This window comes from Nocardia sputi, from assembly GCF_023501985.1.
The window spans coordinates 399,600-514,332 of record NZ_JAMFLC010000001.1; the positions used below are offsets into that span (position 1 = coordinate 399,600).

Genomic DNA, 114,733 nt, shown 5'->3' on the forward strand with positions numbered 1-114,733 from the left:
CGGGAATCGGCCTGAGCCCCGACGGCGGCATGTCCTGGACGCTGCCGCGCATCGTCGGTCGGGCGCGGGCCCGCGAGATCCTGCTCACCGATGCCGTCCTCGACGCCGACGAGGCGGTGCGCCTCGGCGTACTGGGCAGGCTGGTCGCCGACGACGAGATCGCCGAGGAGGCGCAGCGACTGGCGCGCACCCTCGCCGCGGGACCGCGGTCCACCCACGCGAGCATCAAATCGCTGCTGCGGCAGTCCGAGAGCGCGACGCTGAGCGATCAGCTCGACAGCGAGCGCGACGGCATCGCTGCGGCCGCCGGCTCCGCCACCGGACGCGAGGGCGTGGACGCGTTCGTGGCGAAGCGTGAGCCCGACTACGCCGGACTCGCCTGATCCGGCTTCATTCCCAGGTGGCGAGTACGAATTTCGCCACCGCGTCGGTGAACGAGTCGTTGTCGTCGCCTGCGGCGGTGTGCGCGGCGCCGCCGATCTCCACGAGCTGGGCGTGCGGCACCAGCCGCTGGAACGCCTCGGCTCCCTCGGCGCTCACCACATCCGAACGCATGCCGCGGACCAGCAGCACCGGAATGCGCAGCGCCCGCGCCGCGTCCTCCATCGGCTCGGTCATCGCCGACGGGTCCTCGACCCGGTCGCCGAGCATGTCCGGGTCCCAGTGCCAGTACCAGCGGCCGTCGCGCTCGCGCAGATTGCGGAGCAGGCCGTCGGTACTCTTCGGGCGCGGACGGTGCGGCAGGTACTCGGCGACCGCGTCGGCCGCCTGCTCGATGGTGTCGAAGCCGTCGCGATGCTTGCCGAGGAAGTCGATTACCCGGGCGATTCCCTCCGGCTCGGGCCTGGTCACGATGTCGACGAGGACGAGAGCGCTGATCGCCTCCCCGCCGGGCCGTGCGGTGGCGAGCAGTCCGGTGATCCCGCCCATGCTGGCCCCGACGACCACCGCGGGCGCGCCCAGCTGTTCCAGCACCCGCAGCAGGTCCTCGGCCATGGTCTGCCGTCGGTAGTCGCGATCCGGCGCCCACTGGCTGTCGCCGTGACCGCGGGCGTCGACGGTGACGACCCGCATTCCCGACGCGCCGAGCCGCGCGCCGGTCTGCTTCCACGAGTGCCGGGTCTGCCCGCCACCATGCAGGAAGACGACGAGCGGGCCGTCGACCGGGCCGAACTGATCGGCGGCCAGCTCGATTCCGCCCGAACCGCGCAGCCGGAGCCGGGACGGTTCGAGAAGATTGTTCGCATTACTCACGATCTGTAGGATCGCACAACGCCCGTCCGCACCGGCGTGAACCCGGCGAATCGAGGGTTCAGCAGCCGAGATTGCCCACGAAGAACAGGCACGCGATCTTGGCATTCACCGACGCGGAGATGGTGGAGGAGCCGCTGGAGGTGTACTCCTCGGCGACCGGAGCCGTCGTGGTCTCCGCGGCGGGCTCGAGCCGCAGGGGGGCCGCACCTGCGACAGCGGCGCCGCTGGTGAGCGCGGCGCAGAAGGCCAGGGTCGCGGTAGCGCCGCGGAGGGTGGTGTTGTGCATGGAAGAGCTCCTCACTCGTTTTCTCTCGGTCGATCACACACAGACGCCCGATTCAGGGCAGGCGCCAGTCAACCGGTTCGGCCCCCAGTTCGTCGAGTAGTTCGTTCACTCGCGAGAAGGGGCGGGAACCGAAGAACCCGCGCGACGCCGACAGCGGCGACGGATGCGCGGACTCGATATAGGGAATCTCGGATTCTGCCAGCAACGGCTTGAGCGTCGCCGCGTCCCTGCCCCACAGGATCGCCACCAACGGCTCGTCCCTGGCGACCAAGGCGCGGATCGCCTGTTCGGTGACCGCCTCCCAGCCCTTGCCCCGGTGCGAGGCGGGCTTGCCGGGAGAAACGGTGAGCACTCGGTTGAGCATCAGCACACCCTGGTCCGACCACGGGCTCAGATCGCCGCAGGAGGGCGTGGGGTGGCCGAGATCCTTGCTGTATTCGGCGAAGATGTTGGCCAGGCTGCGCGGGATCGGCGAAACGTCCGGCGCGACGGAGAAACTCAGCCCCATGGGATGGCCGGGCGTCGGATAGGGGTCCTGGCCGACGACGAGCACGCGCACCGCGTCGAACGGACGCTGGAAGGCGCGCAGGACGTTCTCACCGGACGGCAGGTAGCCGCGGCCCGCGGCGTTCTCGGCACGAAGGAATTCGCCCATGGCGGCGATCCGGTCCGCCACCGGCTCGAGTGCCTTCGCCCAGCCCGGATCCATGATTTCCGTCAATGGTTTCGTGCCCATGACCGCACAACTTAGCGTGGGTCGCCGTCGAGGGCCGAGTCCGCCCCACGGAAGGATTCCCACCCGCCGTCGCCGGTCTGGGTCACGCCGTCGACGGTAAGCCCGCGACCGGCCACAACCTGCCCGATCGCGACCCATCCGGACGGCAGCGCGCGGTCCGGCGCCCATGTTCCCGCGAAGGCGTGGTCCTCGCCGCCGGTCAGGATCCATTGCGCCGCATCGGCTTCCAGCCGAGCGGCGACGTGCTCCAACGCCGGGTCGCGCAGCGCCGCCGAATCCAGATCGATGGCGACACCTGATGCCGATGCGATGTGCCCCAGATCCGCTAGCAACCCGTCGGACACGTCGGTCAACGCGCGCAACCCCACGTCGGTCGAGCCGGTCCGGGCCCGCGACCTTCCCACTCGCGCTTCGTGGTCGCCGTTCGGCGGCTGCCGCCGCGAAAGCTCCTCGCCTGTCGTGGTACCGGGCATGTCCGCCGCCGGGTCGATCGATCCGGGACACGACCGCGCGGAAGACTTCTGCGCCACAGTCGAATTCGACCCGTCGAGCGTTCCGCGGCCCAGCGCGTCCAGGACGGCGGCGTACGGCGGCTGCGGGACACGATGAGCGGCGAGCGCTTCCGCGACCTCGGGTCCGGTCACCCCAGCGGTGAAGGCGGCGAGTCCCGCGGCCGACCAGCCTAGACGGCCGGCCACCGCGACGACGTCCCCCGCGCGCGCACCCGCTCGGGTGATCGGCGCGCCTTCCCCTGGATCGCCGAACGCGGTGACGGAGATGATCAGCTCACGGCTGCGGACCAGGTCGCCGCCCGCGATCGAGGCGCCCGCTCTGGCCGCCTCGGCCCACATGCCGTCCGCAAGCCCGTCGACGACTTCGAGCGGAGTGTCGGCCGGGCAGCCGAGCGCGACGACGAACGCGGTCGGCGTCGCGCCCATGGCGACCACGTCGGCGGCGTTCTGCGCGATCGCCTTGCGGCCGATGTCCTCGGGGCTGGACCAGTCCAACCGGAAGTGCCGATCCTGCACGAGCATGTCGGTGGACACCACGAACCGGCCGTCGGGCGCGGCGACCATCGCCGCGTCGTCGCCAGGGCCGAGCAGCACACCCGGCGCTTGCACCCGGCCCGCGTTGATGCGGTCGATCAGCGCGAACTCCCCCAGTTCACGCACTGTCCTCGGGCCCCTACTGGCGCTGATGACCGATCCTTTCCGGCGCGCTGCTTGCTGGAATGAGCCCGACGGTACCCTTTCGGAGGCACCTCGAGTACTACCGGGCCGGTCCATCGCGCCACCATCGCGCGGCCACCGACCGGCGCCGACGCGCGAACGAGAAAGGATCGGTGAGTGTTGTATGGCGGCGGATTCGCCGGACCGCGATTCCGCGGAACGCGAGCATTCGGACGGCACGCAAGCCGGTGCGGACGCTCGGAAGCCCGCCGCACCGGGCGGTCCGGCAGGCAGCGCCGACGCCGCGGACTCGAACGCGCAGGCCGCCGCCTCCGAAGCAGCGGAGCAGACGGCGGATTCGGCCGCTGAAGCCGACGAGCCGGACAACGCGCCCGCACATCAATATTCGCCCGCGATCATCGCCACCGCCGTCGCGCTTCCCGTCGTGCTGGTCGTCGCGGTGCTCGTGGCCGCCGTGCTCGCGAGCCGCGCGCCGGTCGAGCGGGAACCACTGGTGCTCGGCCCTGTCCCTGCCCCTGCGGCGGAGGGTCCGGCCTGCGCCGCCCTGCTGCCCGCGCTGCCCGCGGACCTGGGTGAGTTCACCAAATCGACCCTGGTCGAGCCCGCTCCGCCCGCCACCCGCGCGTGGCAGCGCGCCGAAGGCGGGGACCCCATCGTCCTGCGCTGCGGTTTGGATCGACCGCTGGAATTCAACCGCGCCTCACCGTTGCAGGTCGTGAACGGCGTGCAGTGGTTCGAGGTCCGCGACCAGACCGCCGAGGTGAGCACCTGGTTCGCCGTCGACCGCGGAACCTACATCGCCCTCACCGTCCCCGACGGCTCCGGTCCGACGCCGCTGCAAGAAGTCTCCGACACGGTCACCGCCACCATCCCGGCCCAGCCGATCGATCCGGGACCGCTGCCCAACTGACGCGCGGCTCGGTGATCGGCGTTGTCGTCATCGCAGCCCGGCGGACGCCTGCCAGACAGCCGATCGCTTCACTCCGTGCCCCGGACCGGATTCGCGACGCGGTGAACCACTGCTGCACGATCTGTGCCGCAGACCGGCACGGTCGGTCACGTAGGCGATCGTCTGGTGCCGAACTATTCAGGACGCGGACGAAGGTAACCCGGTGGCCCGTGCATCAATTTCGACGTGCGATCCATCAGGGTCACCCGGCTCGGCGGCCGACGATCGGTGCGCAGCAATTATTCCGCAAACCCAAACCCGCGCCGATTGCGCGGTACCGCTCAGCGCAGGCCGGTGCCGCGGGCGAGCGCGGTTTCGATGAGTGTGGAGATCAGTGCGGCGAAGTCGACACCGGTGGCCTCCCACATGCGCGGGTACATGGAGATGGCGGTGAAGCCCGGCATCGTGTTGATCTCGTTGATCACCGGGCCCTGTTCTGTGACGAAGAAATCGACCCGCGCCAGGCCCTGGCAGTCGAGAGCTCGGAAGGCACGCACGGCCAGTTCCCGGATCTGCTCGGACACCTCGTCGTCCAGCTTGGCGGGAACGTCGAACTCGCAGACGTCGTCGAGGTACTTGGTATCGAAGTCGTAGAACGCGGGAGGTTCGGCGGTGACGCCGGTCTCCGGCATCCGGATCTCGGCGACCACGCTCGCCGCGACCCGCCCGTCCGGATGCTCGAGCACCCCGCATTCCACTTCGCGTCCGACGATGCCCGCTTCCACGATCACCTTCGGGTCGTGCGCGCGCGCCGCGGCGATGGCCGCGTCCAGCTCGTTCCAGTCGGTCACCCTGGTGATGCCGATCGATGATCCGCCGCGGGCCGGCTTGACGAACACCGGCAGGCCAAGGCGCAGCCGGTCCTCCTCGGCGACGGTCGCCGTGCCGGGCCGCAGCACCACCTGGGTGCCGATCGGCAGTCCCTCCGCCGCGAGCAGTTTCTTGGTGAATTCCTTGTCCATGCCCGCCGCGCTGGCCAGCACCCCCGGTCCGACATACGGGATCCCGGCCAGCTCCAGCATTCCTTGCAAGGTGCCGTCCTCACCGAACGGTCCGTGCAGGATCGGGAAGACCACGTCGACCGAGCCGAGAGCGGCGCTCGGATCGTCGAGCGCGATCAGCGCCCCCGAGCGGCTCGGGTCGGCGGCCAGGGTCAGCGCCGTGCCGGTGGCATCCACCGACGGCAGCGCGCGATCGTGGATGCCGAGCGCGGCGACGTCCGCACCGCCGAGCACCCAGCGGCCCTCCGCGGTGATTCCGATCGGCACGACCTCGTACTTCTCCGGATCCAGGTGGCGCAGCACACTACCGGCCGATACGCAGGACACGGCGTGCTCGTTACTGCGCCCGCCGAAGACCACAGCTACCCTGATCCGGTTCGTCATGACCCGAACCGTACCCGTTTCGACCCGCGCACCCACCGCTGACCGTCCGGGACACCGCGGTCTCCGCTCAGGGCGTGCGCAGCCGGATCACTCCGGCTTCATCCGCCGTCCGAGCAGGTTGCCGACGGCTTCGCGCACGGAAAGTCCTTCGTGGCAGACCTGGTGCACCGAGGTGGTCAGCGGCATCTCGACGCCGTGCCGCTCGGCCAGCGCGCGCACCGATGTGCAGGACTTCACACCCTCGGCGACCTGTCCATGAGTGGCCGATTGGGCGGCTTCCATGGATCCGCCCGCGCCGAGCACATGGCCGAAGGACCGGTTGCGCGACAGCGGCGAGGTGCAGGTGGCGACCAGATCCCCGACTCCCGCGAGCCCGGCCAGCGTGACCGGCTCCGCACCGAGGGCCACCCCGAGCCGGATGATCTCGGCCAGACCGCGGGTGATCAGGCTGGCGATCGAGTTGTCACCCAGGCCCATGCCCGAGGCGATGCCGCAGGCGAGCGCGATGACGTTCTTGCACGCCCCGCCGATCTCGCAGCCGACCACATCGGTATTGGTGTAGGGCCGGAAGTATCCGGTCGCGCTGGCGTGCTGCACCGCGACCGCCCGGTCGTTGTCCGAGCAGGCGATCACGGTCGCGGCGGGCTGTTCCACCGCGATCTCCCGCGCCAGGTTCGGCCCGGACAGCACCGCGACCCGGCTCTGGTCGGCCCCGGTGACCTCCTCGATGACCTGACTCATGCGCAGCAGCGTCCCGGTCTCGATCCCCTTCGCCAGGCTCAGCAGCGTGGCATCGGCCGGGATCATCCCCTTCCACTCCGCGAGGTTGGTGCGCAGCGACTGCGACGGCACCGCCAGCACGACGATGTCGGCTCCCGCCAGCGCCACCGCGGGGTCGTGGGAGGCCGCGATCGGCGGCAGCGGAATATCCGACAGGTAATCGGGATTGCGATGTTCGGAGGCCAGCGTCGCGGCGACCTCGGGCCGCCGGGCCCAGATCGTGACCTCGGTTCCCGCGTCCGCCAACACCTTCGCGAACGCGGTGCCCCACGATCCTGCGCCCAGCACTGCCGCCCTCGTCATCAGCCCAATATGCCATGGAAGGATTGCTCGCATGCGCCCGCACGCCGTGCATGCCGTGATCGCGGTCAAGAGCCTCGATCGGGCCAAGAGCCGACTGGCCGACCGGCTGCGCCCGGAGCACCGGGCGCGGCTGGTGCTGGCCATGCTCGCCGACACCGTGACCGCCACCACGGCGGTAGGCGATGTCGTATCCGTGACCGTGGTCACGCCCGACCCCGCGGTCGCCGATCTGGCTCGCACGCTCGGCGCCGACGTCCATCCGGAACCACGCGGGCCGCGCTCGGGCGGGCTGAACACCGCGCTGGCCGCCACCGCCGCCGCGTTGCGCGATGCGCACGGGCCGATCGATCTGCTCGCACTGCAGGCCGACCTGCCCGCGTTGCGGCCGGAAGAACTGTCGGACATGCTCGCCGCCGCTCCCCGAGGCCTGCGCTCGATCGTGGTCGACCACGAGGGCAGCGGCACCGCCGCGCTGGTGGTGCGCGATCCCCTCGCCGCACTCGACCCCCGCTTCGGCCCCGGGTCCGCCCGCAGCCACATCGGGGCAGGCGCGGTGGATCTCACCGGGGACTGGCCGGGACTGCGCCTGGACGTCGACACCGCCGACGATCTGGACCGCGCGGTGGCCCTGGGGGCCGGCAACGCGACTCGTGCTGTCCTGCACGACATCGGCTGGCCGGGCGGCGTTCACGAACACGTTCCACACGTGTGCTAGACGATCGCCATGGTGGCGTGAGACACAGACCGATCACGCTCACGGGATGCACATGAGCTGTCCGGTAAGGGATGATCGTTGGCGTGAGCGATACGGAAATCGTCAAGCAGCAGCCGTTGCTTCCCACGCCACCCCCGGCGGCGACACCCTTGTCCGCCGACTCGGTGGCGCCACGGTTGCCACGTGATCGCTACCTCAATCGTGAATTGAGCTGGCTGGACTTCAACGCCCGCGTACTCGCGCTCGCCGAGGACGCGTCGCTTCCGTTGCTGGAGCGGGCGAAGTTCCTGGCGATCTTCGCGTCGAATCTCGACGAGTTCTACATGGTGCGGGTCGCGGGATTGAAGCGCCGCGCCGAGACCGGTCTGCTGGTGCGCTCGGCCGACGGCCGCTCCCCCGGCGAGCAACTGGAGCTGATCGCCGCGCGCGCACAGGAGATAGCGGTGCGTCATGCCCGCGTCTTCCTCGACAGCGTGCTGCCCGCGCTGACCGCCGAGGGCATCGCGATCATCGACTGGAGCGATCTGGACGACGACGAACGCAGGCGTCTTTCCGGTTACTTCCAGGATCAGGTGTTCCCGGTCCTCACCCCGCTCGCGGTGGACCCGGCGCACCCATTCCCCTACATCAGCGGGCTGAGCCTCAACCTCGCGGTGACGGTGAAGGAACCCGCCACGGGCGGCGAGCACTTCGCCCGCGTCAAGGTGCCCGACAACGTCGACCGGTTCGTCCGCGTGCGCCGCACCGACTCCGGCTCACCCATCGCCGCTTTCCTGCCGATGGAAGCGCTCATCGCCGCGCACCTGGATCTGCTGTTCCCCGGTATGGACGTGGTCGAGCACCACTCGTTCCGGATCACCCGCAACGCGGACTTCGAGGTCGACGAAGATCGCGATGAGGATCTGCTGCAGGCGCTGGAGCGCGAGCTGGCCCGGCGCCGGTTCGGTTCGCCGGTGCGCCTGGAGGTGTCCGACGACATGACCGAGCACATGCTCGATCTGCTCCTGCGGGAGCTGGATGTCGACCCCGGCGACGTGATCCAGGTGCCCGGCCTGCTCGACCTGTCCTGCCTCTGGCAGGTATACGGCGTGGACCGGCCGAATCTGAAGGACACTCCGTACGTCCCCGCCACGCCGCCCGCGTTCGGCGAGCGCGAGACGCCACGCAACGTCTTCGCCGCCCTGCGCGAGGGCGACGTGCTCGTGCACCACCCGTACGACTCGTTCTCCACCAGCGTGCAGCGGTTCATCGAACAGGCCGCCGCCGACCCGCAGGTGCTCGCCATCAAGCAGACGCTCTACCGCACCTCCGGCGACTCCCCGATCGTCAACGCGCTCATCGACGCCGCAGAGGCGGGCAAGCAGGTGGTCGCCCTGGTCGAGATCAAGGCGCGGTTCGACGAGCAGGCCAACATCAAATGGGCCCGCGCGCTGGAACAGGCCGGTGTGCACGTGGTGTACGGCCTCATCGGACTGAAGACCCACTGCAAGACCTGCCTGGTGGTGCGGCGCGAGGGCGCGACCATCCGCCGCTACTGCCACATCGGCACCGGCAACTACAACCCGAAGACCGCACGGCTCTACGAGGACGTCGGATTGCTCACCGCCGCACCCGAAATCGGCGCCGACCTGACCGACCTGTTCAATTCGCTGACCGGTTACTCGCGGAAAGAGAACTACCGCAATCTGCTCGTTGCCCCGCACGGCGTGCGCTCCGGCATCATCGAGCGCATCCAGCGCGAGACCGAGCTCGCGGCGCAGGGGGCGGACGCCCGAATCCGGCTGAAGGCCAATGCGATCGTCGACGAGGAGATCATCGACGCGCTGTACCGGGCCTCGCAGGCGGGCGTACCGGTGCAGATCGTGGTGCGCGGCATCTGCGGGCTGCGTCCCGGTGTGCCCGAGATGAGCGAGAACATTCAAGTCCGCTCCATCCTCGGCCGGTTCCTGGAGCACTCCCGTGTCATGCACTTCCAGGCGCAGGACGAGTACTGGATCGGCAGCGCCGACATGATGCACCGCAACCTGGATCGCCGGGTGGAGGTGATGGCGCAGGTGAAGGATCCGCGATTGACCGAGCAACTCGGTGAGGTGTTCGACTCCGCGCTGTCGCCGACCACGCGCTGCTGGGTGCTGCAACCCGACGGCACCTGGCAGGCGTCACCGGGCTCCTCCGGGGACGGGGACAAGATCAGAGATCATCAGGAGTTCTTGATGCGGCTGCGCAGGCCCGAGCAGCAGTGAACGCCACAACGGGGTTCGAACAGGGGGGGAGCCCGTTCTGGGATCCCCGCGTCACCGCCAACATCCACGCGGCGGGTGCGTTGCTGTGGCGGGAGTCGGCTGCGGGTGCGATCGAGATCGCGCTCGTCCACCGCCCCAAGTACCAGGATTGGTCCCTGCCCAAGGGCAAGCTCGACCCGGGTGAGACACCGGTGCTGGCCGCGGTCCGCGAGGTCCGCGAAGAGACCGGCCTGGAGTGCAGACTGGGCCGCTATCTCGGCTACGTGACCTACCCGATTCCAGGCCATCGCAAGCTGAAGCGGGTCGACTACTGGGCCGCCGAAGTGGCGGGCGGGGAGTTCACCGCCAATTCCGAGGTGGACGTGCTCAGCTGGCACCCGCTGGACCGGGTGATGGAGCAACTGTCGTATCCGATGGACCGGCAAGTGGTGCGCGCCTTCACCCGGCTGCCCGCACGCACCGACACCCTTCTGCTGGTCCGGCATGCCCGAGCCGGCCGCAGGGACCGCTTCAACGGTCCCGACGAGCAGCGTCCGCTCGACCGCGAAGGCGAGACGCAGGCACGTGCGCTGGCGCCGAATCTCTTGGCGTTCGGCGCATCCGAGGTGTACTCGGCCCCTCCGCTGCGCTGCGTGCAGACCATGGCGCCGCTGGCGGAGAAGCTCGGCCGCGAAATCGGCATGGAGCCATTGTTTTCCGAGACCGGGTACGCCGAGCACCCGGACGAGGCCCGGGAACGTCTTCGAGCCCTGGTGTCGGACAATGCCGTTCGCGTCGTCTGCAGTCAGGGCAAGGTGATCCCGGATCTGCTGGGATGGCTGGCCGAACGCGACGGAATCGCGCTGCCGTCGGCGCGCAATCGCAAGGGCAGTGTGTGGGTACTGTCGTTCGTCGGCCAGCGCTTGGTGGCCGCCGACCATCTGGATCGAACGCTGTCAGCCTACGTGGCGCAGTCCTGATACGCGCGAAGCTCGCCCGTCACCGCGCGCGTCGGCGGTCGCCGCGCGCTCGAGGATGACCCGGGTGAGCCGCGACCGTCAGGTCTCAGTGGGTGGACAGCCGAAAACGGCCCCGGGTGTCTCCCGGGGCCGTCTCGACGTTGAGGCGAAGGGGCCCGGTCGTGGGGCCGCGCATTCAGCGCCGATCCGGCGGTGGCTCGAGATCAGCGGGCTCGACGAGCCGGGGCCTTCTTGGCCGCGGTCTTCTTCGCAGGTGCTTTCTTGGCGGCGGTGGTCTTCTTGGCCGCCGTGGCCTTGGTGGCCGCCTTCTTGGCCGGAGCCTTCTTCTCGACCGCGGTCTTCTTCGCGGGCGTCTTCTTCGCAGCGGTCTTGGTAGCGGTCGTCTTGCGCGCGGTGGTCTTGGCCGGGGCCTTGGCGGCGGCCTTGCGGGCTGTCGTCTTGGCAGGCGCCTTGGTCGGCGTCGATTTCTTGGCGGCGGTCTTCTTCGCCGCCGTCTTCTTCGCCGCCGCCTTCTTGGCGGCCACCGGCGCATTCACCCCGCGCTTGACGGCGGGCCCGGTCGCGGCCAGTTTCTGCTTGCCCGCGATCACCGCCTTGAACTGAGCGCCGGGGCGGAACGCGGGCACCGAAGTGGGCTTGACCTTCACCGTTTCGCCGGTACGCGGGTTCCTCGCGACGCGAGCCGCCCGCTTACGCTGTTCGAACACACCGAAACCGGTGATTGTGACGCTCTGACCCTTGTGCACCGCGCGCACGATGGTGTCGACCACATGCTCGACTGCCGCGGTGGCCGTGCGCCTGTCCGTACCCAACTTTTCGGTCAGAACGTCGATCAGTTCCGCCTTGTTCATTGAATCCTCCGCAGACTAATGGCCCGTCGTCGGACCGACTAGGTACCACGGTAAACCCACTTTGGGCAAGAGTCTATGTGCCACGCCAAAATTCATGTGGTTTAGCACACGTCCAGCTACCACAACTCCGGCTGTCCAGCTAACTGACGAGGGTGATTACGTCTGCGAAATATGTGCTGGAAGGGTAGTGGGTTTCCATGTTGGCCTTGCCTTTTCGAACCGGGAGATCGCGTCCTCCCGGCGCAGGGTCAGCCCGATGTCATCCAATCCCTCCAGCAGACGCCACCTGGTGTAGTCATCAATATCGAACGGCAACACGACGGTTCCGGCCGTCACCGTGCGCGCCTCGAGGTCCACAACCAATTCCAAGCCGGGCTGTTCCTCGAGCAACTTCCAGAGCATTTCGACATCGTTCTGTGACATCTGAGCGGCCACCAGCCCGCCCTTGCCCGCATTGCCGCGGAAGATGTCGGCGAACCGGGATGAGATGACCACCCGAAAGCCGTAGTCCGACAGCGCCCAAACAGCGTGTTCACGAGAGGACCCGGTACCGAAATCCGGTCCCGCCACCAGAACACTACCCCTGTTGTATGGTGACGTGTTCAGAATGAAGTCCGGATCGGCCCGCCATGCGGCGAACAACCCGTCTTCGAATCCGGTACGAGTCACCCGCTTGAGGTAGACGGCCGGGATGATCTGATCGGTATCGACATTGGAGCGGCGCAGCGGCACCCCGATGCCCTTGTGCACGGTGAAGGCTTCCATTACGAATCTCCTGGGTTTGAATGAGTGAATCGGGGGCGGTCAGTCCAGATCCGCAGGCGACGACAGTCTTCCGCGGACCGCCGTCGCGGCCGCTACGAGGGGAGAAACGAGGTGCGTACGGCCGCCTTTGCCCTGCCTGCCCTCGAAGTTACGGTTCGAGGTCGACGCGCAACGCTGGCCCGGCTCGAGCTGGTCCGGATTCATTCCCAGGCACATTGAGCAGCCCGCCTGCCGCCATTCGGCGCCCGCCGCGGTGAAAATCTCGTCCAGTCCTTCTTTTTCCGCCTGTGCGCGAACCCGCATCGACCCCGGTACAACCAACATTCGCACGCCGTCGGCGACATGACGTCCCTTCAAAATCCCGGCCACCGCACGCAAATCCTCAATGCGTCCGTTGGTGCACGAACCGACGAATACGGTGTCGATCGGTACTTGCCGAAGTGGAGTACCCGGCTCCAAGTCCATGTAACGCAGAGCTTTCTCCGCGGACTCGCGGGCCGCCTCGTCGGCGATGGCGGCGGGGTCGGGCACGGCCTCGCCCAGCGGGGCGCCCTGGCCGGGGTTGGTGCCCCAGGTGACGAACGGGGTCAGCTCGGCGGCGTCGATGTGCACCTCGGCGTCGAAAGCGGCGCCCTCGTCGGTCTTCAGGGCCTCCCAGGCGGCCACCGCGGCGTCCCAGTCGGCTCCCTGCGGCGCGTGCGGCCGTCCTTTGAGGAATTCGTAGGTCGTTTCGTCCGGCGCGATCATGCCGGCCCGTGCGCCCGCCTCGATGGACATGTTGCAGATCGTCATTCGGGCCTCCATCGACATGGCCCGGATGGCCTCCCCCCGATACTCCAGGACGTAACCCTGGCCGCCGCCGGTGCCGATCTTCGCGATGACGGCCAGGATCAGGTCCTTACTGGTCACGCTGTCGGGCAAGGCGCCGTCCACCGTGATCGCCATCGTCTTGAACGGGCGCAGCGAGAGCGTCTGGGTGGCAAGCACATGCTCGACCTCGGAGGTGCCGATGCCCATCGCCAGCGCGCCGAACGCGCCGTGGGTCGAGGTGTGGCTGTCGCCGCACACCACGGTCATGCCCGGCTGGGTCAGGCCCAGCTGCGGCCCGACCACGTGCACGATGCCCTGATCCAGGTCCCCCATCGGGTGCAGCCGCACACCGAATTCCGCGCAATTGCGCCGCAGCGTGTCGACTTGGGTGCGCGAAATCGGGTCGGCGATCGGCTTGTCGATATCGATCGTCGGGACATTGTGGTCCTCGGTCGCGATCGTGAGATCCGGCCGTCGCACCGGCCTGCCCGCGGCGCGCAGCCCGTCGAAGGCCTGCGGACTGGTCACCTCGTGGACGAGGTGCAGGTCGATATAGATCAGGTCAGGTTCGCGCGAGGCGCCCTCGCCCTCCCCGCGAGCGACCACATGCTGATCCCATACCTTCTCGGCCAGCGTGCGCGGTTTGGCCATTGTCGATCACCTTTCGGACGAAGCAGCCGTTCCGCGATCCGGACTGGCGATGCGGCGACGGTTGCACGAGTTGGGCTGGCTGTGCCTGGTCCGAACACTGACGGCGAGAATCCGCGAAGGTGGGATTCTAAGCACTCGATTCTCAGCATTCGAGACGCTAGTATCGTTCTATGAGACAGCATAGCGGCATCGGCGTCCTCGACAAAGCAGTGGCGGTCCTCTACGCCGTAGCCGAGCATCCGTCGGGTCTCAACGAGCTGTGCGCCCGCACCGGGCTGCCCCGCGCCACCGCGCACCGACTCGCCGTCGGCCTGGAAGTGCATCGCCTGCTCGCTCGCGACGGCAACGGCACGTGGCGGCCGGGTCCGGCCCTCGCCGAGCTCGCGACCAGCGCCGATGACCCGCTGCTCGAGGCCGCCTCGGCCATCCTCCCCCGGTTGCGCGAGATCACCGGCGAAAGCGTGCAGCTCTACTGCCGCGACGGGAACGCGCGCGTCTGCGTCGCGGCGCTTGAACCCCCCGTCGGGCTGCGGGACACCGTGCCGATCGGGGCGCGGCTGCCGCTCACCGCGGGCTCGGCGGCCAAAGTACTGGTGGCGTGGGCCGACCCGGAGCTGCAGCGCACCATCCTGGCCGACGCGGTGTTCGGCGAGCGCGCGCTGGCGGAGGTGCGCAAGCGTGGGTGGGCACAGAGCGCGGCCGAGCGCGCGGCGGGCGTGGCCAGCGTTTCCGCTCCGGTGCGCGACGCCGGAGGCACCGTGGTCGCGGCCGTTTCGGTGTCGGGACCGATCGACCGAATGGGCCGCAGGCCGGGCGCCCGGTGGGCGGCGGATCTGGTCGCGGCCGCCGAGGCCCTGCACAAGCGCCTGTAACGCGTTTCAATTCGGACTCTCTACAGTTGGCCCATGGGAGTCAACCAACGGGCACAGATCGTGATGTCCGACACCGAGATCACCGAGTTCTTGCAGCGCAGCCGGATCGCGACGCTGGCGACCATCGGCCCGAAGGGCACGCCGCACCTGACCGCGATGTGGTACGCGCTCATCGACGGCGAGATCTGGTTCGAGACCAAGGCCAAATCGCAGAAGGCGGTGAATCTGCGCCGCGATCCTCGGATCACCTGCATGGTGGAGGCGGGCCAGACCTACGACCAGCTCAGGGGCGTATCGATCGAGGGCCGCGGCGAGATCGTCGAGGACGCCGAGAAACTCTTCGCGGTCGGCGTGAGCGTCTGGGAGCGCTACACCGGCCCCTACAACGAGGAGGTGCGGCCGATGGTGGAGGCCATGCTGCACAAACGGGTCGCCGTCCGTGTGGTGCCCGAGCGCACGCGCAGCTGGGATCACCGCAAGCTCGGCCTGCCCGCCATGCCGCTCGGCGGCACCACCGCGCAGTCGCTGGACTGACCGGAGCGCGCTCGGCCCGCGCGACGCGCACGAAATCGAACTGACACAACCACCTCCCACGGGCTAGCGTCAGGGGGTTCGACAAGAATCGGCCGGGCATCGCAGCCCGCGCTGCGCGGCCGCGACGACGAGGAGCAGCGATGGCGGATTCGGGTAAGTCCAATGGCGCCGACGAGGTGAAGCGCAAGTTCCGGGAAGCACTGGAGCGCAAGAACCAGCAGAACGCCCGCGCGGTCGACCACCTCGACGGACGGTCCAAGGCCTCCGGTGCTCACACCGCGGTCGGCCACAAGCGGGAATTCCGGCGTAAGAGCGGCTAGTCCGCGCAGACGGCGAAGGCCCTCCGGCAAGACCGCTGGAGGGCCTTATCTTTGCGCCGGGGCGTGCGGCCCGCCGCAGGCAGTCGGGCCATTCGGCCCGGTAACTCCTTCCGGCGAGACTTACGAGCTCTGATTGTGGGTGCGGCGAGCAGGACCGAACTCGCCGGAGCTGGTCGAACAGTCGCGCAGCCGACAACACGGCTCCATGGCACCTCGGCAGGCACGATCCGGATCATCTGCTCGCACCGTACGCATGCGGCCTGCTGGATGTTCGGCGACGGGGAAGATCCGCCTACCGACTCGCCGGGTCCACGTCGCGGATTCCCTGCGATCGCCCGCGAACTCGCCGAACGAACCGATCCGACGCTGACGCCCGCACCCCCTACCGACTCGAAGCAGGCGGCGCGCCCGTCCGAAATCGTTCACTACCGCCGGCACTGCCGTGCAGTCGGTTTATGAACTTCGTCACTCGGGGCTTCTCCTCGCCAGCCCGAACCTCTTCGGCACCACGACGAGCGTCTGCTGCGAACACCCTTCGAGAACCAAGCCGCCCAAGACGACACTTCGACCGAGCGGGTCAAGACCGTCAATCCGAGTCACCAGCGACCACCCTAGTCACCAGCGACCACGCGAGTCACCAGCGACCAACCAACGACCCCCTGTGTCGCCAACGATCCCCGTGTCGCCAACGACCACCTCTGTCGCCAACGACCACCTGTAGCACCACCGACCATCTGAGCCACCAGCCACCACGCCGGACGGACACACCGACCACGGGGAGACGAAGTCCAAGTCCGCAGAACACAGCCACACCGCCACCCAGCTCGGGACGAAGCCCCAACCCGCAGCTCACAGCCACCCCGAACCACAACCCAAGCGGGGCGAAGCCTCAGTCCGCAGATCACAGGAACACCGGACCCCAACCATCCAGGCGGGGCGAAGCCCTCGCCGGGGGTCCGGGGGCGAAGCCCTCCGGGCGGGGTGTGGGGGTTGCACCCCACAAGACATAGCGGAAACGAGAAAGGCCCATGCTCCATGAGCATGGGCCTTCCACTCGTGTAGCCCCGACGGGATTCGAACCCGCGCTACCGCCTTGAGAGGGCGGCGTCCTAGGCCGCTAGACGACGGGGCCAGGACTGCTTCTCACTGTCGCGAGGAGCGCCGTGTTGATCTTTCGATCAGGAGGCTCGGCTAGCTTAACCGGCCGAGGCCCGGCGACCAAATCGCCAGGATGCTGATTGATTCCGGCCGCGAACCGAAGTCGAACAACACTCTCCGCTGGGGTACCAGGACTCGAACCTAGAATGGCTGAACCAGAATCAGCTGTGTTGCCAATTACACCATACCCCAATGACCAGGTTGTTCAGCCTCGCGTCTGGGTGACTCGAGACCGTGTTCCGGGCCGAGAAGAAGAGTACCAAACGGCTACCGGTTAACTACAAATCGCCTGGTCAAAGCCATATTTTTGCCGTCAGGACGGCGTCTGGCCCGCTACTTGCCAGGTCAGCGCCGCGCGCAGCCGCTCCATCGTGGGGCCGCGACCGAGCAGTTCCAGCGATTCGTACAGCGGCGGGCTGATATGCGACCCGGTGACCGCGACCCGCACCGGCGCGAAGGCTTTGCGCGGTTTGAGCCCGAGATCATCGATCAGCGCCTTTTTCAGCACCTCTTCGATCGACTCGGCGGTCCACCCGGACAGCGACTCCAATGCGGTAATAGCGGCTTGCAATACTTCTCCGGCGTCGGATCCCAGATTCTTTGCGCCCGCTGCGGGGTCTATCTCGAACTCCTCCGCGGGTGCGAACAAGAAACGCAGCAGTTCCCACGCATCGGCCAGCACCACGATCCTGGTCTGCACGAGTTCCGCCGCGGCGGCGAACACCTTCTCATCGATTTCCGCGCCGATACGACCGTGCTCGGTGAGATACTCCCGCAGCCGGTGGGCGAAATCACCCGGCGCCAGCAATCGGATGTGCTCGGCATTGAGCGCGTCCGCCTTCTTCTGGTCGAAACGGGCCGGATTCGAATTTACTTTCGAAATGTCGAAGGCTTCGACCATCTCCGCCATGGAGAACACGTCGCGGTCCTCGGACAGCCCCCAGCCGAGTAGCGCGAGATAATTCAGCAAACCCTCGGGAATGAAGCCGCGATCGCGATGGGCGAACAGATTCGACTCCGGATCACGCTTGGACAGCTTCTTGTTACCCTGCCCCATCACGAACGGCAGGTGACCGAACTGAGGAGTGAATTCGGCGACCCCGATCCGGCGCAGCGCCGCGTACAGCGCCAGCTGCCGGGGGGTCGAGGAGAGCACGTCCTCCCCGCGCAGCACGTGGGTGATCCGCATCAAAGCGTCGTCGACCGGATTGACCAGGGTGTACAGCGGGTTGCCGTTGCCTCGGGTGAGCGCGAAGTCCGGGACGCTGCCCGCTTTGAAGGTCGTCTCGCCGCGCACCAGGTCGTTCCAGGACAGGTCCTCGTCGGGCATCCGCAGCCGGATCACGGCGGCGCGCCCCTCGGCCCGGTACGCCTCGATCCGCTCGGGCGTCAGATCACGATCGTAGTTGTCGTAACCGAGTTTCGGATCGCGTCCCGCGGCACGATGGCGAGCTTCGACTTCCTCCGGTGTGGAGAATGACTCATAGGCTTCACCGGCCTCCAGCAAACGCCGAACCACATCCAGATGCAAATCTTTTCGCAGCGACTGGCGATATGGCTCGTAAGGCCCGCCGACCTCCGGTCCCTCGTCCCAAGTGAGGCCGAGCCAGCGCAGCGCGTCGATAATCGCCCGGTAGGACTCCTCGGAATCGCGGGCGGCATCGGTGTCTTCGATTCGAAAGACGAATGTGCCACCGTGATGGCGGGCATAGGCCCAGTTGAACAGCGCCGTCCGGATCAGGCCGACGTGCGGTGTCCCGGTCGGTGACGGGCAGAATCGGACCCGTACTTCAGTCATGGCTCTCTTTCGATCAGCGTTTGGCGGCAACGGGATTGGTGAGGGTTCCGATGCCCTCGACGGTCACCGACACCTGCTGTCCCTCCCGCATCGGGCCGACGCCCTCGGGGGTGCCGGTGAGGATGACGTCACCGGGCAGCAGCGTCATCACGGTGGTGACCCACTCGATGAGCTTCGGAATGTCGTGGAGCAGAAGCGAAGTGCGGCTGCGCTGGCGCACCTCGCCGTCGAGCTCGGTGACGATCTCCAGATCCGAGGGGTCCAAGGACGTTTCGATCCACGGCCCCAGCGGGCAGAAGGTGTCGTACCCCTTGCCCCTGGTCCATTGGCCGTCGTGGCGTTGCTGGTCGCGGGCGGTGACGTCGTTGGCCGCGGTGTAACCGAGCACCACGTCCAGCGCGCGGGCGGCGGGCACGTCCTTGCAGGGCCGGCCGATGACGATGGCCAGCTCCCCTTCGTAGTCGACCTGAGACGAACTGGGCGGCAGGATGATCGGGGCGTTCGGCCCCACGATCGCGGTGTTCGGCTTCAGGAAGATCACCGGATCCGCGGGGGCTGGACCGCCCATCTCGGCGGCATGGGCGGCGTAGTTCTTGCCGACGCAGACCACCTTGCTGGCCAGGATCGGCGCGAGCAGCCGCACGTCGGCCAGCGGCCAGCTCCGTCCGGTGAACGTCGGTGTGCCGAACGGGTGTTCGGCGATCTCCTTGGCCACGCTGTCGCTTCCGTCGCCCTCGATGCTCACGAAGGCGACCCCATCGGGACTGGCAACTCGACCTAGACGCATGCCGGGAGTCTATCGACCCGCCGCCACCTGCTCGAACGCGCCCGACCGAGTGGTCGGAACCAGCCGGGGCGGGGCCACGGCGCATGTGAGCAGTCCGACAGCCCCGGGCGTCGAATCGCATGGCCCGAGGGGTGTACGGTGAGCATCGCGGTTCACAAAGTGGGAATACCATCCCGAATAATGAGATTCTGAGGTGAGGTCGATGGCGACCGTTACGCAGATCGACGGGGTACGTCGCTGGTCGATGCTCGGGCTGGGCGTGTTCGCCCAGGCCTCCAGCGCGGTCTTCATCCACGGCGTCCCGTTTCTGCTGCCCGCGCTGACCGGCCGCGGCATGCCGCTGGCGACGGCGGGCCTGCTGGTGGCCATGCCCACCGTCGGCCTGGTGTGCACGCTGATCGCGTGGGGTTACGTGGTCGACCGGATCGGCGAGCGCAAGGTGCTGGTCGCCGGTCCGCTGCTGATGCTGGCGGCCGGGTGCGTCGCTGCGGCCACGACCGACGACATCACGCTGGGCGCGTTGCTGTTCCTCGGCGGCGTCGGGGCGGCCAGCACCAACGGCGCCAGCGGCCGGGTGATCGTCGGGTGGTTCCCGCCGCATCGGCGGGGGCTCGCGATGGGTATCCGGCAGACCGCCCAGCCCCTGGGAGTGGGCGTCGGCGCGTTGGCGATTCCGGCCGTCGCCGCCGCCTACGGTGTGCCCGCGGCCGTTCTCGTTCCCGCGCTGATGGCGGGCGTGGCGGCCCTTGCCTGCCTGGCCGGCATCGTCGACCCGCCACGTCCCGCCGCTTCGGCCACCGATCCGGCGTTGCGAGCCAACCCTTATCGCGACTCGGCCACGCTGTGGCGCATCCACCTGGTCTCGGTGCTGCTCGTCGTCCCGCAGGGCACCGTGTGGACGTTCGCGCTGCTGTGGCTGCACCGCGACATCGGCTGGTCGCTCGCCGCCGCGGGTGCGCTGGTGACGATCACCCAGATCCTCGGCGCGCTCGGCCGCATCGGCGCGGGCGCCTGGTCGGATCGCGCCGGCAGCCGGATGGGCCCCCTGCGCACGATCGCGGTCGCCGCCGTGCTCGCCATGGCCGCGCTGGCGCTGACCGCGTGGACCCAGTGGTGGTGGGCCGCCATCCCGCTGCTGATCGCCGCGTCCGTGATCAGCGTCTCCGACAACGGCTTGGCCTTCACCGCGGTCGCCGAGATCGCCGGCCCCTACTGGAGCGGCCGGGGCCTCGGCGTCCAGAACACCGGGCAGAACCTGGCCATGGCCGCCGTACCGCCCCTGTTCGGCGCTCTGATCACCGCGAGCGGCTTCCCCGCCGCCTTCCTTCTGGCCGCTGTCACGGCCGTCGCGGCAGTCCCGCTGGTCCCCCGCGACCCGGACTGAGGAGAGAATCCGGATCCGCGCAGCCGGATACGCACCGACCCGACCCTGATACAGGGCAACCGCGGCAAGCAGCACGCTCTCGCGGACGTGGATCCATGTCTCCGCATCGGATCACGGTGACGGCGTCGCACGGTCGGTGCCGCGCGGAGGCTGGTCTCCCAGGCGAGGCGATGAAGAAGTTGCCAGCGGCACGCCGTCTCACTCTCGGACACGTGGAACGGAGTGGTCGCGATCCTTTCGCCGGGGATGCGCGAAGGCCCCGTTTCCCAAGGAGGAAACGGGACCTTCGGGTGGCGGGGATCAAAGGGTGGCGGCGATCCGGTCGCCGATCTCCACGGTCGACGCGGTGCCCGAGCGGGACTCGAGGTCCTTGGCGACGGCCGACTCGATGCGCGTGGCCGCCTCGGTGTCGCCGAGGTGGTTGAGCAGGAGAGAGACCGAGAGGATCGCCGCGGTGGGGTCGGCCTTGGACTGACCGGCGATGTCGGGGGCGCTGCCGTGTACCGGCTCGAACATGCTGGGATTCGTCCCGGAGGCGTCGATGTTGCCGCTGGCGGCCAGCCCGATGCCGCCGCTGACAGCGGCGGCGAGGTCGGTGATGATGTCGCCGAAGAGGTTGTCGGTGACGATCACGTCGAACCGGCCCGGGTCGTTGACCATGTGGATGGTGGCGGCATCGATGTGCTGGTAAGCCGTTGTGACCTCGGGGAACTCGGCCGCGACCTCGTCCACGGCGCGCTGCCAGAGCGAGCCGGCGAAGGTGAGCACGTTGTTCTTGTGCACCAGCGTCAGGTGCTTGCGCCGCGCCTGCGCCTTGGCGAAGGCGTAGCGCACGACGCGCTCGATGCCGAAGCGGGTGTTGGTGCTGACCTCGGTCGCCACCTCGTGCGGGGTGTCGACGCGAATCGCGCCGCCGGTGCCGGTGTAGGGGCCCTCGGTGCCCTCACGCACAACGACGAAGTCGATGTCGGGATCGCCCGCCAGCGGGCTGGTCACGCCGGGGAACAGTCTGGACGGACGCAGGTTGACGTGGTGGTCCAGCGCGAACCGGGTGCGCAGCAACAGGCCGCGTTCGAGCACGCCGCTGGGCACCGACGGGTCGCCGATCGCGCCGAGCAGGATCGCGTCGTGCTGCTTCAACTCCGGCAGCACCGAATCCGGCAGGATCTCGCCGGTCGCGTGGTAGCGACGCGCGCCGAGGTCGTACTCGGTCTTCTCGACACCGGGCACGACCACGTCGAGCACCTTGAGCGCCTCGGCGATGACCTCGGGCCCGATCCCGTCGCCCGGGATGACAGCAAGCTTCATGACAAATGCTCCGTTCGATGTTGCCGGTAACGGCCGACACGACGTGCGGCCCGGAGATGACCGCCGGGGTGCGCACGACAGTCCGGCCGGGGTGACCGCAGCATCGTCACGGTACTCGGCGCGGCCGGAGCGCCGAGCACCGGGCGCGATGACGCGGCGGGTCCGCGCGCCGACCGAGCGACCGGCGCCGCGCACGAGTGGTTCGTGCGCGGCGCCGATTCCGCGGGTGCCGGGACGCTGCGGCCCCGTCCGGTCAGGACAGGTCGACCTGGACGACCTTGGCCGCGCCGACCGACTCGGCGATCGCGTCCTGCACGTCGGCGGGCACCTCGCGGGCCACGCGCAGCACCACGGTGGCGCCTTCCTTGTCGACGTCCTGGGTCAGCTGCGCGGCCAGGATGTCGACCTCGGCCTCGCCGAGCTTGGTGCCGATCCTGCCCAGTGCGCCCGGCCGGTCCTCGTAGTTCAGGATGGCCAGGTTGAGGCCCTCGGCGCGCATGTCGTAGTTGCGGCCGTTGATGTTGACGATCTTCTCCACCAGCTGCGGCTCGGTCAGCGTGCCCGCGACGTTCAGGGTGCTGCCGTCGCCGAACACGGCGCGCAGGTCGACCACGCTGCGGTGGCTGGGGCTCTCCGACGCCGTGGTGACCTGGGCGGTGATCCCGCGGTCCTTGGCCAGGGCGGGGGCGTTGACGAAGGTGACCTGGTCCTCGACCAGCGCGGAGAAGATGCCGCGCAGCGCGGACAGCTCCAGCACCCCGACCTCCTGCGCGGCCAGCTCGCCGCGCACCTGGATCTCGACGCTGACCGGCAGCTCGTTGGACAGCGCGCCCAGCAGCGCGCCCTGCTTGCGCACGATGTCCAGCCAGGGGGCGACCTCTTCGCCGACCGTGCCACCGGTGACGTTCACCGCGCCGGGCACGAACTCACCGGCCAGGGCCAGCAGGACCGACTTCGCGACATCGGTGCCCGCGCGGTCCTGGGCCTCGGAGGTGGAGGCGCCCAGGTGCGGGGTCACCACGACCTGCGGCAGGTCGAACAGCGGGCTGTCGGTGCACGGTTCGGTCTCGAACACGTCCAGACCGGCGGCCCGCACATGGCCGGACTTGATGGCATCGGCCAGCGCGGCCTCGTCGACCAGGCCACCGCGGGCGGCGTTGACGATGATCACGCCCGGCTTGGTCTTGGCGATGGCCTCCTTGCCGATGAGGCCCTTGGTCTCCGGGGTCTTCGGCAGGTGGATCGAGATCAGGTCGGCACGCTCGAGCAGCTCGTCGAGGCTCAGCAACTCGATGCCGAGCTGGGCGGCGCGCGCGGGCGACACGTAGGGGTCGTAGGCGACGATCTTGGTCTCGAACGCGGCCAGGCGGGCGGCGAACAGCTGGCCGATGCGGCCGAGGCCGACGACGCCGACGGTCTTGCCGAAGATCTCCACGCCGTTGAACTTGCTGCGCTGCCAGGTGTGCTCGCGCAGGGTGGCGTCGGCGGCGGGAACCTGGCGGGCGGCGGCCAGCATCAGGGTGACCGCGTGCTCGGCGGCGGTGTGGATGTTCGAGGTGGGCGCGTTGACGACCATGACGCCGCGCTCGGTGGCGGCGGGCACGTCGACGTTGTCCAGGCCGACGCCGGCGCGGGCGACGATCTTCAGGTTCTTCCCGGCTTCCAGGACCTCGGCGTCGACCGTGGTCGCCGATCGCACGAGCAGTGCGTCGGCCTCGGGCACGGCGGCCAGCAGGGCCGGGCGGTCGGGTCCGTCTACCCACCGAACCTCGACACCGTCACCGAGCGCGTCGACGGTCGACTGGGCGAGCTTGTCGGCGATCAGAACTACAGGACGGCCTGCTTGGCTCACGTGGAGTACTCCTGGGGATGGGGTCGGCATTTACCGCCGACCAGCTTAGTGCGCGCGATTTCCGCGTCGGCTACCACCTGGTAGGCGGGCGTCCTCAGTCTTTCCGGTGGAAAAAATATGAAGACCGGTCTACAGTCGGGATATGGGCGTCAAAGGCACCGAGACTCGCGGCAAACTCGTCGACGCGGCGCGCACGCTGGTGGAGCGGCACGGTTACTACGGCGCTGGGCTCAACCAGATCCTGGCGGCCAGCGGCGCGCCACGCGGTTCGCTGTACTTCCACTTCCCCGGCGGCAAGGACGAATTGGTCGCGGCGGCGATCGCCCAAGCGGGCAAGGAGATCGCGGCGCTGATCGACACGATCGAACCCGGTGACGCCGCAGCGGCCGCGAGCAGGCTGCTTCGCGTGTTCGGCGATCGGCTGGAAGCGTCCGACTGGCAACAGGGTTGCCCGGTCGCCACCGTGGCCTTGGACGTGGCGGCGGCGAACGACGCGGTCCAAGCCGAGTGCGCCGCCGCGTACGCCGCCTGGCAACAGGCGCTGCGGCTGCGGTTGCGGGCCGATGGCCGCGAGAACGCCGACGACCTGGCCGCCACGGTGCTCGCCATGGTCGAGGGGGCGCTGTTGCTGGCGCGCGCGCAACGCAGTCGCGAACCTTTGGAACGCGTCGAACGCACTCTGCACGCCCTGCTCTGAGTCGGGTTCCACCCGACCCGCTTCGTTTTTCATGGCATCAAAATATGTAGACCGGTCTAGTAAGGAGCATGTCATGTCCGACAGCATCGTGTTCGGAGCCGCTGGATTCCTCGGCCGCGCAGCGGTCGCCCGGCTTCTCGAGCAGGGGCATTCCGTCACCGCCGCCTTGCGTGCGGGCAGCGAGGAGCGGCTCACCAGTTGGCTGCGCGGACGCGGCGTCGACTCGGGCGCGCTGGAAATCGTCGCGTGTGACGTCACCGCCGAGGACCTGGGTCTGCCCGCCGGATTCGACCCGTCCGGCATCCGCGACGTGTACAACTGCGCGGCCCGCTTCGCCTTCGGACTCACGCCAGAGGACGCGTACGCGGTCAACGTCACCGGCGCGCTGCACGTCCTGGAGTGGGCCGCCGCCCTGCCCGGCCTGCGACGGCTCGTCCACATCACGGGCTACCGGATCACCGTCGAGCAGTCCGAGGAACAGTATTGGGAGAAGGGCGCTTACGGCGCGTCCAAGTTCGAATCGGATCCGCTGCTGCGACGGCGGGCCGCCGAGCTGGGCGTCGCGCTGACCATCGCGAACCCGAGCAGTGTGATCGGCCCCGGTCAATACGTCGGGCTCGCCGGTGTGGTCGAGCAACTGTGGAACGGAAGACTCCCGGCCACCCCCGGCGGGGCGGATACGTTCGTGCCGATCGTCGATCTGGACTACTTCACCGACTTCCTGATCAGTCTGCCCGCCCTGCCGGACACCGCGGGCCGGTCCTACACGGTTCTCGACGATCGAACTCCGGTGCTGCCGAAGCTGATGCGGCTGCTGGCCGGGCACATGGGTGTCCCCGCGCCGCGGTTCTCGATTCCGGTCGGTGTCATCGAGAAACTTCCGCGGGCGTTGACCGGCGCCGATCCCGAGTCGCTGCCCTTCATCGCCGACGACCGCTACGACACCTCGGCGGCGCAGGACGTGGCCCGCCGCGCCGGACTCACCATGCCTCCGACCGAGGCCACCCTGTTTGCCTGGGCCGACCACCTGGTGGCCAGCCGGTTCGGCGCGGTCGCCGACGATCCGACCGCCGGATTCGCCGATGGCGTCTGGGTGAGCGGCGAACGGCAACGCCCGGCCTACGTTCTTGTGCACGGGCTTCCGCTCGACGGTGAATCGTGGGGCGCGGTACGCGCGGAGTTGGACGGGCCGAGCCTGGCCGTCGACCTGCCCGGCCTCGGACGCTCGGCGCCCGGCGACCAGGATGCCGTGCTGCCGAAATCGCTCTCCTCGGTCCGCACCCGCCCCGTGCTGGTCGGCCACTCGCTCGGCTGCGGTCCGGTGCTGCGATACGCGGCGGAGCATCCGGAGCGCGTCTCCGGCGTGGTGCTGGTGGCCCCCGCGTTCTTGCAGCCTCGATCGGGCCTGTTGCTGCGCTCACCACTTATGACGGCGGCGATGCGCCGGATGCCGGCCGCCGCCTTGGCGAAACGGCTCGGCGTGCCCGACGGCGCCGCGATCGCGAGCGCCGCCGCGAACCTCCGCAGGCCGGGTGTCGCCGCACGCACCGTCGCCGCGCTGCGCCGCGCGAGCGCCACCGCGCGACGCGCGGAGTTGCGCGAACTGCTCGAACGGATCGAAGTGCCGGTGCGAATCGTCACCGGTTCCGCCGATCCGCTCACCGTCACGACGCCGCGGGACTCGGTCGCGATCGACGGCGCGGGCCACTATCCGCAGTTGACCCATCCCGCGCGCGTGGCGGCGGAACTCGCCCGAATGTCCACCGTCGGGGCACGCGGCTGATCGCGTCTCGCGCGATCCGGCCGTTGCGGCGTCGGATTCGATCACCTTCCGCTGCCCCGCGACCAGGCAGTACAGCGGCGGGCCCCCGCACCATCTCGGTGCGAGGGTCCGCTCGGTCACGCCGTGGGTCGGCGTGGAACCCGGCCGATCAGCTCGACCGTCACGTCGGTCAGCGGCCGCCGAAGGAACCCGTCCACAGGGTGTCGACAAGGCCGTGCAGAGCAGCGCCGAGCGTATTGAAAAGACCGTTCAGGGCAAGCGCTACCGGTGTCGGATACCCGCCCGCCTATCGACGCCATCCGGCACCGATACCCGGCGGCTGGAGCGGCTCCGCATACCGGACGCTCAGGACGCCTCCGCGGTGACCAACCGCACATCGCCCGCTCCCTGCGTGGCGGCCACGGCACGGGAGAACGCACGCACCCGTGCGGTCTCGCCGTGGCGACGCCACACCAGCCCGAGGCGGGACTCGGCGATCCCGGTCACCGGCACGAAGGTCACCGGCCGCCTGCGGTGTGATTCCGCGGTCGGATGGCACAGCAGCATCGCCCCCCTGCCTGCCGCCACCGCGGCGAGGCCCTCCTCCAGCGTGCCGACCTCCGGACCGCTGCGCACCATCCGTCCCCCGGGCGTCACGTCCAGCGCCTGCGCCCTGCGCCAGTATTCCGGCGCCGGAGACCGCACTCCGATCAACGGCACCTCGGCGATCTCCTCCACCGACAGCGCCGCACGCCCCGCGAGCGGATGCGAGCTGGCCACCGCGAGCGTCTGCGACTGCCCCGCGAACACCGATCCGAGCACCAGATCGGGCTCCCCCATCGGCAGCAACACGACGGCGGCGTCGACCTCGTCGCGCCGCAGCGGGCCGAACGGATCGGCCAGCGGAATCTCGACCAGCTCGGCCGAGCATTCCGGGTGACGCCGCCCGAACAGCTCGACCGCGGCCATCAGGTGGTCGCTGCCCGCACCTTGAAACCCGATGCGCAAGATCCCGTCCGTGCCTCTGGCGGCCGCGCGGGCGCTGTCGACCGTCGCGCGCAAAGCCGCGTAGGCGGGCCGCAGTTCGGCGAGGAAGTCCGCGCCGAGCGGGGTCAACCGGACGCTGCGGCTGGTCCGTTCCACCAACCGCCCGCCGATGCGCCGCTCCAGCGAGCGCAGCAGCTGGCTGACCCGGCTCTGCGACACATACAGCCGCTCACCGGCCCGCCCGAAATGCAATTCCTCGGCGAGCGCGAGAAACGCCTCCAACTCACGGACCTCCAGCCCACCCATCAGCTTCCCTTCCACGGTCGATGAGTCCAGCTCATAGAACTATGAGACCTTCGCCGTTGTTTCCTCCGTTCCCGGGCTCTTGTCTGGAAGACATGACACAGGTTCAGGAAGTCGTTGCGCCGCAGCCGGTCTCGGTGCTGCGCGGTTGGCTCGCCGTGAGCGCCGTGACAGCGGGGACGTTCACGGTGGTCACTTCCGAGATGTTGCCGGTCGGCCTGCTCACCCCGATCGGCTCCGCGCTGCGGGTGAGCGAGGGCCGCGCCGGTCTCGCATTGACGGTGACGGGCTTGGTCGCCGCCCTGTCGGCGCCGTTGGTCACCGCGGCGCTGGGCCGGGTCGAGCGCAGAGCGGTGCTGTGCGGGTTGATGGCGGTGCTCGCGCTGGGCAATCTCGGTTCGGCCTGGGCGCCCACCTTCGGTGTGCTGATGGGGGCGCGGGTGCTGGTCGGCGTCGGCATGGGCGGGGTGTGGGCGATCGCGGCGAGCCTGGCGGCGCGGCTGGTGCCCGCGCGGTCGGTCACCGCCGCGACTTCGCTGGTCTTCTCCGGCGTCGCGGTCGCCTCGGTGCTCGGTATCCCCGCCGGAACCTTTGTGGGCGCGCTCGCCGGGTGGCGGGCGGCGTTCGTCGCCGCCGCCGGTCTCGCGCTGCTGGTCCTCGTGGCGATGGCGGCCTCGCTGCCGCGTCTTCCTGCCACCGATGCCGTGGCGTTGAGCGGCGTGTTACGGCTGACCAGGCAGCCGGGCTTGCGCGTCGCCCTGCTCGCGGTCGCGTTCCTGGTCACCGGTCACTTCGCCGCCTACACCTACGTGCGGCCGGTGCTGGAGGAGGTTACCGGTGTCGGCGCGGAGACGATCGGCACACTGCTGCTGATCTACGGAGTCGCCGGGGTAGCAGGGAATTTCGCCGCGGGCGCTGCGGCGGCGCGGGCACCGAGGAAGACCTTGATCGCCATCGGCTCGGTCCTGGCCGCGGCCGCGATCGCCCTGCCCCTGCTCGGGGCCTCGCTCCCGCAGACATTCGTGCTGATGGTCGTATGGGGCCTCTCCTACGGTGGCGTCTCGGTGAGTACCCAGAGCTGGGTCTTCGCCGCGTCGCCCGGAGCCGAGGAAGGCGCTTCGGCACTGTTCGCCGGGGTCTTCAACGCCGCCATCGCACTGGGGGCATCGGCCGGCGGACTGGCCGCGGACGGGATCACCGTCGCCGCCGCCATGTGGCTGGGCGGTGCGCTCGCCGTGGTCGCCGTGCTCGTGGCCGCGTTCGGCAGCGGCGCGCGCCGACCCTGAGCGACGAAAAAGCGGCTGCGACAGTCGCGTTCGGGCACCTACCATTCGTCCATGTCTCTGCGCGCGATACCGGCTTCGATGGACCCGGCGGTGGTCGGGTCCATCGATGGGGAGCTGGACCGGGTCGAGCGGGACCATCGGGTGTCGATTCGGCTGGCGATCGAGAGCGGCAGCCGTGCCTGGGGATTCCCGTCACCCGACTCCGACTACGACTGCCGGTTCGTGTACGTCGCGGCGCTGGAGACCTATCTGTCCCCGTGGCGCACCCGCGACGTGGTGGAGACGCCGCTGGCGGGCTTGCTCGACGTGAACGGCTGGGATCTCGGCAAGGCGCTGCGGCTGCTGGTGCAGGGCAACGCCGTGCTCATCGAGTGGCTGATGTCACCGATCGTCTACCGGGGCGACGCCGGGTTCCGCGACCGACTGCGCGCGGTGGCCGACGAGGTCGCCGACCGCGACAAGGTCGCTCGGCACTATCTGCACTTGGGCGCCAAGCAGTGGGCATTGTTCGAGCGCACCGGGTCGCTGAAGAAGGTGTTCTACGCGCTGCGTCCGGCGATGGCGCTGCGGTGGCTGCGCGAGCATCCCGCGGCGGCGGTGGCGCCGATGCATCTGCCGACGCTGCTGCGGCAGTGCGATCTGCCCACCGAGTTGTCGGCGGCGGTGACAGAGTTGACCGATCTGAAGTCGCGGACCCGCGAGATGGGCAGCGGGTCGGTTCCCGCGCCGGTCACCGCGTTCATCACCAGCGAACTTGCCTGCGCCGCCGAAGTGTTCGTCAAGTCCGGGCCCCGCGATCTCACGCATGCCCGGGCGATCACCGCGGAGTTCTTCCGCGCCGAGGCGCTGGCGGGCTGACCGAGCGCCTACGACGCGGCTTTCGGCTCGTCCGGGTCGCCCGACGCGGCCACCGCGTCCGTGTAAGCCTGCGCGAGTCGGTGCGTCGCCGACGGACGATCCGGGTCCGGGCGCGGGATTCCGAGGTGGCTCTCACGGAGTTCGTCCATGAATTCACCCCAGAGTGGCGGACCGCCCGCCTCGAGCAATTCGGCCCGCACCCGAAGATGCTCGGTGGTCGGGCGGTGCCGCAATCCCCACGCACCGAGCTGGGCCATGACGGGCACCAGCTGGATAGCGGGTTCGGTGAGCCGGTATTCGGCCTTCTGGCCGGGCCGGGTGTCCGCCCGGCTGAGCAGTCCGGCCGCCACCAGCCGCTTGAGCCGATCGGAGAGGATGTTGGAGGCGATGCCCTCCTCCGAGCCGGCCAGCAGCTCGCGGAAGTGGCGCCGGTTGCCGAACATCACGTCACGCAGCACCAGCAGCGTCCACCGATCGCCGATCACTTCGATGGTCGCGTTGATCGGGCACCCCGACCGTCCGTCCTGCCTCATCCGGCACTCCTCTCGAGCGGCGGCTACTGCTTGCAATATACAATCAGAAGTCATGCCTCCGAACAGGCGAAAGGCCCCACACCGTCCCGGTGCGGGGCCTTTCGGAAGCTAGGTCGCGATCAGAGAACGCGGACGTCCTGGGCCTGCGGACCCTTCTGTCCCTGGCCGATCTCGAACTCCACGCGCTGCCCCTCATCGAGGGACCGGAAACCCGAGCCGCTCACAGCCGAGTAATGCACGAAGACGTCGGGCCCCCCGCCGTCTTGTGCGATGAAGCCGAAGCCCTTCTCGCTGTTGAACCACTTCACAATGCCTTGAGCCATTTCATACTTTCTGTAGACGAGCCAGAGAGGTGTTATGAGATTCCCTGGCCTCGTAGATCAACGATGCCATGATCCGATGAATTCCTCACGTATCGGACCATCAACTGTGAGCTAACGCTCACGACGTCGCCTCGGCGGGCGCACAGCTTCGTCTGCGCTCTCGCGCGCGCTGTTCTTGGTTCACTTGCCGACGCTCGTTCACGAGCGGACTGCGCCTGTCACCTCCCACGTTCGGTCCGGGTCCGATCCGGGCAACACCACCGGACCCGTCACGCGGGTACCCACACTCCGCCCGGGATAACACCCGCCGTCCTCCCTCGACGAACACAACCCATTCGGAGGGGCCACCGCGCCCGACATCATGGAACTCCTTCTTCGACGCGGCTCGGCCTCGATACGCATGTGCTACCGATTCGCTTGTGCCGCAACGAATTCCAGTTCACCCACGCAGGCGTCGACATTTCAGCCTACGTCCGCGGAGCCACCGCGCGCACTGTTCGTTAAATTCTGTTCACGACCGGAGGTAGCGCACCTGACGCGGTTTCGTCGCCTCGTAGCTCTCGCGGCCCGGCAGATGCTCCGGCACGCCGACCTCCCACCAAGCGCCCGCGTCGGTCCACGCCGAGGGCTGCGTGCGCACGACGAGCACGGCCGGACGGCGCTCGGCCGTTGCCGCCGCCCGCGCCCGCGCGTAGGCGTCCCGGAATTCGGTCAGGTCGCGGGCGGTGAAAACGGAACAGCCGAGCGCTGCGGCATGGGTGGCGAAGTCGACGCGCGGCGGATGCTCGTGCGTGGTGCGGCAGTCGGCGTAGAAGTTGTTGAACGGCTCGCCGCCCTGGCCCTCTTGCAGCCGGGCGATCACGGCGTAGCCGTCGTTGTCGCACACCACCGCGACGAACGCGTGCCCGGCGAACGCCGCGGAGAACAATTCCGAGTTCAGCATTAGATACGAGCCGTCCCCGAGCAGGGTCGTCACCACGCCGCCGATGTGCGCCATGGCCGCGCCCCACGCGCCGGCTAGCTCGTAGCCCATGCAGGAGAAGCCGTACTCCACGTCCATGGTCGGCGCGCCGCCGCCGGCCCGCCAGCCGCCGACGAGTTCGCCGGGCAGCCCGCCGGATGCCGTCATCACGTAATCGGTCGGCTCACTCAGGTCGTTCACCGCGCCCACGACCTGGGCATAGCTGGGCGTGCCCGGGGTCGGTGCGCGCAGACCGTCGATGTGCGCGTCCCAGGTGCTGCGCAGTGCGGCGGCGCGCGCGGTCCACCCGGGGTCGACGCGCCACTGCCCCAGCTGCCCGGCCAGCTCACGCACGGTGACCTCGGCATCACCGACCACCGCGAGAGCGCCGTGCTTGACGGCGTCGAAACGTGCCACGTTGATCGTCACCAGCCGGACGTCCGGCGCGAAGACCGTCCAGGACGCGGTGGTGAAGTCCTGCAACCGGGTCCCCACCGCGAGGACGAGATCGGCTCCGGCCGCCATCGCGTTCGCCGACGCCGAGCCGGTGATGCCGAGCGGTCCCGCGAACAGCGGGTGATCGTGCGGCGCGAGGGTGCGGCCCGCGGTGGTCTCCACGACCGGAATGCCATGGCGTTCGGCGAACTCCAGCACGGTGCGTCCCGCACCCGAATAGCGGACACCGCCGCCGAGGACAAGCAGCGGGCGGCGCGCGACGCGCAGTGCGGCGCCGGCGGCGGCGAGTGCCCGCTGATCGGGGCGTGGCCGGGTGAGCCGGTGCGCCACCGGATCGAACAGCGCGTCGGGGAAGTCGTAGGTCTCGGCCTGAACGTCCTGCGGCAGCGCCAGGACGACCGGACCGGCATCGGCCGGATCCGTGAGCACCCCGACCGCCTGCGGCAGGGTGGCGATCAGCTGTTCCGGGCGGGTGATGCGGTCGAAATACCTGCTCACCGCCCGGAACGCGTCGTTCACCGTGAGGGTCGGGTCGCCGAAGTGCTCGACCTGCTGCAGAACGGGGTCGGGCGCCCGACCGGCGAAGGTGTCACCCGGGAGCAGCAGCAGCGGAAGACGGTTCGCGTGCGCGACGCCCGCCGCCGTCACCATGTTGAGCGCGCCGGGGCCGATCGACGATGTCGCGACACCGACCTGACGCCGGTGGGTGGCCTTGGTATAGCCGACGGCCGCGAGCGCCATCCCCTCCTCGGTGTGCCCGCGCCAGAGCGGGAGTTCGGCGCGCCGCTCGTGCAGCGCGGCGCCGAGGCCGAGCACGTTGCCGTGACCGAAGATGCCGAAGACGGCGGGGAACAGCGGCACTTCGCTGCCGTCGAGTGTCTCGGAACGCTGGGCGATCAACCAGGCCACCAGCGCCTGCGCCGTGGTCAGTTTCATCGCACCCGTCCTTCGTGCGAGGTGACCGGACAGCGCGGATCGAGGGGCTCGTCGTCCCAGCGCGCCCGCACCCAACTGTGCGCCGGATCGTCGCAGAACGCCATCGATCGTTCGGGCGCCGGACCGGCCAGCACGTTCAGGTAGTACATGGGGTAGCCGGGCGCCGCGACGCACGGCCCGTGATAGCCGCGTGGGATCAGGAAGACGTCACCGTCACCGACCGCGACGTTCTCGTTCACCGTGCCGTCGGCCGTGTAGGTCCGGTGCATACCGAATCCTTCGCGGGACGGCGTGACCCCATCCGGTCCGGCGATGCGGAAGTAGTAGATCTCCTCGTTGACGACCTCGCACTCGCTCACTTCGTCGTGCTTGTGCGGCGGATAGGACGACCAGTTGCCGTCCGGGGTGATCAGCTCGCAGGCGTTGAGCTTGTCCGCGTGCTCCCACACGCCGGGTATCCCGAAGTTGGTGACCTGGCGCGTCGCGCTGCCCGCACCGCGGACTTCGACCGGGACCCGCTCGGCCGGGCCGTATCGCGGCTCCAGCCGCTTCGTGCAGCGAGCCATCGGAAGCGCCACCTCGAGGTCGCTGCCCTCGGCCACCAACTCCACCTCGGCGTCTCTCGGGACGTAGACGAAATCCGTCACCCGGGTGAACACCGATTCCCGGCCTACCAGCGTGAAGGTCGCGTCATCGACACGCACGGTGCACGCTCCGGCCAGTGGCAGGACGAACGCCTCGAACTCCCCCGTCCGCACGGTCCGTGACTCGCCTGCGCCGATCCGCAGGACGCGCAGCCCCGCGTAAGTCCATCCGGCGTCCTCGGGGGTCAACAGGATCGGATCGCCGTCACGGCACAGCGAGCCGTCGGGCCGATGAAGTGTCATCGTGCCTCCTCCGTACAAGGTTCGCGGACACCGGCGAACGGCGGCGAGGTCGGTGCCCAGTTATGTCCGGCGACACTCCCCCGCTTCATCGGGTTTCCTTCAGCAAACGAGCGGCGGAGTCCACCGCCCGCGCGACGTCGCCGTCCGGCGGGTACAGCAAGGTGCGCCCGACGACGAGTCCTCGTACCACGTCGTGGCCGAGCGCTCCACCCCACAACGCGCGATCCACCGCTTGGTCGCCGGAGGGTGCGCCGCCGAGCACCACCACCGGCAAGGTGGTCGCGTCCAGTACCGAGATGTCCTGCGGCGCGGGAATCTTCAACCAGGTGTAGGCCGAGGTGACGCCGAGACCGGAAGCCACCGTGATCGCCCTCGACAGCGACACCGCGTCCTTGCTCATCACCAGCGCACCGGTGGCGTCCCGGTGGTACGGCAACGGCTCGACCATCGCCATCAACTCATGCGCCGCCAACGCCGAGACCGCCCGCGCGCAGGCTTGCAGCGTCGGCACGGTCCCCGCGTCGGAATCGACCAAGCGCAGCAGCATCTTGCCGCCGTCGAGCCGGAACCGAGCCAGGGAGTCCGCGTCGTATCCGGTGAAGCGGTCATCGATCTCCCATTCCGCGCCCGCCAGCCCGCCGCGGTTCATCGACCCGATCACGACCTTGTCGTCCAGCGCGTCCAGCAGCAGAAGCTCCTCCACCACGTCCGGGGAGCCGAGCACACCGTCGACGTCCGGGTTCGCCAATGCGATCAACAGCCGTTCCAGCAGGGTGCGCCGATCGGCCATGGCCGTGCGGTCCGCGCCGACACCGAGCGCGCCGCGAGCGGGGTGATCGGCGGCGACCAGGAACAAGGTCTGTTTGCCCGCCAGCAGGTCGGCGCGGCGCACCCGTTTCGCGTAGGCCCGTTTGACCGCTGCCGGGTCTGTGGCACGTACGTGCAGTAACTCACGCCAACGTTCGTCGGTCACATGCACGGCGGCGCCTCCTTCCGCGCTCGATACTCAGCCGCTCTTCTGATCTGGGCCCCGCTCAGCGGCACAGCAGTAGTTCCGCCATGCCGCGTACGACTCGGCCGCACAACTGCTCCTCCTGCCCGCGCCCTGCTCAGCGGCACAGCAGGCTCTCCACTCCGCCCAGCGGCACAACGGTGTCTCCACTCTGCGCCCCGCTCAGCCGTACAACAGTGTCCCCACTCCCGTCCTGGCGCAGCCGCCCAGCGGTTCCTCGATTTCCACGCCGGTTCAGCCGCACAGCAATTCCTCGATCTCCGCCGCCGTGGGCATCGCATCCGCGCAGGCCAGACGCGCGGCGACCAGCGCGCCCGCCGCGTTGGCGTAGGTGGCGACGCGCTGTGGGTCCCAATCCGAGAGCAGGCCGTGGATCAGCGCGCCGCCGAAACCGTCGCCCGCACCCAGCCCGCACACCACGTCCACCCGGCACGGCGGCACCGTCCAGCGTTCTTCGGCGGTGGCCACCAGCACGCCGTCGCCGCCCTGCTTGATCACCGCCAGGCGCACCCCACGGTCGAGCAGCCGATCGGCCGCCGCGTCCGGGTCGGCGGTGCCCACTGCCACCTCGGCCTCCGTGCGGTTACCGACCACCACGTTCACGTGGTCGACCATCCACCCGATCTCGGCCCGAGCGGTGTCGACGTCGGGCCAGAACATCGGCCGGTAGTCCAGGTCGAGCACCGTGTGCCCGCGTCGAGCGCGCCGCAGCAGCATCTCCCGCTGCGTGCCGCGCGCCGGTTCCGCGCTCACTCCGGTGCCCGTGACCCACAGCAGCGGCGCGGCGTCCACGACTTCCCAGGGCACGTCATCCGCGGTGATGGTGAGATCCGGCGCGATCGGCGCACGGTAGAACAGCAGCGGCGGATCCGACGGCGGCATCAGCTCGCAGAAGACCACGGGCGTCTGAAGGTCCGGCGCGGTCGTCACGTAATGGGACGACACGCCGAAGTCCTCGAGCGCCGTGCGCACGAAGTCGCCGAAGCCGTCGGGGCCCACCTTCGTCAGCACCGCCGAACGACGGCCGAGCCGGGCAGCGGCCACGGCGACGTTGGTGGCGGTGCCGCCCAGCGATTTCGCGAAACTACGCACCTGCGCCAAAGCGACGCCGCTCTGTTCGGGATACAAGTCCACCCCGACCCGGCCGACGGTCAACGCCTCCAGTTCGGTCACGAACTCGCCTCCTGGCGTATTCACGGCGTCACCACGCGCCGCAATTCGTGCTGCAACGCCTCCAGTTCCGCCCCGCCCGCCATCTGTCGGGTCAGTTCCGGCAGTTCGATCTCCGATTTCTCGTACGAACCGAGCACCGCGCCCCGCTTCAGCAGCAGGAACCGGTCACCGACCGGGTAGGCGTGGTGTGGGTTGTGCGTGATCAGCACGACACCGAGTCCGCGTTCACGCGCCTGCACGACGTACTTCAGCACCACCCCGGCCTGTTTCACGCCCAGCGCGGCGGTCGGCTCGTCGAGGATCAACACCTTCGCGCCGTAATGAACGGCCCGTGCGATGGCTACGCATTGCCGCTGGCCACCGGACAACGTGCCGACCGGCTGTTCCATATCGCGAATCTCGATACCCATGTCCGCCAATGCGGTTCGCGCGATCTCGCAGCCCTTCTTGCGGTCCAGCAACCGGAAGGGGCCGTAGCCGAAGGTGGGCTCGGAGCCGAGCACGAAGTTGCGCCACACGCTCATCAACGGCACCACCGCGAGATCCTGATAGACCGTGGCGATACCGCGATCCAAGGCCTCGCGTGGTGATGCGAACCGGACCGGTACTCCTTCGACGCGCAGTTCGCCGCGGTCGTGCCGATGCACCCCGGCCAGGATCTTGATCAGCGTCGACTTGCCCGCGCCGTTGTCGCCGAGCACGCAGGTCACCTCGCCCGCTTTCACCACCGTGGACACCTCGCGCAGAGCGACGACACCGCCGTAGCTCTTGCCGAGGTCCACGGCCTCGATGAGGGGAGTCATCGGCGCACCCTTTCGGCTCGTTTCTGGAATCTGTTGTTGACCAGCACCGCCGCCAGCAGCAGCACACCGAGGAACAGCATGAACCAGTCACTGTCCCAGCGGGCGAACACGATGCCCTGGCGCGCCATGCCGAAGATCAGCGCGCCGATCGCGGCGCCGACCGCCGAGCCGAAGCCGCCGGTGAGCAGGCACCCCCCGACCACCGCGGCGATGATGTAGTGCAGTTCGAGCCCGACGCCCTGGTTGGCCTGCACGCTCGCGAACCGCAGGATGTTGCAGGAGCCGACCACCCAGCCCGCGAACGCGGTGCCCATGAACAGCAGGATCTTGGTGCGATCGGCGGGCACGCCGACCGCGCGCGCACTGGGCAGCGCACCGCCGACGGCGAAGATCCAGTTGCCGAACCTGGTGCGGACCAGGACGAGCGCGGCGATCGCGGTGAGCACGATCCACCAGACCACCGAGGCCTGGATGTGCGCGTCCCCGATGTCGAGCGTCGAGGCGAACACCCAACCCGCCGACTGGTAGCCGTCCGCGCTGCGCACTCCCGACACCTGCACCGTGTCGGTGACCAGCCGAGTCACGCCGAGGTTCAGGCCCTGCAGGGCGAGGAAGGTGCCCAGCGTGACGATGAAACTGGGCAGGCCGGTGCGCATCACCACCCAGCCTTTGAACGCGCCGACGGCCAGGGCGAACGCCAGCGACGCGACTAGGGCGAACCAGACGTTCCACCCGGCGTGCACCGCGAGCAACGCGGTGACCAGCGCCGTGGAGGCGGTCATCACGCCCGCGGACAGGTCGAACTCGCCGCCGATCATCAGCAGCGCCACGGCCACCGCCATGATGCCCAGCGTGGAGGCGTCGTCCAGCCAGGTCGCGACGCCGAGCGGGCTGAGGAACCGGTCGGTGACGAGGGAGAAGAACACGAACACCAGCAGCGCGCCGAGCGCCGCGCCGATCTCCGGCCGCACGGCCAGGCGTTGCAGCGGTGAGAGGCCCGGTCGGTCCCGCGTCGGTTCGGAAGTCTCTGTGGCAACGGTCATTTCATTCACTCCCGGCCTCAGCGCGTGCCCTGCGCGACGAGCGCGGCGACGGCGTCCACATTGCTCTTGTCGACGAAGCCAGGGCCGGTCTGCACCGGCGCACCGCCTCCGACGGTGTTCAGGTTCGTCCGGTACAGCCGCAACAGCACGATCGGCAGGTATCCCTGCTCGTACTGCTGCTGATCGACCGCGAACAGCAGCTTTCCGGCCCGAATCGCCTCCACCACATCGGAATTGAGATCGAACGTCGCCACGGTGGCGGGCGACCCGGCCTCCCGGACGGCGTCCACGGCCCGCGCGGCGACCTGGGAGTTCAGCGTCAGGACCGCGTCGATGGACCGGTCGGCCTCCAGCGCGCCTTTGATCCTCGATTGCGCGTCGGTCGGATTGTTGATGTCCACTTGGAGCGTGGTCGCGTTGCCGAACGCCTTCGTCGCGCCCGCGCAGCGCTCGTTCGCGCCGATATTGCCCGCCTCGTGGATGACGCACAGCATCTTGGTGCGCCGGGCCTCGGCGAGGCGTTCGCCCGCGGCCTGTCCGGCCAGCGATTCGCTTTGCCCCACATGAACGAACGCGCCGAACTTCGCGCTCTCGAATTCGCCCGAATTGATCGTCACCACCGGAATACCCACGGCCAGAGCCTTTTCCACGGACCGGCGAAGCGCTTCGGGATTGGCCATGGAGACGACGAGGCCGTCGACGCCTTGGGCCACCGCGTTGTCGATCAGCTTCGCCTGCTGCCCCGGATCACCGGAGGCGTTGTACTCCACCCGGATACCGAGATCCTCGCCCGCGGCCTCCGCGCCGTTCTTGACGACATTCCAGAACGCGTCGCCGGGGCTGCCGTGGGTCACCACCGCTACCGATCTCACCGTCCCGGCGGCGACAGGCGGCTGTGTAGGGGCGGGCGCGTCGGAGCCGGGACCGCTGCACGCGGCCAAAAGAGCGGCCGTGGCGATCCACGGCAACAGGCGGCTCGAACGCCGCCGTCCCGCGCTCGCGCCGCGTTGCGGTCTCGAAAACATCCTCGTCGCTTCCTCTAGATCCCGGCCGCGGCCAGCGCGATGTCCGCGAGACGGCGCAGGCTGCGCCCGGTGTCGATGCTCGCCTGCCGCGCCGAGTCGCCCGGCCACAGCGCGGTGTCCTGCTCCAGCACGTACCAGCCCCGATAGCCCGCGGCCTGCACGGTGCGCACGAGTGCTGCGATATCGACGTCACCCTCACCCAGTGGGACATACAGCCCACGGCGCACGGCCGCGCTGTACTCCAGCGTTCCGGCGCGGACCTCCTCGGCCAGCGCGCCGCGGACGTCCTTGAGATGGATGTGCCCGATCCGCTCGGCATGTCGCCGCGCGAGCCGAACCGGGTCGGCGCCGCCGATGAGCAGATGCCCGGTGTCCAGGCAGATGTCGAGGTCGGAATCGGCGAGGAACCGCTCGACCTCGGCCTCGCTCGCCACGTGCGTGCCGACATGCGGGTGCAGCACCGTGCGCAGGCCGTGCGCGGCGGCGGCATCGCGGATGGCGCGGGAGGCGTCGACCAAGGCCCGCCATTCTGCGTCGTCGAGGCGCGGGCGCTCGTCGTATCCGCCGAGACCCGTCGCGGCGGCGAGCACGAGGACTTCCGCGCCCGTGGCGGCCAGCAACGCGGCCGTGCGCTCGGCGTGCGCGAGGGCCGACTGCCGATCGCGGTGCAGCACGACGGCGAGGAACCCGCCGACCGGAGCGATTCCGAAGTTCTCGAGCAGCCGACGCAGTTCACCCGGGTCGCCCGGCAGGTAGCCGGGTGGTCCGAGCTCGGTGGCGGTCAGGCCGAGCGCGGCCATCTCCGACAGGACGGTGCGTGCGTCGAGCACATGGCCCCAGCCGGGGACCTCGCAGACTCCCCATGAGATCGGCGCGGCCGCGATGCGCAGCGGGGAGAGGGATTCGGTCATCGGCACTCCGACCTTCGACGTCGAGTTGACTGCGCTCTGTTGGAGCGCTCCAACTATGTAACGCAGGTCATATCGTGTCAAGAGTCGCATACTCATCGCCCAAAGCGTCACTACCTGCGGATATTTCGGATTTGACTGAGTAGGGGTGTCCCGGGAGTCCGATTAGAGCGCTCTATTGCCTCGCTCTCACCCACCTTGTATCGTCCGACCCGGCAGGGCTCGGCGGAAGGGAACGGAGGCGACAATGGCACGCCCGACCATGGAGGACGTCGCCGCCCGCGCGGGCGTCTCCCGCGCTCTGGTGTCACTCGTCATGCGCAACTCCCCCAAGGTCAGCGAGCACCGCCGCCGCGCCGTGCTGGACGCGGCGAAAGACCTCGGCTACCAACCGCACTTCATGGCCCGGTCGCTGGCCAGCCGTACCTCGAACATCGTCGGCGTCATGGTCTCCGACCTGCGCAACGCCTTCTTCGCCGATGTCGTCGAGGGCATGGACGCCGCCGCGCGGGAATCCGGCCTCGAACTGATCCTCAACACCGGCCGACGCAGCGCCGCGCGCGAACGCACCGCGTTGGAGAGCCTGCTGTCCTTCCGGCCCGGCGGCGTCATCCTGCTGTCCCCCATCCTGCCCGCCGCCGCCATTCGCGCAGCGGCGCACCAAGCTCCCTTGGTGCTGGTCTCCCGCTCCTCCACCGTCGCCGCTGTCGACACGGTCACCGACGATGGCGAGGCAGGCGCAGCCCTCGCCGTCGATCACCTGGTCTCGCTCGGGCATCGGCGCATCGTCCACTTGGACGGCGGCGGCGCTTTCACCTCCGCGCCGCGCCGTAAGGGCTACCGCGCCGCCATGCAACGCCACGGCCTGGAACCGATGGTCGTGCCCAGCGAGCACACCGACTCCGCGGGCATGGCCGCGGTGCGCAAACTGCTGAACCTGTTCTCCCACGACAACTTTCCCACGGCGCTGGTGTGCGGCAACGACTTCAACGCCGTGGGGGCGATGTCCGCGCTGGAGGAAGCGGGATTGCGGGTGCCGGAGGATGTCTCGGTGGTCGGCTACGACAACACCTCGCTGGCCGCCCTGCGGCACGTCGCGCTGACCACCATCGACCAACCGCGCATCCGGATGGGCCGCCTCGCGATCGACGCCCTCGCCGAACGCCTCCGCGACGGCCGCACCACACCGGTCCGCCGCCGAGTGGAACCCTCGCTCATCGTCCGCGCCACCACGACCGCTCCACGCCGAACCGGTCTCTGATGCCCGTCGCGATCCCACATGAAGGAGAGCCGATGTCCTCCCACCGAGCCGTCATACTGGGCCTCGCCGGAACCGGCCGCATCGGGACCTCGCACGCCGCCACCCTGAGGAAACTCCCGAACGTGGCCACCGTCCTGGTCGCCGACGCCGTCCCCGACCGCGCCCGCGCCGCCGCCACCGACCTCGGCATCGAGTTCGCCGCCGACCTCGACGCCCTCTTCGCCGCCGATCTCGACGGCCTGATCATCGCCACCGCCACCGACTCCCACCCCGACCTGATCATCCGCGCCGTCGACGCGGGCGTCCCCGTCTTCTGTGAGAAGCCCGTGGCCGCCGACATCACCGGCACTCTCGCAGTCATCGAGCACACTCGCGACTCCACCGTCCCGGTCCAGATCGGCTTCCAACGCCGCTTCGACGCCGGCTACCGCGCCGCCCGCGAAGCCATCCGTTCCGGCGAACTCGGCTGGCTGCACACCTTGCGCGCCACCACACTCGACCCGGCCCCTCCACCCGCCGAATACATTTCGCGCTCCGGCGGCATCTTCCGCGACTGCGGAGTGCATGATTTCGACATTATCCGCTGGGTGACCGGGCGGGAGATCAGCGAGGTGTTCGCCCTCGGATCGAACCGAGGCGGGTCGTTCTTCGCCGAAGCGGGCGACGTGGACACCGCCGCCGTGCTGTTGCGCTTGGACGACGGAGCCCTCGCGAACGTTTCGCTGACCCGCTACAACGGCGCGGGGTACGACGTCCGGCTGGAAGCGCTGGGCTCCGAGGGGAACGCCATCGTCGGGCTGGACGATCGCGCGCCCTTGACTTCGGTCGAGCCCGACCACAGCCCCTCCCCCTATCCTCCCTATTCGAGCTTCATGGAGCGGTTCCGTCCGGCGTACGCCGACGAATTGGCGGCCTTCATCGAGGTCGCGACCGGGCAGCTCGACAATCCTTGTACTCCTGTCGACGCGCTGGAGGCGTTCTACGTCGCCGAAGCGTGCGAACTCTCGCGGCGGGAGAGCCGAGCCGTCGAGGTTGCCGAAGTCCGGCACTGACCGGTCCGAACTACGCTCGGTTCGTCTTCCGACTGCTGGACCATCGGCAATCAATTGATCAGATTTCTCGATCTCTTCGATGATTAGTTCGGGCGACTGTCCGTCATAGATCGCCCGAATAGCCCTGCGCCCCCGCACGTACATCATCGTGTGGAGGTCACCAGAGCAGTCAGCCGCGTAACGCGCGCGGTGCGCCACCACCGCATGCCTTCGCGTCGCCAGCCGAGGTCCCCGATCGCCTGAGCCATGTACTGGCTCAGCAGAGCACCGATCTTGAACAACTCGCGTCGCTGGCCGGAGTCTGTCAAGATGCCAAGCGCCATATCGAGACTCAGAACGTCGACCAACAGCATCTCGCGCAGTTCAGCTGCCGTGTGGGTGACGTTGGCGGCCCCGTATTCGCGGATGATCTCGTTCCAGTCGTCGAGGTCGATCGATACAGCCTCGGAGACAGCACGATTCAGCCCATGCCGAGCCGATTCCACACCAAAAGCCGTACCGACACCGGCGGCCGACGCGCTGAGCAGAAAAGTGCGGCGTCGCACGTCATCGACCTCTCTCCCCGCGTTCGGCACTGCCGAGACCGAAATCTTTCGTCCGCATCTCCGTCGACAAGACGAACAATACTGACCGCGTATGCCCACCTCCAGGTGGACGGCACGTCGTGGGTTGCAGCGAAGCACTCAGCGCGCGAGGAGGCTTCTCAGCTCGGGAAGAACTCCTTCCAGAAATCCAGGAGCTTTGCTCCCACCGAGGACAAGTTGTCGATCCAGCAGCCGGTTGCCGGCTTCACAAGACGTCTCGCTGACCAGAGAGCATCCATGACAGGCCGACAGGTTCAAGCTACTTGTCCCCTGTCGGTCGCTCTCAATACAAACCGGATCGTTCGAGCAGATCGCTGCGTCGTCCAGCGCGGCCAGGAAAAGAGGGACGAGACGCTGTGGCTCCCCGAGACGCACCAAGCCTCCTAGCGTGCCCTGAGCGTCACCCGCCACGGTGAAGATTAAGACCCCGGCCGTACGGTCTGCTCGATTCGAGTTCGCATAGATTCGTTCCTGCAATGAAGCCGACGAGTACCCACTTTGGAACGCGAGCCGCCTTATCAGGAGGTGGGCGATCGTGTGTAGAGCAATGTAGCGGGGCTCGGGCTCGTCGAGACGATAGGCCAATTCCGAATGACGCCGCCGGCCGATCAGCACCTGAGCGCGGGTTTGAACATCTGGATGCGATTCCCATTCGGCAAGCCGCTCTTCATCGAATCGGATGAAGATGCCCTCGCCGAAAAGTTCGATGGCAGGAAAGATCGGCCGACGATGTTGGTCGGGCCCTATATCCGCGGGAACGAACGACGCCTGGGCAGTCTGACGTCTGAATCCCCGAAGCGCCCGGACCTCCCGAACTCTCCGTACCTGGCCAATCCCGGAGACCCTGTCGATCAGCGAACTGATGTCCGACATTCCTGCATCGATTTTTCGACCATCGACCACAAAGTTGCTGTCACTGCGATCTCGACGCTGCGCGAGCTTATTCAGGAATGCTGCCCATTCACCATCTTTCAGGTCGAGCAGAATTGATTCCTCATTACCGACGTCACTATCGAGAACAGAGAGCACCTCCTCAGCCGTAATCCCGAGGTCAGCAGCGATCCAACTCGCGATCGTCTCCGACTGCGGACCACCGTTGTCGGCTTCCAATCGACTGAAGAAGTCGTGTTCGCGTACCTTCTCCGCGATATCACCGGGCCTGGGCTGGTTGTCCGGAATGTCCAGAGCCGAGACACGCTCCGCGATGTAGTTCCCGGTCGCACCGCGCTGCACAGCGATCAGCAGATGGTCACAAGGCTGTGTTGCCGCGTCACGCTCCTCCCAGGGCTGCCGTCCCTCACACTTGATGCCGTCCCGGCGAAGGGACTGGGGTCCGACGAGTTCGGCCAGCGGCCGTGACCGTTTGCACTTGCTGCAGCTGATCCGCAACGACGCCAGGCCTTCGCCATGCTTGGTGGAACGCACGAAACGCAGCTCGGCGTACGCGCGGCAGAACCGTACTTCCTCGGTGACACCCTCGTCTGTCCCACGGTGGGCCCATTGGAACCAGTTGATATCTTGCATGTGGCTACCACCTTGACAGACAGCGACATAGCGCATGGGTACCAGAAACCCACCGCAACCACATGTGTTGCTCCATCGGCCTTTGGACTTGCCAGAGAGCTTTGAGAGCTTCGTGCACCGCTCACAGAAGCGCCAAGCAGGAAAGCGCCAGTACATCAATGCCGCAGTATCTCTAGCACTACGACCAGCGTGCGACGGCGGTTGACGCAGCTCTCCTCGGCCCAGCCGGGACAGCAGCCGATCACACCGGATCTCGGGTGATCGGCTTCGGTCCCACCATGAGGCGTCCGACGCGACGATCGACTCGCCCCGAATGTCCACGACAGCGCCCACACCGAACGGTGTAATCGTCTCAGCGAGGCGCAAGTCATGCTTAATACGGTCCACGATCGATCTCCTCATTCGGCTCTCGCACTTCGACAGCGACATTGGGTTCTACCGATCGCATCGAATCCCCGACCAGCCAACCCGGGCCAGACTGTCCGAAGCGCCTCAACAGTGACGGCTCGTTCGTGCTGGACCAGTCGTACCTCAACGACCCGTTCTCCTCGCGTGCCGCACGAGCTCGCTCGTCCCATTCGCGTAGGAGTTGACCGATCTCTTCCCGGGTTTCATTCATCTCGGCTGGATCTGAGCGGCCCACGAAGCCCAAAAACGTGCCGATGATGTGGTCCACCCGCAGCCGTAAGTCCTCGTTCTCTAAGTCGAAGAAAACCGCAGACGCGTTGTCGGATAGCATCGAGATACTCTGACGGATAAGCGCCACAAGAGCACCGGCCAGCGACCTGTCACGCGATGCCAATGACCAAGGCGTAACGCTGGTCGGCTCGACGCTCCTATATAGCGCTTCATGATAGCCACGAAACGTTTCGAAATGTGAGCGGTCTCTGGCACGATTCGACCGGAATAGAGTAACCACAATTCCGTTGTTCTTGCCGCGACCGACCCGACTCGTCGCCTGGATGTACTCCGCAGTCGTCTTGGGCTGTCCGACCATCAGCATCAATGCCAATCGTGGAATGTCGATGCCGACGGACAGCATGTTCGAGGACAGCACTACATCGATGGCTTCTTGCGTGGAGTCCGCAGACAACCGCAGTTCGCGAAGATCTTTCGGGAGCTCCTCTGGTCCGCGACGACTCGTCAGCTCCAGCACCTTGCCGGCTCGAACTGGGCGCAGCGGAATAGCTAGGCGTGCCGCGCGAGTCTCCAGGCGCCCGTTGACGTCGTCCACGATGAGCGTTCCCGAGCGTCCCAACTCACGCAAGCTGTTGTGGTACATCACCAGCGTCCAGTACGCATCGAGCGAGACCGCCCCGACGCCGTTCTCTGTGAGAACATCGGGGATTTCGATCAGCGGCGCGGTTGTGGCAACCAGCGCAGACGCCTGCGACACCGACTGTGGCATCAGACCGACGTACAGCCGCCCTTCCCCAGACGTGACCGGCCGTGAGAAAAACGTGCAGTCGTCATCTAACCCGGATGGCGGGTATAGCTGGACCGTACGGCCATACAGACCGCCAATCTGCTCGTCCGAAGCACGGATCGTCGCGGTCGACGCGATGATCTTCGGAGTGCTCCCGTTTGTGGACAACAGCTGTTGAATCACCGCGTCAAACACCGCCACGGTCGTCCCCAGCGGACCGGAGAGCAGGTGCAGCTCGTCCTGGATGATCATCGACGGCTGACGGTAATCGGTATTGAGCCCAAGCAACCTGCCTGCTTCTGGTTTGAACTGCAAGCGGGCGAACTTGTCGACGGTTGCGAGGAGAATCGTCGGCGGGTTCTCGTAAAGCACATCATCGACCACTGACAGCGGCAACTCTTGATGAAATTCGCATGCCGCGTCTGTGCAGTACAACACGACATCCTTACCGACGAGTTTGACACCGTATCTACTGCGGTCGGCCGATCGCTCCGGCGGTACGAGCGGATTCCAACACCAGGGGCAGCTCTCCACCTGGAAGCTGTTGGCCTCGTCAGGGCTGGCGGCTCGATACATTCGCTCTATGGCCGCCTTGGCATCCACGAGCGTTGCCGGCGTTACATCGTTGCCGACCCATAGGCCGATGGAGAATTGGGCCATATCTTTCGCGCGAGGGTCCGACTTCCGAAGAATCTCCATAGCGCAGATGAGCGCGGCAGCGCGCTGGAACTGTTGAGCAGTCAGCAGACGTAACGTGTACCGAGTGATAACCGCGGTACCACCGCCGTCGAAACCGTGCTCTAGGCGGCGTCGGAAGATCTCGATGGCTGCGAGACCGAGATAAGCCTCGGTCTTGCCACCGCCGGTCGGGAACCAGATCAGATCGACCACTTCGCGATGTTCATGGGTTTCATCGACCGACGAGGCCAAGGCCACGAGCAGAAAGCCCAGCTGGAACGGACGCCAGGCAGGTTCCGCGTCCGGGCCGCCACGATTGTCAGCCGTTTTCGCCATCTGTAGGCGCATGGCCGCCATTCCAAGGGAGAAGGCCTGTCGCAATTTTTTCTGCCCTGGATCGCGAAGCAGATCGATACCCTGCTTCATACGACTGACCGCAGTAGTAGCGCGGTCCACGATTCTACGCGCAGCCGCCCCTTGCTCGACGAAGGCCTGCGCGCGGGCGTCCTGGCTGGAAACCCAACTGGCGAAGGCAGCAACGAAGGCATCGAGCGACGCCAGGACTCGATGCGGTTCGGTGTCGAGTAGTGCCAATTCCTCCAAACGAAGGGCATTGGCCTCGGCAGAGTTCACGACGAATCCGGTCGTTTCGATTTGCGGAACGACGAACGACGGCACCGGATCGAGGAAGACCTTCGAGCAATGTCCATTGTCGAACACCCAGTCCGCTGCCATGCCGTGTCCGACGGCATAGACTTTTCGGTTTCGAAATCGGAGACGCAGTTCCGCCGCCTCATCATCGAAATCAAAGGCACCTGAGGAGTAGTACTCCAAGATTCGGCCACCCGGCGTCGCAGAAACCTCGAGCTCAATCTGGAACAGCATCCTGGATATGTCGAGCTTGTCGTCCTCCGTAGAGGTCGTATGCAGAAGGACATGCACGGTGACCAGGAAGGCATCGCCGAAACGGCGCCACAGCGAACCGATCTCGAACGGCACCTCGCCAGCCAGACGCGTCTGCGAAGTCGCCCCTTGCGCAAGCTCTACGTCGGTGAACTCAAACGGCGTCCGCATCCATTGCGGCGGTCCCTCGCCTTCGAGAGACGCGTAGGTTCCACCCGCCACACGACACACGACAATCGGTTGATCAGTGACGAACGAGAGCGCGACCGAAGATGGTCGCCAGTCCTCGGCGAGTGGAACGCCCGCGTCCGACTCTTCAATCTCCCCGATCGGAACCGCGGCGTCCAGCTCGGTCTCATCCGAGGGACGAGGTGGTTTCGCCCGCCCTGCCTTCGCCGGTGTAGGAAACAGCATCCCGACCGAGTACTGCAGATTGGGGCGATTGAACAGCACCTCCTTCGGACCGCTCTCGGGACCGAGGTAGGCCTCTCGAAGGTGTTTGAGCACCTCCCGTTGGGCAATAGTCAGGGTCATCGCAAGCCTCCCCGCTGCTGGGCTAGCTTCTGCAGTCTTTGTTTGTCGGCCTTCGTCGCCACGACGTGCAACGAGACACGCGCCCGTGTAAGAGACACGTAGAACGCGGCGATCGAGGCATCATCGAACTCGTGTGGAAGATCGCACGCGATCACGTGCTCGACTTCGAAGCCCTTCACCTGCTTCGGAGTTCTCACTGAGAACCCATCCACCGTCGTGGAGGATGGACCGCGACCCGTCACGGAGATGATCCAGACGTCCCTGCGTGCAACGCCGTTCTCTACCAGGTTGCGTGCAATCTGGGTGGCTCCGTCCGCATCCGCGGCCTCGGTCCAGTGCCATTGAATCTTTTCACCGTGGACGATGCCCGGGTCCCCGACATCGGCCCCCAGATACCCCTGCACAGCACTGACGATCGCCTTGGTGTTACGGACGTTGCGGTTCAGCTCCAACGCTGGTGCCTCGTCGGCAACCAGGTCGTACACGTCTCGGTCGAAGCCGCCGTCGACGTGCGCCTGATTGTTGGGGTCCAAGAAGAGACGCCAGCGGCCCCGTGGCCGCCCGCCGACGATCACCTTGTCGAGCAGGTCCATCGCTTCCGCGGTCATTAAATCCTGTGCCTCGTCGACGAGAACCGCGTCGTAGGCTCGCTCGGTGGTGAGCTGATGGAAGGGGACTATATCGATCTGTCTCCCCGCGAGTAGTGGGGTAAACAGATCGATCAATCCGGGCGAATGGAAGGTGATCAACACCGACCGACCCGCATCCGCTTCCAATTTAGCCGCTTCCGCGAGCACCAGGGACTTTCCGGTACCCGCTCCTCCAAAGACGAACATGCGCTGGTTTCGTGCTAGCGACGCCAGAACTCGTGCTTGTTCCTTAGTCGCTCTATTCTGCTCCTCCAGCACTGCTCCTCGCTGTGCATCAATGACCGGCATCCGCGTGAACTCACCGAACAGCCGTTCCATCAGCTTCTTCGTCGGCGCTTTCTTCAGCCCTCTCGGTACGATCCGAGCGGCGGCGACAAGCGCATCGAGGGTTTCCGCCAAGCCAGCGGCGTTTATGTGATCCTTCGCCAACCAATGTGTCGACTTCCACTCGATCGAGTGCGGCGGCACGTCGGTGTCTGGCGTTATGACGATTGCCTCGTGCGCGAACCAGCCGATTCCGTCCTCCTGCAAAATGTCGCGAAGAGCAAACATCGCGGATTGCGCCTGGGACATCGGTGATTCCGTAAGTCGGTGCCACTCGCCCCGGCGATCCACCGACCACCAGGAGCCGTGATGCTTACCAACCCCACCGCCCTTCACTTCAATGACAACAACGAGGCCCTTCCAGAGTATGACGAAATCGGCCTCGGCTTGTTGCTTGTGGGCGTGAGAACGTAGCTTTACGGAATGAAATGCGACCGAGTCCTCGGGTCCGTCGATTTCCCTGAGAATCCGTGCGATCCTCTTCTCCGCCTCGCTCGCGGAGCTTTGGTCAATCTCCACCAGGTCGGGGACGATGATCATATGCGGTATTCCTCCCAGAGATCGGCATACTTGCGGAATCCGAGAAAGTCGGTCGTATCACCGAAGTTGTCCTCCAGATCTACGATCCGACACACCTCGCTTCCCTGGTTCTCCGGCCCGCGAAGACCCCGACCAGCCATCTGGATATAAGCGTTCGGACTGAACGTAGGCCTGGCGATGTACAGCGTGCGGACACCGGGTGCGTCGAACCCCTGCACCAACAGGTCGCAATTCGTCAAGACGTCGATCTTACGATCCTTGAAGCGCTGAATGATATCGCGTCTTCTCTGTCGACCGGTGTCGCCGCTTACGGATTCGGCGACAACATCGCGATACGACAGAATGGCGGCGAGCACCTGCGCGGACAAGATGCTCGGCATGAAAACCAACACCGATCCGTCGCTGTAGGTACGCATGATGTGCTGGACCAGCATCTCCATGCGCTTGGTATCACGCCCGATCTTGTCCAGAACACTGGGTTTGATGGACCTGAACACAGCAGCATGCCGCAGCTCGTCAGGGTCCATCTCCACGGCGTGACCGGTGGCGAGCACCTCGTGCTCAACTCGCGCAAGAATTCGCTTCTCCGCCAGCCGCCGGTAGGCGTCACTTTCGAAGGCTCGAAGAATCGTATTTCCGAAGCGCGCTGCCAACCGCTCCGACGCGCTATCGGAGTTGCCCTTGAACGGAGTCGCCGACAGTCCAATGAGCGGACGATCGTGACCGCGCCCCGCGACACCCAACCACTCGAGAATTCGGGTATACCGTTCGGAATCACCCGCACGGTGCCCCTCATCCACGATCACGGCGGCAGGCTTGCTGAGCCATTGATAATCCGAGCGGCCGAGTACATTGTCGAGCTGGGCATCGGTCGCTACGACAACACTGAATTCGGTGTCGGGCTCGTGCACCTCATTGCTGTCCCAAAGTCGGGCAATGGTCAACGGACGTTCATCGCCGAGACCACGCCACACCATGCTCCAAGTCTGGACCGCTTGCTCGCACAACTCCTGCGACTGCGCGATCCACAGGATGGTGCCGTGCATCTCATCGTCACGGAAGAGCTCAAGGATAGTCTGCGTTGCCACGCGGGTCTTTCCTGATCCCGTCGGCAATTCGACCATTGCCTTGAGGCAACGACCTTTGTCGTCCTTCTTGGTCAGTACATCACGAAGCTTCACCCGGATCTCACGTTGGAAGTCGTGCAGAGAAGTCAGTCGCGTCGCGCCAGGCACGACGAACTCTGCCTCCTCACGCCTCGACGAGCGACCGGCATATTCGGGCCCGAACCCCATTTTGTGGAGCCAGGAGATCGTAGGGCTGCTTCCCGTCCATGCCTTCGGCACATCAGGGAAACCCTCACGCCGAAAGGCTTCGGCCAAGGTCCTGATCGTATCCGTGCCGTAGACTGTGAAACACAGTTCAGCCACCGAAGTTGACGAGTTGACCAAACGCTGCGCTTCCAGCGCCTTCCACAGCCCCTTCGGCAATGCGTCACGGAGATCATCCTCACCGATGTAGATCTCGATACGTTCCGCATCACTCGAAGCCGCGCGCGCCTGCTGACGCAGCCTCTTGAGCCGGTGGTCGACCCCAGCACGTCGAACCCCTTCCATCTCGGCATTGTTCAATCCCAGTTGGAATGCCTGATTGACGACTCTTAGCAACTCCCGTTCATCAATGTCGGACTGGACGTATAAATCCGAGTCCGTAAGGTGCCAGTCTTGGGATTGGTCTTCGACACCATCAGTCGTCGTCACCCGCTTGACGATGCGCATCGCACGGGTGACGGTCGCCGTGATGAGCTTTCCAGCCGCAGGACGACCCCGCAGCCCTGTGAACACGTCTAGGATCTGCTCGGTCGACTGTTGACCTTCGAAGTGCATCGAGAAATCGAACGTATCCTCGAATCGAAGGCACCCGACCTCCTCAACAAGCTCCTCCGCCAGCTCGGCCGTCGCATACAGATACGGCCGGTGTCGATCGGCCAGGAAGGTCCGCTGCTCGTCGGTCGTCGCGATAAAGACGGATGTCGGCGGCCTTGATTCGATTCCTCGACCTACCCGGGCGGGGATTGCCGGGGGCCGACTTTCGCCGTACACGATGCGGGTCGCCGACGCGATGAATTCCGCCAGCACAGCATCGGCTATGTCGGGTCGAAGCTGCTTGTGAGCCAAGCCTGCCGCAAGAATCTCCGGTGCGACCGCCTCAAGAGTATCCGCCAGAGCAAGGAGATCGGCAACCGGCCGCGGTCCGTCGAACAATGGTAGGACGAACTGGTACTTCACCAGTGACGAAGCAACCACCTCGTCCAACCGGCGCATGCCGAGCGATGTCTTCACGACGCCAGCCTTCTCGGCTGCCCACAATACGGGCGAGGTTACCTCGTACGAGTGCCCAGAGTCCTGATCCTCGCAATCCCACACGGCGTCGCCGTGGCTGAGCAAGCTGTACGTCCACTGCACCCGAGTCGCATCGGGCACACCCGCGTCGCGCATCATGAACAACATCGAGAACGGCCCCGGGGATATATCGTTGCGCGGATAGAGGCTGATCCGCTCGACCGGCCGATCGCCAGGCCCTAGTATCTCGTTGACAGAACGGAGAACCCACTGCTCGTACTCGTGTTTCAGCGGCTCGTCATCGATCAAGTACTTCTTCTGAGGTCCGGTCACCACTCCCAAGGAGTGCGCCACATTCGGCATGCATCTTTTTCGGTCGAGCATGAAGCTCGCATACTGTTGGCCGAGGTCGGCATCAAGATCGAAAGCCTGCTGTGGGTAAGTCCATCCACCATCTCGGGTTGGGACCTTGATAACCCCGCGCCTGCCCGACGCCAACTCCTTGATGGCGTCTGACGTCGATACGCAATCGACAGCATCCCAAAGCCGCGTGAGTTCCTCGCTGGTGGCAGATGCCGACAGCTGACCAACCCTGGCTCTGAGGATAGCGAGCGGATCTAGGTTGCGGAATCCTGCCTTCGATAGAAGTGCCCGCGCACCGCTCAGCCGAAGAAACTCCGGCAAAACGAATGCTGCGCCCTCGATCTGTAATTCTTCCTCGGCTTCCAGGAAGACCATCGCACTGTCCGAAATGGCGCGAAGCCCGACGGTGGTGGGTACCACCTTCGCATCGACGTGGTGGAGCTGGATCGCGAACCGTAACGCATCGACCGCAGAATTCAGGTCATCTCCCTCGGCCCACTCGCGAAGCCAGGACAGCATTCCGCGTTTGGGAACTAGTGTCAACGCCTTCTTGAAGTCCCGACTATCGTCATCGATGATGTCGGATCCAACTCCTTGAACTAGCAATGTGCGCAATCGAGTGAAGCGTTGCAGCGTGGTATAGCAACGCCAGTGCGGTACATCTCCTCTCGTATTCGGAGAGTCACTCCATCGGCGATGCCACTGCGCAAATTCCGGCTCTTGTTTCACCGCCAAGTCCAGTGGACGCAGCTCGCCCGGATAGCGGAGGACACCATCGGCGTCTGGAATCATCGGGATGGTGACCGAGAGTTCCGGAATAATTGAACACAGCACGGAATCACCGAAAGATTTCTCCTCCCGCCCACGGGCAGGCAGATAGTCGAAATGTAATGCAGGATCCTCTGGGGTGCGGACACGCGGGACGAGTTCAGCGAACATCACGCTCATCGTCTGCAGAATCTCTCGATTGTAGGCGTTCCTCAACAACGTTGTGCGATCGTCGTTGACGCTCCACGGTGCGTTGAACAGGGCGGATGCCGACGTGGCATCCTGCAACGGGAAGTACGACCAGAACCGTCCAACCCGGTGACGTGAGCTTCGTGTCGGAACAGCGACGGTGACCTTCACTCTTTCCCGCGAAACCGCCTCACCTACTTGCTGCCTGGCAGCTTTGGACGGCTCGTGCATCTTGTCCTGCACAATCCACTCTTCGCCGGTGCCGTCCGGTCGTTCGATCTTGAGAACTCCGCCACCCAGGTCCCGAGAAGTATGTGCTGTCTCGAAGCCCTCCGCACCGATCACCCGCAGCTTGACCTCACGGACAGAACTGACGAACAAGAGAAACTCCGAGGAGAACTTTTCGATTTCCACCCGCAGCCTGTTGAGGTTGACGGCCTGCGGCAGTTTCACGATGGTGGTTGCCCACCGAGCAAGTTCGGCAAGCACCGGGTCGGCCGCGAATTGGCTTTGCGCATCCAGCAAGGTCGCAGTCCGCAGGATCGGGTAGCGCGTAGCACCGGAGCGTACAGTCGCGATCGCGGCGGTTGCTTCCTCCGAGTTGAACTCGAACGATATCGACCGACTGAAGACTTGAGGGGCACGAGTGACAGCGAGGACCGACTTGAAACCGAGGCCGAATCGACCGATCTCATCCCCACGTTTCGCACTCATGTGCGCGTGCGCAATCGCGGTCAATCCAGCCTTTGAGAACGGTCGACCCGCGTTGGCGCAGTATAGGGCTGAGTTCTTGAGGTCGAGAACGATCTCCACCCGCTTGCCTGCCACCTTCAGTCTGTCCTCGACCACGCCCGTCATCGCGTCAGCTGCGTTCTGCACGAGTTCGAGCAGCGTTCGATTCGCGTAGCCACCGACCCGAATCGACTCCTCATGATTGGCGTGCTCGATGACCAGATGCGGGTTTGCATGGTAGGCAGCGATTGCGCGGTCGAACTGGTCTCTGATGTCCTGGACCAGGCCAGGATCTGGGCTCCACGAGTTGGCCACTGTCTGATTCAACGCCGTCCTTCCGACCTTGTCGGTTCTTCGATCCTGCTGCGCCACTGGCGATCTGGCTACTCCGTCCGGCCTCCGACGACAGATCGTGTGCACCATGGCCGAGCGTTACAGAGCTCAATCGATAGCTGTGACACGGGGTTGCCAATACCACGAGGAGATCGGCGACCATGTAACGTTGATAAACGATGCGGGTAGGACACTCGCGTGAGCACGAGGTGGGGCCCCCGGCCAGAACGAAGCGCTGACTGTCGTAGCAGAAGCGGGGCGCCACGAAGCAGGGATGTGTCCGCGATGCATCGATTGCCGAGAAAATCGACCACCCACCCTCCCACAAGACAAGATCGATGAAAGGAGGCTTGAGACCCCTCAGTTGTGGGTAACCATATGCCCAATCAATCGATGGCATACAACTTTTCGGCATAGATTGGTTGCGCCGGATCCGATCATGGCGGATTTACCTGCGTGGACCGCGGGGTCACGATTGGTAACGAATCATGTCGAATCAACGAGCAGCAACGAGTCCGGTCGGTTTCTGTGTAGTCTCCACCTGCGGCGGCTGCTTCTGGCACGCATGTGGCCCGGCAGCTCGAACCTCGGCCAGTACCGCCGGCTCTCCGAGCACATCGCGTTGACGAACCGATGCCCACGAGAGTTCGAAGACGTCTTCCGCCTGTTCCCGTGTCACCCGCAGCCCTAGCGCCGCGGACAACACATGCAGTCCGAAGATGGGCGGCACCGCGTTTCCGATCTGCTGCGCAACGGCGCCACCAGACCACGGATAGTCCCCAGGGAAACTCTGCAGTCGCCCGGCCTCCGCGTCGCTGAAGCGACTTTCACCGTTTGCCGAGACGACTCTGTTCCTGGAGATCTTCCCGGTCACGGTGGCCGAAGGCTGTCCTGACGTGCGGACACCGCGTAGTTTTGGATTTCCTCCGGTGCCGTAGTTGGAGATGACTTCGAAGTCATCGTCCCGGGCCGGCAGCGCCTGTCCCATGGTCTTCCAGACGGGAAGTCGATGGTCGTCGTGGGGCCGAAGGCCGGCCTTTCGATAGATCCTGTGCGTCGGTTCGGGCATGCGGGGGTCGATATCTAGCGAGGCGATCAGCACAGCACGACGTCGTGTCTGCGGGACTCCGAACATCTCGGTGTGCAGTACGTTGTGGGCAACCCGGTATCCGAGTCGCTTCTTCAATACCTCTCCCATGGCTTTCCACACCGGCAGCACCGCTGGTACCTGCTCAAGCACGATCGTTCGGTATGGGCTGTCAGCTGATCCGGCCTCAAGCGCCCACCGAAGAGGTTCCAGAACGAGTCCGGTTCTATCGTCGTCGAGCCGGTCCAGTTCGGATCGGAGGTCATATTCCCCCGCGCCCATTCGCTCAACGAAACCGAGCACTGTCTTCAAAGCACGACGACCCGCGCCGGAGCCCGCCACGGTGAAGGTCTGACACGGCGGGCCACCTGCAAGAATCGAGGCTCCAGGCACCGATGCCGGACCGAAATCCCGCACATCGTGGACACGGTGGTTGAAGCCCGCAGCCCTTCGCGTCATGCAGGCATCCGCATCCCACTCGAGCCCATACACCTTCAGACCTAACCATCGCGCAGCCACATCCAGGCCCCCAGGCCCAGCGAATAGGTCGACCATATCGACCTCATTCGGGCGTGTGAGGACGTCCGGCTGTTCGAGCATGACTGATGATCTTACTGGCGGTAGCCGCGCGGGCCACTTAGCTGTTGAGGACAGCCACAAAGATGGCGTGGGCGGCATCACGCTTCCGAGCTGGCGCTGCCTCGCCCTCGTTCCGAGCACCTTCGAATGGGCAAAGAACTCAAGCATCCTCGCGAGACGTCGCTGATCTGGCGACGGTACCGCTGTCGAAGACGAGCCGACAGCTCTGGTACCCAAAGGATCGGATATCCATTCGCCGCGCAGTATCTGCCCCGATCAGAGCCAGTCAGCTACGACGACTATCGATCACAGCACTGAATCACAAACCCGTTGCGAACCGGTCGCGAACCGGTCCTGCATGCCTGGATGCCTGCGGTTCTTGTGCGCGATCCCAGTACAAGTAGCGGAAGAACCGAAGCCTCTGCACGGACGTTCGGTAACTGACCTCCGCGGCAGCGGTCAAGGCGGTGTCTGGAGGTGCAACAGCGCTGAGATCAGCAAGTCCATTGGTGAGATCTCGTCAGCGGCCTCGAGACCTTCGATATTCGGGTCGAGGATCGGTGCCGCGTACAACCGTCCGGCGTCCGGGCCGGCGACACTGCGTGCACTGACGATCAACTCGTACAGCACCACGGCGAACAAGCGCAGACGAGCGGCGTCGCCGAGTCCGCGGCCGATCGCTGTCTCGGCGGCGTTGTCGAGCGTGGCCAGCACGTCCGTGAGCACGTCAATTTCCGCCTCAGCTTGGACGTCATAGTTCATGCCCCGGAACACCTGTCGTCCGAACTGAGCGCATCAATCGGGCGTGGTTCAACGATGTCGCGTTGAACCGGGGCGCGGTCGTCGACCACGCGAACGCCGGTCCATGGGCACCGACTGCGGGTCGCACCTGTCGTGGCGACATGTGGCGCGATCCGGCCTGCGACAAGCGGCACAACGAGATCGGCGCAGGCGTTCGACGGACAGCGCACCGCCAGGAATTCACCCGTTGCGTGGTCGAACTTCGTCACGCCACAATGCGTTGCGGTGATCCATGGTTCGCATTCCGGGCCGCACCCGTGCGCGTCATCGGGCATGGTGGACCAGTCTCCTCCGCTTGCTCGCATGCTGGACGACACTTTCCCGAATCGCATTGACCACGGCGCGCCCGGACGGCCGGAACGAGTCGCGCGGCGGCTGGACCCATGCACGGAACAGACCTGGTCGCTGGCCTGGGCCAGGCAGACCGATGATTCCTCCGCCATGGATGATGGATACCTGCAAGCGCGACATCTCCGCGAACAGCGCTATCCCGTCCGGAAGATCCGCGCCTGCCAGGAATGTCCACCGCTGCGAACGCGGATGAGTCAGAATCGGGCCCGTGTCCGGGCCGTGGCGCTCCAACCGCGCCTTCACCTCTGAACCTATGAATGCCGGCATCATCAATCCGCAGACGGCCCCGGTGCGGATCACAATACGGCCCGTGTGCGGCGGATCTACCTCAGCGGGCAGACCACACACATTTCGGTAGAAATGGCACACCGACAACGGCGTGTCCTTGATGTCGTTCGGCGAACTCATTCGGGTGTCCCTCCGCCTGGTTCAACTGGTCGGCACCCGCCGCCGGGGAGTGGGTGGAGGCCCGAGCTCAACCCGGCGGCGGGGCTGCTTTCAGCTTCGCCAGATCAGACCCGCGATCCCAGACACGGGACTTACACAGAAGTAATACGCCTGCGCCAGCAGGCATTGGAGGGGCAAACAGGGGGTGATCATGATCGTCAGCAAGTGGACGAAGGTGGAGGTCAAAGCGCTTCGCTTGGCAGCCCTGCGGCTGACGCAGGAGCAGTTCGCCGAGAGGGTGGGCTTCGCAACGGCGACGATTAGTAAGTGGGAGCGGGCAACCCGCGAGAAGCCGGTGCGGAATGAGTCAGCTGAAGCGTTGGACACCGAGCTTGCTCGACTCACCGACGAACAACGCGCTCGTTTCCGCGCCGAGATCAACTCCGTACACGATGCTACTGTGCCGCTTGTTCACCCGCGCTTCGCCGACATACCAAGCGCTAGCCTGGTCTCGGATGGTCACGATAGCGCGCCGGAAGTCGAGGACATTGTGAAGCGACGCGAATTCGGAATGCTACTAGGTGCCGCATTCTTCGCGGCAGGTGGTGATCGAGCTCCGGCTCGGATCGGGATCGCCGACGCGCACAGGATCGACGCGCTTGCGGCCGAGTTCGGACGTCGCGAGCAAGTCGTCGGTGGCGCTGCCCTTGTGAGTGACGCAGTTCAAGGACTCGAGGCAGCGAAACACCTCTTGGATACCTGCGCTTTCTTCGAGCAAGCGTGCCGCGCTTTCACCAGTGCCACAGGAGAACTCGCGACTATCGCGGGTTGGCTTGCCTATGACGCCGATATGTATTCTCTTGCCCGTAGTTGCTACGCCGATGCATTCGCGCTGGCAAGCCAAGCCGGCGACGACGAACTCACTGTGCATGTCTGCCTCAACGCCGCACAGATGGCGCTGTCACGGCAGCGCACAGGCGAAGCGAATCCGCATCGCGCCCTCGCTCTCGCCAGCCGAGCTCGAGCGCTCACACGCGGCCACGCACCGGGGCGAGTCCATGCCCTGATCGCGACCCGCGAGGCGCAGGCGTACGGAATCCTCAGCGACCGCACGGCCTTCGGTAAGGCCATGGCCACCGCCTGGCGGGAGCTCGATTTCGCGCTCGACCATGAGTCACGCGAGGACTGTCCACCATGGTTGCGGTTCGTCAATGCCACCGAGATCAGAAGCCATGAAGCCCGCGGCTTCGGCCAGCTAGGAAATCACGCAAAGTCGGCAGACCTGTGCTCTGGTTTGGCCGTGGAGAGCGCCAGTGCCCGTAACTCTGCGAACTATCGCGCGGGTTTTGCGGCGGCGCTCGCTGATCTGGGCGACATCGGCACTGCGGTGGAGGAGGGCATGTCGGTTCTCGCCGACTTGGAGAACTCCGTGTCCTCCACTCGCACACTGCGTCTGCTCGACCCAGTACGGGTAGCAACGGAAGGCCGGTTCGAAGAATTCTCGACACGATTCGATGAGCTGGCAGGAAGGATGACTGCCGTATGACCTCCGAGCATTCCGCCATGTCAGACCTGGATTTCCAGCACTACACAGCCGCCCAGTCCCGCGAACTGCGCGATGACGTCGAACGTATTTTCCGGGATCCCTATGTCGATGCAATCGAGTCCGGTGAGGAGTTCGAATCGCCCGAAGCGTTCATGCACCGGTTCGATGCCTACACCGATCCCGCGCGTGCCGGTGCGTTCGAGTTGGTGATCGCCCGTCTCGGCGGCGCACTCTGCGGCCAGGCGTGGGGTTGGCCGCTCACCGCCAAGACCGCGTGGTGGGACGGGCTGCGGCTCGATGACGACGACCACGCGGCGTTCACGGCTGAGAACGGCTCGCGCACATTCGCGTTCAGCGAGCTCATGGTCCGGAAACAGTTCACCGGCAGAGGATTTGCCCGTGCTCTGCACGATGAATTGCTCGCGGGTCGGCCGGAGCAGCGCGCAACACTGTTGGTGCGCCCGGATAATCGCCGTGCATACGACAAATATCGCCGGTGGGGGTGGTTCCGCGTCGGTACGCTTCGACCTGGTTGGCCCGATGCCCCACTGTTCGATGTTCTGATGCGCGCTCTTCCGTAGGTCCACGGGGACCGGATCGGTGCGTACTTCGGCGTAACAACGATCCCTCGGGGCTGATGGGGAGGAAAACATTCTGGCAATTGGCATTTCACCAAGGACTGATCGACCGTGCGCGCGCTGACGCGTTGCTAGCATCGGGCGGTTCGTGACAGGGGTTTCCACGAAGGGGGAATACATGAGCGGCGGATCGGGCGGCGATCGCCGGCAGAAGCGAGTCATGGCGTCGCGTCGTGTCTCGTACACCTTGCCCGCCCTGGTAGCCGGCGCTTGTGTCGAGTGGATGCGGGGCTGGTGGCACCGCCGCTCCTCGCCCGATCGTCACCACGATCTATACCACCACCTCGAAACCCCCGGTCCGCACGCCTCCGCCGGTGACCACCACTATCCCGCCACCGGCGACGACCACTTCTCAGATCACCTCGACCACGCCGACCACCGATACCGCGCAGCCGATCTATGTCGGGATCTGTGTCGACCAGGCGACGGACACCCGAGTGATCGATGATTTGTGCGACACCACCGACGACCGCTACGCCCCCTTCTGGTACCGGCACGCCGACACCTTGGTCTACCCGGCGGTCGGCGCCGCGGTGCTCCTGGCCGCCGGGACCTTCCTGCGCCCGAGCGGAACCGCGATCCACGACCGGCGTGTTCCGACCAGTGGCGGCACGATCCAGCGCGGCGTGCTCGGCCAGGGCCGCCCCGATTTCGGCGGCGTCGGCTCATAGTCGACCACGACTCGGACATGCAGGAGCGCAAGGTGGAAACCGAGGACGCACGCCGCTATGCCGTAGCGATATGGCGGCAGAAGACCATGACGAGTTCCGAACGCCTGGCGGCTGTGAAAGCGGATGCCCATGCGCGCGGCAAGGAACCGTTTGATCTCGGGCGGCTCGAATCGCTTGCGGCACCAGCCATGAAGGCCGCATGGATCCGACGCACTGGCGCAAACGCAAGTTCGAGCTGATGTACTACAGTCATCCCGAGATGATGACGATCGAAGATCTGGCCGAGCATGTCATGGCGACGCAAGGATGGACGTGGTGATCGGCGGAGATATCAGTCGGCGATAAGGCGCGTCGTCCGGTCCGGCAGGACCCCGGCCAGGACGAGTTCCTCGTAGATCCGCTGCTGCTCGTCGTCGAGATTCGAGTACAGCATGTCGTAGGCCAATTCTTCCTCGGCGAGCACGGCGACCGGGTCCCAGTCGTCCCCGAGCGCCGCGACGACGGCGCTGCGCCGTCTCACCTCGTCCAGCGTGAGGTCGTAAGCGAAATTGTGGTCGGCCGTTCAGGCATCTCCAACCAGGTTCTTTCCGAAATCGAAGTGACGACGATGCCCAACCGCATCCTTCCGAGCAATGATCTGCGGCACATTCCGTCGTCGGACTTCATCACATTCGGCCGTACGACACCAGAGGCCGGTAAGTGCGCCCAGAATCCGGCACCACAGCGAGCGCTACGCGGGCAGTAGCCGCGCGATGACCTCGGTCAACTGTTGGACGTTGCGGCATTCGTGCATCGTCACCTGCTCTGCGTACACGTGGGGCGCCGAGTCCCCTGTCGACCACGACGAGGACGGCTCGGGATTCAGCCAGTAGGCGTGCTTCGCCCGGTCGACAATGGTCTGCACCGCTGCGAGGTTCGGGTCCGTGCGGTTCGTACGCCCGTCGCCGAGGATCAGGACCGAGGTGCGCGGACCGAGAGCGTCGGCGTAGTTGTCGAGGAACCCTTGGAACGCTTCGCCGTAATTGGAGCTGTCGAAGCGGGCGACCCTCGTGGAGCGGAGGATTCGGGCGGCGGTGCCGGGAGTGGGTGGCTCGTCGGGGGGTGAAGAAGTGGGTGATCTTGTCGCAGGTGTCGACGAAGCCGAAGCTGCGGACTTTACTGAACTGGTCCTGCAGGGCCTGGATGAGGTGGAGGGTGAATTCGGCGAAGCCGGTGACCGAGCCGGAGAGGTCGGCGAGGACGACCAGGTCGGGGCGGCCGTGTTTGCGGGCGCGCAGAACCGGGTCGATGGGGACGCCGCCGGTGGACATCGAGCGGCGCAGGGTGCGGCGCAGATCGACCTGGCCGCGCACGGCTTTGCGGCGGCGGACAGCGAGGCGGGTGGCGAGTGCGCGAACCAAAGGGTGGGCCAGGCGACGCATTTCGGCGAGGTCCTGTTCGCGGGCGCCCAGGAAATCGATCTGGTCGGTGCTGGATTCGACGCCGCGGCGGGCGATGTATTCGGTGCCGCGCAGTTGCGCCGAGCGCAGCCGGGCTTCGGTTTGGACGGCGGTGCGGAATGCGGCGAGGCGGCGGTTGGCTTCGATGGTGTGGACGGTGGTGTCGAGCTGGGAGGTGCCGTTCATGCCCGCGACGATGCGTTCGATAAGTTCTTCCGGGCGTAGGGCTTATCGTCAGGTAGGAGGACCAGCCGGCGCCGGACGCGGTGGTGACCGGGCCGGAGGTCTGGCCGGTTCCCACGCTGCCGTAGCCACCGAGTTCGGTCAGCGCCTGGCGGGCCAGTTCGGCGACCGAGTCCGAATCGTCCTGCGCCAGTGCGGAGATGAGCCGATCTTGTAGCGCCTCGATGGATTCGGGTGTCGACGGGTCGGCAGGCTGTGGCTGCTGCGCGGTCAGGAAGTAGAGGTCGAAGAGTTGATCGAATACGGCGCGTTGACCATTGCGGCGCAGCAGGCAGGCGGCCATACCGGAGCGCAGGCGATCGCGGTCGGCGAGCCCGAGGGCGATCATCGCCTCGGCCGCGTCGATGGTTTCGCGCGGCCCCGCATTGATGCCGTGGTCGCGCAGCAACCCGACGAACTCCACCAGCCGGTCGGTCATCGAATCCGGGCGAGACTTCGTCTGGCCCGCACGTCCTTCCGTCGTACTCATGCTCTGCCGCGACCTGGCATGGGTGCGACCGCAGGACGCGGGCCGGGCTTCCATGCGGCGAAGACAATCCCTGGTGCACGAGGTGCCGCGCCGACCGGCGCGGCACTGACCGCAGGATCGAGCACAACCTTCATCGCGCCACGCTCCCCTGTTCACCGTCCGAGTCGAGCAGTCCGAGCCGCTCGATCGCAAGGCGATTGTCGGACTGATACTTCAAGAGCACGCCGAGCGTCGAGCGAACGAGCTTCCACTCAGGTTGCGCGTACCGAGGGCGACCAGCGTCTTCGCCCAATCGACGGTCTCGGAGATCGACGGAGCCTTGCGCAACGAGAGCTGACGGAGTGCGCCGACCACGCGGACCACCGGCTCGCCGAGCGCCTCGTCCAGCTCGGGAACCCCCATCCGCACGATCGGCCGCTCCAGTTCCGCCGTCGGGTAGTCGATGTGCAGGTAGAGGCAGCGCCGCTTGAGCGCTTCGGACAGCTGACTAGTCTAGCCGGGCGGTTTCGACGTCAGCTCGGCCCCGGCGCTCGGAAATGGCTCGGTTCGGCGTCGGAGGGCACGGCGCTCGCCATGGTGAACGGCTCGACCAGCGCGCGCAGGTCGATCAGGTGCCGGGCGTGCGTGTCGAGGGCGCGATCCTCCTCGGAGACCGGCTCCCACTGGCGTACGGCACGCGCTTTTCCGTCGTCGTCCACCGCGACGACCACCGCGAGACCGTGCGCCGCCAGCGCCGGTTCGTCGGAATGGGCATCGGTGGAGGTCACGTGCACGCTCACATGCATGCTGCGCGGGCCGGTGTGGATCAGGCGCGCGGTGACCTCGACGACGTGGCCGATCACGATCGGACGGTAGAAGCGGATGCCGCCGAAGTAGGAGGTGAGGACGCGCTGCCCGGCCCAGTCGGCGCCGCACACGTACGCCGCCTCGTCGATCCAGCGCATCGTCCGGCCACCGTGCACCTTGCCGCCCCAGTTGATGTCCGAAGGGGCTGCGAGGAAGCGCAGCGTGGCGCTCGGCGCGGTGCCCGCGGAGGTGTATCGCTGCGTGGCCATCGCCTCCTCGATCTGCTTGCGCACCGAAACCCTCGCCCGCGCCTGCCGATGCCGCTGCATTTCCAGCAGGGTGGTCGGATTCCATTGCGGGACTTTCACATTGCGCCTCTCCTCGTCCACCGCGACGAAGATCGTCAGGCATTGCGCCGACTGCACCTGCTTCACCCGGGTGGGATCGGTGGAATAGACCGTCACGAGGATGTGCATGCTGGTGCGTCCGGTGTGGACGAGGTTGGCGTGCAATTCGACCAGCTCACCGACCGCGATCGGGCGGTCGAGATGGATGTTCCCGACGTAGGCGGTGACGCAGTAACGACCGCTCCACTGGGCCGCCGCAGCGTAGGCGACTTTGTCGATCCATTCGAGGAGTTTGCCGCCGTCGACCGATCCGAGGATGCCCGCGTCGGCGGGTTGGACGAGGAAGCGGTGGATCGCCTCGGGACGCCGACCGATCGAGGCCGGATTCGGGGCGGTCGCGACAGGGCGCGGGTGTGGCGAGTCGGGCAAGGGTCACCCTCCGTTCGGGCAGAGAATTCTCGGCTATTCGACCCCGTTGTCCGGGAGAACCCTAGGCGCTGCCGTCGGTACGAGCGAGTAACCAGCCTGGGCCCGCGCAGTGCGCCGCCGCCAATCACCTCGTCGAGGGGAAGACACAAGCTTCTGCGATCGGCGAGCAACGCGTATAGGGGTTGCCCCTAATACGGCGGTTCGATTTCACCCGCAAAGGCGCGAACACCCGTGACCTTTCGCGGCAAGTGCGCAAGAGTGAAACAGCAGCCGCTGCCCGTCGTTGAGCGCGACCGCGAAGCAGCGACCGTAGATCCAGACCTGTCTGCGGGGGTAAGGCCGTGGGCAGACCCGCAACGGGGGGATGGTGAGCGAAACACTCACCGTAGAACGAAAGGATTTACGTTGTTCTCCACAATCAGCGCACGCCGCACCCTGGCCCGCGTGGCCGTCGCCGGTGCGATCACCGCAATCCCGTTGACCGTGTCGGCGATGCCTGCCTCGGCCACCCCGGGCACACCCGGGGTCACTCACGCCTGGTACGACCCGTATTACGACCGGTGCGCCTTCGGTCCGTTCCAGAATTGGAGTTGCAACAACAACCCGCTGTTGGACTGGGGCGACAACCAGTACGGCGGCCCCTTCGGTCAGGGTTTCGGGCAGCAAGCGCCAGGCATGTTCGGCAGCAGCTAGAAGTCCGTGAAGACGCCGGTGGCCCGCTCCGAGTCCGGAGCGGGCCACCCGTGCGAATCAGCCGAGAGGTCAGGCGGTCTCGGTGATAGGACGATCGACCCAGCTCATCAGGCCGCGCAGCTTGGCGCCGGTGACCTCGATCGGGTGCTCGGCGTTCTGCTTGCGCAGCGCCTCGAGCTCCTTGTTGCCGCCCTCGACGTTGGCGACCAGGCGCTTGACGAAGCTGCCGTCCTGGATGTCCTTGAGGATGTCCTGCATGCGCTTCTTGGTGTCGGCGTCGATCACCCGCGGACCCGACAGGTAGCCGCCGAACTCGGCGGTGTCGGACACCGAGTAGTTCATCCGCGCGATGCCGCCCTCGTACATCAGGTCGACGATCAGCTTCAGCTCGTGCAACACCTCGAAGTAGGCCATCTCCGGCGCGTAACCGGCCTCGACCATGACCTCGAAACCGGTCTTGACCAGTTCCTCGGTGCCACCGCAGAGCACGGCCTGCTCACCGAACAGATCGGTCTCGGTCTCTTCTTTGAAGGTGGTCTTGATGACGCCCGCGCGGGTGCCACCGATGCCCTTGGCGTAGGACAGCGCCAGCGCCTGGCCCTCACCCTTCGGGTCCTGATCGATCGCGATCAGCGCCGGAACGCCCTTGCCGTCGACGAACTGACGACGCACCAGGTGGCCCGGGCCCTTCGGGGCCACCATGCCGATGGTGACGTTGGCCGGCGGCTTGATCAGGCCGAAGTGGATGTTGAGGCCGTGGCCGAAGAACAGCGCGTCGCCGTCGTTCAGGTTCGGCTCGATGTCATTGGTGAAGATCGACGCCTGCGCCGTGTCGGGCGCGAGCACCATGATGAGGTCCGCCCACGCCGAGACCTCCGCCGGAGTGCCGACGGTCAGGCCCGCCTCCTCGGCCTTCGGACGCGACTTCGAACCCTCGGCCAGGCCGACGCGGACCTCGACGCCCGAGTCGCGCAGGCTCAGCGAGTGCGCGTGCCCCTGGCTGCCGTAGCCGATGACAGCGACCTTGCGGCCCTGGATGATCGACAGGTCGGCATCGTCGTCGTAGAACATCTCGACTGCCACTGTGGTTCCTTCCGGGATCATCCCCGCGCGAGGCGGGGCACACCGTGCTTGCGCCGGTGCGGATTTACGTTGTTCTGGATCGGATCACCTCCGCGGTAGCGGGAGGGGATCATTCCCGCGTACGCGGGGAGGCGGCACGCCAACCGTCGATCGCAGAAAGACTAGCGTGTGGCCGCCGCCGGACGGTCGGCCCCATCGGTGTGCCGCTCGCTATCTCACCGAGTGGCGGTGATGGACTTCGGCCCACGGCCCACCGCGACGACACCGGACTGCACGATCTCCCTGATGCCGTACGGCTCGAGCATCCGCAGCAGCGCGTCGAGCTTGGACCGGGTTCCGGTCGCCTCGACGGTGAGCGCGTCCGGCGACACGTCGATGACCTTCGCGCGGAACAGCCCGACGGCTTCGATCACCTGGGTCCGCACGCTGGCGTCGGCGCGCACCTTCACCAGGATCAGTTCGCGGGCCACCGAGCTGTCGGAGTCCTGCTCCACGATCTTGATGACGTTCACCAGCTTGTTGAGCTGCTTGGTGACCTGCTCCAGCGGCAGATCCTCCACGGTGACGACGATGGTCATGCGCGAGATCTCCGGCAGCTCGGTGCCGCCGACCGCCAGCGATTCGATATTGAAGCCGCGGCGGGAGAACAGCGCCGCGACTCGTGCCAGCACGCCCGGTTTGTCCTCGACGAGAACGCTGAGGGTATGCGTGGTGCTCATCCGTTGTTCACCTTGTTCTGTTCGTGCGACATCGCCGCGTGGATGACCGAGGGCTCGGCGGCCTGCTCGTCCTCGTCGAACAGCGGGCGGATGCCGCGAGCGGCCATGATCTCGTCGTTGCTGGTGCCCGCCGCGACCATGGGCCACACCTGGGCGTCCTTGCCGACGATGAAGTCGATCACCACGGGACGGTCGTTGATGGACTGCGCCTCGCGGATGGCGGCCTCGACGTCCTCCTCGCGCTCCACCCGGATGCCGTGGCAGCCGAGGGCTTCGGCGAGCTTCACGAAGTCGGGAATGCGCAGGGTGTGCGTGCCCAGGTCGGTGTTGGAGTAACGCTCCTGGTAGAACAGCGTCTGCCACTGGCGCACCATGCCGAGGTTGCCGTTGTTGATCAGCGCGACCTTGATCGGGACGCCCTCGACGGCGCAGGTGGCCAGCTCCTGGTTGGTCATCTGGAAGCAGCCGTCACCGTCGACCGCCCACACCTCTTTGTCCGGCGCGCCCATCTTCGCGCCCATGGCCGCCGGGACGGCGTAGCCCATGGTGCCGAGGCCGCCGGAGTTGAGCCAGGTGCGCGGCTTCTCGTACTTGATGAACTGCGCGGCCCACATCTGGTGCTGACCGACGCCCGCGCAGTAGATCGCGTCGGGTCCGGCCAGCCGGCCCAGCGCCTCGATGACGAACTCCGGCGACAGCGAGCCGTCCGCGGGCGGTGTCCAGCCCAGCGGGTAGGCGTCGCGCACGCCGTCGAGGTAGGTCCACCAGTCGGTCAACGGCAGCGGCAGCGAATTGCCCGCGGCGGGATCGGCCTTCAGCGTCTCGATGAGCTCGACGATCACCTCGCGGCAGTCGCCGACGATCGGGACGTCGGCGTGCCGGTTCTTGCCGATCTCTGCCGGGTCGATGTCGGCATGGATCACCTTGGCGCCGGGCGCGAAGGAGTCCAGCTGGCCGGTGACGCGGTCGTCGAAGCGGGCGCCGAGCGTGATCAGCAGGTCCGACCGCTGCAACGCGGCGACGGCGCCCACGGTGCCGTGCATGCCGGGCATGCCCATGTTCAGGCGGTGGCTGTCGGGGAACGCGCCGCGCGCCATCAGCGTGGTGACCACGGGGATGCCGGTCAGCTCGGCCAGCCGCAGCAGCTCGGCGGAGGCGTCCGCTTTGATCACGCCGCCGCCGACGTAGAGCACGGGAGCCTTGGCTTCCATGATCATCCGCGCGGCTTCGCGCACCTGCTTGCCGTGCGGCTTGGTGACCGGACGGTAGCCGGGCAGCCGCATCTCCGGCGGCCAGCTGAAGGTGGTCTGCGCCTGCAGCACGTCCTTGGGGATGTCGACGAGCACGGCGCCGGGGCGGCCGGACGAGGCGAGGTAGAACGCCTCCGCGATGATGCGCGGGATGTCGATGCCGTCGGTGATCAGGAAGTTGTGCTTGGTGATCGGCATGGTGATGCCGGAGATGTCGGCTTCCTGGAACGCGTCGGTGCCGATCAGGCTGCGGCCGACCTGGCCGGTGATGGCCACGATCGGGACCGAGTCCATCTGCGCGTCGGCGATCGGGGTGACCAGGTTGGTCGCGCCGGGACCGGATGTGGCCATGCACACACCGACCTTGCCGGTGGCCTGGGCGTAGCCGGTGGCCGCGTGACCGGCGCCCTGCTCGTGCCGGACCAGGACGTGGCGCACCTTGGTGGAATCGAACAGCGGGTCGTACACGGGAAGGATCGCACCGCCCGGGATGCCGAATACAGTGTCGACGCCGAGCTCCTCGAGCGACCGGACGACCGACTGCGCGCCGGTGACCCGCTCGGGCGGGACCGGGCGGCGGTTGGCCGCGGAGGTCGGGTTGGCAGCGGGCGTGGCCTGCTGGTTCGCCGAAGGCGCTGGCCTTCGGGCCGAGGGCCCGGGCCGTGCGGTAGGTGCGCTCACCGTCTTCGTTCCTTACTGGTTGTGGTTCTGACCCCGGAATTTGTGCCAGCGGTGTCTTGCGCTTCGCCATGCTGGACATTAGTCCGAACATAAAAAAGCCCCCGACAGCACAGGGCTGATCGAGGGTGGCGCGTCGCAACGCGAGCTGACGTATTCGACTCAGTGTGTCAGGCTCAACGCTGGACGCGCCGGCCGATTACGAGCAACTCGTTTCGATTCACGCGCACGACGTTAAGCGGGTGTGAACCGAAGAGTCAAACAGATGACCCCTTGTGTCCCATTATGTGGGACAGTGCGGATGCTTGTGCCCTTCACCAGGATGCGAGGATGGTGGTGTGTCATCACCGCATCAGTCCGTGCCACCTTCTGAATCGTCCCACACTCCTGCCGCGACAACGGATACGGGTGGCGTCTCGGACGCACGTGTGATCCGCATCCCACGGCTGGCCTTCCTGGGCGTGTTCATCCTGCTGATGTGCGTGTTCTTCCCGTTCGTCGGTTGGCCGGCCGGACTGTGGTGGCTGCTGCTGCTCCCCGTCGTGGTGCTGGTGTGGGTGCTGCGGACCCAGACCACGGTCTCCCGCGCGGGACTGGACCTGCGGACGCTGTTCGGTTCGCGTCACCTCGACTGGTCACAGGTGAAAGGGGTCCGCATCCCCAAGCGCGGCTACGTGCGCGCCGACCTGACCGACGGCACCGAGGTGAAGTTGCCCGCGGTGAGCTACGACCGGCTGCGCGATCTGGCGGCGGCCTCCGGCGGACGGATCCCGGACCCGTTCGCGCGGCCGGACACGTCCCTGGAGGACGAGTGCCCCGCAGGATCCGCGGAACCGGACACGAACGCGAGTGGCAACGACGGACTGCGAACCAACGGGACGGCGAAGTCCGCCGAGGACTCCACCGGCGAGGACACGCCGTAGCGATTACTCGCGCAGGGCTCCGGATCCTGAGCGGGGCCGACCGCACCTGACCGGCGACGACGAACCCGCCGCCCCGCTGGGCCGCGTGGATGCCCCGCAGGTACGCAGTGAACTCAGCGATCGCGTCGAGGTGGAACATTCCCTCCACGTAAGCTGTTGCGGTCGGGTGATGGGATGATTTCACCGGAGCAGTGATCCTCCTTCGCATCCCCACCCTCGACGGTCCGGCACCTCCGGCGTCACCGTCGCCGCCCGCGACACCACACAGGGGCGGCAAACCGAACCCGGCTGACAGCCATGGACGCCGCGGCCGCACCACCGGCGGGCGGACACGCCTACCGGGAGTAACGTGGTGCTCCGCCGAGCAGGCTCTGCGCCGTCGCACGTCAGCCCCCGCGACCCGAGGACCATCGAAATGCCACCGCTTCGTTCACGAACCACCACCATCGGCCGCAATGCCGCAGGCGCACGCGCACTCTGGCGCGCCACCGGCATGACCGACACCGACTTCGGCAAGCCGATCGTCGCCATCGCGAACTCCTACACCCAGTTCGTGCCCGGCCACGTGCACCTGAAGAACGTCGGCGAGATCGTGGCCGAGTCGGTGCGCGCCGCCGGTGGCGTGCCGCGCGAATTCCACACCATCGCCGTCGACGACGGCATCGCCATGGGCCACGGCGGCATGCTCTACTCGCTGCCTTCGCGCGAGATCATCGCCGACTCCGTCGAATACATGGTGAACGCGCACACCGCGGACGCGCTGGTCTGCATCTCCAACTGCGACAAGATCACCCCCGGCATGCTGAATGCCGCCATGCGGCTGAACATTCCGACGGTGTTCGTCTCCGGCGGGCCGATGGAGGCGGGCAAGGCGGTGGTCGTCGGCGGCGTCGCGCAAGCGCCCACCGACTTGGTCACCGCGATCTCCGCGAGCGCGAATCAGGCCGTCTCGGATGAGGGCCTGTCCGAGGTCGAGCGGTCGGCGTGCCCGACCTGCGGCTCGTGCTCGGGCATGTTCACCGCGAACTCGATGAACTGCCTCACCGAAGCGCTCGGTCTCTCGCTGCCCGGCAACGGCTCCACCCTCGCGACGCACGCCGCGCGCCGGGCGCTGTTCGAGCGGGCGGGCACCGTGGTGGTGGACATCGCCAACCGCTGGTACCGCGAGGACGACGCGTCCGTGCTGCCGCGGAACGTGGCCGACGTCAAAGCCTTCCGCAACGCGATGGCGTTGGACGTCGCGATGGGCGGCTCGACCAACACCGTGCTGCACACGCTGGCCGCAGCGCAGGAAGGTGAGATCGACTTCGATCTGCACTCCATCGAGGAGATCAGCCGCCGGGTGCCCACCCTGTCGAAGGTGTCGCCCAACTCGGACTACCACATGGAGGACGTGCACCGCGCCGGTGGCATCCCCGCCATCCTGGGCGAGCTGCGCCGCGCCGGGCTGCTGGAGACCGATGTCACCACGGTGCACACCGCGAGCTTCGACGAGTGGCTCGACACCTGGGACATCCGCTCCGGCAAGGCCTCCCGGGAAGCCATCGAACTGTTCCACGCCGCGCCGGGCGGGGTGCGCACCACCGAGCCGTTCTCCACCGACAACCGTTGGTCGTCGCTGGACACCGACGCCGAAGGCGGTTGCATCCGCGACCTCGAGCACGCCTACACCAAGGAAGGCGGGCTGGTCGTGCTGCGCGGCAACATCGCGCCCGACGGCGCGGTGCTCAAGACCGCAGGTATCGACGAAGAGCTGTTCTCCTTCCAGGGCCCGGCGGTCGTGGTGGAGTCGCAGGAAGAAGCCGTGTCGGTCATCCTCGGCAAGAAGATCAAGCCCGGCGACGTGATCGTGGTCCGCTACGAGGGCCCCGCGGGCGGCCCCGGCATGCAGGAGATGCTGCACCCGACCGCCTTCCTGAAGGGTTCCGGGCTCGGCAAGCAGTGCGCCCTGATCACCGACGGCCGGTTCTCCGGCGGCACTTCCGGCCTGTCGATCGGGCACATCTCTCCCGAGGCGGCCAGCGGCGGCGTCATCGGCTTGATCGAGAACGGTGATCAGATCCGCATCGACGTTTCCACCCGCACCCTCGAGGTGCTCGTCGACGACGCCGTCCTGGCCGAGCGCCGCGCGAAGATGGAAGCCTCCGAACGGCCCTGGCAGCCGGTCAACCGCGACCGTCCGGTGACGACCGCTCTGCGCGCCTACGCCGCGCTGGCCACTTCCGCAGACAAGGGCGCGGTCCGGCACGTGCCGTAAGGTCCGCGTCTTCACGGGGCAGCAGCTCCGTTACGAACACGACGGCCCCTTCATCCTCGATCGGATGAAGGGGCCTTTCGCTTCGTCCGGCAACTCAGGCGAAGGGACCGATGCCCGTCAGCGGGTTGCCGCCGTGCAGGTACCAGTAGGCCCCGACCGCGGCCGCGATGGCGAGGAGCAGCACGACGAAGGAGCCCGCCGCGGGGCGGATCGCCCAGCCTCGGTTGCGGTCGAAGGACAAGCGACCCGGGCCGGTCAGGATGATGACGGTGGCGACACCCGCGAGGATGCTCTCCATTTCCACCGCTCCGGGTCCGGCTTTGTACTGGAATCCGGGGGCCATGCCCTGCTTCCAGGCCCAGGCGTCCAGGATCACCGCCAGCACCGCGCCCGCCGCCAACGGGGTGGCGAGCCCGAGGATCAGCAGGACACCACCGCCGACCTCGCCCGCGGTGAGCAGGATGGTGGACACCGTCGGATGATCCCAGCCGCCGCGCTCCATCATGTCGCGCGTGCCGTCCAGACCGGGGCCATGGAACCAGCCGGTGAGCTTCTGCAGACCGTGGTAGAGGAAGGTGGCGCCGACGACCAGACGCAACAGCAGCAAACCGAGATCGAGCGTTCCCCGGCGGTTCTCGCCGGTGCGGCGGCGCAGACGCCCGGTCTCGTTCGGCGGTGCCGGGGCGGGCGGGATGCTGGCGTAATCGTAGGTGGGCGCCGCGCCCCCGGCGGCCTTGCTCTCGGCGGTGCTCGGGACCTCCGGGTCGAGTCCGAGCTCCTCCTCGGTGCGCGGGACGTCCTTGCGCAATCCCGGCCGCTGGGCCGTGTCCACCCGCTCGAACTGCTCGGTCGGCGAATCGTACGGGCTGGTCACCCCTCGACCGGTGGACGACACCGCCGACTGCTCTGCCGTGGAGGGCGTGGCGTTCCCGGCCTTGGATTCGGGCGTGTCTTTCGGCTTGTCGGTCACGGCCAATACCCTATGCGGCACCGCGCTATAGCGGGCGAGTAACGGCGTGGCGTGTCAGTGTGCGCGCGACACCCCACCCGGAGGGGGCGCGGGCGACGGTATTTCCGTAACGTCTGAACTATGAGTTTGGTTGTCGTGGGCCGCGTCGCGGCGAGCTTGGCGCTCGGTTCCGCCCTGCTGGTCGGGTGCGCCCGGTTCGACGATTCGGCGTCCAGCCCGTTCACCCCGGAACCGACCCTGCGCGGAGCCGACATCGACCCGAAGAAACCGAACCAGTCACCCACCTCCACCACCCGCCCCAGCGGCCCGTGCATCGACCCGGACCCGGCGGTCGTGGCCACGTGCCTGGACACCACCGGCGGCCTGGTCACCCTGGCCGACGGCGCGCTGGTCGCCGAGCGCAGGACCGGCCGCATCATGAAGGTGGTCCCGGAGCAGCCGCCGGTCGAGATCGCGCGACTGGACGTGGACGGCTCCGGCGACGGCGGCCTCAGCGATATCGCGCTGTCGCCCACCTACCGCGAAGACGGCCTGATGTACGCCTACATCACCACAGCGAGCGACAACCGGGTGGTCCGCATCGGCGAGGGCGGCTCACCGAAGGACGTGCTCACCGGGATCCCGAAAGGCGACAGCGGGAACCGGGGCGCGATCGACTTCGTCTCACCCGACCAGATGCTCGTGCTGACCGGCGACGCGGGCAACCCCGGCGCGGCCGCGTCGGCGAGCTCGCTCGCGGGCAAGTTGCTGCGCGTGAACTCGCCGGTGCCCGGCCGTACGCCCGCGCCGGAGATCGCCGTCTCGGGCATAGGCACCGCCGGCGACGTGTGCCGCGACAGCAAAGACAGCATCTGGATCACCGACCGCACCGCCGCCGAGGACCGGTTGCAGCGGCTCGGCGGCGACGGCGTGGTCACCACCATGTGGACCTGGCCGGACCGGCCCGGCGTCGCGGGCTGCGCGGCGGCCCCCGACGGCGTCGCCATCTCGCTGACCCGCGCGAAAGCCCTCGCCATCGCCGCCGCCGACCCGAACACCCACGCGGTCACCGCGGCCCCGACCCTGTTGGCGCAGGACAGATACGGCCAGCTCGGTGGCGCGGCGGTCGGCGCCGACGGAACCGTCTGGGTGACCACGGTGAACAAGACCGACGGCCAGCCGGGACCCTTCGACGACCGCGTCGTACGCATCCCGCCGCCCCAGGCCGGAGGCGGCGGAACGGACTGAGCGGTATTCGATCCGCGCCTTCGCGCGGCGTATTCGCGGTCGCTTGCGGTCCCCTGGCTGCACGAGCTCCGGACCAGCTGGCCATGTGGCAGATCCAGCGGGGCGTCTCAGGAGTCGGGTCGATCTTGTGCGGGGATGCCGAGAATGGCGAGGAAGGCAGTTGCCGCGGGTGTGCGGGTGCGGTTCCAGATGACGTATTCGACGCGAGCCGGTGCGTCGGCTACTTCGATGGTGACTACGCCCTCTAGCTGTGGCGCGAAGGCGGAGGGGAGCATGGCCACGGCCAGGCCGGGTCTGACGAGGCGAGCGATGTAGTCCGCGCTGGTCACTTCGAAGGCGACGTCCCGGTCGAGACCGGCGGCCGAGAAGGCTTGGTCGGATTGGAGGCGTCCGGCTGTCCCGGCCGGCAGGTCCACGAAGACCTCGGTGGACAACCTGCGAAGATCGATCGTCGGCTCGCCGGCGAGGGGATGGTCCGGCGCGACCACGGCGACCAGCCGGTCGCGAGCGAGTTCCTGGGCGGCGACACCTCGGGGTCGCGCGGTGGTCGGCAGGCCGAGGAAGGCCACGTCGAGGGCTCCTTGCTCGACCTTCTCGACCAGTTCCTCGCTCGCGCCCACCCGCAGGCTGATGCGCACGTGCGGGTGCCGCAGGCGGAACTCACGCAACGCATCCGGGACATCGACAGCGGCGACGGTGGGGATGAGGCCCACGGCGAGCCGTCCGCGAACCTCTCCCACCGCCGCGGCGACCTCGGCGGCCGCGCGCTCGGCGGCGTCCAGGCACTGGCGGGCGGCCGGGAGGAACGCGGCGCCGGCCGGTGTCAGGCGCACCCGGCGGCTGGTGCGCTCGAACAGTCTCGCGCCCAGTTCCCGTTCCAAGCGCGCGATCTGGTGACTGAGGGCGGACTGGACGACCAGACATCGTTCGGCCGCCCGGGTGAAGCTGTTGGTCTCGGCGACGGCGACGACGTAGCGCATCTGCTGGAGTTCCATAGATCAATCGTGAATCGCGATTGATGAAGTGACAAACATGTGTTGGACTCATTGATGCCTACCCGGCGAGACTGCATGTGTGAAAAGCCCAGCTGCACAGATTGTTTCCGGTGGCCGAAACGGTGACGCGCCGCTGGGACATATGTCTCGCGCCGTCCTGACGGCCCTCGCTCCCGTGTCGTGGGGCACGACATATGTCGTCACCACCGAACTCCTGCCACCGGGGCACCCGCTGTTCGCAGGACTTCTGCGCGCGTTGCCCGCCGGTCTGATCGCACTGGCGCTCACACGGAGGTTGCCGCACGGGACTTGGTGGTGGAAGGCCGCGGTGCTGGGCGTGCTCAACATCGGGCTGCTGTTCCCGCTGCTGTTCCTCGCCGCCGAACGCCTACCGGGCGGCGTGGCCGCGACCCTGGCGGCGGCGCAGCCGCTCGTCGTAGCCGTCCTGGCCGTGGCAGTCCTGCACGAGAACCCCTCGGCGTGGCGGATCGGCTGGGGCGCGATAGGCGTGGTCGGCGTCGGCTTGGTGGTGATCGGGCCGGACGCGGCGCTCGACCCCCTCGGTGTCGTGGCGGGCCTCGCCGCCGCGGCCTCGATGGCACTCGGCCTGACGCTCACCAAACGGTGGGGACGGCCGGCCGAGGCCGGTCCCACCGCTTTCGCGGGCTGGCAACTCACCGCGGGGGGCCTGTTTCTGCTACCCCTCACGTTCCTGGTCGAGGGGCCGCCTCCCCCGATCGACCCGCCCGCTGCTCTGGGCTACCTCTGGTTGGGCCTGGTCGGCGGACTGATCGCCTATGTCCTCTGGTTCCGCGGCATCGGCGCCCTGCCCATCACCTCGGTCGCGGTGCTCGTCCTGCTCTCGCCGCTGGTCGCCGCCGTCCTCGGCGCCATCCTGCTCGGCCAGACCCTCGGTCCGATCCAACTCGTGGGATTCGGGCTCGCCCTCGCCGCGATCGTCGCGGGGCAGCTTCCCGCGCCCACGCGCTCATCCACCTCCACCACGACCCCCACACCTGAAAGGACACCTCGATGAAGATCGCCGTCGTCGGAGCCACCGGCATGGTCGGCTCACGCGTCGTCACCGAAGCCGCGAGCCGAGGTCATGAACTCATCGCCGTATTCCGCAAACAGCGGCCGACCGGCCTGCCTTCCGGAGTGAGGGCCGTCGAAGGCGACGCGAACGACCCCGTCCGGATGAGCGAACTGCTCGACGGCGCCGACGCGATCGTGGCCGCTACCCGTCCGGCTCCCGGGCACGAAGACACCGTCACGGCGACGACCAAGGCGCTGCTGGACGCGGCCACGGCTACCCGGACGCGCATTCTCGTCGTCGGCGGAGCGGCCCCGCTTCGGGCCCCAGGGCATCCCGACCGGCTCGTTCTCGACAGCCCGGAGTACGTGCCGGAAGCCATCCGCCCGATCGCCGCCGCCAGCCTCGCGCAGTGGGAGACCTGCCGAGCACACCCGGCCGACTGGATCTATCTCAGCCCTCCCGCCCTCCTCGAACCCGGAGCGCGCACCGGTGGCTACCGGCGCGGTGCCACCACCCTCGTCACCCGCGCCGACGGCACGTCCAGGATCTCGGTCGAAGATCTCGCCGTGGCCGTTCTCGACGAGCTCGAGAATCCCAGCGAGAGCAGATATTTCACCGTCGGCTACTGAGCACGCACGATCGGGACCGACTCACTTGGTGTGTCGATCGCAAGACCATACCGACGGACCCGATTGCCATGACGGAGGAACGGATGAAGCGAGTCCTCGGTATCTCGACCGCGCTCGCCTGCGTCGGCGTCGCGGCGCTGATACCCGCGGATCGACCGGCTGCGCACCGTCCGGTGCTCCACGCCGCGATCGACCTCCCCGCAGGGTTCCAGCCGGAGGGTATCGCGATCGGGTCGCTGCCGGTGGCCTACTTCGGCTCGCGGGCGGACGGCTCCATCTACCGCGCCAGCCTGGTGACCGGGCAGGGCGCCATCCTGAGCCCCGGGCCGGGTACACCGGCGCTCGGGCTCCAGATCGACCATCGCGGTCGGCTGTTCGTCGCGGGCGGCACCGGCGGTGACGCTCGCGTCGTGGACACCCGCACGGGCGAGGTGCTGGCCAGCTACCGGCTCGCGACGCCGCCGGACACGTTCGTCAACGACGTGGTTCTCACGCCCGCGGGTGCGTGGTTCACCGACTCGCGCACGCCGGTGCTCTACCACCTGCCCCTCGGCCACGACGCCGCGCTGCCGCCGGTCGCGGCGGTGATGCGACGAGAGCTGACCGGCGCTATCCGTTACGAGCCCGGAGCGATCAACGCCAATGGGATCGTGCGCACGCCCGACGGCACGGGGCTGATCGTCATGCAGTCGGCAACCGGCAGGCTGTTCCACGTCGAGCCGGCGACGGGCGTGACGCGGCAGGTCGACCTCGGCGCCGAGCAGCTGCCCAACGGTGACGGCCTGCTCTTACGCGGCAGCACGCTGCTGGTCGTCCAGAACCGGTCCAACGCGATCGCCGTGATCGCACTCGATCCCACCGGCGCGACAGGCACGGTCGTACGGCGCGTCACCGACCCGCGTTTCGACATACCGACGACCGTCGCGGCGTTCGGCGAGCACCTGTACCTGCCGAACGCCCGCTTCACCACGCCGCCGACGCCCACCACGCCCTACAGCGCCGTCGCGATCGACCGACCTCGAACAGCCGGTTCGGCCGCTAGCTACAGGCGGCGAGCACGAGTTCGCGGACCCGGGCCGCGTCGGCCTGGCCGCGAGTGGCCTTCATGACGTCGCCGACGATCTTGCCCGCGGCCTGGACCTTGCCGGAGCGGATCTTGTCGGCGATGTCGGGGTTGGCGGCCAGCGCCTTCTCCACCTCGGACTGCAAGGCGCTGTCGTCGCTGACCATGCCCAGGCCCTTGGCCTCGACGATCTGCGCCGGATCGCCCTCGCCCGCCAGCACGTGGTCGACGACCTGCTTGGCCACCTTGTTGTTGATCGTCTTCGCGTCGACCAGCTTGATCACCTCGGCGACCTGGGCGGGGGTGATCGGCAGCTCGTCCAGCGGGACCTCGCGCTCCTTGGCCTTCTCGGTGAGGTAGGCGACCCACCACGAGCGCGCCTCGTTGGCCGGGGCGCCCGCGTCGACGGTGGCGATGATCAGATCCAGCGCGCCCGCGTTGACCAGGTCGCGCATCACCTCGTCGGACAGGCCCCAGTCGGTCTGGATGCGCGCGCGGCGCAGCCAGGGGTACTCGGGGATGGTGCCGCGCAACTGCTCGACCCATTCCGCGTCGGGGGCGACGGGCTCGAGGTCGGGCTCGGGGAAGTAGCGGTAGTCCTCGGCGGTCTCCTTGCGGCGTCCCGGCGAGGTGCTGCCGTCGGCCTCGTGGAAGTGCCTGGTCTCCTGCACGACCGTGCCGCCGCTCGCGAGCACCGCGCCCTGCCTGCGCATCTCGTAGCGCACCGCGACCTCGACGCTGCGCAGCGAGTTGACGTTCTTGGTCTCCGTGCGGGTGCCGAATTCTGTCGCGCCGACAGGCATCAAGGAGACGTTCGCGTCACAGCGCAGCGAACCCTGCTCCATCTTCACGTCGGAGACCCCGAGCGACTTCAGCAGATCCCGCAGCGCCGTGACGTAGGCCCGCGCGACTTCCGGGGCCCGCTCACCCGCGCCGGTGATCGGCTTGGTGACGATCTCGATCAGCGGCACGCCGGCGCGGTTGTAGTCCAGCAGGGAGTGGCTCGCGCCGTGGATGCGACCGGTCGCGCCGCCGACATGCACCGACTTGCCGGTGTCCTCCTCCATGTGCGCGCGCTCGATGTCCACGCGGAAGATGCTGCCGTCGTCGAGCACCACGTCCAGGTGCCCGTTCGTGGCTATCGGCTCGTCGTACTGGCTGATCTGGTAGTTCTTCGGCTGATCGGGGTAGAAGTAGTTCTTGCGCGCGAAGCGGCCCCACGGTGTGATCGAGCAGTTGAGCGCCAGCCCGATCCGGATCGCGGACTCGACGGCCTTCTGGTTGACCACCGGAAGCGAACCGGGCAGACCGAGGCACACCGGGCAGACCTGGGTGTTCGGCTCGGCGCCGAACTCGGTCGGGCAACCGCAGAACATCTTCGTCGCGGTGGACAGCTCGACGTGGACCTCCATGCCGAGCACCGGCTCGAACCGGGCGATGACATCCGAGTAATCCATCAGGTCGACCGTGGGTGCGCTCATGGCCATCAGTTTAGGTAAGCGCTCCCGCCGCAGCGCAGCGGCTCTCGCGTCGTGGCCGACGCGCTATTTCGGCGGGACCCGCTGCCGCAGCCAGCCGGTGACGTAGTCGAGCACCTCGGGAGCGACGGTCGTTTCGATGGTGCTGTATTCGCTGGGACGGCCGGTCTCGGTGGGCTGCATCAGGTGATTGAGACCCGGGAAGACGTGGACGGTCGCATCGGGGTCGGCGGCGAGGTGCTCGCGCATCGGCTGCGCGCTCTGCGCGGCGGGGACCTGGAGGTCTTTGTCGCCGAAGAAGGCGAGCACCGGGACGCGCAGGGCGGAAAGGGCGGGCGCGGGATCGTAGGCGACCAGGGCGGCCAGATACGGCGTGATCTGCGCGGCCGCTTGGTCGTCCGGCACGCGCTGTTCGGCGGGCAGGGCTTGGTTCTGCCGGATGGCCAGCTGCCTGGCGCCGTCGAGGTCCCCTGCTTTCAACAGCGCGGCCAGCTCGGTGGTGTCGCGCACCCGGGCGTCCACCTGGTCGGGCGGGGTGCCGTTCGCGGTGGCGATCAGGCGGGTCTGCTCGATGAGCACGTCCGAACCGGGGACGCCGGGCCCGGCCATCAGGACGGCGAACGCGACGCCGCTGTCCGGACGCGTGGCGACCAGCGGAGCGAGATAGCCGCCTTCGCTGTGGCCGAAGAGCCCGACCCGGGCCGGGTCGATCTCGGTGCGGGCACGCAGGAAGCCGACGCCCGCGGCCGCGTCTGCGGCCAGGTCGGTGTAGTTCGCCTCGTCCAGCTTGCCGCTCGTGCCGCCGACGCCGCGATCGTCGGTGCGCAGCACGGCGTAGCCCGCGCGGGTGAAGGTGTCGGCCAGCAGCAGGAACGGCTTGTGGCCCATGAGTTCCTCGTTGCGGTCCTGCGGACCGCTTCCGCTGATCATCAAGATGGCAGGGAACGGGCCGGAATCCTGTGGTTCGGTCAATGTGCCCGTGATGGTGATGTCGCCGTTGCGGTAGGTGACGTCCTCGGTCTTGTACGGGAACGGCGGCTTCGGTTCCTGCGGGCGCGCGGGCGGTTCGACTTCGCCTCGGCTCAGCGCCAGCCGGAAGCTCTGGCCCGCCTGCGTGAAATCGCCGGTGATCCGGTCGGTTCCGGATTCGTACTTGCCGCGGAACACCGGGTCGCCCGGGATGTCGGGGATCGCGAAGGTCACACCGTTGCGATCGGAGCTGACATCCTTCAGCTGGGCGTCCATCACACCTTGCAGCGGGATGTCGATGGTGGCCGTGCCGTCGTCGCGGAAACTGACCCCGACCTGCAGCGGCTGTCCGGGGACCTCGATGTCGCCGTGCCAATCACCGGTGGTCGGCTCGGGCGGATTCGACTCCGAGCACCCGGCCATCAATGCCGCGATCATGAACAGAGCCAACGCGATCAGTCGCCCACTGCGCATGCGGTTCACAGTACCGACAGTCCGGCTCGACCTGAGCTATTCGCCGCGCGCGTACCGCACCGCCGCGGCGATCTCCGCCATGTCCAGCCGCAGGCCCGGCTCCCGTTCCTGCACCTCGCCGAACTCCAGCAGCGCGTCCTCGACGGTCGTCTGCCGAGCGAGCCGGACCAGTTCCCGACGCACGTACTCCCCCAGCGGGACTCCGGCGGAGCGAGCTCGGCGGCCGAGAACGCCGAGCGCCTCGATGGGCAGGTCGTAACTCCGGACGAGCGCCACGGCGTCTTCGCCGATCTCCGGTGCCAGGTCGCGTCCTTCCGATTCCAGGAATTCGACGATCGTGTCATCGGCGGTGCGCCGCCGCGCAAGCGCGACCAGTTCGCGCCCGATGTAGTCCGGCAGCGGTAGCTCGGCCGAACGCGCCCGGCGGCGCAATACGGCGACGGTGGCATCGGGCAGATCGTTCAGGTGGAACTCGGCCATGCGGGCAAGCGTAGCGGGGCAACGGCGCGGACCGCAGACACAGAAACGGTTTCAGTCGCTGGTGCGCCTGCGTTCACTGGTCAGCGATCCGGTCCAACGATGGCTGACAGTCCTGATCACGACGCCATGATGCCATCCGAGGCGACGTGCTTGTCCAGACTGTCGCGCTCCGGCACCGCACTCAGCCGAAGAACGCCTCCGCTTCGCGGTAGCGCTCCGTAGGCACCCGCTTGAGCTGCTTGGTGGCTTCCGACAGGGGAACCAGGTCGATGGAGGTGCCGTGCAGCGCGACCATCTGACCGAACTTGCCCGCGTGCACCGCCTCCGCGGCGTGCAGGCCGAAGCGGGTGGCCAGCACCCGGTCGTAGGGCGTGGGGCTGCCGCCGCGCTGCACATGACCGAGCACGGTGGTGCGTACCTCTTTGCCGATGCGCCGCTCGATCTCCACACCGAGCTGCTGGGCGACGCCGGTGAAACGCTCGTGGCCGAACTCGTCGATACCACCCTCGCGCAAGGTGAATCCGGAATCCGGCGCCGGGTGCGACCCCTCGGCGACGACGCAGATGAAGTGCTTGTCGCCGCGCTGGAAACGCCGTTTGATCATGGCGCACACCTCGTCCACCTCGAACGGGACCTCCGGCACCAGAGTCAGGTGCGCGCCCGCCGCCATGCCCGCGCTGATCGCGATCCAGCCCGCGTGACGGCCCATGACCTCGATGAGCATGACGCGCTGGTGCGACTCGGCGGTGGTGTGCAGCCGGTCGATCGCCTCGGTGGCGATGCTCAGCGCGGTGTCGTGACCGAAAGTGACGTCGGTGCAGTCGATGTCGTTGTCGATGGTCTTCGGGACGCCGACCACCGGGACGCCTTCGTCGGACAACCAGCTCGCGGCCGTGAGGGTGCCCTCGCCGCCGATCGGGATGAGCGCTTCGATGCCGTTGTCGTCGAGGGTCTGTTTGATCCGGCCCAATCCGGCGCGCAGCACGTCGGGGTTGGTGCGGGCGGTACCGAGGATGGTGCCGCCTTTGGTCAGGATCCGGTCGGTGCGGTCGTCGTTGCGGATCTGGATCTTTCGGTCCTCCAATAGGCCGCGCCACCCGTCCTCGAAGCCGACGATCGCGTCTCCGTAGCGGCCGTTCGCGGTGCGAACGACGGCGCGGATGACCGCGTTCAGTCCTGGGCAGTCTCCGCCTCCGGTCAGAACTCCGATGCGCATGGCCGCTATCTTGCCCCTCTTGTCCGATCTCGGCAGCCCCACCCCCGTGAACGGCGCGTAACACTGACCTGGACAGATGACCTCATGCGGCCTGGCAGCGCCCCCCGGCCAGCTCGTCGAGATGCTGGGAGACGACCGTGGCGAGCCTGTCCAGAACGTTCATGCCGTCGCTGAACGCCCCGGAATCCGGCTGCACCGCGACCGCGATCGCGATCTGCCCCGAGGGGATGCTGATGATCCCGAACTGCCGCACCAGGTAGGCGCCCGAGGGGTCCGGGCCCCAGCCGCCCTTGAATTCGGCGCCGCTGAACTCGCCGAGACCCCAGCGCTGACTCGTGACGACCTGCTGCATCAACGCGGTCACGCGGTCGCTCTGGGGCAGGCAGGGCAACCGCGAGGCGAACCGCACCTGATCGGTCAGCGACCAGTCCGCCTGACCGAAGGCCGAATGCTCCGAGCGGGTGCGCGTGGCGGGCACGACGGTCTTGCTGTCCCCGCCTTCGCGCAACACCGCCTGCACGGCCTGCGCCGCCTCCTGCGCGCTGCCCAGCGACTGCCAGAGCACGTCGGCGGCGGCGTTGTCGGATTGCGTGATCGCCGCCGACGCGGCGTAGCTCGTGGCGCCGGGACTGCGCCGCAGCGCGGCGATGGTCAGCGGGACCTTCATCGTCGACCAGGCCGGGCCGCTGGTCCATTCACCGAAGGTGACCGCCTGCTCGCCGCCGACCGGCATGATGGCCATGCCGAGCTTGCCGCGCACGCTCGCGGCCAGTTCGGCGTAGCTCGCGGCCAGGGTGCCCGGCACGATGAGCGACAAGCCTTTCTGGTCGGTGCGCGCCGCGGCCTCGGTGATGGTGGGTTCGCTCGTCGCCGGATCCTCGGGGCGGTCGGCGCCGCACCCGGCTACCAGCGATACGACGAGGGCCGCACAGCCCAGAACGTTTCGAGCTCTGCGAAATCGACCAGTGGACATTCTCGACACACTCTTTCCGCGAACTCCGCCGGGTTGCGATGCCGGAGCGGCGTCCGGGCACCGTCCTCCGGCACGCCGACCGCCGGCCGCGACGGCAGGGGCGCGGCCACGAGTCGGCTGATTCTTGTCTCCCCGCCACATGACGACGGCGCGGTCAACAAGCATGGCCACCTCCACCTACCCGCCCGATGTCGCCGAGCGGCCGGGATCGGAACCGGCGCTGCTGAGCGCCGGCCTCACCCGAGAACTGCTTCTCGTTATCCCGGAGAACGTACTAGATGAATTGGTTACGCCCCAGTTCGCCGAAAGCAGCTGACCGCGAGAGCCATTGCGGACCAGCTCACCGCATACCAGCCTGAGTCAATAGCATTGGAGTATCACCCCAGGTGTCAGCGGTTGTAGCTCGGAATGGGGCGGCCGGCGCCGGTGGTGATCAGCTGCGGCAAGCTCTCGGTGATGTAGAAGGTCCAGCCACGCGAGCACGCTTCGAAGCAGGCGGATTCCTTCGCGGTGAGCCCTTCGTGCCTGAAGCGCAGCGTCGTGCCCCGCGCGGCGGCGGTGAGGTCGAAGATGACGTCGGTGCCGGTCCACTCGTCGTGGTCGTCGATGAAGTCGAGGTAGGAGTCCACGACGTGCCAGACCACCCGTCGGTTCGGCACGACCTCGGTGAGCTGGAACCGGGCGAAACGGATACCTTTCTTGCCTTGGGCGGCCTCCCCGGCGTGAGTGCTGTCATCGGTGAAGACGAACTCGTCGCGCACGGCGGCGGTGTCGCCGATGATGTTTTCGCTCCACCACCCGCGCACGTTGGTGATGGCGGAGAAGACCTCCTCCGGCGTCCGGTCGACGGTCGTGGCGGCGGTCAGGTACTCGGTGTTCGACATGGTTGTTGCCTCTCTCTGTTCGGTGGTTTCGCACCACCGACGAAGGAGGCCGCCCGGGATCGACATCGACGCGGAAGAATTCCCAGAAAATTCGATGCACGCGCGGTTAGCGCTGTTCAAAGGCTTCGCAGACGAGCCGTCAAGTAGCGGCGTTCGGCGTCGGTCGGCGCCAGTTCCAACGCCTGCGCGTAGAAATCGGCGGCCTCGGCGACGCGGCCGGCCCGGCGCAGCAGATCCGCCCGCGTCGCGGGCAGCAGGTAGTAGCCATCCAGTTCGCCGGACTCGGCGAGCTGGTCGACGAGGGCGAGTCCGGCGGCGATGCCGTCGGCCATCGCGATCGCCACGGCGCGGTTGAGGTCTACCACGGGAGACGGCGCCAGCCGCGCGAGCTCGGAATAGAGCGCGGCGATCTGCGGCCAATCGGTAGCCGCGGCATCGGGTGCGGTGGCATGACATGCGGCGATCGCGGCCTGTACCTGATACGGCCCGCAACGCCGCATCTCCAGCGCTTCGTCGAGCACCGCGACACCTTCGGTGATCATCGCGCGATTCCATCGGGACCGGTCCTGGTCCTCCAACGTGACCAGCACGCCGCCCTCGGTGCGACTCGCGCGGCGGGCCTCGAGCAGCAACATCAAGGCCAGCAGACCGTGCGCCTCGGGTTCGTTCGGCATCAGACCAACCAGCACCCTGGCGAGGTGGATGCCCTCAGCGGCCAGTGCCCTGCGCCCGTCTTGTTCGTCGTAGCCCTCGTTGAAGATCAGGTACAGCACCGCGAGGACAGCGGTCAGCCGCTGCGGCAGCGACTCCGCCGGTGGGACCCGGTACGGGATCCCGGCCTCGACGATCTTGCGCTTGGCGCGCACCAAGCGTTGCGCCATCGTCGGCTCCGAGGTCAGGAGCGCCTTGGCGATCTCGCCCGTGCTCAGCCCTGCCAACGTGCGTAACGTGAGGGCGACCCTGGCGGGGAACGGCAGTGCGGGATGGCAGCACGTGAAAATCAGTCGCAACCGCTCGTCCGGAATCTCCTCCGCAGGCCGCGAAATCGGATCTCGGGCCAGCACGGCGAGCTGCCGCACTTTCGCCGCTCCCGTCGTGTCACGCCGCAGCCGATCGGTCGCCCGGTGACGGGCCGTGGTGGTGAGCCACGCACCCGGACGAACCGGAACTCCATCGCGCCCCCACGTCGCCAGCGCCGCGGCGAACGCGTCCTGCGCGCAGTCCTCCGCCAGGTCCCAGTCGCCGGTCAGCCCGATCAGCGTGGCGACCACCTGGCCCCACTCCTGCCGATACGCCGCGTCGACCGCGGAACGAACCGCCTCCGGCGACGTCATTCCCACACGGGGCGGACCTCGACACAGCCCCGGCTCGCGTAGGGATGCAGCGCCGCGAGCGCGATCGCCTCGTCCAGATCAGCGCACTCCAGGATGTCGATACCGCCGATGAAGTCCTTCGTCTCCGCGAACGGGCCATCCGACACCAGGGTCTCCCCGTCACGCACCCGGACCGTGGTCGCGTCCGCCACCGGACGCAGCCGCGCGCCACCGCGCGCGGCTCCCCGTCGATCCACCTCCGCCGCATACGCCCGATGTGCCGGATCCGCCGCGATCTCCTCCATGGACGGGGACACCTTCTCGTCGTCACAGATCAGCAACACGTACTTCATAGCCCCACTATGCCCGACCCACTCGAACCCCACGCCTCCGTCGACGAGTGGCCTTACCGGTTGCCGGTCGACGGCGCACCGCCTAGTTTACTACCAAACGGTACAGAACTAGGAGCCCTCATGACCGGTCACACCACCGCACCCATCGGCGTCGGCATCGTCGGCGCGAATCCCGCTGGAAGCTGGGCCGCCGCGACCCACCTGCCCGCGCTGGCGGCATTGCCGGAGTTCCGCATCACGGCCGTGGCGACGACGAATCGCGCGTCGGCCACGGCCGCGGCCGAAGCCGCCCGGGCGCGGCACGCGTTCACCGACGCGGCGGAGCTGGCGGCGCATCCGGAGGTGGATCTGGTTGTGGCGGCGATCAAGTCCACCGGGCACGCGGCGGTGGTGCGCGCGGCGCTCGCGGCGGGGAAGCACGTCGTCTGCGAATGGCCGATGGGCACGAGCGCGGCCGAGTCCGCCGAGCTCACCGCCGCGGCGGTGGCGGCGGATGTCGTGCACACCGTTGTCCTGCAGGGCTACCACTCGCCATCGGTGAACTACGTCAAGGACCTGCTCGCCACGGGCCGCATCGGCGCCGTTTCCGCGGTCACCATCGTCGCGGCCGGAGATCCGTTCGGCGGCGGATCGATTCGGCCCGAACTGGCCTGGAGCGCCGATCCCGCCAAGGGCAGCGGGCTGCTGACGATCATGGCGGGGCACGTGCTCGGCGTCCTCGAGCACCTGGCGGGCGAACTCACCGAAGTAGCCGCCGTCCTCGCCACGCTGCACGACGAACTCACCGTGCTCGGAACCGGCCGGAGCATCCCGAACCGGCAGCCCGGGCAACTGGCACTGGTCGGCCGCCTGGCCAGTGGCGCGGCGGTCGCGGTGACCGTGCACGGAGGAAATGCCGACGCCCCGGACGGATTCGCGCTCCACATTCGCGGGACAGAGGGAACCCTGTCCATCGGCCCGCTCCAGTCCGGGATGTATATGCACTGGGCCGACTGGCGAATCCACTTGCGCTCCAACGACGGATCGGTCGAGGAGCTCCATGTCCCGGACCACTATCGCTCGGTGCCGCCCACGCTGCCCACAGGCCCGACTGCCCACGTGGCGGGCGTCTACCGCGAGACCGCCGCCGCCATCACCGAGGGCAGGGCCGCCCGCCCCGACTTCACCGTCGGCTTGCGCCAGCGCCGCCTCCTCGACGCCGTCACCGAAGCAGCGGAAACCGGCGTGCGACAGGATGTCACCGAGTTATGAGGCTCCTCGCGAGGACGGCCGGGCCGCGACGACAACGCGCGTGTGACGCCCCCGACCGGGCGATCGGCTGGGAAACCCGACTGAAGTGTGTGACGGTCGGCTCGTGGAGGCGGTGAACCGGACGGCTCGCCTTGAGATCGCCGAGTAAGGTACCGAAAGGTAAGAAACCGGGAGGTGTCCATGCCGGGAGGTCGGCCCCGCAGTTTCGACATCGACAGTGCGCTGGATCGAGCACTGGAGGTGTTCTGGCGGTACGGCTACGAGGGCGCCGCGTTGTCGGATCTCACCGCGGCGATGGGCATCAACCGTCCCAGCTTGTACGCCGCCTTCGGCAGCAAGGCCGAACTGTTCGATCGGGTGCTCGCCCGCTATGCCGAGGGTCCCGGCGGTTACGTCGCCGAAGCGCTCGAACTCCCGACCGCCCGAGCGGTCGCTGCCGCGTTCCTCGAGGGGGCGATCCAGCTGACCACCGGGCACGACAGCCCCGGCTGCCTCTCGGTGCGCAGCGCGCAGGCCTGCGGGCCGGAGGCCGAGCACAGCCGCAAGAGCGCGGTGGCGCTCCGCCTGGCCGGTGAGGCCGCGCTGCGGCGGCGCCTGGAGCAGGCGCGCGCCGACGGCGACCTACCGCGCGACAGCAAACCCGCCGACCTGGCCCGCTACCTCATGACGATCTCCGACGGGATCGCGGTCCAGGCGGCCGCGGGCGCGAGATCGCCCCACTTGCGCCGCACCGTGGACATCGCACTACGGTCCTGGCCCTGCCTCTGACCCTCGTTCCGTGAGTCCTTCCGCCAGAACACTGGCACGTATATTCCATTTCGGCTATATTGCCAATATGGCATCAACGTTCGAGGCGCTGGCCGAGCCTCGCCGCCGGGAGATTCTCGACTTGCTGCGCGCGCGGGAGCGACTGGTCGGCGACTTGGTGGCGGAGCTGCGGTTGGCCCAGCCCACCGTGTCCAAGCACCTGAAGGTTCTGCGTGGCGCGGGTTTGGTGGAGGTCCGCCACGACGCGCAGCGGCGCTGGTACCGGTTGCGACCGGAACCGCTGGCCGAGATCGAGGCATGGCTCGCGCCTTACCGTCGGATGTGGGAATCCAGCCTCGACGCCCTGGAACGCCATCTCGACGCTATGCCCGACGAGAAAGGACGACCATGACCGATTCCCGAGCACGGCTGCACACGATCGACGGCGCCCCGACCCTGCGTTTCGAACGCAGGCTGGCACATCCGCCGGAGAAGGTGTGGCGCGCGATCAGCGACCCGGCCGAGATGGCCGCCTGGTTCCCGGCGGCTGTCACGACCGAGCTGCGACCGGGCGCCGCGATGCGCTTCACCTTCGCCGACGCACCCGAGACCACCGACAGCGTCTCCGCGGGAGAGGTACTCGAAGTCGACCCGCCCAAGGTCTACATGTTCCGCTGGAGCCAGGACGTGCTGCGATTCGAGCTCGTGGCCGACGGCGACGGGACATTGCTGATCTTCACCCACGTCCTCGGCGGAGGACCGCGAGCACGGCTCGGCGCCGCCAGGTCGGCGGTCGGTTGGGACCGCTGCCTGTCCGCGCTCGCCGCCGACCTCGACGGCGCCCACACCGAGCCGGACAGGAGCTGGCTGACGGACATCGAAAGCTACGTCGCGGATTTCGGGCTCGACACCGGCATGTGTGACGAGGTCCCCGACGGCTACGTGCTGCGGTTCGCCCGCGATCTGGTGTGGCAGCCGCCGGAAACGCTCTGGTCACTGCTTGTCGAGGACGAGATTCCCGCCGTGGGCGCTCCCCCACCCGCCCGCGCGACGAACCAGCATGTCGAGGCGGGCGCACTCCTCGGCGTCGATCCGCCCCGATCGATGGAATACCGGTGGCGGCACGAGGGCACCGTCGTCGGCACGGTGCGCTGGTCCTTCGAAGCCGATCCCGACTTCGGCGTGTGGGTGGAACTCACCCAGACCGTACCGGCGCGACTGGCTCGGCTGCGGCCGACCTTACTGGCCGCCTGGCACGTGCACCTGGAACTCTTCTTCGCCGCCACCCAAGGCGACATCCGCTGCCCCTGGCCTGCCGATCGCGTCGCCGTGCTGGCCGAACGGTATGCGGCGGACCTCGGCGAGTAAGCGAATCCCCGCCCCCGCACGAGGATGCCCGACTGCGCCGCGCGGACGAAGCGGCGGCAGGCTCGGCGATTCGAGCTGCCCGCGCCGCTTCGTCCGCCGTCGCCGCGCTCAACAGCGTCGGAAGGCACGGCGAACGAGCGACTACTCCCGTGCGCGGCAGGTCCACAGCCGACGCGACCTCGGAGCGGATAGCTCCGCATTCAGTGATCAAGCGGCGCAAACGACCCCACGGCCGGGTTCGGACTGCTTACGATCCCGTGGCACATCGTGAACACGCACCTGACCGGCGCGTAGCCGACCGCGTGCCGGCACGCATCGACCGCGTCATCGAAGAGTCTGCCCTCTGGAGTCGAGCCCTTTGTCCACGCCACAATCCCCGCAATCCGCCTCGGAGAGCGCGAAAGGCTGCCCCGTGCAGCACGGTTCACCGCTCGATACCGACGAACCCCGGATCGCGTTGTACACGGAAGCATTCGCCGCCGACCCGCATCACGCCTACCGTGAGATGCGCCGCCGGTACGGTGCGCTCGTGCCGGTCGAACTGGCGCCGAACGTGCCCGCTACATTGGTGATCGGCTACTACGCGGCGCTGCGAATTCTCAACGACCCGACGCACTTTCCCGCCGATCCACGGACGTGGCAGCAGGGCATTCCGGGTGACTGCCCCATCCTGCCGATGATGGAGTGGCGGCCGAACGCGTTGCGCAATACCGGGTTCGAGCATCAGCGCTACCGCCAAGTGAATGTCGCCAGCCTCGTCGAGGTCGATCTGCACGCATTGCATACGACCACCGAACGGGTCGCGGGCCCGCTGATCAATGCCTTCTGCCAGGACGGCGCGGCAGACCTGATCAGCCAGTACGCGTTCCCCCTCACGTTCGCGGTGCTCAACTCGATGCTCGGCTGCCCGCCGGAGATCGGGCAGCAAGTCGCGATGGGCATGGCCGCCATCTTCGAGGGCGTCAACGCGGAAAAGGGCAACGCGATGCTCGCCGACGCGCTGTTCGACCTGGTGCAGATGAAGCGAAGGAATCCGGGCGACGACATCACCTCGCGGCTGCTGCGCCACCCCACCGGCCTCGACGACATGGAGATGATCCACCAACTGGTCACCCTGTACGGAGCGGGCATCGAACCACAGCAGAACCTGATCGCCAATACCCTGCGGTTGATGCTCACCGACCGCCGGTTCGCGAGCGGGATCTTCGGCGGCAGCCTCTCCACCCGCGAGGCCCTCGACGAGGTGCTGTTCACCGATCCGCCGGGAGCCAACTACTGCTTCAGCTACCCGAAACAGCCGATCCTGGTCGACGACGTGTGGTTGCCCGCGCACCAGCCGGTCGTGATCAGCATGGCGGCGTGCAACAACGACCCGGCCATCCACACCGGCGAGTACACCGACAACCGAGCGCATCTCGCGTGGGGTGCTGGACCGCACGCGTGCCCCGCCAGATCCATGGCCTACCTGATCGCGCAGGACGCCATCGATCAACTACTCGATGCCCTGCCCGAGCTACGGCTCGCGGTCGCGCCGGAGGAACTGGGCTGGCGGCCGGGTCCATTCCACCGTGCCCTCGTGTCGCTGCCCGTCGTCTTCCCGAAATCCCCGCCCTTGCCCGCGTTCGGGTAGAACGGCCGCGTGCAGGCGGCCTTCTCGGGCCTGGCGGTAGCCGGGATCGCGCGGCCCGGCGGCGGACGGTTGAATTTTGTTCGCGCTGATCGTGATTGGTGGCAAACGTGCCGGGATGCAGCAGAATCCACGCGGCGCAGCCGCGGAGCGCTCATCCGACCGACACGTCAGGAGCACATGTGACCACATCTCTTCCGGTGAATCTCAAGCACGCTCGCGACATCCATCCCGGCATAGACCTGCCGGTGGTGCGAGACGCCCTCCATCCGGACCGGGCACTGTGGTCGCCGGCGCAACTACAGAGACTGACCAGCGAAGTGGCCGCGGAGTTGGCGACGCCGCTGCTGGACATCGCGCGCTTCGATCCCCAGCAGCGCTGGTGGACCCGCCTCGCCTTGACCATGGGCGTCGAATTGTGGCTGCTGTCCTGGGCGCCGGGTCAAGGCACCGAACCGCACGACCACGGCGGCGCTTCCGGTGCGTTCACCATGACCGTCGGCGAACTCCGCGAGGAATACCTGCACCTCGGCGGCCAGGTACGGAAGGCGCAACGGCGAGCCGGTGACACGGTCGCGTTCGGGCCCGATCGAGCGCACCAGCTCCGCAACGACAAGCCGTGGCCCGCCGCGTCGGTGCACGCGTACTCGCCGCCGCTGCGCCCGGTTCGCGAATACCGTACGCTCACGGATTTCACGGGGACATCAGCGAGCGGAGTAGGTGAACGATGAGCACAGGCGCCGAGGAAATGGTGGCGCGAGCCAGGGCGCGACTACAGCGGGTCGCGCCGGAGCAGGCGGCCGCGTTGCAGTCCGACGGCGGATTGATCGTGGACATCAGGCCGCACGCGAATCGGCTCGCCGAGGGCGAGATACCCGGTGCGGTCGTGGTCGAACGGATCGTCCTGGAGTGGCGCCTCGATCCGAACGGCGAACACCGGCTACCCGGCCTCACCGCGGACACCCCGGTGGTGATCGTGTGCAACGAGGGCTACGCGTCGAGTCTGGCCGCCGCCGACGGGCTCGGTCTCGGCCTGCGCCGGGTGACCGACCTCGTCGGCGGTTTCCGGGCATGGAAAGCGGCGGGCTTGGCAGTGGTCCCGGGCGGAACGCCGGCCGTGCCGTAGCCCGCCGTCGTGCACGTCAGTAGACGTAAACGACCGCGTTCTCACCGCCACTGCACGTGATGATCTGACCTTCGGGTTGGCAACTCATCGTGTAGCTCCGTCCGGTGACGGGGCTGGTCGCGACGACCGTGCGCGGCGCGTCGCGTGCCGCGTTCTGCGCCGTGCCGAGTTCGGCATAGGCTCTGCGCACCTCTTCGGCGAAGGCGCAACTCGTCACGGCGGTGCCCGTCGCCGACTGGGTGAACGACCCGGAGGCCGCCCGTCCCTCGCCGCACGGCTGCGCACCAGCGGGCAGGCTGACCGGAGTCGGCTTGACCGAGGTGGACGTCGCGCGCGCGGCCGATGTGCTGCTCGGCGCCCGAGTGCTGGGACGCACGGCCGGCGCGGACGTCTCGGAGTGCGCGGCGGCGGAGGTCGTCTCGACTGCGCCGGAACCGAACGACTGCCAGGCTACCGCGCCGACGACGGCGACCGCGACGACGGCGAGAACGGCCGCCATGATGGGCAGCGCTATGGAGCGACCGGGACGCGACGAGGAGTAAGCGGACTCGTCGTAGTCGTCGTAGTCGTACTCCGGCTCGTCACGGCCCAGCGGGTAGCCGGTGCGCGCGGGGTAGTCGCCCCGGGGCGGATAGTCCGTGCGAGTCGCGAGGCCGTCCTGCCCCACCGGCGCGAGATATTCGGTCGGGGCAGCCTCGGGGGCGGGGAGATGGTCGGACGCGTCCGGCGGGGCGGCCGCGCCGGGTGGCTGTCGGTGCTCCGGATACCGCCTGGTGTCCTCCGAGTAGTTCCCGACTCCGGGATGTCGTTGCGTCTCGGCCTGATCGGGTGCCTGGGAGTACGCCTGCGGCGGCAGGTCGGCGTATGCCCATCCCGCGGCCGGTTCCGGGTACGCCCGGGTGGAGTCGGGAGCACCCGGCGCGGAGTCGTCCAGCTGTTCGGCGTACGGCTGCGCGGAACCGACGAGGTCCGGCGACGGGTAGGACTGTTGGATGCCTTGCGGGTACACCTGCGTGGGCGGGGCCGGGTAGTGCTGCGCGTCTTGGTGTCCCGCGGCCTCGAGGTACGCCTGGGTCTCCGGGTACAGATGCGCGTCCGGGAACGGGCGCATCGGGGGCAGCTCCACCTCGGGCGGGTACGGCGCTCGCGGACCCTGCGGCGGCGGGTCCACCGACGGGAGCGGCGTGAACTGGAGCTCCGTCGGACGGACCACCGTCGGCGCGCTCGGACGGATCACCGCGGGCAAGGACAACTCGCCCGTCGATTCCGGTGCGACCGCCGCACCGGCTTGCTCGCCCGCGCGTGGCGTCCGGTCGGGCGCGCGCACGACCAGCGTCGGTCCGGTGGCCGTCGCCGAGGCGAGGGCGGCGCGTGCGGCTGCGGCCAGTGCGCTCGCGGCCGGGAAGCGGTCGGCCGGGTCCTTGGCCATGCCGCGCCGGATCACCTCGTCCAACGCGGCCGGAACGCCAGGTGCCTGAGTGCTCGGCCGCGGCGGCGGATCGGACAGATGCGACTTGATCAAGACGTTCATGCTGCCCGAAGGGAACGGCGTCGCTCCGGTCAGGCATTCGTGCAGCACGCAGGCCAGTGAGTACACGTCGGCGCGGCCGGTGACCGGTCCGACGTCGAAGCGTTCCGGGGCCATGTAGATGTAGGAGCCGACGGCCATGCCGACCAGCGTCACCGCGCTGTCGCCTTCGGTGTGCGCGATCCCGAAATCGGCGAGATACGCGAAATCCTGGTCCGTGACCAGGATGTTCGCCGGTTTGACGTCACGGTGCACCAGATTGCTCGCGTGCGCGGCGTCCAGGGCCGAGGCGATCTGCTCGATGATGCCGACGGCGCGAGCCGGACTCAGCGGCCCCCGGCCGCGCAACAGGGTGCGCAGGTCGACGCCCCGGACCAGCCGCATGTCGATGAACAGCACACCGTCGATCACGCCCCAGTCGTGGACCGGGATGACGTGCGGTTCGGCCAGCCGCGCGGCGGCCTGCGATTCCCGGCGGAACCGCACCTGGTAGGTCGGGTCCGCGGCGAGCTCTTCCGACAGCAGCTTGACCGCGACCTCACGGCCCTTGACCGTGTCGTATGCCTCGTAGACCTCCCCCATTCCCCCCTTGCCCAGCAACGACCGCAGTTCGTACGGCCCGAACCGCGTTCCGGTTCTCGGCCCAGGTTCCTGCACCCGTCATCCTCCGCATCCCGGGCAGCACACCACGATCACGCGGTACGCGACCGGAGCCTGCCCGTCAAAGATTGGATTCTCCGGGTGTCACCACCCCGTGGTCAAACGCGAACACGATCGCCGCGGCTCGATCCCGTAGATCGAGCTTGCCGAAGATATGTCCCACATGGCTTTTCACGGTCACTTCCGAGATGCCGAGCTCGCGTGCGATTTCCGCGTTGACCCGACCGCGCCCGATCAGTTCGAGCACCTCGTACTCCCGCGCGGTCAGCTCGGACAGCCGGGCATCGCTGGTGGTGCGGACCGGACGTACCGTGCGGTAGGCCGACAGCACACGACCGGTCACCGAGGGATCCAGCCACGCTCCGCCGCCCGCGATCATCCGCACCGCGCGGATGAGGTCCTCGGCGGGCGAGTCCTTGAGGATGAATCCGGCCGCGCCCGCGCGCAGCGCTCCGGACAGCAACTGGTCGTCGTCGAAGGTGGTGAGCACCAGCACCGGCGGGGCGCCCTCGCGCGCCCGCAGCATCCTGGTCGCGTCGATCCCCCCGACCCGTTTCATCCGCAGGTCCATCAGCACCACATCGGGGCGCGACTGCGCGACGGCGGCGGGCACTTCGTCGCCGTCGGCGCACTCGGCGACCACGAAGCCGTCCCGCCTGCGCAGGATGCGCCGCAGACCGCCGCGCACGAGTTCCTGGTCGTCGACCACCAGTACGGTCACGGCATCTTCGCCACTCGCGGGCGACGGCACGCTCACGACCGCTCCTCGCCGACGCTCGGCGCCGTCGTGCCGCTGCCTCGACTCACTCGCTGGGGCTCCCTCACGTCCCTTCCCTTCCGGTCGCCGCGGTGCCGAGCACCGAACAAGAGAATCCGCCGCGGCCGGGCGCGAGCGGAATGCCCGCGCGCACCGACCAACCTCGATCGGACGGGCCCGCCGTCATCCGGCCACCGAGCAGTTCGGCGCGCTGCCGCATGCCGGAAAGCCCCATGCCCGCGCCGCGCTGCCCGGGCGGCCCGGCGGGCAGCGTGTTGTCCACCGTCAGGGTCACCATCGTCGCGTCCACCGCGAGCCGGACCCGCGCGGACGCGCCGTGGGCGTGCTTGACGACGTTCGCCAGCGACTCCTGGCCGATCCGGTACAGCGCGAGCCCGACCGCGGGGGACACCGCCCCGAGGTCGCCGTGGCGGTCGTAGCGCACGTCCAGACCGGCCCGCACGAAATCGCCGACCAAGTCCTCGATGTCCTCCACGCCGGGTTCCGGTACCTGTTTCCAGGGGCGCGCGTCGAGCAGGCCCACCGTGCGGCGGATGTCGGCCATGGCCTGCCTGCCGAGCCGCTCGGCGTCGGTCAGCGCTTCCACGGCTTCGTCCACGTCGCGATCGGTTTGCAGCGCGTGCCGGGCGGCGGTGAGATGCAACAGGGTGATGCTCAGCGAGTGCGCGATCACGTCGTGCACTTCACGGGCGATCCGGTGGCGCTCTTCGTCGGCAGCCTGCGCCGCGCGGATGTCCTGGTACCCGCGTTCCTGGTAGAGGAAACGGCGCTGATATTGCAGCATCAGTCCGGCCATCCAGCCGAACGCGATGCCGACCAGGTATGTGGGCAGCCCTTCGGGCACGTGACCGATCGCGTCGAAGGCGACCAGTTGGAGCATCATCGCGACCGTCACCGGGATACTCACCCGCTTCGGCGCGATCGCCGCGATCTCACCCGCGGCGGCCACCAGGACGAAGGGCGCGAAGTCGGCCGCGACCGGTTGGGCGAGGAACAGCGCCTCGGCCGCCATGGCGAGCACGCCGAGCAGCAGCGGGCGCGGGAGCACGCCGAGCAACGCGTGCAGCGGACCGAAGGCACACGTCAGCAGCACGGCGATGATCGGAAGCACGGTCGGGAAGTAACTGTGCCGCTGCACGGCCGCCGCGACCGCCACGACGAGCACCGCGACGTCGACGCTGATGATGATCGAAGGCGGGTAGTCGTAGGGCAACTCCTCGACGCTGCGCCGGAACGCCGCGACCGGATCGCGGCCGAACTCGGCGCACCGCAGGCGGATGCGCTGCATCGAGGCCCGCACGCGGCCTGCCCGAGGCGTACTGGGCGGTGCTGCGGATACGCCGGTCGAACCCATTCTCCAAGGCTAGCCGCCGTCCGGGTGCCGGTACATCGTCCCCGAAGCGGGCCGCCACTCCTACCGTGGGCGGAGACGCATTCGGGTCCCTGGCACGACGACAACAAGACGGTCGCGTCCGTAGCGTTGGCGGTAGTTCACAGAGGAAGGCGATGGCCATGTCCTGGACCGATCAGCACGCTCGAACCGACATCGTGCACACCGTGCTCACCCGTGCGGCGCTCGACCCGACCGATCCCGACCTGTTCGAGGGGCTCCCCGACCTGGATCGACTGTTCGGGGGCGTGGACGGACTATTGCTCACGCTGCGCTACCGATGGAACCTTCATTACGCCGCGAAACTCGACCAGGGATCGACGGCGATGGAGGCCTATCTCGAGCTGGCGGCCGAGCAGCCGGTGCTGCGCGCGGTGCTCGATGCACAGTATCGTCGCCGCAAACTCGCGTCGGAGGCCATGGCGCGGTAACGCGCCACGAGGGACGAACAACTTTGATCGACGGTACGGAGCGGGGGACATCGATGGCGGAGCCGGCAATGCTGGAACTATCGGGCGTGACGAAGGAGTATCGGGTCGGCGGCCAGGCCGTCCGCGCGCTCGATGACGTCGGATTGCGTATCGAGCCGGGCGAATTCACTTCGATCATCGGGCCCTCGGGATCCGGCAAGAGTACTCTGCTGCACTTGCTCGGCGCCTTGGACAGTCCCGACGCGGGCTCGATCCGGTTCCGGGGCGAGGAGATCGGCGCACTGGACGAGGAACAGCAGTCGGCGTTCCGTCGCCACCAGGTGGGTTTCGTGTTCCAGTTCTTCAACCTGCTGCCCACGCTGTCGGCATGGGAGAACGTGGCGATCCCGAAGCTGCTGGACGGCACGGGTTTGCGCAGGGCCAGACCGCGCGCGCTGCAATTGCTCGACCGGGTCGGGCTCGGGCAGCGGGCCGAACACCGCCCCGCCGAACTGTCCGGTGGGCAGATGCAGCGGGTGGCGGTGGCGCGGGCGCTGATCATGGACCCGCCGTTGATCCTGGCCGACGAACCCACCGGCAACCTCGACTCCAAGACCGGCGCCGCCATCCTCGAATTGCTCGGGGAGATCGCCGGATCGGGCAGTTCGGTGGTGATGGTGACCCACGACATGGGCGCGGTGACCTACTGCGACCGCGTGATCACCTTGCGCGACGGGCGGATCGGGTCCAACGACAAGGTCGAGCGGACGGTCAACGCGTGAGCGGTCAGGCCCGGAGGCGGCAGCGAAGCGTAACCCCGCAGGGCCCCGCTCACGCGAACAACCAACACCGCGTGAGCGGTCAGGCCCGCAGGCGGCAGCGAAGCGTAACCCCGCAGGGCCCCGCTCACGCGAACAACCAACACCGCGTGAGCGGTCAGGCCCGCAGGCGGCAGCGAAGCGTAACCCCGCAGGGCCCCGCTCACGCGAACAACCAACACCGCGTGAGCGGTCAGGCCCGCAGGCGGCAGCGAAGCGTGAGCATGGAGACCCCCGCATGATCGGCGCCGCGTGGGATCGGCTGCGACTGTTCAATATCGGCGAGTTGCTCGCCCACCGCGGCCGCACCCTGATGTCGCTGGTGGTGATGGGTGTCTCGGCGTCGCTCCTGGTGGCGGTGCTCAGTATCTCCGGCTCGGTCACCGGCTCGGTGGACAAGCTGACCCGCGGCTTGGGCGGCAAGGCGCAGTTGGAGGTCAGTGGGATCACCGACGCCGGCTTCGACCAGCAATTGCTGCGGCGGATCGCGACCACGCCGGGCGTCGCGGTGGCGGTGCCGATGCTGCGGGCGCAGATCGGCACCGGCGCCGACCGCGCGCTGCTGATCGGCGCCGACGCGAATATCGGGGCGCTGGGCAGTGAATTGACCGCCCCGATGGGCGCGTTCACGGGGAAGCTTCTCTCGGTGCCCAACGGGGTACTGGTGGGCACCGGGCTCGGCCGCGCCGAGGGCGAGCAGTTCACGCTGGGCGGTACGACCGTCACGGTCGCGGGCGTCCTCGACGAGGAGACTTCCCGGAAACTCAACGACGGACATCTCATCGCCGCCCCCCTCGGGCTCGCGCAGAAGATCACCGATCGGGTGGGGCGGCTGGATTCCGTCCAGATCGTTCCCGCCGAGGGCGCCGACGCGGCGCAGGTGCGCGCGGCGCTCACCGAGGCGGTGGACGGGCGCGCGGTGGTGGCCGAGCCCAGTCTGCGCACCGCGCAGGCGGGCGGCGCGGTGCAGATCGTGCGTTACTCCACCACCATGGCTTCCGCCGCCGCGCTGATCGTCTCGGCGTTCCTCATCTACAACGCGATGAGCATGGCGATCGCCCAGCGCAGGCCGATGCTGTCGCTGTTACGCGCGATCGGCGGCAAACGCGGCCCGATGGTGCGTGACCTCTTGGCCGAGGCCGCGCTGCTCGGGGTGCTGGGCGGTGCGGTGGGCGCGGCGCTGGGGGTTTTCATGGGCAGTGTCGCGATCGGCACCCTGCCCACCGCGATCGTGCAGTCGGTGGAGGCGCGCACCGAATACTCGGTGCCCTGGTACGTGATTCCGTTCGCCGTCGTGGCGTGCGTGTTCACCAGTGTGCTCGCGGCGGCGCTGGCCGCCCGCCAGGTGTACAAGGTGCGGCCCATCGAGGCGCTGGTTCCGGTCGGTGCGGGCCGGTCCGATGCGGGAAGCCCGCTGCTGCGCTGGCTGGCCGTCGCGGTCGGCGGCGGGCTGGCCGGGGCCGCGGTGCTGATCGCGAGCAGCGATCTCGGCCGTTACTCGCTGACCGCCATCTCGATCTCTTTCATCGCCGCGATCCTGCTGTGTTTCGCCGCCACCGGTCCGATCGTGTGGGCCGCGGCCGGAATCGCACGCTGGTTCCGCGCTCCCGGCGCATTGGGCGCGACCACCCTGCAACGCTCGCCGCGTCGCGTGTGGGCCACGGCGATGACGGTGATGATCGGCGTCGGGGCCACCGTCGGCATGAGCGGCGCGTCGAGCAACATGATCGACTCGGCCACCGTGACTTTCACCGATCTCGCGCGCAACGACGCCTACATCAGTCCGGCGTCGATGGCGCAATTCCCCACCGGGCCGCTGCTGCCCGCGGATCTGGCGGGCAAGCTCGCGGCGGTGCCCGGCGTCGCGCATCTGAGCCCGGCGCAGATGGCCTTCGCCACGCTCGGCGGCAGTCGCGTGATGCTGCAGGGGTTTCCGCCGGATGCCCGCGAAACCCGCATGCGCATGCTCACCGACGATTCGGTCGCCCGGCTGTCGGCCGGGGAGGGCGTGGCGATCTCCCGCGACGTGGCTCGCTCACTCGGCGTCGGCGCGGGCGCGGAATTGACCTTGCCGACGCCGACCGGCCCGCGCACCGTGCGGGTGCTGCAGGTGATCCCGTACTTCTCCGCCATCGCGGGCGTGGTGATGATGGACTTGAATCTGATGCGCGACTGGTACGAGCGGCCCGGCGAGACGGTCATCGCCGTCGACTTCGAACCCGGCGCCGATCGCGCGGCGGTCCTCGCGGCGATCCGGCAGGTGGTGCCGCCGGAGTTGAACGTGGACACCGGCGCCGACACGGTGGTGGCCGCGTCGTCGAGCATCCGGCAGGGGATGGCGATGAGCAATGCCATTCTCTGGATCGTGGTGCTGGTCGCCACGGTGGCGTTGCTCAACACGTTGATGCTCTCGGTGCTGGAGCGACGCAGGGAACTCGGCGTGCTGCGTGCCATGGGCAGCGGGCGCAGATTCCTGATGCGTTCGGTGCTGGCCGAAGCCGCGGGCATCGGGCTCGTCGGCGCGGTACTGGGTTTGGCTCTCGGCGCGGCGGTGCAGTACCTGGCCACGGTGGCCATCGGACATGCCTTGACCATCGACGTCGTCTACCAGCCGAGCCCGATGTTGCTGGTCTACGGCTTGATCGCACTGGCGCTGGCGCTGCTCGGGTCGATCCCGCCCGCGCTGCGGGCGGCCCGGCTGCCCATCGTGGAGGCGCTCGCGGTCGACTGAACCGACCAGCTCACAACGGCAGTTCGGCGAACCAGGTCTTGAATTTCGCGGCGGTGATGCCGAATCCGGAGCTCGGCATGCTGTCGGTGAGCGTCACCGTGGCGAACAGCAGGTAGCTCGACCGGGCCGGGTCGTCGTCGAAATCGACGACCAGGAAACCGTCCGGCAATCCGCCGGACTTCTCCTGCCACCGGTAGGTCGAATACGCTGTGCCACCGTTGCGTTCGGTGGCCGCCGTGTTCGACGGCAGGTCTTGTACCGCGGCTCGGGCGTCCTGCGGCGACTTGAAGCCGATGAGGACGTAGTCGGGTTCGTCGATCGGCGTGCCCCAGCAGTTCCAGGCCGTCGCCCAGTTCGGGAAGTCGGGTACCCCGTTGCCGCTGGAGACCTTGCTGCCCGGCTTGGCCGTACCGAGGAAGCAGGTCTTGCCGCGATAACCCGGCCCGGAGCCGACACCGTATTTCGTGTCGACCCCCTGCGGCAGCAATTCCGGGAACGCCTTGGCGAGCTTGTCCGCGTCGGACGGCCCCGCGGGCGTCTTGGTGCCGAGGTCGAGCGGCGACGCGGAGTCCGAGAATCCGACCTTCGCGACGACGATGCCGCCTCCGACGAGCAGTGCCACGATCACCAGGACGATCGTCACGATCAGCCCCGTATTGGAGCGACCTTGCGACGGATAGCCGGGCGGCTGGGACGGATAACCCGTTGGTCCGGGGGGTGCGGAATACGGGGGCGGCGCCGCGTAATTCGGCTGGGAAGCGGGCGCCGCGTAATTGTCGGACGAGGGAAAGTGCTGTCCGCCGGTTGGGTTCGGGTTGTACTGCGGCGGCGCCGTGTAGCTCGGGGCGGCCCCCGCGGGAACGTAGATCGGCGGACTCGCCTCCGGCGCCGGATGAGCCGGTTGCGCGAGGACGGTTGGCGCGGGCTGCGGCTGGTACTGGGCGGCCACCACGGTCGGGGCGGGCTCGGTGAGCGCCCGACGGGCCGCCGCGGCGAATTCGGCGCAGGAGGCGAAGCGGTCGTCCGGTCGCTTCGCCATGGCCCTGGCGATCACCGCGTCGAGCGCGGGTGACAAACCGGCGCGGCGGGCCGCGACGGAGGGCGGCGGCAACTGGAGATGCCCGCGAATGATGTCGGCCGGAGCCGGGGCGTCGAATGGGGCGATGCCGGTGAGCAACCAGTACAGCGCGCAGGCCAGCGAGTACTGGTCGGAGCGGTGATCGAGGTGCGCACCGGTCATCTGCTCCGGCGAGGCGTAGGCCAGCGTCGCGGTGAACATGCCGGTCTGGGTCAGATGGGTGGAATCCTCGCGCAGGCGGGCGATGCCGAAATCGGTGAGGAAGACCCGCTCGCCATGGCCGCCCATCGCGCGGGCCAGCATGATGTTCGCGGGCTTGACGTCCCGGTGCAGCACTCCCATCCCGTGCGCGTAATCCAGTGCGGCCGCGACGCCCTCGATGATCTGCACGGCGCGCTCCGGCGGCAGGCTCTGCGGATTCACCGTCGCCGCGTCGATGCCGTCGACGTACTGCATGGAGATCCACAGTTGTTCGTCCTCGGCGCCGCGGTCGTACACCGCGACGATGTTCGGATGGTCCAACTGGGCCGCCAGGTCCGCCTCCCGCTCGAACCGGGCGCGGACCTCCACGTCGGTGAACAGCTCCCGGTTGAGCAGCTTGAGCGCGGTCTGCCGCGGCAGTCTGGGGTGACGGGCGAGATACACCGACCCCATGCCGCCCTGGCCGAGCAGCTTCTCTATGGTGAACCCGGCGAACACCGCACCGCTGTCGAGCAACACGCCCCCTTCAGGTGACCGCGGCGACCGGACATCACGTCCGGGCGCTTTCCTATCGATCACGGAGCCTACCGGGTGACCCCGTGGCCACGGGGTTTCGAATTCTCCGGGAAGATCCGCAAAACTATGTCCGAGATATCGTGCCGGCGACACCGTCGCGTGCCGCGGCGATGTCTCTCGTCCGGTCACCGACCGGACGAGCCCGATGAGCTATTTTGCACCGCCGAAGAACAGCGCGACGCGCCACTGGTGGTGGGGAGGACTCGGTGGTGAGGTCGACGAGATCCGCTTCGACGCGTCGTTCGGGGCTACGCGCCGTGGCGATGGTGGTGCTGCTCACACTGACCTCGTGCGCCCTGTTTCCCGGCGAGCGCACCGCCACCGAAGCGCCGCCGGTGGTCGTCGACACCGTGGGAGCCTGGCGGCCGAACCTCACGGTGTCCGTTCCCGACTCGCTGGCCGCGGACTTCACCCAGTTGCAACCGCGGCTGGGCGGACAGGTCGGCATGGCCATCATGCCCGTGGGCGGTGGCCGGATGACCGTCTTCGGCGACTGGGTCAGCGGCATCGCGTGGTCCACCATGAAGGTGCCGCTCGCGATCGCCGCGCTGCGTCACGATTCCCAGGAGGAGATCCGCCACGAGGTGGAGGCCGCCATCACCTGGTCGGACAACGACGCCGCCGAGGCGCTGTGGCAGTCGCTCGGCGACGGGCTGGAAGCGGCCAAGGCGGTCCAGGACGTGATCGATGAGGCGGGCGACGCCACGACCGGTGTGGCGGGCCCGCGCACCACACTGGACTACACCTCCTTCGGCGGCACCGAATGGACATTGGCCAATCAGGTCCGCTTCGCCTCCCAGCTGCCGTGCCTGCCCGAATCGTTCCACGTCACCGAGCTGATGACGGAGATCACACCCGAACAGGCGTGGGGTCTGGGCGTGCTCGAGGGCACCGCTTTCAAGGGCGGCTGGGGCCCGGACGACGAGACCGGCGTCTACACCGTCCGCCAGTTCGGGCTGGTGCCGGTCCGGTCCGGCATGATCGCCGTGGCGCTCGCGGCGCAGGCCGATTCCGGTACCTTCGAGGACTCCACCGCCATCCTGAGCCGGATGGCGCAGCTGCTCGGGCGTCATCTGGACGAACTGCGCGGCGGCTCCTGCGCGCCGCTGTGAGCCGGATCAGCCCGGCGTGACCAGGCCGGTCTCGTAGGCCAAGACCACCGCCTGGGCTCGATCGCGCAGATTGAGCTTGGAGAAGACCTTGGAGACATGGGTTTTCACGGTCTGTTCGGCCACGAAGAGGCTTTCGGCGATCTCGCTGTTCGACATGCCTTTCGCGATCAGTTCGAGCACTTCCCGCTCGCGGGGAGTCAGCGCGGACAGCTGCGGCGCCGGCTTGGCGCGGGCGGCGCTGCGGCGGCGGGTGACGTCGGCGATGAGCCTGCGCGTGACCGTCGGCGCGAGCAGCGCCTGACCGTCTGCGACCACCCGCACCGCGCGCACCAATTCCTCGGCGGGCGCGTCCTTGAGCAGGAAACCGCTGGCGCCGAGGCTCAGCGCCTCGTAGACGTAGTCGTCGATGTCGAAGGTGGTGAGCATCAGCACGCGGACCGGCGGGTCGAACCCGGCGGCCAGGATGGCGCGGGCCGCGTCCAGCCCGTTCATCTCCGGCATGCGCACATCCATCAGCACGACATCCGGGCGCAGCCGCTTCGCCTCTGCCACCGCGACTTTTCCGTCCGCCGCGTCGCCCACAACGCTGATATCCGGCTGGGCTGCGAGCAGCGCCCCGAAACCCTGACGGACCATCGCCTGGTCGTCGGCGATCAACACGGTAATTGACACCCGCTCACCATAATTGCCCAGCGCGTGCTCGCGCTGCGCCCGTATCTCCCGCGGCCGCCGTGTGCGGAACCTGCGCCGTCAGGGGTTCGGGACTCGAGGTGCCGGTTCGGCGGGCACGGATGCGGCCGCCCCGACGAGTTCCGCGACGCTGTCGGGCGCGGTGAGCGGGAAGCGCGCGTGGACGTGGAAGCCACCGTCGTCGCGCGGGCCCGCCGTGACCTCGCCGCCGACGGCGAGCGCTCGGGCCTGCATACCCGCGATGCCGTGTCCGCCGTTGCCGACCGGCCGGGCAGGGGTGGCTCCCGGCTCGTTCTCGACGCTGAGCAGCAGATCCGCACCGCGCGCGATGCGCACTTCGACAGGGGAGCCGGGGGCGTGCCGGGACGCGTTGGACAGCGATTCCTGGGCGATGCGGTAGAGGGCGAGGCCGGTGGTCTCCGGGATCGTGTCCAGCGAGCCGTCGACGGTCCACTCGATGCGGACACCGGCCCGCCGCGCGCCCTCGAACAGGCCGATGACATCGGCCGCCTTCGGCTGGGGCGCGTGCTCGGGCAACTGGCCGTCGCTACGCAGGACGCCCAGCATGCCGCGGATCTCGTTGAGCGCTTCGCGCGCCGTGGCGCCGATGGACTCGAACTCGGCACGAGCGGCCGGGGTGACCCCCTCGACCCGGTACGGCGCGGTCTGCGCCTGCACTACCACCAGGGACATGTGATGGGCGACCACGTCGTGCAGGTCGCGAGCGATGCGCGCCTTCTCCTCCAGGATGGCCCGGCGGGCCCGCTCGAGTTCGTTCTCCTCTTCCTGGCGCACCAGCTGTCGACGCGACAGCGCCAGCCAGCGCACGAGCAGCCCGAACAGCACCAGCGCCGCCAGCGCGACCGGCCAGCCCCACGCGGCGCTCGCCAACGCCTCTCCTTCACCGGGCATGGTGGCCGCGAACAGCAGCGCCGTCGCACCCCAGGCCACCGCCACGATCTGTCCCGGCGCGCGCAGCGCCACCGCGAACAGCAGCACCAGCAGGCTCAGCACGTGCACGACCTGGAACGGCAGGTCGTTGTTCGGTTGATGTGGGATAGCCAGCGCAATCACCAGCCCGGAACCCGCCGAGATGGCCCAGCCCAACGCCGGGTTGATCCGCACCAGCAGCACCGGGAACGCGGCCAGCGCCGCGATGAACGGCTGTGCCGCGGCGGGCACCGCGTGGGTCAGATGCAGGGTGGGCCAAGCCACCGTGTACCAGATCAGCGCGAGCAGCACCGTGCCGAGGTCGAACCAGGTCCGCGCGTCCAGCCGTCGCGTCCAGGCGCGATCTTCTCGGTTCATGCCTATGACACTAGGAACTCGCGGCTCGCGGGGGCCTCATACCCACGGGTGATTTCCGGCCCGATACCCCGGTGCCAGACCCGCGCGACGGCTCCCCCGGCGGCACGGCACGGGAAACCTCCCCGGGCGTGAGGCGGTCGCGGGAGACAGGTCCCTAACGTCGTCGCCATGAGGACACCGACCAGCGCCGGGCCCGAGACCCGGTACGCTTCGGCCGCAGGAGCCCGAACCCATTCCGCCCCAACCCTTTCCGTCACAGAACACCCGAGACGCTACGCGGCGCTCACCGCGGCGGCGTTGACCACCGTGGCGGCGACGGTATTCCTCGCACCCGCCCCGCACGCCGCCGCGGCAGCCCCGATCGAGAGCGCACAGGTCGGCGCCGCCGTCGCCGAACTGGCCGCGGGCGGCGCGGGCGTGCTCGGCGCCATCCCGGCGGACTTCGTCGCGTCGTTCGGCTACCGGCCGAGCACGATGGACGGCCTCGTGGTCAATCCGCGCGGCGACTGCTCGTCCCCGGTGACGCTGCCCGCCGAGTTCGATACCGCGTGCAAGGCCCATGACCTCGGCTACGACCTGCTGCGCTACGCCGACCGGCGCGGCGAACCGCTGGGACCGTGGGCGCGGCAGGCCCTCGACGCGACCTTGGACCGGGAGATGCACCGAGCCTGTGCCACCCGCGTCGAGGCGTTCTCCCGCGCCCGCTGCGATGCGATGGCATCGGTCGCGAAGACCGCCGTCGACCTGAACTCGCGGCGGCAGGACTACGGCGCGCCGGTAATCGAACCCCTGCTCGGCACCGCGCATGCCGATTCGGCGGCGACCTGGAAGCTGCTCGGCGTGCTCGGCGCCGGAATCGCGGGGCTCACCGCGGTTCTCGTCCTGCGCAATCGGCGGCGCGAGCCCGCACTGGCGGACCGCTTGCCGAACGACGCCTACGCGACAGCGGTGCCACGATGACATCGAGCGTGACGGCCTTCATGAACCGCCGTCCCCGGGTTGCCGTCATCCTGTGGCGGGTGACACCGCCACGGATCGGTACGACGCTCGGCGTCGGAGCAGGCGCACTGGCGTCCTCGGCCCCGGGACTGCTGCCACGTACGCCCAGCGCACAAGCCGTGCTGACCGGGCTCCTCGCGGCGCTCGCGCTCGGCGTGGCAGGCGTGCTGCGCATCCTCCTGCGCCGCTGGGATTTCGACATCGACCAACGGCAGGCGTGGGTGCGGTGGCCGCTACTGATCGCGACGTCGGTATCGGTGGTGGGCGCCGCAGCGAACGCGGGGCACTGGCAGAACCGGCTGCGTGCGGCGATGGGCACACCGCCGATCGGAACGGACTACTGGGTGCGATGGGCGCTCGGGGCGGCGTTGATCATCGGGTTGTTCGCCTGCGCCACCCGCTCGATCGCTTGGGCATGGGGCAAGCTGGGCTGGGCGCGGGGAATCTCGCTGGCCGCCGTCGTGGGGGCCCTGCTGTATGTCGTCGGCGTGCCCGCGATGGTCGGATGGCGGGAATCGGTGTACGCGAAGGCCAATGCCGAACTCGATCCCGCTCTGGTGCGCCCGGTTTCGCACACGGGGTCCGGTAGCTCGGAATCCGCGGTGAGCTGGGCGTCGCTGGGCGCCGAGGGACGGAAGTTCGTCAGCGGCGCATCGGTGCGGGCCGTGCGCGTCTACGTCGGGGTGGCCTCGGCGCCGGACTTGAACAGCCGCGTCGCGCTGGCGATTCGGGAACTGGAACGGTCGGGCGGCTTCACGCGCTCCCACCTGGTGGTCACGGTGCCCACCGGCTCGGGCTGGATCGACGTGAACGCCGTAGCGGGTTTCGATCAGCGCTTCGACGGTGACGTGGCGCTGGTCGGGCTGCAGTACTCCTATGCCCCGAGCTGGGCGACGTTCGTGTTCGGTCGCGACGCGGCGGTGACGGCCGCACGCACGCTGTTCACCGCCGTGGAAGACCACGTTCGAGGGCTGCCGCACAAGCCGAAGCTGTACCTGTACGGGCAGAGCCTGGGCGCTCTCGGCGGCAATGCCGTCTTTTCCGACGACGCCGAGCAGGACCGCCGGACCTGCGCGGCCCTCTGGGCCGGTCCGCCCGCCAACCAGGTCCACCGCGGCGGCGCGACGGTGCTGGCCAACAGCTCCGACCCGGTGATCCACTGGTCGCTCTCCCAGCTGTGGCGCGCGCCCGACCTGGCCGGGACCCGCGTCGACGCTCCGGTCCCCCAATGGCTTCCGGTGGTCAGCTTCGCGCAGACCACCGCCGACCTGCTCGCCGCATTGAACGCTCCGCCGGGCCACGGCCACCGTTACGGCACGGACCAGGGCACCGCCATGGGTTCCTGCTGAGCCGTTCGGCGCGGCGCCCGCGCGGAGCCGTCATAGAACATGTTCTAATTTCCGCATGACCTTCGTCATCGACCTCACCGCCGACATCGACGCTCCCGCCGAACTGGTGTGGCAGGTGATCACCGACTTCCCGCGCTACGGCGAGTGGAATCCGTTCGTCACGGAGTGCAGCAGTTCGCTGGTGCCCGGCGAGCCGATCGACATGCTCGTGCGCCTCTCCGGTTCGCGCCCGCGCAAGCAGCGCGAATGGATTCGCTCGCACACACCCGGCCGCGAACTCAGCTACTCGATGAAGCCGGTCCCCCCTGGCGCCCTGCGCAGCCTGCGCTCGCACACCGTGACGCCGCTCGGAGACGACCACACCCGCTACGAGTCGCATTTCGAACTCGGCGGATGGCTGCATCCCGTGGTCGTGGCCCTGCTCGGCAAGAATTTGCGGCGCGGCTTCCAAGGCATGACCGACGGCATCCAGAAGCAGGCGGAGTCGCTGCGAGCCTCGTGAGCGAACCGGGCAGCGACGGCAGCCCGCCCGGTCAGGCGCGAAGTAGGCCGGTGCGGCGTCCAGTGCAACCGCTCGATTCCGCGCAGTCCGTGTCACCGGTGCGAGGAACCGAGCGGCTCCGAGAGCAACGTCAGGCGATGGGTCCGCGGGCTGCTTCGTAGGCCGCGCCCACCCGGTAGAGGCGGTCGTCGGCGAGGGCGGGAGCCATGATCTGGAGACCGACGGGCATGCCGTCGTCCTCGCTCAGACCGGACGGGACCGACATGGCGGGGTGGCCGGCCAGATTGGTCGGCAGGGTGCACAGGTCCGACAGGTACATGGCCAGCGGATCGTCGACCTTCTCGCCCAGCTTCCACGGAGTGAACGGGCTCGTCGGCGAGACGAGTACGTCGACCTGCTCGTAGGCGTTGTCGAAATCGCGGGCGATGAGCGTGCGCACCTTGAGGGCCTGGCCGTAGTAGGCGTCGTAGTAGCCCGCCGACAGCGCGTAGGTGCCGATCATGATGCGGCGCTTGACCTCGGGGCCGAACCCGGCCGCACGGGTGGCCGCCATGACCTGCTCGGCGCTGTGCTGCCCGTCGTCGGCGACGCGCAGGCCGTAGCGCATGGCATCGAAGCGCGCGAGGTTGGACGACACCTCCGACGGCATCACCAGGTAGTAGGACGACAGCGCGTATTCGAAGTGCGGGCAGGACACTTCGACCACCTCGGCGCCGAGATCCTTCAGCACCGCCACGGCGGCGTCGAAGGAGGCGAGCACGCCGGGCTGGTAGCTGTCGGAGTGCAGTTCCTTCACCACGCCGATTCTGACCCCGCGCAGATCGCCTTGCGCCCCCGCTCGCGCGGCCGCCACAACCGGTGGCACCGGCACGTCCCGTGAGGTGGAATCGCGCGGGTCGTAGCCGGCGATCACCTCGTGCAGCAGTGCGGTGTCCAGCACCGTGCGGCCGCACGGACCGCCCTGATCCAGCGACGACGCGCAGGCGACCAGGCCGAAGCGCGACACCGTGCCGTAGGTGGGCTTGGTGCCGACGGTGGCGGTGACGGCCGCGGGCTGGCGGATCGAGCCGCCGGTGTCGGTGCCGATGGCCAGCGGCGCCTGGTTCGAAGCCAGCGCGGCCGCCGAACCGCCGCCCGAGCCGCCCGGGATGCGGGTGACGTCCCACGGGTTGCGGGTCGGGCCGTAGGCGGAGTTCTCGGTGGAGGAGCCCATGGCGAACTCGTCCATGTTGGTCTTGCCGAGGATCGGGATGCCCGCTTCGCGCAGCCGCCTGGTGACCGTCGCGTCGTAGGGCGACACCCAGCCTTCGAGGATCTTCGACGCGCAGGTGGTCGGCATGTCCGTGGTGGTGAAAACGTCTTTGAGCGCCAACGGAACTCCGGCCAGCGGCGAGGCGGGCTCTGCGCCCGAGCCGATCGCGGCGTCCACCGCGGCCGCGGCCTCGAGCGCCCGCTCTCCCGCGACGTGCAGGAAGGCGTGGTACTCGCCGTCGACCTCGGCGATGCGATCCAGGTGCGCCTGGGTGACCTCCACCGAGGACAGTTCGCGGCCGTGGATCTTGTCGGCCAGCTCGGCCGCCGACAGCGTGGTCAGGTCCGGCCCGGCCGTCGCGCTCATTCGGCTTCTCCCAGGATCTGCGGGACCATGAACCGCTGTTCGTCCACCGCGGGGGCCGCGGCCAGCGCCTCACGCGGGGTCAGGCCCGGCACCACCTCGTCGGGCCGGGTCACATTGGTCGCCGGATTCGGCGAGGCCGTGGCCGGGACGTCGGCGGCGGCGACCTCGGAGATGGTCCGCACGTGGCTCAGGATCGAATCCAGCTGTCCGGCGAACTGATCCAGTTCCGCGTCGGACAGCGCGAGCCGGGACAGCCGGGCGAGGTGTGCGACCTCGTCACGGGAGATGGCGGGCACCGCGGGACCCCTTTCGGCTTCGTTATCAACTGTGCTCAACGCACACAGCCTAGCCACCGGCGACCACGTCACCACCCGGCACCCGTGCTTCGTCGGCACGGCGGCGCGACCGTCGCCCAGCGTGTCTCCGGCAACCCCCGCTCAGCCGCGACACGACGTCGCCGGATAGCACGACACGCCGCCGCGGCGCGAATTTGCCGAGTGGCGTACGTCACTGGACGGGCTTCGACTCGATAACCGGCCGTAAGGGGTGTAAGTATTGCGTCACCCGGGTATCCGTCCAGAGCCTCGGCCGCTCTAAGAAAGGAAACGCACGTGTCGTATCTGCTCCGCGTGCAACTTCCGGATCGACCGGGAAGCCTGGGTGCTCTCGCCCTCGCACTCGGCTCCGTCGGAGCCGACATCCTCTCGCTGGATGTGGTCGAGCGCGGCGCGGGGTACGCCGTCGACGACCTGGTCGTCGAGGTCCCCTCCGGCGCACTCCCCGATACTCTCATCACCGCCGCCGAATCGATCGGCGACGTGCACGTGGACTCGATCCGCCCGTATTCCGGCGTGCTCGACACCCACCGCGAACTCGAGCTCATCGATCAGGTGGCCAGCGCCCGCGACGACCGGATGCAGGTGCTGGTGGACGGCGTGCCGCGAGTACTGCGGGTCGGCTGGAGCACGATCATCGACGTCGGGCCGCAGGGAGCCTACCGGGTGGTCGGCAGCCCGAGCGCGCCACAGACACAGGCGGGTTCGGCGCCGTGGATGCCGCTGGAGAAACCCACCGTGCTCGATCCCGAAGCCGACTGGGTGCCGGAGATCTGGCGCGACATGGATACCAAACTGGCCGCCGCTCCGCTCGGCAACTCCGGGAAGGTGCTGCTGCTCGGCCGCCCGGGCGGCCCCGACTTCCGGCCCTCCGAGGTGGCCCGGCTCGGTTATCTCTCGGGAATCGTCGCCACCGTTCTCGGCTGATCCCAGCCTCGCGGCCGCACTCAATCGGCCTGAATCGCTCCCGCCGAGTCCACCGGCAGCCGTAGGACGTGCAGCGGGTCACCCACAGTGGTGTGCCAGTCCCGGCTCGGGACAGGGCGGAAGCCGAAGCGGTCGTAGATCCGACGGGCGTGGGCCATGGCGGGCATGGTCGTCAACGCGACGGCGGCGAAGCCTTCCGCTCGGGCCATATCGATCACACTGCGCACCAACGCGGTTCCGGCCCCGAGGCCGCGTGCCGATCGCGCGACCGCGAGCATCCTGAACTCCAACTCGTCCGGCAGCGCGGTCTCCGCATAAGGCGTGCCGGGACGCGCGACGGTGAGCGAGCCGACGACTCGATCGGCATGGACGGCGACGAGGACCCGGGCGGAGGTCGCGCGCCGGGCGGTATCGGCCAGTTCGTGCACGTACGGGCTGTCCGGCCGCACGTACCCTTCGCCGACGTAGACCTCCACGGTCAGCTCGCCTACCGCCTCGTAATCCTGCGGCCGCGCCGTGCGGACGACGACCTCGGTGTCACATACATCCATATCCGGCATGATGCCATCGGCCGTGGCGTCCTCAGCCGGGCCGGGAGATCTGCCAGCGGTCGGGCTTGCCCGCCGGATAGACGACGGTGAGCAGATCGCCGGTCGCCGGCCAGGACTTCGTGTCCCAGACGAAGCGGCCGTACACGACCTTGCCGGGGACCGAAGGACCGGTCAGCTTCCCCGTGATGGTCACGTACTGCTCACCGGGAGCGTCCGGCTGCGGGCTCACGCCGGTGATGTACAGCGTCCCCTCCTCCGGGTTCGCCGGCTGATAGCCCCGCCTGCCGCGGATCACGAAGACGATCAGCGAGACCAGCACCGCGGTCAGGATCAGCAGCGAGGCGAACTCCAGCATGCCCCCATGCTAGGTGCGCCTCATACGGGCGCGAGCTCGCTGGTGCCCTGATCGGTGCGCCGCACCTGCCAGACCGAGGAGCGGGTGCGTTGCGAACGTCCGTTGCCCCGATCGATCAGCATCCGGTTGTCGGTGGTGAAAATCAATTGCGCGCCACGGGCATTCGTCTCCGGATTCTGGAACAGCTGGATCAACCGGTCGGTCTCCTCGGCGGGCAGGCGCGCGCCGATGTCGTCGACCGCGAGGACGCGGCCCGCGTCCAGCGCGTCGAGCATGGCGGGCAGGACCCGCAGCAACGAGAGGGTGGCGCTGGACTCGTCGCCGATCTCGAACGGGTTGTCGATGCCGTCGTGCACCAAGCGCAGGCCCACGCCGCGCCGGGCCACCATCCGCGCGTACAGGGCGTCACGCGCCGCCTTCAGGTTGGTCAGCTCCCGCTCGAGCAGCACGACGGTGAGGCCGCTCTCGCGCAGCAACTGGTCGCCGTAGCCCGGCGAGGTGGCGCACAGGTCGATCTGCTTGCCGAGGCCGGCGATGTCGGCGTCCAGTTCGCGCAGGTAGTCGGCGTACATCGGGTCGTGCTCGGCGAGCAGCAGGTCGGTGATGCCCAGCTCGGCCGTGCGCAACAACATCAGCAGCCGGGCCGCGTTGTCCGGTGACCGGGAGATGTGGCTGCCCACCCGGTGGGCGATGGCGTCGGGTTCGACCGGACCGCGCTGCACCTCGAGCATGGACTCGAACCATCGATACGCGGGCACGAGCGCGTCGGAGTACATCTGGCCCGCGAGGCTGAGCAGCAGGGCGTTCGGACGCACCAGCGGAGCCAGCGCGGTGATCCCGTAGCGCGCTGCCTCGAACATCGGGCCGACCTTGATCTGTTCCCCGCTGCGCTCGAACACGATTCGCTTGCGCGAGCGCGGGTGGGTGTGCAGCCATTCGGCGGTCACGTCGGCGTTGTCCAACCGGAACCCGTAGGTGTAGGGCACGCCCTCGGCGACGAACGCCGCCACGAATTCCGAAGGGCGCTCCGGAAATCCGAGATGCGGCGCCCGCACCGGACCCGCGTACGGGTCCCACCCGGTCACCGAATGCAGCACCGCGTCGCGCATGTGCCCGAGCGCATCGATCAGGTTCGTCTTGCCCGCCGCGGCGCCGCCGTGAACGGCGGTCACCGGCACGGCCACCGGCCCGCTTCCCTTGGTGAGCCGCAACTCCTGCTCGTCGGCCAGCGATCTGTGGTTGGTCACCTGAAAACTGCGCAGCATGCCGCCATACTTCCGTCTGCGCCGCGGTGGGGCGACATCAGCCCGGTGACACCCGCGATCCGCGCCGAGCGCGCACGCCGTTTCCTACCGGCTCGCCCGCAGCAGTGGATGCCGCTGATAAGTGGTGGTCACGGAGGTGATCGGCGGGTCGAGGGCGGCGTCGGTGCGATGCGCGACGGCGCGCACATAACCGAGATACCTGCCCTCGTCCTGTTCGAGCGCGCGGATCTCGACCGTGTTCTCCGGCGCGACCGCGTACTGCCAGTCCAGCCAGCGCAGCCAGCCTTCGGACATGGTGTCGGCGGTGTCGACGTCGAGGACGCCGCTGCGCCGCCAGTGCCGCTGCCACCAGGACGCCGAATGCAGGCAAGCCATGCTCGGCTCCCACCAGGGCCGCAGATGATCGGGAAGCGGTCCGTCGATCTCACGCGTCAGACCCGCGCCCGCGATCGCGATCGCCCCGCCGGGCCGGACGTAGGCGGCCAGATAATTGGCATAGAGGTCGTCGGTGCCGTAGTAGACGAACGAATCGATGCTCACTATGGCGTCGAAGAACTCCCCGGCGAACGGTAAGGCACGCGCGTCGGCGCGGATCGCGAACACGTCGTCCGATACGCCCGCGTCGCGGAAGCGGGCCGCGCGTTCGTCGGGGCCGAACCACAGATCCGCCGCCCACACTTGAACGCCGAACTCCCGGTGCAGAAACACCGATGACGCGCCTCGCCCGCATCCGAGATCCAGCACCCGCATGCCGGGCCGGAGGTCGAGGGCTTCTGTCAGCCATTCGGTGAGCCACAGGGGGTTGGCTCCACCGCTGACGCCCGACCGCACCCAGTCCGGGTGATAGGCGTTCGAGCGCGGGAAATTGTCGTTGAGCACGTTTGATGTCCTTAGTGGTAGAGGCCGTTCCGGCGTGGTCGACACTCGGCTCGACAGTCCGGCAGCGGCGAGTCGCGGTGCCTGCCGAGGTGGCAACGTACCGCGCGGATGCGCACGCTACGTTCAAAAGCCGACCGCCGAGAGCGCCAGGACCACGACCGAGAACAGAAGGAATACGACCGGCGCGGCGATATCGCGCTGCCGCATGCGCAGATGCATCCCGATCGCCGCACAGAAGTAGACGACCAGCCCGATGGCGGCGGCTACCGCCAGTGGCCGCCACCAGAGCCCGAAGGCCAACCCGAAGGCCGCGGCGAGCTCGACCACCCCCAGCATCCACATCCGCCGCACCGGAAAGCCGACCGCGGCGACGATGCCGACGAGCTTCGGCTGACGCGCGAGGGTCGCCACCCCGGAACCGGCCACGGCGCACGCCGGCACACCCGCGACAAGCGCTGTCACCACGTTCATTTCAGCTCCTGAGTCTGTCGAGCACGGCTACCGGCGGCGGCCAGCACCGCCACGCCGAGAGCGAAGGGAACCAGCGTCGCCATGAACGGGATGCTGGTGACGAACGCGACGGTCGCGGGAACCTCGTCGACCGACCGCGGCATGACGACGGCGAGCACGGCACCGGCCGACAAGGTGGCCGCCAGCCCGTAGCCGATGCGAGTGAGGACCACTCCCGCGTGCCGAACCACCGATGATTCCATTGCCATCACCCGTGCCAGAGCCGCTGCCGCCAGGTACGCGGTGAGGATGTATCCGATCTGCACCAGATCCAGCCAGACCAACATGTAACCGATGAAGTCCGCGGGGCCTTCCAGGCCGCGCAGGTATCGCGCGGCCATCCAGTGTGTTTCCTCGACCATGAGTTGCTGCTGGTCTGCGCCCGTGAGCACGATCGCGAAGCGAGCCAGGAGGTTCATGCAGAACCCGCAGGTGCCGATCGCCAGTAGCACCACCGCGGGCACCGCCGTGTGTATCGAAGCAGAGCGCCGATGCCGCAGCAGCAGTCCGGCAGCGCCGGTCAGCAGCGCCACGGACATGACGAGCAGCGCGGCGGTGTTCA

The 114,733-nt window shown here is 67.9% G+C and carries 102 protein-coding genes, 2 tRNA genes and 5 pseudogenes (2 of these 109 only partly in view); 42 read left to right on the forward strand and 67 right to left on the reverse strand.

The window, feature by feature from the left end:
• Positions 1-383, forward strand: partial view of an enoyl-CoA hydratase/isomerase family protein gene (locus M8859_RS02000; RefSeq protein WP_159920006.1) — the 3' end only. The gene continues 406 nt to the left of window position 1, outside the view; the window shows 383 of its 789 coding nt (coding positions 407-789); the start codon falls outside the window, past its left edge; its stop codon occupies positions 381-383.
• A 7-nt stretch (positions 384-390) separates the two neighbouring features.
• Here M8859_RS02000 and M8859_RS02005 read toward each other — a convergent pair whose 3' ends face one another.
• Genes M8859_RS02005 through thiL form a run of 4 tightly spaced genes read right to left on the reverse strand, consistent with a single transcriptional unit; the run spans position 391 to position 3,448 of the window.
• The gene (locus M8859_RS02005) at positions 391-1,254 is read right to left on the reverse strand and encodes an alpha/beta fold hydrolase (protein WP_159920008.1); all 864 of its coding nucleotides are present in this window, start codon (positions 1,252-1,254) and stop codon (positions 391-393) included.
• A gap of 58 nt (positions 1,255-1,312) precedes the next feature.
• Positions 1,313-1,540, reverse strand: a complete 228-nt coding sequence (locus tag M8859_RS02010) for a hypothetical protein (protein ID WP_159920010.1) — start codon at positions 1,538-1,540, stop codon at positions 1,313-1,315.
• A 52-nt stretch (positions 1,541-1,592) separates the two neighbouring features.
• A complete protein-coding gene (locus M8859_RS02015; protein WP_159920012.1) occupies positions 1,593-2,276 on the reverse strand; it encodes a uracil-DNA glycosylase in 684 nt (227 codons plus the stop codon).
• An 11-nt stretch (positions 2,277-2,287) separates the two neighbouring features.
• Entirely contained in the window at positions 2,288-3,448 is a 1,161-nt protein-coding gene (gene thiL / locus M8859_RS02020) for a thiamine-phosphate kinase (protein ID WP_249643646.1), read from the reverse strand.
• A 181-nt stretch (positions 3,449-3,629) separates the two neighbouring features.
• Here thiL and M8859_RS02025 point away from each other — a divergent pair, with 181 nt between their 5' ends.
• A complete protein-coding gene (locus tag M8859_RS02025; protein WP_249643647.1) occupies positions 3,630-4,376 on the forward strand; it encodes a DUF3515 domain-containing protein in 747 nt (248 codons plus the stop codon).
• Positions 4,377-4,696: 320 nt separating this feature from the next.
• On the opposite strand, the gene M8859_RS02030 is transcribed toward M8859_RS02025, so the two are convergent.
• Positions 4,697-5,800 (reverse strand): D-alanine--D-alanine ligase family protein, encoded by a 1,104-nt coding sequence (locus M8859_RS02030; RefSeq protein WP_249643648.1) that lies wholly within the window; start codon positions 5,798-5,800, stop codon positions 4,697-4,699.
• 87 nt (positions 5,801-5,887) lie between these two features.
• Positions 5,888-6,883 carry an NAD(P)H-dependent glycerol-3-phosphate dehydrogenase gene (locus M8859_RS02035; RefSeq protein WP_249643649.1) on the reverse strand — a complete coding sequence of 332 codons (996 nt, stop codon included), beginning with the start codon at positions 6,881-6,883 and terminating at the stop codon, positions 5,888-5,890.
• A 31-nt stretch (positions 6,884-6,914) separates the two neighbouring features.
• Between M8859_RS02035 and cofC the strand changes: the two genes are divergently transcribed.
• The 3 genes from cofC (at position 6,915) to M8859_RS02050 (ending at position 10,800) form a co-directional block, all read left to right on the forward strand.
• A complete protein-coding gene (gene cofC, locus M8859_RS02040; protein WP_159920018.1) occupies positions 6,915-7,598 on the forward strand; it encodes a 2-phospho-L-lactate guanylyltransferase in 684 nt (227 codons plus the stop codon).
• 71 nt (positions 7,599-7,669) lie between these two features.
• Complete coding sequence (locus tag M8859_RS02045) at positions 7,670-9,841, forward strand: RNA degradosome polyphosphate kinase (protein WP_195070427.1); 2,172 nt, start codon at positions 7,670-7,672, stop codon at positions 9,839-9,841.
• Complete coding sequence (locus tag M8859_RS02050) at positions 9,838-10,800, forward strand: NUDIX hydrolase (RefSeq protein WP_159920022.1); 963 nt, start codon at positions 9,838-9,840, stop codon at positions 10,798-10,800. The genes M8859_RS02045 and M8859_RS02050 overlap by 4 nt, the downstream gene beginning before the upstream one ends.
• Before the next feature lie 203 nt (positions 10,801-11,003).
• On the opposite strand, the gene M8859_RS02055 is transcribed toward M8859_RS02050, so the two are convergent.
• From M8859_RS02055 to leuC, 3 genes are all read right to left on the reverse strand, one after another.
• Positions 11,004-11,651 (reverse strand): HU family DNA-binding protein, encoded by a 648-nt coding sequence (locus M8859_RS02055; RefSeq protein ID WP_159920024.1) that lies wholly within the window; start codon positions 11,649-11,651, stop codon positions 11,004-11,006.
• Positions 11,652-11,807: 156 nt separating this feature from the next.
• Positions 11,808-12,416, reverse strand: coding sequence for a 3-isopropylmalate dehydratase small subunit (gene leuD, locus M8859_RS02060; protein ID WP_159920025.1), 609 nt, complete (start codon positions 12,414-12,416; stop codon positions 11,808-11,810).
• A 39-nt stretch (positions 12,417-12,455) separates the two neighbouring features.
• Positions 12,456-13,877, reverse strand: a complete 1,422-nt coding sequence (gene leuC, locus M8859_RS02065) for a 3-isopropylmalate dehydratase large subunit (protein ID WP_249643650.1) — start codon at positions 13,875-13,877, stop codon at positions 12,456-12,458.
• Between the two features lie 170 nt (positions 13,878-14,047).
• Between leuC and M8859_RS02070 the strand changes: the two genes are divergently transcribed.
• From M8859_RS02070 to M8859_RS02080, 3 genes are all read left to right on the forward strand, one after another.
• Positions 14,048-14,749: an IclR family transcriptional regulator gene (locus M8859_RS02070; protein ID WP_195070426.1), complete on the forward strand. Its 702-nt coding sequence runs from the start codon at positions 14,048-14,050 to the stop codon at positions 14,747-14,749.
• Between the two features lie 33 nt (positions 14,750-14,782).
• Positions 14,783-15,283, forward strand: a complete 501-nt coding sequence (locus tag M8859_RS02075) for a PPOX class F420-dependent oxidoreductase (protein ID WP_195070425.1) — start codon at positions 14,783-14,785, stop codon at positions 15,281-15,283.
• A gap of 140 nt (positions 15,284-15,423) precedes the next feature.
• The gene (locus M8859_RS02080; RefSeq protein WP_159920033.1) at positions 15,424-15,603 is read left to right on the forward strand and encodes a DUF5302 domain-containing protein; all 180 of its coding nucleotides are present in this window, start codon (positions 15,424-15,426) and stop codon (positions 15,601-15,603) included.
• Between the two features lie 1,059 nt (positions 15,604-16,662).
• Here M8859_RS02080 and M8859_RS02085 read toward each other — a convergent pair.
• The 4 genes from M8859_RS02085 to M8859_RS02100 form a co-directional block, all read right to left on the reverse strand.
• A tRNA-Glu gene (locus M8859_RS02085) sits at positions 16,663-16,735 on the reverse strand.
• A 146-nt stretch (positions 16,736-16,881) separates the two neighbouring features.
• Positions 16,882-16,953, reverse strand: a tRNA-Gln gene (locus M8859_RS02090).
• A gap of 121 nt (positions 16,954-17,074) precedes the next feature.
• Positions 17,075-18,559 (reverse strand): glutamate--tRNA ligase, encoded by a 1,485-nt coding sequence (gene gltX, locus M8859_RS02095; RefSeq protein WP_195070424.1) that lies wholly within the window; start codon positions 18,557-18,559, stop codon positions 17,075-17,077.
• A 13-nt stretch (positions 18,560-18,572) separates the two neighbouring features.
• Positions 18,573-19,346 carry a fumarylacetoacetate hydrolase family protein gene (locus M8859_RS02100; protein WP_159920037.1) on the reverse strand — a complete coding sequence of 258 codons (774 nt, stop codon included), beginning with the start codon at positions 19,344-19,346 and terminating at the stop codon, positions 18,573-18,575.
• Between the two features lie 202 nt (positions 19,347-19,548).
• On the opposite strand from M8859_RS02100, the gene M8859_RS02105 reads away from it, so the two are divergent.
• A complete protein-coding gene (locus M8859_RS02105; RefSeq protein WP_249643651.1) occupies positions 19,549-20,730 on the forward strand; it encodes an MFS transporter in 1,182 nt (393 codons plus the stop codon).
• Positions 20,731-21,030: 300 nt separating this feature from the next.
• Here the strand turns inward: M8859_RS02105 and M8859_RS02110 are convergent, their stop codons facing one another.
• Positions 21,031-22,038, reverse strand: coding sequence for a 3-isopropylmalate dehydrogenase (locus M8859_RS02110; protein WP_159920041.1), 1,008 nt, complete (start codon positions 22,036-22,038; stop codon positions 21,031-21,033).
• A gap of 253 nt (positions 22,039-22,291) precedes the next feature.
• On the reverse strand, positions 22,292-23,890 hold the full coding sequence (gene serA, locus M8859_RS02115) for a phosphoglycerate dehydrogenase (RefSeq protein ID WP_159920043.1): 1,599 nt from the start codon (positions 23,888-23,890) through the stop codon (positions 22,292-22,294).
• A 142-nt stretch (positions 23,891-24,032) separates the two neighbouring features.
• Between serA and M8859_RS02120 the strand changes: the two genes are divergently transcribed.
• Together M8859_RS02120 and M8859_RS02125 are read left to right on the forward strand one after the other, a co-directional pair.
• Positions 24,033-24,587, forward strand: coding sequence for a TetR/AcrR family transcriptional regulator (locus M8859_RS02120; RefSeq protein ID WP_195070422.1), 555 nt, complete (start codon positions 24,033-24,035; stop codon positions 24,585-24,587).
• Positions 24,588-24,660: 73 nt separating this feature from the next.
• Positions 24,661-26,370 carry an alpha/beta fold hydrolase gene (locus M8859_RS02125; RefSeq protein ID WP_249643652.1) on the forward strand — a complete coding sequence of 570 codons (1,710 nt, stop codon included), beginning with the start codon at positions 24,661-24,663 and terminating at the stop codon, positions 26,368-26,370.
• A gap of 345 nt (positions 26,371-26,715) precedes the next feature.
• Here the strand turns inward: M8859_RS02125 and M8859_RS02130 are convergent, their stop codons facing one another.
• Positions 26,716-27,657: a LysR family transcriptional regulator gene (locus tag M8859_RS02130; RefSeq protein ID WP_223512515.1), complete on the reverse strand. Its 942-nt coding sequence runs from the start codon at positions 27,655-27,657 to the stop codon at positions 26,716-26,718.
• A 77-nt stretch (positions 27,658-27,734) separates the two neighbouring features.
• Here M8859_RS02130 and M8859_RS02135 point away from each other — a divergent pair, with 77 nt between their 5' ends.
• Together M8859_RS02135 and M8859_RS02140 are read left to right on the forward strand one after the other, a co-directional pair.
• On the forward strand, positions 27,735-28,925 hold the full coding sequence (locus M8859_RS02135) for an MFS transporter (protein ID WP_249643653.1): 1,191 nt from the start codon (positions 27,735-27,737) through the stop codon (positions 28,923-28,925).
• Positions 28,926-28,976: 51 nt separating this feature from the next.
• A complete protein-coding gene (locus tag M8859_RS02140) occupies positions 28,977-29,783 on the forward strand; it encodes a nucleotidyltransferase domain-containing protein (RefSeq protein ID WP_249643654.1) in 807 nt (268 codons plus the stop codon).
• An 8-nt stretch (positions 29,784-29,791) separates the two neighbouring features.
• Here the strand turns inward: M8859_RS02140 and M8859_RS02145 are convergent, their stop codons facing one another.
• The 10 genes from M8859_RS02145 to M8859_RS02190 all read right to left on the reverse strand — a co-directional run bounded on the left by M8859_RS02145 (position 29,792) and on the right by M8859_RS02190 (position 39,846).
• The gene (locus M8859_RS02145; protein WP_159920053.1) at positions 29,792-30,316 is read right to left on the reverse strand and encodes a winged helix-turn-helix transcriptional regulator; all 525 of its coding nucleotides are present in this window, start codon (positions 30,314-30,316) and stop codon (positions 29,792-29,794) included.
• Between the two features lie 119 nt (positions 30,317-30,435).
• A complete protein-coding gene (locus M8859_RS02150) occupies positions 30,436-30,639 on the reverse strand; it encodes a cold-shock protein (RefSeq protein WP_014987157.1) in 204 nt (67 codons plus the stop codon).
• 511 nt (positions 30,640-31,150) lie between these two features.
• The gene (gene iolD / locus M8859_RS02155; RefSeq protein ID WP_249643655.1) at positions 31,151-32,992 is read right to left on the reverse strand and encodes a 3D-(3,5/4)-trihydroxycyclohexane-1,2-dione acylhydrolase (decyclizing); all 1,842 of its coding nucleotides are present in this window, start codon (positions 32,990-32,992) and stop codon (positions 31,151-31,153) included.
• Positions 32,989-33,879 carry a 5-deoxy-glucuronate isomerase gene (gene iolB / locus M8859_RS02160; RefSeq protein WP_249643656.1) on the reverse strand — a complete coding sequence of 297 codons (891 nt, stop codon included), beginning with the start codon at positions 33,877-33,879 and terminating at the stop codon, positions 32,989-32,991. The genes iolD and iolB overlap by 4 nt, the downstream gene beginning before the upstream one ends.
• Before the next feature lie 85 nt (positions 33,880-33,964).
• Positions 33,965-34,858 carry a Cgl0159 family (beta/alpha)8-fold protein gene (locus tag M8859_RS02165; protein WP_249643657.1) on the reverse strand — a complete coding sequence of 298 codons (894 nt, stop codon included), beginning with the start codon at positions 34,856-34,858 and terminating at the stop codon, positions 33,965-33,967.
• 267 nt (positions 34,859-35,125) lie between these two features.
• Positions 35,126-36,064 (reverse strand): 5-dehydro-2-deoxygluconokinase, encoded by a 939-nt coding sequence (gene iolC / locus M8859_RS02170; protein ID WP_249643658.1) that lies wholly within the window; start codon positions 36,062-36,064, stop codon positions 35,126-35,128.
• A gap of 20 nt (positions 36,065-36,084) precedes the next feature.
• Positions 36,085-36,867 carry an ATP-binding cassette domain-containing protein gene (locus M8859_RS02175; RefSeq protein WP_159920063.1) on the reverse strand — a complete coding sequence of 261 codons (783 nt, stop codon included), beginning with the start codon at positions 36,865-36,867 and terminating at the stop codon, positions 36,085-36,087.
• A complete protein-coding gene (locus M8859_RS02180; RefSeq protein WP_249643659.1) occupies positions 36,864-37,910 on the reverse strand; it encodes an ABC transporter permease in 1,047 nt (348 codons plus the stop codon). The genes M8859_RS02175 and M8859_RS02180 overlap by 4 nt, the downstream gene beginning before the upstream one ends.
• A gap of 17 nt (positions 37,911-37,927) precedes the next feature.
• Positions 37,928-38,935, reverse strand: coding sequence for a sugar ABC transporter substrate-binding protein (locus M8859_RS02185; protein WP_249643660.1), 1,008 nt, complete (start codon positions 38,933-38,935; stop codon positions 37,928-37,930).
• A 14-nt stretch (positions 38,936-38,949) separates the two neighbouring features.
• Positions 38,950-39,846: a TIM barrel protein gene (locus tag M8859_RS02190; RefSeq protein WP_249643661.1), complete on the reverse strand. Its 897-nt coding sequence runs from the start codon at positions 39,844-39,846 to the stop codon at positions 38,950-38,952.
• Positions 39,847-40,090: 244 nt separating this feature from the next.
• On the opposite strand from M8859_RS02190, the gene M8859_RS02195 reads away from it, so the two are divergent.
• Together M8859_RS02195 and M8859_RS02200 are read left to right on the forward strand one after the other, a co-directional pair.
• The gene (locus tag M8859_RS02195) at positions 40,091-41,104 is read left to right on the forward strand and encodes a LacI family DNA-binding transcriptional regulator (RefSeq protein ID WP_195070414.1); all 1,014 of its coding nucleotides are present in this window, start codon (positions 40,091-40,093) and stop codon (positions 41,102-41,104) included.
• Positions 41,105-41,136: 32 nt separating this feature from the next.
• Positions 41,137-42,156 carry a Gfo/Idh/MocA family protein gene (locus M8859_RS02200; protein WP_249643662.1) on the forward strand — a complete coding sequence of 340 codons (1,020 nt, stop codon included), beginning with the start codon at positions 41,137-41,139 and terminating at the stop codon, positions 42,154-42,156.
• 143 nt (positions 42,157-42,299) lie between these two features.
• Here M8859_RS02200 and M8859_RS02205 read toward each other — a convergent pair whose 3' ends face one another.
• The 8 genes from M8859_RS02205 to M8859_RS02240 all read right to left on the reverse strand — a co-directional run bounded on the left by M8859_RS02205 (position 42,300) and on the right by M8859_RS02240 (position 57,272).
• Positions 42,300-42,731, reverse strand: coding sequence for a hypothetical protein (locus tag M8859_RS02205; protein ID WP_249643663.1), 432 nt, complete (start codon positions 42,729-42,731; stop codon positions 42,300-42,302).
• 108 nt (positions 42,732-42,839) lie between these two features.
• On the reverse strand, positions 42,840-44,693 hold the full coding sequence (gene drmB, locus M8859_RS02210; RefSeq protein ID WP_308221147.1) for a DrmB family protein: 1,854 nt from the start codon (positions 44,691-44,693) through the stop codon (positions 42,840-42,842).
• Positions 44,638-47,805, reverse strand: a complete 3,168-nt coding sequence (locus M8859_RS02215) for a helicase-related protein (protein WP_249643665.1) — start codon at positions 47,803-47,805, stop codon at positions 44,638-44,640. The genes drmB and M8859_RS02215 overlap by 56 nt, the downstream gene beginning before the upstream one ends.
• On the reverse strand, positions 47,802-49,319 hold the full coding sequence (locus M8859_RS02220) for a nuclease-related domain-containing DEAD/DEAH box helicase (protein ID WP_249643666.1): 1,518 nt from the start codon (positions 49,317-49,319) through the stop codon (positions 47,802-47,804). The genes M8859_RS02215 and M8859_RS02220 overlap by 4 nt, the downstream gene beginning before the upstream one ends.
• Positions 49,316-54,085, reverse strand: a complete 4,770-nt coding sequence (locus M8859_RS37175; RefSeq protein WP_249643667.1) for a DEAD/DEAH box helicase — start codon at positions 54,083-54,085, stop codon at positions 49,316-49,318. The genes M8859_RS02220 and M8859_RS37175 overlap by 4 nt, the downstream gene beginning before the upstream one ends.
• A 457-nt stretch (positions 54,086-54,542) precedes the next feature.
• Complete coding sequence (locus M8859_RS02230) at positions 54,543-55,733, reverse strand: DNA cytosine methyltransferase (RefSeq protein ID WP_249643668.1); 1,191 nt, start codon at positions 55,731-55,733, stop codon at positions 54,543-54,545.
• Between the two features lie 438 nt (positions 55,734-56,171).
• On the reverse strand, positions 56,172-56,474 hold the full coding sequence (locus tag M8859_RS02235) for a hypothetical protein (protein ID WP_249643669.1): 303 nt from the start codon (positions 56,472-56,474) through the stop codon (positions 56,172-56,174).
• Positions 56,475-56,777: 303 nt separating this feature from the next.
• Entirely contained in the window at positions 56,778-57,272 is a 495-nt protein-coding gene (locus M8859_RS02240; RefSeq protein ID WP_249643670.1) for a DNA-directed RNA polymerase subunit beta, read from the reverse strand.
• A 190-nt stretch (positions 57,273-57,462) separates the two neighbouring features.
• On the opposite strand from M8859_RS02240, the gene M8859_RS02245 reads away from it, so the two are divergent.
• The 4 genes and pseudogenes from M8859_RS02245 (at position 57,463) to M8859_RS37905 (ending at position 60,425) form a co-directional block, all read left to right on the forward strand.
• Positions 57,463-58,797 carry a helix-turn-helix domain-containing protein gene (locus tag M8859_RS02245; RefSeq protein ID WP_249643671.1) on the forward strand — a complete coding sequence of 445 codons (1,335 nt, stop codon included), beginning with the start codon at positions 57,463-57,465 and terminating at the stop codon, positions 58,795-58,797.
• Positions 58,794-59,378: a GNAT family N-acetyltransferase gene (locus M8859_RS02250; protein ID WP_249643672.1), complete on the forward strand. Its 585-nt coding sequence runs from the start codon at positions 58,794-58,796 to the stop codon at positions 59,376-59,378. Before M8859_RS02245 ends, M8859_RS02250 begins: the two co-directional genes overlap by 4 nt.
• Before the next feature lie 371 nt (positions 59,379-59,749).
• Positions 59,750-60,106: a hypothetical protein gene (locus M8859_RS02255; RefSeq protein ID WP_249643673.1), complete on the forward strand. Its 357-nt coding sequence runs from the start codon at positions 59,750-59,752 to the stop codon at positions 60,104-60,106.
• An 86-nt stretch (positions 60,107-60,192) separates the two neighbouring features.
• Positions 60,193-60,425: pseudogene (locus tag M8859_RS37905) on the forward strand (hypothetical protein).
• 12 nt (positions 60,426-60,437) lie between these two features.
• Here the strand turns inward: M8859_RS37905 and M8859_RS02260 are convergent.
• From M8859_RS02260 to M8859_RS02275, 6 genes and pseudogenes are all read right to left on the reverse strand, one after another.
• Positions 60,438-60,656, reverse strand: a pseudogene (locus tag M8859_RS02260) (DUF6400 family protein); the annotation flags it as partial.
• Positions 60,657-60,836: 180 nt separating this feature from the next.
• A complete protein-coding gene (locus tag M8859_RS36725; RefSeq protein ID WP_308221151.1) occupies positions 60,837-61,169 on the reverse strand; it encodes a VWA domain-containing protein in 333 nt (110 codons plus the stop codon).
• Between the two features lie 91 nt (positions 61,170-61,260).
• Positions 61,261-61,731, reverse strand: a pseudogene (locus M8859_RS37180) (VWA domain-containing protein); the annotation flags it as partial.
• A 328-nt stretch (positions 61,732-62,059) separates the two neighbouring features.
• Positions 62,060-62,311 (reverse strand): annotated as a pseudogene (locus tag M8859_RS37910) (hypothetical protein); the annotation flags it as partial.
• Between the two features lie 159 nt (positions 62,312-62,470).
• Positions 62,471-62,659 (reverse strand): hypothetical protein, encoded by a 189-nt coding sequence (locus M8859_RS02270; protein WP_249643675.1) that lies wholly within the window; start codon positions 62,657-62,659, stop codon positions 62,471-62,473.
• Positions 62,660-62,769: 110 nt separating this feature from the next.
• On the reverse strand, positions 62,770-63,819 hold the full coding sequence (locus tag M8859_RS02275; RefSeq protein ID WP_249643676.1) for an acyl-CoA thioesterase: 1,050 nt from the start codon (positions 63,817-63,819) through the stop codon (positions 62,770-62,772).
• 405 nt (positions 63,820-64,224) lie between these two features.
• Between M8859_RS02275 and M8859_RS02280 the strand changes: the two genes are divergently transcribed.
• Complete coding sequence (locus M8859_RS02280; RefSeq protein WP_195069304.1) at positions 64,225-64,512, forward strand: hypothetical protein; 288 nt, start codon at positions 64,225-64,227, stop codon at positions 64,510-64,512.
• Positions 64,513-64,581: 69 nt separating this feature from the next.
• On the opposite strand, the gene ilvC is transcribed toward M8859_RS02280, so the two are convergent.
• From ilvC to M8859_RS02295, 3 genes are all read right to left on the reverse strand, one after another.
• On the reverse strand, positions 64,582-65,583 hold the full coding sequence (gene ilvC / locus M8859_RS02285) for a ketol-acid reductoisomerase (protein WP_174188615.1): 1,002 nt from the start codon (positions 65,581-65,583) through the stop codon (positions 64,582-64,584).
• Between the two features lie 227 nt (positions 65,584-65,810).
• Positions 65,811-66,314, reverse strand: a complete 504-nt coding sequence (ilvN, locus tag M8859_RS02290) for an acetolactate synthase small subunit (RefSeq protein WP_039799659.1) — start codon at positions 66,312-66,314, stop codon at positions 65,811-65,813.
• Positions 66,311-68,245: an acetolactate synthase large subunit gene (locus M8859_RS02295; RefSeq protein ID WP_223512444.1), complete on the reverse strand. Its 1,935-nt coding sequence runs from the start codon at positions 68,243-68,245 to the stop codon at positions 66,311-66,313. Before M8859_RS02295 ends, ilvN begins: the two co-directional genes overlap by 4 nt.
• Before the next feature lie 425 nt (positions 68,246-68,670).
• Here M8859_RS02295 and M8859_RS02300 point away from each other — a divergent pair, with 425 nt between their 5' ends.
• The gene (locus M8859_RS02300; protein WP_249643677.1) at positions 68,671-69,165 is read left to right on the forward strand and encodes a PH domain-containing protein; all 495 of its coding nucleotides are present in this window, start codon (positions 68,671-68,673) and stop codon (positions 69,163-69,165) included.
• 415 nt (positions 69,166-69,580) lie between these two features.
• Positions 69,581-71,422 carry a dihydroxy-acid dehydratase gene (ilvD, locus tag M8859_RS02305; protein ID WP_159920097.1) on the forward strand — a complete coding sequence of 614 codons (1,842 nt, stop codon included), beginning with the start codon at positions 69,581-69,583 and terminating at the stop codon, positions 71,420-71,422.
• Positions 71,423-71,516: 94 nt separating this feature from the next.
• On the opposite strand, the gene M8859_RS02310 is transcribed toward ilvD, so the two are convergent.
• Positions 71,517-72,392 (reverse strand): DoxX family protein, encoded by an 876-nt coding sequence (locus tag M8859_RS02310; RefSeq protein ID WP_159920099.1) that lies wholly within the window; start codon positions 72,390-72,392, stop codon positions 71,517-71,519.
• Between the two features lie 120 nt (positions 72,393-72,512).
• Between M8859_RS02310 and M8859_RS02315 the strand changes: the two genes are divergently transcribed.
• Entirely contained in the window at positions 72,513-73,619 is a 1,107-nt protein-coding gene (locus M8859_RS02315; RefSeq protein WP_195069308.1) for a PQQ-dependent sugar dehydrogenase, read from the forward strand.
• 107 nt (positions 73,620-73,726) lie between these two features.
• On the opposite strand, the gene M8859_RS02320 is transcribed toward M8859_RS02315, so the two are convergent.
• The gene (locus M8859_RS02320; RefSeq protein ID WP_195069309.1) at positions 73,727-74,614 is read right to left on the reverse strand and encodes a LysR family transcriptional regulator; all 888 of its coding nucleotides are present in this window, start codon (positions 74,612-74,614) and stop codon (positions 73,727-73,729) included.
• 142 nt (positions 74,615-74,756) lie between these two features.
• Between M8859_RS02320 and M8859_RS02325 the strand changes: the two genes are divergently transcribed.
• From M8859_RS02325 to M8859_RS02335, 3 genes are all read left to right on the forward strand, one after another.
• On the forward strand, positions 74,757-75,650 hold the full coding sequence (locus M8859_RS02325; RefSeq protein WP_195069310.1) for an EamA family transporter: 894 nt from the start codon (positions 74,757-74,759) through the stop codon (positions 75,648-75,650).
• Positions 75,647-76,279 (forward strand): NAD(P)-dependent oxidoreductase, encoded by a 633-nt coding sequence (locus M8859_RS02330; RefSeq protein WP_249643678.1) that lies wholly within the window; start codon positions 75,647-75,649, stop codon positions 76,277-76,279. Before M8859_RS02325 ends, M8859_RS02330 begins: the two co-directional genes overlap by 4 nt.
• An 83-nt stretch (positions 76,280-76,362) precedes the next feature.
• Entirely contained in the window at positions 76,363-77,388 is a 1,026-nt protein-coding gene (locus tag M8859_RS02335) for an SMP-30/gluconolactonase/LRE family protein (RefSeq protein WP_249643679.1), read from the forward strand.
• On the opposite strand, the gene gatB is transcribed toward M8859_RS02335, so the two are convergent.
• From gatB to M8859_RS02360, 5 genes are all read right to left on the reverse strand, one after another.
• Positions 77,318-78,823: an Asp-tRNA(Asn)/Glu-tRNA(Gln) amidotransferase subunit GatB gene (gatB, locus tag M8859_RS02340; RefSeq protein ID WP_159920109.1), complete on the reverse strand. Its 1,506-nt coding sequence runs from the start codon at positions 78,821-78,823 to the stop codon at positions 77,318-77,320. The two genes, M8859_RS02335 and gatB, sit on opposite strands and share 71 nt — an antisense overlap.
• 63 nt (positions 78,824-78,886) lie before the next feature.
• Positions 78,887-80,263, reverse strand: coding sequence for an alpha/beta hydrolase family protein (locus M8859_RS02345; RefSeq protein ID WP_159920111.1), 1,377 nt, complete (start codon positions 80,261-80,263; stop codon positions 78,887-78,889).
• 36 nt (positions 80,264-80,299) lie between these two features.
• A complete protein-coding gene (locus tag M8859_RS02350) occupies positions 80,300-80,743 on the reverse strand; it encodes a hypothetical protein (protein ID WP_195069313.1) in 444 nt (147 codons plus the stop codon).
• Positions 80,744-80,924: 181 nt separating this feature from the next.
• Positions 80,925-81,959, reverse strand: coding sequence for an ATP-dependent 6-phosphofructokinase (locus M8859_RS02355; RefSeq protein ID WP_159838561.1), 1,035 nt, complete (start codon positions 81,957-81,959; stop codon positions 80,925-80,927).
• Positions 81,960-82,041: 82 nt separating this feature from the next.
• Complete coding sequence (locus tag M8859_RS02360) at positions 82,042-82,932, reverse strand: serine hydrolase (RefSeq protein WP_249643680.1); 891 nt, start codon at positions 82,930-82,932, stop codon at positions 82,042-82,044.
• 163 nt (positions 82,933-83,095) lie between these two features.
• Here M8859_RS02360 and M8859_RS02365 point away from each other — a divergent pair, with 163 nt between their 5' ends.
• Positions 83,096-83,248, forward strand: coding sequence for a hypothetical protein (locus M8859_RS02365; protein ID WP_159920117.1), 153 nt, complete (start codon positions 83,096-83,098; stop codon positions 83,246-83,248).
• Positions 83,249-83,321: 73 nt separating this feature from the next.
• On the opposite strand, the gene M8859_RS02370 is transcribed toward M8859_RS02365, so the two are convergent.
• The 3 genes from M8859_RS02370 to M8859_RS02380 form a co-directional block, all read right to left on the reverse strand.
• Positions 83,322-83,816 (reverse strand): SRPBCC family protein, encoded by a 495-nt coding sequence (locus M8859_RS02370; protein WP_159920119.1) that lies wholly within the window; start codon positions 83,814-83,816, stop codon positions 83,322-83,324.
• Positions 83,817-83,932: 116 nt separating this feature from the next.
• On the reverse strand, positions 83,933-85,150 hold the full coding sequence (locus tag M8859_RS02375; protein WP_249643681.1) for an RNA polymerase sigma factor: 1,218 nt from the start codon (positions 85,148-85,150) through the stop codon (positions 83,933-83,935).
• Positions 85,147-85,482, reverse strand: a complete 336-nt coding sequence (locus M8859_RS02380) for a YciI family protein (RefSeq protein WP_159920123.1) — start codon at positions 85,480-85,482, stop codon at positions 85,147-85,149. The genes M8859_RS02375 and M8859_RS02380 overlap by 4 nt, the downstream gene beginning before the upstream one ends.
• A gap of 120 nt (positions 85,483-85,602) precedes the next feature.
• Here M8859_RS02380 and M8859_RS02385 point away from each other — a divergent pair, with 120 nt between their 5' ends.
• The 7 genes from M8859_RS02385 to M8859_RS02415 all read left to right on the forward strand — a co-directional run bounded on the left by M8859_RS02385 (position 85,603) and on the right by M8859_RS02415 (position 91,601).
• Positions 85,603-86,733 (forward strand): Gfo/Idh/MocA family protein, encoded by a 1,131-nt coding sequence (locus M8859_RS02385; RefSeq protein WP_195069317.1) that lies wholly within the window; start codon positions 85,603-85,605, stop codon positions 86,731-86,733.
• Positions 86,734-86,913: 180 nt separating this feature from the next.
• Positions 86,914-87,501, forward strand: a complete 588-nt coding sequence (locus tag M8859_RS02390; RefSeq protein ID WP_159920127.1) for a TetR/AcrR family transcriptional regulator — start codon at positions 86,914-86,916, stop codon at positions 87,499-87,501.
• Between the two features lie 67 nt (positions 87,502-87,568).
• Positions 87,569-87,892, forward strand: coding sequence for an ArsR/SmtB family transcription factor (locus tag M8859_RS02395; protein ID WP_159920129.1), 324 nt, complete (start codon positions 87,569-87,571; stop codon positions 87,890-87,892).
• The gene (locus tag M8859_RS02400) at positions 87,889-88,848 is read left to right on the forward strand and encodes an SRPBCC family protein (RefSeq protein ID WP_195069318.1); all 960 of its coding nucleotides are present in this window, start codon (positions 87,889-87,891) and stop codon (positions 88,846-88,848) included. The genes M8859_RS02395 and M8859_RS02400 overlap by 4 nt, the downstream gene beginning before the upstream one ends.
• A gap of 412 nt (positions 88,849-89,260) precedes the next feature.
• The gene (locus M8859_RS02405; RefSeq protein WP_195069319.1) at positions 89,261-90,478 is read left to right on the forward strand and encodes a cytochrome P450; all 1,218 of its coding nucleotides are present in this window, start codon (positions 89,261-89,263) and stop codon (positions 90,476-90,478) included.
• 179 nt (positions 90,479-90,657) lie between these two features.
• A complete protein-coding gene (locus tag M8859_RS02410) occupies positions 90,658-91,206 on the forward strand; it encodes a cysteine dioxygenase (RefSeq protein ID WP_159920135.1) in 549 nt (182 codons plus the stop codon).
• Positions 91,203-91,601 (forward strand): rhodanese-like domain-containing protein, encoded by a 399-nt coding sequence (locus M8859_RS02415; RefSeq protein ID WP_159920137.1) that lies wholly within the window; start codon positions 91,203-91,205, stop codon positions 91,599-91,601. The genes M8859_RS02410 and M8859_RS02415 overlap by 4 nt, the downstream gene beginning before the upstream one ends.
• 1,129 nt (positions 91,602-92,730) lie before the next feature.
• Here M8859_RS02415 and M8859_RS37875 read toward each other — a convergent pair.
• The 3 genes and pseudogenes from M8859_RS37875 to M8859_RS02430 all read right to left on the reverse strand — a co-directional run.
• A pseudogene (locus tag M8859_RS37875) lies at positions 92,731-93,786 on the reverse strand (serine/threonine-protein kinase); the annotation flags it as partial.
• A 64-nt stretch (positions 93,787-93,850) separates the two neighbouring features.
• Entirely contained in the window at positions 93,851-94,540 is a 690-nt protein-coding gene (locus tag M8859_RS02425) for a response regulator (RefSeq protein WP_195069549.1), read from the reverse strand.
• 70 nt (positions 94,541-94,610) lie between these two features.
• Positions 94,611-95,921: a sensor histidine kinase gene (locus M8859_RS02430; protein WP_249643682.1), complete on the reverse strand. Its 1,311-nt coding sequence runs from the start codon at positions 95,919-95,921 to the stop codon at positions 94,611-94,613.
• A 158-nt stretch (positions 95,922-96,079) separates the two neighbouring features.
• On the opposite strand from M8859_RS02430, the gene M8859_RS02435 reads away from it, so the two are divergent.
• The 3 genes from M8859_RS02435 to M8859_RS02445 all read left to right on the forward strand — a co-directional run bounded on the left by M8859_RS02435 (position 96,080) and on the right by M8859_RS02445 (position 99,916).
• On the forward strand, positions 96,080-96,388 hold the full coding sequence (locus M8859_RS02435) for a hypothetical protein (RefSeq protein ID WP_159920141.1): 309 nt from the start codon (positions 96,080-96,082) through the stop codon (positions 96,386-96,388).
• Positions 96,389-96,441: 53 nt separating this feature from the next.
• Entirely contained in the window at positions 96,442-97,149 is a 708-nt protein-coding gene (locus M8859_RS02440; protein ID WP_159920143.1) for an ABC transporter ATP-binding protein, read from the forward strand.
• 274 nt (positions 97,150-97,423) lie between these two features.
• Positions 97,424-99,916 carry an FtsX-like permease family protein gene (locus M8859_RS02445; protein WP_195069320.1) on the forward strand — a complete coding sequence of 831 codons (2,493 nt, stop codon included), beginning with the start codon at positions 97,424-97,426 and terminating at the stop codon, positions 99,914-99,916.
• Positions 99,917-99,926: 10 nt separating this feature from the next.
• On the opposite strand, the gene M8859_RS02450 is transcribed toward M8859_RS02445, so the two are convergent.
• A complete protein-coding gene (locus M8859_RS02450) occupies positions 99,927-101,714 on the reverse strand; it encodes a serine/threonine-protein kinase (protein WP_240679449.1) in 1,788 nt (595 codons plus the stop codon).
• A 266-nt stretch (positions 101,715-101,980) separates the two neighbouring features.
• Here M8859_RS02450 and M8859_RS02455 point away from each other — a divergent pair, with 266 nt between their 5' ends.
• A complete protein-coding gene (locus tag M8859_RS02455) occupies positions 101,981-102,883 on the forward strand; it encodes a serine hydrolase (RefSeq protein ID WP_223512400.1) in 903 nt (300 codons plus the stop codon).
• A 6-nt stretch (positions 102,884-102,889) separates the two neighbouring features.
• On the opposite strand, the gene M8859_RS02460 is transcribed toward M8859_RS02455, so the two are convergent.
• Positions 102,890-103,555 carry a response regulator gene (locus tag M8859_RS02460; RefSeq protein WP_159920149.1) on the reverse strand — a complete coding sequence of 222 codons (666 nt, stop codon included), beginning with the start codon at positions 103,553-103,555 and terminating at the stop codon, positions 102,890-102,892.
• 78 nt (positions 103,556-103,633) lie between these two features.
• A complete protein-coding gene (locus M8859_RS02465; RefSeq protein ID WP_159920151.1) occupies positions 103,634-104,881 on the reverse strand; it encodes a sensor histidine kinase in 1,248 nt (415 codons plus the stop codon).
• Positions 104,882-105,049: 168 nt separating this feature from the next.
• Between M8859_RS02465 and M8859_RS02470 the strand changes: the two genes are divergently transcribed.
• Genes M8859_RS02470 through M8859_RS02480 form a run of 3 tightly spaced genes read left to right on the forward strand, consistent with a single transcriptional unit; the run spans position 105,050 to position 107,731 of the window.
• Positions 105,050-105,841 (forward strand): hypothetical protein, encoded by a 792-nt coding sequence (locus M8859_RS02470; protein WP_249643683.1) that lies wholly within the window; start codon positions 105,050-105,052, stop codon positions 105,839-105,841.
• Positions 105,838-107,229 carry an alpha/beta-hydrolase family protein gene (locus tag M8859_RS02475; RefSeq protein ID WP_249643684.1) on the forward strand — a complete coding sequence of 464 codons (1,392 nt, stop codon included), beginning with the start codon at positions 105,838-105,840 and terminating at the stop codon, positions 107,227-107,229. The genes M8859_RS02470 and M8859_RS02475 overlap by 4 nt, the downstream gene beginning before the upstream one ends.
• A gap of 55 nt (positions 107,230-107,284) precedes the next feature.
• The gene (locus tag M8859_RS02480; RefSeq protein ID WP_249643685.1) at positions 107,285-107,731 is read left to right on the forward strand and encodes an SRPBCC domain-containing protein; all 447 of its coding nucleotides are present in this window, start codon (positions 107,285-107,287) and stop codon (positions 107,729-107,731) included.
• 130 nt (positions 107,732-107,861) lie between these two features.
• Here the strand turns inward: M8859_RS02480 and gatA are convergent, their stop codons facing one another.
• Together gatA and gatC are read right to left on the reverse strand one after the other, a co-directional pair.
• Positions 107,862-109,349 (reverse strand): Asp-tRNA(Asn)/Glu-tRNA(Gln) amidotransferase subunit GatA, encoded by a 1,488-nt coding sequence (gene gatA, locus M8859_RS02485; protein ID WP_195138985.1) that lies wholly within the window; start codon positions 109,347-109,349, stop codon positions 107,862-107,864.
• Entirely contained in the window at positions 109,346-109,645 is a 300-nt protein-coding gene (gene gatC / locus M8859_RS02490) for an Asp-tRNA(Asn)/Glu-tRNA(Gln) amidotransferase subunit GatC (protein WP_159920368.1), read from the reverse strand. The genes gatA and gatC overlap by 4 nt, the downstream gene beginning before the upstream one ends.
• A gap of 315 nt (positions 109,646-109,960) precedes the next feature.
• Here gatC and M8859_RS02495 point away from each other — a divergent pair, with 315 nt between their 5' ends.
• Positions 109,961-110,611 (forward strand): ACT domain-containing protein, encoded by a 651-nt coding sequence (locus tag M8859_RS02495; protein WP_159920157.1) that lies wholly within the window; start codon positions 109,961-109,963, stop codon positions 110,609-110,611.
• A gap of 20 nt (positions 110,612-110,631) precedes the next feature.
• On the opposite strand, the gene M8859_RS02500 is transcribed toward M8859_RS02495, so the two are convergent.
• The 6 genes from M8859_RS02500 to M8859_RS02525 form a co-directional block, all read right to left on the reverse strand.
• On the reverse strand, positions 110,632-111,171 hold the full coding sequence (locus M8859_RS02500; RefSeq protein WP_370523761.1) for a GNAT family N-acetyltransferase: 540 nt from the start codon (positions 111,169-111,171) through the stop codon (positions 110,632-110,634).
• Positions 111,172-111,193: 22 nt separating this feature from the next.
• Complete coding sequence (locus tag M8859_RS02505) at positions 111,194-111,517, reverse strand: hypothetical protein (RefSeq protein ID WP_195069322.1); 324 nt, start codon at positions 111,515-111,517, stop codon at positions 111,194-111,196.
• Between the two features lie 20 nt (positions 111,518-111,537).
• Positions 111,538-112,782 carry an AAA family ATPase gene (locus tag M8859_RS02510; protein WP_195069323.1) on the reverse strand — a complete coding sequence of 415 codons (1,245 nt, stop codon included), beginning with the start codon at positions 112,780-112,782 and terminating at the stop codon, positions 111,538-111,540.
• An 84-nt stretch (positions 112,783-112,866) separates the two neighbouring features.
• The gene (locus M8859_RS02515; RefSeq protein ID WP_159920165.1) at positions 112,867-113,661 is read right to left on the reverse strand and encodes an SAM-dependent methyltransferase; all 795 of its coding nucleotides are present in this window, start codon (positions 113,659-113,661) and stop codon (positions 112,867-112,869) included.
• A 123-nt stretch (positions 113,662-113,784) separates the two neighbouring features.
• Positions 113,785-114,132 (reverse strand): DoxX family protein, encoded by a 348-nt coding sequence (locus M8859_RS02520; RefSeq protein ID WP_159920167.1) that lies wholly within the window; start codon positions 114,130-114,132, stop codon positions 113,785-113,787.
• On the reverse strand, positions 114,129-114,733 hold the 3' portion of the coding sequence (locus M8859_RS02525; protein WP_249643686.1) for a hypothetical protein. Its footprint extends 274 nt past the window's final position; only the last 605 of its 879 coding nucleotides appear in the window; its start codon lies beyond the right edge, outside the window; the stop codon is at positions 114,129-114,131. The genes M8859_RS02520 and M8859_RS02525 overlap by 4 nt, the downstream gene beginning before the upstream one ends.

Excerpts from the sequence above, each read along its gene's own strand:
- M8859_RS02380 (WP_159920123.1), bottom strand. The coding sequence starts at position 85,482 with ATGAAGTACGTGTTGCTGATCTGTGACGACGAGAAGGTGTCCCCGTCC.
- M8859_RS02435 (WP_159920141.1), top strand. The coding sequence starts at position 96,080 with ATGTCCTGGACCGATCAGCACGCTCGAACCGACATCGTGCACACCGTG.
- M8859_RS02140 (WP_249643654.1), top strand. The coding sequence starts at position 28,977 with ATGTCTCTGCGCGCGATACCGGCTTCGATGGACCCGGCGGTGGTCGGG.
- M8859_RS02250 (WP_249643672.1), top strand. The coding sequence starts at position 58,794 with ATGACCTCCGAGCATTCCGCCATGTCAGACCTGGATTTCCAGCACTAC.
- M8859_RS02120 (WP_195070422.1), top strand. The coding sequence starts at position 24,033 with ATGGGCGTCAAAGGCACCGAGACTCGCGGCAAACTCGTCGACGCGGCG.
- M8859_RS02055 (WP_159920024.1), bottom strand. The coding sequence starts at position 11,651 with ATGAACAAGGCGGAACTGATCGACGTTCTGACCGAAAAGTTGGGTACG.
- M8859_RS02270 (WP_249643675.1), bottom strand. The coding sequence starts at position 62,659 with ATGGGGGTTCCCGAGCTGGACGAGGCGCTCGGCGAGCCGGTGGTCCGC.
- M8859_RS02385 (WP_195069317.1), top strand. The coding sequence starts at position 85,603 with ATGACCGGTCACACCACCGCACCCATCGGCGTCGGCATCGTCGGCGCG.
- gatB (WP_159920109.1), bottom strand. The coding sequence starts at position 78,823 with ATGAGCGCACCCACGGTCGACCTGATGGATTACTCGGATGTCATCGCC.
- M8859_RS02100 (WP_159920037.1), bottom strand. The coding sequence starts at position 19,346 with ATGCGTCTAGGTCGAGTTGCCAGTCCCGATGGGGTCGCCTTCGTGAGC.
- leuD (WP_159920025.1), bottom strand. The coding sequence starts at position 12,416 with ATGGAAGCCTTCACCGTGCACAAGGGCATCGGGGTGCCGCTGCGCCGC.
- M8859_RS02330 (WP_249643678.1), top strand. The coding sequence starts at position 75,647 with ATGAAGATCGCCGTCGTCGGAGCCACCGGCATGGTCGGCTCACGCGTC.
- M8859_RS02355 (WP_159838561.1), bottom strand. The coding sequence starts at position 81,959 with ATGCGCATCGGAGTTCTGACCGGAGGCGGAGACTGCCCAGGACTGAAC.
- M8859_RS02445 (WP_195069320.1), top strand. The coding sequence starts at position 97,424 with ATGATCGGCGCCGCGTGGGATCGGCTGCGACTGTTCAATATCGGCGAG.
- M8859_RS02345 (WP_159920111.1), bottom strand. The coding sequence starts at position 80,263 with ATGCGCAGTGGGCGACTGATCGCGTTGGCTCTGTTCATGATCGCGGCA.
- M8859_RS02235 (WP_249643669.1), bottom strand. The coding sequence starts at position 56,474 with ATGAACTATGACGTCCAAGCTGAGGCGGAAATTGACGTGCTCACGGAC.
- M8859_RS02180 (WP_249643659.1), bottom strand. The coding sequence starts at position 37,910 with ATGACCGTTGCCACAGAGACTTCCGAACCGACGCGGGACCGACCGGGC.
- M8859_RS02215 (WP_249643665.1), bottom strand. The coding sequence starts at position 47,805 with ATGACCCTGACTATTGCCCAACGGGAGGTGCTCAAACACCTTCGAGAG.
- M8859_RS02505 (WP_195069322.1), bottom strand. The coding sequence starts at position 111,517 with ATGCTGGAGTTCGCCTCGCTGCTGATCCTGACCGCGGTGCTGGTCTCG.
- iolB (WP_249643656.1), bottom strand. The coding sequence starts at position 33,879 with ATGACACTTCATCGGCCCGACGGCTCGCTGTGCCGTGACGGCGATCCG.
- M8859_RS02465 (WP_159920151.1), bottom strand. The coding sequence starts at position 104,881 with ATGAACCGAGAAGATCGCGCCTGGACGCGACGGCTGGACGCGCGGACC.
- M8859_RS02015 (WP_159920012.1), bottom strand. The coding sequence starts at position 2,276 with ATGGGCACGAAACCATTGACGGAAATCATGGATCCGGGCTGGGCGAAG.
- M8859_RS02240 (WP_249643670.1), bottom strand. The coding sequence starts at position 57,272 with ATGAGTTCGCCGAACGACATCAAGGACACGCCGTTGTCGGTGTGCCAT.
- M8859_RS02430 (WP_249643682.1), bottom strand. The coding sequence starts at position 95,921 with ATGGGTTCGACCGGCGTATCCGCAGCACCGCCCAGTACGCCTCGGGCA.
- M8859_RS02105 (WP_249643651.1), top strand. The coding sequence starts at position 19,549 with ATGGCGACCGTTACGCAGATCGACGGGGTACGTCGCTGGTCGATGCTC.
- M8859_RS02370 (WP_159920119.1), bottom strand. The coding sequence starts at position 83,816 with ATGTCGAACACCGAGTACCTGACCGCCGCCACGACCGTCGACCGGACG.
- M8859_RS02440 (WP_159920143.1), top strand. The coding sequence starts at position 96,442 with ATGGCGGAGCCGGCAATGCTGGAACTATCGGGCGTGACGAAGGAGTAT.
- M8859_RS02070 (WP_195070426.1), top strand. The coding sequence starts at position 14,048 with ATGAGACAGCATAGCGGCATCGGCGTCCTCGACAAAGCAGTGGCGGTC.
- ilvN (WP_039799659.1), bottom strand. The coding sequence starts at position 66,314 with ATGAGCACCACGCATACCCTCAGCGTTCTCGTCGAGGACAAACCGGGC.
- M8859_RS02080 (WP_159920033.1), top strand. The coding sequence starts at position 15,424 with ATGGCGGATTCGGGTAAGTCCAATGGCGCCGACGAGGTGAAGCGCAAG.
- gatA (WP_195138985.1), bottom strand. The coding sequence starts at position 109,349 with ATGAGCGCGACGGCCGGGCCGGACCTGACCACGCTGTCGGCGGCCGAG.
- M8859_RS02320 (WP_195069309.1), bottom strand. The coding sequence starts at position 74,614 with ATGGAACTCCAGCAGATGCGCTACGTCGTCGCCGTCGCCGAGACCAAC.
- M8859_RS02075 (WP_195070425.1), top strand. The coding sequence starts at position 14,783 with ATGGGAGTCAACCAACGGGCACAGATCGTGATGTCCGACACCGAGATC.
- ilvC (WP_174188615.1), bottom strand. The coding sequence starts at position 65,583 with ATGTTCTACGACGACGATGCCGACCTGTCGATCATCCAGGGCCGCAAG.
- cofC (WP_159920018.1), top strand. The coding sequence starts at position 6,915 with ATGCGCCCGCACGCCGTGCATGCCGTGATCGCGGTCAAGAGCCTCGAT.
- M8859_RS02125 (WP_249643652.1), top strand. The coding sequence starts at position 24,661 with ATGTCCGACAGCATCGTGTTCGGAGCCGCTGGATTCCTCGGCCGCGCA.
- M8859_RS02520 (WP_159920167.1), bottom strand. The coding sequence starts at position 114,132 with ATGAACGTGGTGACAGCGCTTGTCGCGGGTGTGCCGGCGTGCGCCGTG.
- M8859_RS02035 (WP_249643649.1), bottom strand. The coding sequence starts at position 6,883 with ATGACGAGGGCGGCAGTGCTGGGCGCAGGATCGTGGGGCACCGCGTTC.
- M8859_RS02400 (WP_195069318.1), top strand. The coding sequence starts at position 87,889 with ATGACCGATTCCCGAGCACGGCTGCACACGATCGACGGCGCCCCGACC.
- M8859_RS02335 (WP_249643679.1), top strand. The coding sequence starts at position 76,363 with ATGAAGCGAGTCCTCGGTATCTCGACCGCGCTCGCCTGCGTCGGCGTC.
- M8859_RS02220 (WP_249643666.1), bottom strand. The coding sequence starts at position 49,319 with ATGATCATCGTCCCCGACCTGGTGGAGATTGACCAAAGCTCCGCGAGC.
- M8859_RS02150 (WP_014987157.1), bottom strand. The coding sequence starts at position 30,639 with ATGGCTCAAGGCATTGTGAAGTGGTTCAACAGCGAGAAGGGCTTCGGC.
- M8859_RS02110 (WP_159920041.1), bottom strand. The coding sequence starts at position 22,038 with ATGAAGCTTGCTGTCATCCCGGGCGACGGGATCGGGCCCGAGGTCATC.
- M8859_RS02470 (WP_249643683.1), top strand. The coding sequence starts at position 105,050 with ATGAGGACACCGACCAGCGCCGGGCCCGAGACCCGGTACGCTTCGGCC.
- M8859_RS02145 (WP_159920053.1), bottom strand. The coding sequence starts at position 30,316 with ATGAGGCAGGACGGACGGTCGGGGTGCCCGATCAACGCGACCATCGAA.
- iolD (WP_249643655.1), bottom strand. The coding sequence starts at position 32,992 with ATGAAACTGACCACGGCGCAGGCGCTGGTGGCCTGGTTGATCGCCCAG.
- M8859_RS02135 (WP_249643653.1), top strand. The coding sequence starts at position 27,735 with ATGACACAGGTTCAGGAAGTCGTTGCGCCGCAGCCGGTCTCGGTGCTG.
- M8859_RS02025 (WP_249643647.1), top strand. The coding sequence starts at position 3,630 with ATGGCGGCGGATTCGCCGGACCGCGATTCCGCGGAACGCGAGCATTCG.
- M8859_RS02315 (WP_195069308.1), top strand. The coding sequence starts at position 72,513 with ATGAGTTTGGTTGTCGTGGGCCGCGTCGCGGCGAGCTTGGCGCTCGGT.
- M8859_RS02395 (WP_159920129.1), top strand. The coding sequence starts at position 87,569 with ATGGCATCAACGTTCGAGGCGCTGGCCGAGCCTCGCCGCCGGGAGATT.
- M8859_RS02475 (WP_249643684.1), top strand. The coding sequence starts at position 105,838 with ATGACATCGAGCGTGACGGCCTTCATGAACCGCCGTCCCCGGGTTGCC.
- M8859_RS02415 (WP_159920137.1), top strand. The coding sequence starts at position 91,203 with ATGAGCACAGGCGCCGAGGAAATGGTGGCGCGAGCCAGGGCGCGACTA.
- M8859_RS02375 (WP_249643681.1), bottom strand. The coding sequence starts at position 85,150 with ATGACGTCGCCGGAGGCGGTTCGTTCCGCGGTCGACGCGGCGTATCGG.
- M8859_RS02390 (WP_159920127.1), top strand. The coding sequence starts at position 86,914 with ATGCCGGGAGGTCGGCCCCGCAGTTTCGACATCGACAGTGCGCTGGAT.
- M8859_RS02195 (WP_195070414.1), top strand. The coding sequence starts at position 40,091 with ATGGCACGCCCGACCATGGAGGACGTCGCCGCCCGCGCGGGCGTCTCC.
- M8859_RS02045 (WP_195070427.1), top strand. The coding sequence starts at position 7,670 with ATGATCGTTGGCGTGAGCGATACGGAAATCGTCAAGCAGCAGCCGTTG.
- M8859_RS02360 (WP_249643680.1), bottom strand. The coding sequence starts at position 82,932 with ATGTCCACTGGTCGATTTCGCAGAGCTCGAAACGTTCTGGGCTGTGCG.
- M8859_RS02200 (WP_249643662.1), top strand. The coding sequence starts at position 41,137 with ATGTCCTCCCACCGAGCCGTCATACTGGGCCTCGCCGGAACCGGCCGC.
- M8859_RS02010 (WP_159920010.1), bottom strand. The coding sequence starts at position 1,540 with ATGCACAACACCACCCTCCGCGGCGCTACCGCGACCCTGGCCTTCTGC.
- M8859_RS02245 (WP_249643671.1), top strand. The coding sequence starts at position 57,463 with ATGATCGTCAGCAAGTGGACGAAGGTGGAGGTCAAAGCGCTTCGCTTG.
- M8859_RS02325 (WP_195069310.1), top strand. The coding sequence starts at position 74,757 with ATGTCTCGCGCCGTCCTGACGGCCCTCGCTCCCGTGTCGTGGGGCACG.
- gltX (WP_195070424.1), bottom strand. The coding sequence starts at position 18,559 with ATGACTGAAGTACGGGTCCGATTCTGCCCGTCACCGACCGGGACACCG.
- M8859_RS02510 (WP_195069323.1), bottom strand. The coding sequence starts at position 112,782 with ATGCTGCGCAGTTTTCAGGTGACCAACCACAGATCGCTGGCCGACGAG.
- M8859_RS02480 (WP_249643685.1), top strand. The coding sequence starts at position 107,285 with ATGACCTTCGTCATCGACCTCACCGCCGACATCGACGCTCCCGCCGAA.
- M8859_RS02350 (WP_195069313.1), bottom strand. The coding sequence starts at position 80,743 with ATGGCCGAGTTCCACCTGAACGATCTGCCCGATGCCACCGTCGCCGTA.
- M8859_RS02365 (WP_159920117.1), top strand. The coding sequence starts at position 83,096 with ATGGCCACCTCCACCTACCCGCCCGATGTCGCCGAGCGGCCGGGATCG.
- M8859_RS02030 (WP_249643648.1), bottom strand. The coding sequence starts at position 5,800 with ATGACGAACCGGATCAGGGTAGCTGTGGTCTTCGGCGGGCGCAGTAAC.
- leuC (WP_249643650.1), bottom strand. The coding sequence starts at position 13,877 with ATGGCCAAACCGCGCACGCTGGCCGAGAAGGTATGGGATCAGCATGTG.
- ilvD (WP_159920097.1), top strand. The coding sequence starts at position 69,581 with ATGCCACCGCTTCGTTCACGAACCACCACCATCGGCCGCAATGCCGCA.
- M8859_RS02230 (WP_249643668.1), bottom strand. The coding sequence starts at position 55,733 with ATGCTCGAACAGCCGGACGTCCTCACACGCCCGAATGAGGTCGATATG.
- M8859_RS02500 (WP_370523761.1), bottom strand. The coding sequence starts at position 111,171 with ATGCCGGATATGGATGTATGTGACACCGAGGTCGTCGTCCGCACGGCG.
- M8859_RS02190 (WP_249643661.1), bottom strand. The coding sequence starts at position 39,846 with ATGACCGAATCCCTCTCCCCGCTGCGCATCGCGGCCGCGCCGATCTCA.
- drmB (WP_308221147.1), bottom strand. The coding sequence starts at position 44,693 with ATGTCGCTGTCGAAGTGCGAGAGCCGAATGAGGAGATCGATCGTGGAC.
- M8859_RS02175 (WP_159920063.1), bottom strand. The coding sequence starts at position 36,867 with ATGACTCCCCTCATCGAGGCCGTGGACCTCGGCAAGAGCTACGGCGGT.
- M8859_RS02185 (WP_249643660.1), bottom strand. The coding sequence starts at position 38,935 with ATGTTTTCGAGACCGCAACGCGGCGCGAGCGCGGGACGGCGGCGTTCG.